The 115,343-nt window shown below is 53.5% G+C and carries 103 protein-coding genes, 6 tRNA genes and 1 pseudogene (1 of these 110 running past the window's edge); 58 read left to right on the top strand and 52 right to left on the bottom strand.

The genetic code is table 11. The features are described from left to right. The 7 genes from ACT3UM_RS11680 to ACT3UM_RS11650 form a co-directional block, all read right to left on the bottom strand. A protein-coding gene (locus ACT3UM_RS11680) for a LysR substrate-binding domain-containing protein (protein WP_035579232.1) crosses the window boundary here: on the bottom strand, window positions 1-104 show its 5' end (the start). The gene continues 814 nt to the left of window position 1, outside the view; 104 of the gene's 918 nt are visible here — the first part of the coding sequence; its start codon is at window positions 102-104; its stop codon lies beyond the left edge, outside the window. A gap of 62 nt (window positions 105-166) precedes the next feature. Beyond that, on the bottom strand, window positions 167-1,585 hold the full coding sequence (gene cls, locus ACT3UM_RS11675; protein WP_498898939.1) for a cardiolipin synthase: 1,419 nt from the start codon (window positions 1,583-1,585) through the stop codon (window positions 167-169). A 95-nt stretch (window positions 1,586-1,680) separates the two neighbouring features. Continuing rightward, entirely contained in the window at window positions 1,681-3,186 is a 1,506-nt protein-coding gene (locus tag ACT3UM_RS11670; RefSeq protein ID WP_498898937.1) for a fumarate hydratase, read from the bottom strand. A gap of 203 nt (window positions 3,187-3,389) precedes the next feature. After that, on the bottom strand, window positions 3,390-4,211 hold the full coding sequence (gene nei, locus ACT3UM_RS11665) for an endonuclease VIII (RefSeq protein ID WP_498898935.1): 822 nt from the start codon (window positions 4,209-4,211) through the stop codon (window positions 3,390-3,392). 4 nt (window positions 4,212-4,215) lie between these two features. Next, complete coding sequence (uvrB, locus tag ACT3UM_RS11660; RefSeq protein WP_498898933.1) at window positions 4,216-6,240, bottom strand: excinuclease ABC subunit UvrB; 2,025 nt, start codon at window positions 6,238-6,240, stop codon at window positions 4,216-4,218. 24 nt (window positions 6,241-6,264) lie between these two features. After that, the gene (locus tag ACT3UM_RS11655; protein ID WP_498898931.1) at window positions 6,265-6,672 is read right to left on the bottom strand and encodes an OsmC family protein; all 408 of its coding nucleotides are present in this window, start codon (window positions 6,670-6,672) and stop codon (window positions 6,265-6,267) included. Then, on the bottom strand, window positions 6,672-6,869 hold the full coding sequence (locus tag ACT3UM_RS11650; RefSeq protein ID WP_035579215.1) for a hypothetical protein: 198 nt from the start codon (window positions 6,867-6,869) through the stop codon (window positions 6,672-6,674). The genes ACT3UM_RS11655 and ACT3UM_RS11650 overlap by 1 nt, the downstream gene beginning before the upstream one ends. Window positions 6,870-7,046: 177 nt before the next feature. Here ACT3UM_RS11650 and ygfZ point away from each other — a divergent pair, with 177 nt between their 5' ends. Beyond that, window positions 7,047-8,009, top strand: coding sequence for a CAF17-like 4Fe-4S cluster assembly/insertion protein YgfZ (gene ygfZ, locus ACT3UM_RS11645; protein WP_498898929.1), 963 nt, complete (start codon window positions 7,047-7,049; stop codon window positions 8,007-8,009). A 10-nt stretch (window positions 8,010-8,019) separates the two neighbouring features. Here ygfZ and ACT3UM_RS11640 read toward each other — a convergent pair whose 3' ends face one another. From ACT3UM_RS11640 to ACT3UM_RS11625, 4 genes are all read right to left on the bottom strand, one after another. Next, window positions 8,020-8,781, bottom strand: a complete 762-nt coding sequence (locus ACT3UM_RS11640) for a TatD family hydrolase (protein ID WP_498898927.1) — start codon at window positions 8,779-8,781, stop codon at window positions 8,020-8,022. A gap of 18 nt (window positions 8,782-8,799) precedes the next feature. Further along, window positions 8,800-10,389 (bottom strand): peptide chain release factor 3, encoded by a 1,590-nt coding sequence (locus ACT3UM_RS11635; protein ID WP_498898925.1) that lies wholly within the window; start codon window positions 10,387-10,389, stop codon window positions 8,800-8,802. Between the two features lie 238 nt (window positions 10,390-10,627). Then, window positions 10,628-10,837, bottom strand: a complete 210-nt coding sequence (locus ACT3UM_RS11630; protein WP_495511753.1) for a putative motility protein — start codon at window positions 10,835-10,837, stop codon at window positions 10,628-10,630. 141 nt (window positions 10,838-10,978) lie between these two features. After that, on the bottom strand, window positions 10,979-12,235 hold the full coding sequence (locus ACT3UM_RS11625) for an NAD(P)/FAD-dependent oxidoreductase (protein ID WP_498898922.1): 1,257 nt from the start codon (window positions 12,233-12,235) through the stop codon (window positions 10,979-10,981). A gap of 312 nt (window positions 12,236-12,547) precedes the next feature. On the opposite strand from ACT3UM_RS11625, the gene amt reads away from it, so the two are divergent. Beyond that, window positions 12,548-15,928 (top strand): ammonium transporter, encoded by a 3,381-nt coding sequence (gene amt, locus ACT3UM_RS11620; protein WP_498898920.1) that lies wholly within the window; start codon window positions 12,548-12,550, stop codon window positions 15,926-15,928. A 119-nt stretch (window positions 15,929-16,047) separates the two neighbouring features. On the opposite strand, the gene ACT3UM_RS11615 is transcribed toward amt, so the two are convergent. The 4 genes from ACT3UM_RS11615 to ACT3UM_RS11600 all read right to left on the bottom strand — a co-directional run bounded on the left by ACT3UM_RS11615 (window position 16,048) and on the right by ACT3UM_RS11600 (window position 16,551). Next, window positions 16,048-16,122, bottom strand: a tRNA-His gene (locus tag ACT3UM_RS11615). Window positions 16,123-16,156: 34 nt separating this feature from the next. Beyond that, window positions 16,157-16,231: transfer RNA gene (locus tag ACT3UM_RS11610), tRNA-His, on the bottom strand. 77 nt (window positions 16,232-16,308) lie between these two features. Next, window positions 16,309-16,385 (bottom strand) — tRNA-Arg (locus ACT3UM_RS11605). Between the two features lie 89 nt (window positions 16,386-16,474). Next, window positions 16,475-16,551 (bottom strand) — tRNA-Pro (locus tag ACT3UM_RS11600). Between the two features lie 209 nt (window positions 16,552-16,760). On the opposite strand from ACT3UM_RS11600, the gene folD reads away from it, so the two are divergent. Beyond that, window positions 16,761-17,627, top strand: a complete 867-nt coding sequence (gene folD, locus ACT3UM_RS11595; protein ID WP_498898918.1) for a bifunctional methylenetetrahydrofolate dehydrogenase/methenyltetrahydrofolate cyclohydrolase FolD — start codon at window positions 16,761-16,763, stop codon at window positions 17,625-17,627. A gap of 44 nt (window positions 17,628-17,671) precedes the next feature. Further along, window positions 17,672-18,379, top strand: coding sequence for a 5'-methylthioadenosine/S-adenosylhomocysteine nucleosidase (mtnN, locus tag ACT3UM_RS11590; RefSeq protein ID WP_498898916.1), 708 nt, complete (start codon window positions 17,672-17,674; stop codon window positions 18,377-18,379). 61 nt (window positions 18,380-18,440) lie between these two features. On the opposite strand, the pseudogene pyrC reads toward mtnN, so the two are convergent. Then, window positions 18,441-19,577 (bottom strand): annotated as a pseudogene (pyrC, locus tag ACT3UM_RS11585) (dihydroorotase); the annotation flags it as partial. Between the two features lie 122 nt (window positions 19,578-19,699). Between pyrC and ACT3UM_RS11580 the strand changes: the two are divergent. From ACT3UM_RS11580 to ACT3UM_RS11570, 3 genes are read left to right on the top strand one after another with little or no spacing between them, the layout of a single operon-like run. Then, window positions 19,700-20,116, top strand: coding sequence for a hypothetical protein (locus tag ACT3UM_RS11580; RefSeq protein WP_498898914.1), 417 nt, complete (start codon window positions 19,700-19,702; stop codon window positions 20,114-20,116). A 7-nt stretch (window positions 20,117-20,123) separates the two neighbouring features. Continuing rightward, entirely contained in the window at window positions 20,124-21,395 is a 1,272-nt protein-coding gene (locus ACT3UM_RS11575; protein ID WP_498898912.1) for an ATP-binding protein, read from the top strand. A gap of 43 nt (window positions 21,396-21,438) precedes the next feature. Then, window positions 21,439-21,978, top strand: coding sequence for a response regulator transcription factor (locus tag ACT3UM_RS11570; protein ID WP_498898910.1), 540 nt, complete (start codon window positions 21,439-21,441; stop codon window positions 21,976-21,978). A 60-nt stretch (window positions 21,979-22,038) separates the two neighbouring features. On the opposite strand, the gene ACT3UM_RS11565 is transcribed toward ACT3UM_RS11570, so the two are convergent. Continuing rightward, complete coding sequence (locus tag ACT3UM_RS11565; protein ID WP_035579183.1) at window positions 22,039-22,812, bottom strand: 3-hydroxybutyrate dehydrogenase; 774 nt, start codon at window positions 22,810-22,812, stop codon at window positions 22,039-22,041. A gap of 72 nt (window positions 22,813-22,884) precedes the next feature. After that, window positions 22,885-23,310 carry a [NiFe]-hydrogenase assembly chaperone HybE gene (hybE, locus tag ACT3UM_RS11560; protein WP_035579181.1) on the bottom strand — a complete coding sequence of 142 codons (426 nt, stop codon included), beginning with the start codon at window positions 23,308-23,310 and terminating at the stop codon, window positions 22,885-22,887. Window positions 23,311-23,492: 182 nt separating this feature from the next. Between hybE and ACT3UM_RS11555 the strand changes: the two genes are divergently transcribed. Both ACT3UM_RS11555 and ACT3UM_RS11550 read left to right on the top strand, forming a co-directional pair. Beyond that, window positions 23,493-23,756 (top strand): GrxA family glutaredoxin, encoded by a 264-nt coding sequence (locus tag ACT3UM_RS11555; protein WP_498898908.1) that lies wholly within the window; start codon window positions 23,493-23,495, stop codon window positions 23,754-23,756. A 104-nt stretch (window positions 23,757-23,860) separates the two neighbouring features. After that, window positions 23,861-24,628 (top strand): VOC family protein, encoded by a 768-nt coding sequence (locus ACT3UM_RS11550; RefSeq protein WP_498898906.1) that lies wholly within the window; start codon window positions 23,861-23,863, stop codon window positions 24,626-24,628. A gap of 71 nt (window positions 24,629-24,699) precedes the next feature. Here ACT3UM_RS11550 and ACT3UM_RS11545 read toward each other — a convergent pair whose 3' ends face one another. Then, window positions 24,700-25,365: a CoA transferase subunit B gene (locus tag ACT3UM_RS11545; RefSeq protein WP_133732545.1), complete on the bottom strand. Its 666-nt coding sequence runs from the start codon at window positions 25,363-25,365 to the stop codon at window positions 24,700-24,702. A 63-nt stretch (window positions 25,366-25,428) separates the two neighbouring features. Next, on the bottom strand, window positions 25,429-26,127 hold the full coding sequence (locus tag ACT3UM_RS11540) for a CoA transferase subunit A (RefSeq protein WP_009286666.1): 699 nt from the start codon (window positions 26,125-26,127) through the stop codon (window positions 25,429-25,431). 165 nt (window positions 26,128-26,292) lie between these two features. On the opposite strand from ACT3UM_RS11540, the gene ACT3UM_RS11535 reads away from it, so the two are divergent. From ACT3UM_RS11535 to ACT3UM_RS11525, 3 genes are all read left to right on the top strand, one after another. Continuing rightward, entirely contained in the window at window positions 26,293-27,198 is a 906-nt protein-coding gene (locus ACT3UM_RS11535; protein ID WP_498898903.1) for a LysR family transcriptional regulator, read from the top strand. Window positions 27,199-27,293: 95 nt separating this feature from the next. Further along, window positions 27,294-28,175, top strand: a complete 882-nt coding sequence (gene yihG / locus ACT3UM_RS11530) for a 1-acylglycerol-3-phosphate O-acyltransferase, YihG family (protein WP_498898901.1) — start codon at window positions 27,294-27,296, stop codon at window positions 28,173-28,175. 116 nt (window positions 28,176-28,291) lie between these two features. After that, a complete protein-coding gene (locus tag ACT3UM_RS11525; RefSeq protein ID WP_498898899.1) occupies window positions 28,292-29,089 on the top strand; it encodes a LysM peptidoglycan-binding domain-containing protein in 798 nt (265 codons plus the stop codon). A gap of 80 nt (window positions 29,090-29,169) precedes the next feature. Here ACT3UM_RS11525 and gcvT read toward each other — a convergent pair whose 3' ends face one another. Then, window positions 29,170-30,282 carry a glycine cleavage system aminomethyltransferase GcvT gene (gene gcvT / locus ACT3UM_RS11520; RefSeq protein ID WP_498898897.1) on the bottom strand — a complete coding sequence of 371 codons (1,113 nt, stop codon included), beginning with the start codon at window positions 30,280-30,282 and terminating at the stop codon, window positions 29,170-29,172. A 139-nt stretch (window positions 30,283-30,421) separates the two neighbouring features. Then, window positions 30,422-31,831: an alanine/glycine:cation symporter family protein gene (locus ACT3UM_RS11515; protein ID WP_035579164.1), complete on the bottom strand. Its 1,410-nt coding sequence runs from the start codon at window positions 31,829-31,831 to the stop codon at window positions 30,422-30,424. A gap of 390 nt (window positions 31,832-32,221) precedes the next feature. On the opposite strand from ACT3UM_RS11515, the gene gcvH reads away from it, so the two are divergent. Beyond that, the gene (gene gcvH, locus ACT3UM_RS11510) at window positions 32,222-32,611 is read left to right on the top strand and encodes a glycine cleavage system protein GcvH (RefSeq protein WP_498898895.1); all 390 of its coding nucleotides are present in this window, start codon (window positions 32,222-32,224) and stop codon (window positions 32,609-32,611) included. A gap of 87 nt (window positions 32,612-32,698) precedes the next feature. Next, window positions 32,699-35,593, top strand: a complete 2,895-nt coding sequence (gcvP, locus tag ACT3UM_RS11505) for an aminomethyl-transferring glycine dehydrogenase (protein ID WP_498898893.1) — start codon at window positions 32,699-32,701, stop codon at window positions 35,591-35,593. A gap of 69 nt (window positions 35,594-35,662) precedes the next feature. Here the strand turns inward: gcvP and ACT3UM_RS11500 are convergent, their stop codons facing one another. After that, window positions 35,663-36,571: a LysR family transcriptional regulator gene (locus ACT3UM_RS11500; protein ID WP_498898891.1), complete on the bottom strand. Its 909-nt coding sequence runs from the start codon at window positions 36,569-36,571 to the stop codon at window positions 35,663-35,665. Window positions 36,572-36,746: 175 nt separating this feature from the next. On the opposite strand from ACT3UM_RS11500, the gene ppnN reads away from it, so the two are divergent. The 3 genes from ppnN (at window position 36,747) to ACT3UM_RS11485 (ending at window position 39,280) form a co-directional block, all read left to right on the top strand. Then, window positions 36,747-38,129: a nucleotide 5'-monophosphate nucleosidase PpnN gene (gene ppnN / locus ACT3UM_RS11495; protein ID WP_144812485.1), complete on the top strand. Its 1,383-nt coding sequence runs from the start codon at window positions 36,747-36,749 to the stop codon at window positions 38,127-38,129. A gap of 83 nt (window positions 38,130-38,212) precedes the next feature. Beyond that, window positions 38,213-38,947 (top strand): sulfite exporter TauE/SafE family protein, encoded by a 735-nt coding sequence (locus ACT3UM_RS11490; RefSeq protein ID WP_498898888.1) that lies wholly within the window; start codon window positions 38,213-38,215, stop codon window positions 38,945-38,947. Between the two features lie 132 nt (window positions 38,948-39,079). Beyond that, window positions 39,080-39,280, top strand: a complete 201-nt coding sequence (locus tag ACT3UM_RS11485) for a hypothetical protein (RefSeq protein WP_035579145.1) — start codon at window positions 39,080-39,082, stop codon at window positions 39,278-39,280. A 133-nt stretch (window positions 39,281-39,413) separates the two neighbouring features. On the opposite strand, the gene ACT3UM_RS11480 is transcribed toward ACT3UM_RS11485, so the two are convergent. After that, entirely contained in the window at window positions 39,414-40,250 is an 837-nt protein-coding gene (locus tag ACT3UM_RS11480) for a DUF6694 family lipoprotein (protein WP_498898886.1), read from the bottom strand. 278 nt (window positions 40,251-40,528) lie between these two features. Between ACT3UM_RS11480 and ACT3UM_RS11475 the strand changes: the two genes are divergently transcribed. Then, a complete protein-coding gene (locus ACT3UM_RS11475; RefSeq protein ID WP_498898884.1) occupies window positions 40,529-40,756 on the top strand; it encodes an HPP family protein in 228 nt (75 codons plus the stop codon). Between the two features lie 76 nt (window positions 40,757-40,832). Here the strand turns inward: ACT3UM_RS11475 and ACT3UM_RS11470 are convergent, their stop codons facing one another. The 5 genes from ACT3UM_RS11470 to ACT3UM_RS11450 all read right to left on the bottom strand — a co-directional run bounded on the left by ACT3UM_RS11470 (window position 40,833) and on the right by ACT3UM_RS11450 (window position 43,813). Beyond that, on the bottom strand, window positions 40,833-41,216 hold the full coding sequence (locus tag ACT3UM_RS11470; RefSeq protein WP_498898882.1) for a histone-like nucleoid-structuring protein, MvaT/MvaU family: 384 nt from the start codon (window positions 41,214-41,216) through the stop codon (window positions 40,833-40,835). Between the two features lie 389 nt (window positions 41,217-41,605). Next, window positions 41,606-41,682, bottom strand: a tRNA-Pro gene (locus ACT3UM_RS11465). 132 nt (window positions 41,683-41,814) lie between these two features. Then, the gene (locus tag ACT3UM_RS11460) at window positions 41,815-42,636 is read right to left on the bottom strand and encodes an inositol monophosphatase family protein (protein WP_498898880.1); all 822 of its coding nucleotides are present in this window, start codon (window positions 42,634-42,636) and stop codon (window positions 41,815-41,817) included. A gap of 94 nt (window positions 42,637-42,730) precedes the next feature. Then, window positions 42,731-43,183, bottom strand: coding sequence for an anti-virulence regulator CigR family protein (locus ACT3UM_RS11455; protein WP_498898878.1), 453 nt, complete (start codon window positions 43,181-43,183; stop codon window positions 42,731-42,733). Window positions 43,184-43,291: 108 nt separating this feature from the next. Next, window positions 43,292-43,813 (bottom strand): pilin, encoded by a 522-nt coding sequence (locus tag ACT3UM_RS11450; protein ID WP_498898876.1) that lies wholly within the window; start codon window positions 43,811-43,813, stop codon window positions 43,292-43,294. 242 nt (window positions 43,814-44,055) lie between these two features. On the opposite strand from ACT3UM_RS11450, the gene pilB reads away from it, so the two are divergent. From pilB to ACT3UM_RS11420, 6 genes are all read left to right on the top strand, one after another. Further along, window positions 44,056-45,813, top strand: coding sequence for a type IV-A pilus assembly ATPase PilB (gene pilB / locus ACT3UM_RS11445; RefSeq protein WP_498898874.1), 1,758 nt, complete (start codon window positions 44,056-44,058; stop codon window positions 45,811-45,813). A 3-nt stretch (window positions 45,814-45,816) separates the two neighbouring features. After that, on the top strand, window positions 45,817-47,049 hold the full coding sequence (locus ACT3UM_RS11440; RefSeq protein WP_498898872.1) for a type II secretion system F family protein: 1,233 nt from the start codon (window positions 45,817-45,819) through the stop codon (window positions 47,047-47,049). Window positions 47,050-47,097: 48 nt separating this feature from the next. Beyond that, window positions 47,098-47,943 (top strand): prepilin peptidase, encoded by an 846-nt coding sequence (locus tag ACT3UM_RS11435; protein ID WP_498898870.1) that lies wholly within the window; start codon window positions 47,098-47,100, stop codon window positions 47,941-47,943. 82 nt (window positions 47,944-48,025) lie between these two features. Then, entirely contained in the window at window positions 48,026-48,628 is a 603-nt protein-coding gene (coaE, locus tag ACT3UM_RS11430; RefSeq protein ID WP_498898869.1) for a dephospho-CoA kinase, read from the top strand. A 33-nt stretch (window positions 48,629-48,661) separates the two neighbouring features. Beyond that, the gene (gene yacG, locus ACT3UM_RS11425) at window positions 48,662-48,895 is read left to right on the top strand and encodes a DNA gyrase inhibitor YacG (RefSeq protein WP_498898867.1); all 234 of its coding nucleotides are present in this window, start codon (window positions 48,662-48,664) and stop codon (window positions 48,893-48,895) included. A gap of 11 nt (window positions 48,896-48,906) precedes the next feature. Further along, window positions 48,907-49,794: a DNA replication terminus site-binding protein gene (locus tag ACT3UM_RS11420; protein ID WP_498898865.1), complete on the top strand. Its 888-nt coding sequence runs from the start codon at window positions 48,907-48,909 to the stop codon at window positions 49,792-49,794. 42 nt (window positions 49,795-49,836) lie between these two features. Here the strand turns inward: ACT3UM_RS11420 and ACT3UM_RS11415 are convergent, their stop codons facing one another. Then, entirely contained in the window at window positions 49,837-50,277 is a 441-nt protein-coding gene (locus tag ACT3UM_RS11415) for a hypothetical protein (RefSeq protein WP_498898864.1), read from the bottom strand. Between the two features lie 280 nt (window positions 50,278-50,557). On the opposite strand from ACT3UM_RS11415, the gene ACT3UM_RS11410 reads away from it, so the two are divergent. Continuing rightward, window positions 50,558-51,391: a helix-turn-helix transcriptional regulator gene (locus ACT3UM_RS11410; RefSeq protein WP_498898862.1), complete on the top strand. Its 834-nt coding sequence runs from the start codon at window positions 50,558-50,560 to the stop codon at window positions 51,389-51,391. 89 nt (window positions 51,392-51,480) lie between these two features. Here the strand turns inward: ACT3UM_RS11410 and ACT3UM_RS11405 are convergent, their stop codons facing one another. The 8 genes from ACT3UM_RS11405 to ACT3UM_RS11370 form a co-directional block, all read right to left on the bottom strand. After that, window positions 51,481-51,855 carry a histone-like nucleoid-structuring protein, MvaT/MvaU family gene (locus ACT3UM_RS11405; RefSeq protein WP_498898860.1) on the bottom strand — a complete coding sequence of 125 codons (375 nt, stop codon included), beginning with the start codon at window positions 51,853-51,855 and terminating at the stop codon, window positions 51,481-51,483. Between the two features lie 347 nt (window positions 51,856-52,202). After that, entirely contained in the window at window positions 52,203-53,882 is a 1,680-nt protein-coding gene (rpsA, locus tag ACT3UM_RS11400; protein ID WP_498898858.1) for a 30S ribosomal protein S1, read from the bottom strand. Window positions 53,883-54,065: 183 nt separating this feature from the next. Next, window positions 54,066-54,764, bottom strand: coding sequence for a (d)CMP kinase (gene cmk / locus ACT3UM_RS11395; RefSeq protein WP_498898857.1), 699 nt, complete (start codon window positions 54,762-54,764; stop codon window positions 54,066-54,068). Further along, window positions 54,757-57,036 (bottom strand): bifunctional prephenate dehydrogenase/3-phosphoshikimate 1-carboxyvinyltransferase, encoded by a 2,280-nt coding sequence (locus tag ACT3UM_RS11390; protein ID WP_498899103.1) that lies wholly within the window; start codon window positions 57,034-57,036, stop codon window positions 54,757-54,759. The genes cmk and ACT3UM_RS11390 overlap by 8 nt, the downstream gene beginning before the upstream one ends. A 5-nt stretch (window positions 57,037-57,041) precedes the next feature. Then, window positions 57,042-58,133, bottom strand: coding sequence for a prephenate dehydratase (pheA, locus tag ACT3UM_RS11385; protein ID WP_035579064.1), 1,092 nt, complete (start codon window positions 58,131-58,133; stop codon window positions 57,042-57,044). A 5-nt stretch (window positions 58,134-58,138) separates the two neighbouring features. Continuing rightward, entirely contained in the window at window positions 58,139-59,242 is a 1,104-nt protein-coding gene (gene serC / locus ACT3UM_RS11380) for a 3-phosphoserine/phosphohydroxythreonine transaminase (RefSeq protein ID WP_498898855.1), read from the bottom strand. Continuing rightward, complete coding sequence (gene gyrA, locus ACT3UM_RS11375) at window positions 59,226-61,964, bottom strand: DNA gyrase subunit A (protein WP_498898853.1); 2,739 nt, start codon at window positions 61,962-61,964, stop codon at window positions 59,226-59,228. The genes serC and gyrA overlap by 17 nt, the downstream gene beginning before the upstream one ends. A 152-nt stretch (window positions 61,965-62,116) precedes the next feature. Continuing rightward, a complete protein-coding gene (locus tag ACT3UM_RS11370) occupies window positions 62,117-62,551 on the bottom strand; it encodes an acyl-CoA thioesterase (protein ID WP_498898852.1) in 435 nt (144 codons plus the stop codon). A gap of 143 nt (window positions 62,552-62,694) precedes the next feature. On the opposite strand from ACT3UM_RS11370, the gene ACT3UM_RS11365 reads away from it, so the two are divergent. The 11 genes from ACT3UM_RS11365 to nth all read left to right on the top strand — a co-directional run bounded on the left by ACT3UM_RS11365 (window position 62,695) and on the right by nth (window position 73,512). Continuing rightward, window positions 62,695-63,624 (top strand): recombination-associated protein RdgC, encoded by a 930-nt coding sequence (locus ACT3UM_RS11365; RefSeq protein ID WP_498898850.1) that lies wholly within the window; start codon window positions 62,695-62,697, stop codon window positions 63,622-63,624. An 81-nt stretch (window positions 63,625-63,705) separates the two neighbouring features. Beyond that, entirely contained in the window at window positions 63,706-64,887 is a 1,182-nt protein-coding gene (locus tag ACT3UM_RS11360; protein WP_498898848.1) for a 1-acyl-sn-glycerol-3-phosphate acyltransferase, read from the top strand. A 127-nt stretch (window positions 64,888-65,014) separates the two neighbouring features. Further along, window positions 65,015-65,296: a hypothetical protein gene (locus ACT3UM_RS11355; protein ID WP_035579049.1), complete on the top strand. Its 282-nt coding sequence runs from the start codon at window positions 65,015-65,017 to the stop codon at window positions 65,294-65,296. 102 nt (window positions 65,297-65,398) lie between these two features. Further along, window positions 65,399-67,435 carry a methionine--tRNA ligase gene (gene metG / locus ACT3UM_RS11350; RefSeq protein WP_498898846.1) on the top strand — a complete coding sequence of 679 codons (2,037 nt, stop codon included), beginning with the start codon at window positions 65,399-65,401 and terminating at the stop codon, window positions 67,433-67,435. Window positions 67,436-67,547: 112 nt separating this feature from the next. Then, complete coding sequence (gene rsxA, locus ACT3UM_RS11345) at window positions 67,548-68,129, top strand: electron transport complex subunit RsxA (RefSeq protein ID WP_498898844.1); 582 nt, start codon at window positions 67,548-67,550, stop codon at window positions 68,127-68,129. 12 nt (window positions 68,130-68,141) lie between these two features. Continuing rightward, complete coding sequence (gene rsxB, locus ACT3UM_RS11340; RefSeq protein WP_498898842.1) at window positions 68,142-68,738, top strand: electron transport complex subunit RsxB; 597 nt, start codon at window positions 68,142-68,144, stop codon at window positions 68,736-68,738. Beyond that, a complete protein-coding gene (gene rsxC, locus ACT3UM_RS11335) occupies window positions 68,738-70,393 on the top strand; it encodes an electron transport complex subunit RsxC (RefSeq protein ID WP_498898840.1) in 1,656 nt (551 codons plus the stop codon). The genes rsxB and rsxC overlap by 1 nt, the downstream gene beginning before the upstream one ends. Continuing rightward, the gene (locus ACT3UM_RS11330; RefSeq protein WP_498898838.1) at window positions 70,390-71,484 is read left to right on the top strand and encodes an RnfABCDGE type electron transport complex subunit D; all 1,095 of its coding nucleotides are present in this window, start codon (window positions 70,390-70,392) and stop codon (window positions 71,482-71,484) included. Before rsxC ends, ACT3UM_RS11330 begins: the two co-directional genes overlap by 4 nt. Continuing rightward, window positions 71,481-72,131 (top strand): electron transport complex subunit RsxG, encoded by a 651-nt coding sequence (gene rsxG, locus ACT3UM_RS11325; RefSeq protein WP_498898836.1) that lies wholly within the window; start codon window positions 71,481-71,483, stop codon window positions 72,129-72,131. Before ACT3UM_RS11330 ends, rsxG begins: the two co-directional genes overlap by 4 nt. Next, window positions 72,128-72,829: an electron transport complex subunit E gene (locus tag ACT3UM_RS11320; RefSeq protein ID WP_498898834.1), complete on the top strand. Its 702-nt coding sequence runs from the start codon at window positions 72,128-72,130 to the stop codon at window positions 72,827-72,829. The genes rsxG and ACT3UM_RS11320 overlap by 4 nt, the downstream gene beginning before the upstream one ends. A 44-nt stretch (window positions 72,830-72,873) precedes the next feature. Beyond that, window positions 72,874-73,512 carry an endonuclease III gene (nth, locus tag ACT3UM_RS11315; RefSeq protein ID WP_498898832.1) on the top strand — a complete coding sequence of 213 codons (639 nt, stop codon included), beginning with the start codon at window positions 72,874-72,876 and terminating at the stop codon, window positions 73,510-73,512. A gap of 21 nt (window positions 73,513-73,533) precedes the next feature. Here nth and ACT3UM_RS11310 read toward each other — a convergent pair whose 3' ends face one another. Then, complete coding sequence (locus ACT3UM_RS11310) at window positions 73,534-74,607, bottom strand: tRNA-queuosine alpha-mannosyltransferase domain-containing protein (RefSeq protein WP_498898830.1); 1,074 nt, start codon at window positions 74,605-74,607, stop codon at window positions 73,534-73,536. 212 nt (window positions 74,608-74,819) lie between these two features. Between ACT3UM_RS11310 and ACT3UM_RS11305 the strand changes: the two genes are divergently transcribed. The 4 genes from ACT3UM_RS11305 to ACT3UM_RS11290 are packed head-to-tail and all read left to right on the top strand — an operon-like array spanning window position 74,820 to window position 80,228. After that, window positions 74,820-75,194 carry a response regulator transcription factor gene (locus tag ACT3UM_RS11305; RefSeq protein WP_088701583.1) on the top strand — a complete coding sequence of 125 codons (375 nt, stop codon included), beginning with the start codon at window positions 74,820-74,822 and terminating at the stop codon, window positions 75,192-75,194. Next, window positions 75,191-77,251 (top strand): 3'-5' exonuclease, encoded by a 2,061-nt coding sequence (locus ACT3UM_RS11300; RefSeq protein WP_498898828.1) that lies wholly within the window; start codon window positions 75,191-75,193, stop codon window positions 77,249-77,251. Before ACT3UM_RS11305 ends, ACT3UM_RS11300 begins: the two co-directional genes overlap by 4 nt. Next, window positions 77,251-77,460: a hypothetical protein gene (locus tag ACT3UM_RS11295; protein WP_498898826.1), complete on the top strand. Its 210-nt coding sequence runs from the start codon at window positions 77,251-77,253 to the stop codon at window positions 77,458-77,460. The genes ACT3UM_RS11300 and ACT3UM_RS11295 overlap by 1 nt, the downstream gene beginning before the upstream one ends. Window positions 77,461-77,462: 2 nt before the next feature. Next, a complete protein-coding gene (locus ACT3UM_RS11290; protein WP_498898824.1) occupies window positions 77,463-80,228 on the top strand; it encodes an ATP-binding protein in 2,766 nt (921 codons plus the stop codon). On the opposite strand, the gene ACT3UM_RS11285 is transcribed toward ACT3UM_RS11290, so the two are convergent. The 3 genes from ACT3UM_RS11285 to ACT3UM_RS11275 all read right to left on the bottom strand — a co-directional run bounded on the left by ACT3UM_RS11285 (window position 80,225) and on the right by ACT3UM_RS11275 (window position 83,026). Continuing rightward, window positions 80,225-81,364 (bottom strand): DUF294 nucleotidyltransferase-like domain-containing protein, encoded by a 1,140-nt coding sequence (locus ACT3UM_RS11285; RefSeq protein WP_498898822.1) that lies wholly within the window; start codon window positions 81,362-81,364, stop codon window positions 80,225-80,227. The genes ACT3UM_RS11290 and ACT3UM_RS11285 overlap by 4 nt on opposite strands. 35 nt (window positions 81,365-81,399) lie before the next feature. Then, window positions 81,400-81,729 carry an HlyU family transcriptional regulator gene (locus ACT3UM_RS11280; protein ID WP_498898820.1) on the bottom strand — a complete coding sequence of 110 codons (330 nt, stop codon included), beginning with the start codon at window positions 81,727-81,729 and terminating at the stop codon, window positions 81,400-81,402. 76 nt (window positions 81,730-81,805) lie between these two features. Further along, window positions 81,806-83,026, bottom strand: coding sequence for an argininosuccinate synthase (locus ACT3UM_RS11275; RefSeq protein ID WP_498898818.1), 1,221 nt, complete (start codon window positions 83,024-83,026; stop codon window positions 81,806-81,808). Window positions 83,027-83,311: 285 nt separating this feature from the next. On the opposite strand from ACT3UM_RS11275, the gene rnt reads away from it, so the two are divergent. Then, window positions 83,312-83,980, top strand: a complete 669-nt coding sequence (rnt, locus tag ACT3UM_RS11270) for a ribonuclease T (RefSeq protein ID WP_064232995.1) — start codon at window positions 83,312-83,314, stop codon at window positions 83,978-83,980. Window positions 83,981-84,144: 164 nt separating this feature from the next. Beyond that, window positions 84,145-85,404, top strand: coding sequence for a 6-phosphofructokinase (locus tag ACT3UM_RS11265; protein WP_498898815.1), 1,260 nt, complete (start codon window positions 84,145-84,147; stop codon window positions 85,402-85,404). Between the two features lie 95 nt (window positions 85,405-85,499). On the opposite strand, the gene ACT3UM_RS11260 is transcribed toward ACT3UM_RS11265, so the two are convergent. Then, the gene (locus ACT3UM_RS11260) at window positions 85,500-87,215 is read right to left on the bottom strand and encodes a bifunctional protein-serine/threonine kinase/phosphatase (RefSeq protein ID WP_498898813.1); all 1,716 of its coding nucleotides are present in this window, start codon (window positions 87,213-87,215) and stop codon (window positions 85,500-85,502) included. Between the two features lie 282 nt (window positions 87,216-87,497). Between ACT3UM_RS11260 and ppa the strand changes: the two genes are divergently transcribed. The 8 genes from ppa (at window position 87,498) to purH (ending at window position 96,506) form a co-directional block, all read left to right on the top strand. Beyond that, window positions 87,498-88,028 carry an inorganic diphosphatase gene (ppa, locus tag ACT3UM_RS11255; RefSeq protein WP_498898811.1) on the top strand — a complete coding sequence of 177 codons (531 nt, stop codon included), beginning with the start codon at window positions 87,498-87,500 and terminating at the stop codon, window positions 88,026-88,028. Window positions 88,029-88,217: 189 nt separating this feature from the next. Then, window positions 88,218-90,089, top strand: a complete 1,872-nt coding sequence (gene dsbD, locus ACT3UM_RS11250) for a protein-disulfide reductase DsbD (protein ID WP_498898809.1) — start codon at window positions 88,218-88,220, stop codon at window positions 90,087-90,089. Between the two features lie 348 nt (window positions 90,090-90,437). Continuing rightward, complete coding sequence (gene accB, locus ACT3UM_RS11245) at window positions 90,438-90,911, top strand: acetyl-CoA carboxylase biotin carboxyl carrier protein (RefSeq protein ID WP_498898807.1); 474 nt, start codon at window positions 90,438-90,440, stop codon at window positions 90,909-90,911. Window positions 90,912-90,942: 31 nt separating this feature from the next. Beyond that, window positions 90,943-92,283, top strand: coding sequence for an acetyl-CoA carboxylase biotin carboxylase subunit (gene accC / locus ACT3UM_RS11240; RefSeq protein ID WP_176303547.1), 1,341 nt, complete (start codon window positions 90,943-90,945; stop codon window positions 92,281-92,283). Window positions 92,284-92,398: 115 nt separating this feature from the next. Beyond that, a complete protein-coding gene (gene prmA / locus ACT3UM_RS11235; RefSeq protein ID WP_498898805.1) occupies window positions 92,399-93,313 on the top strand; it encodes a 50S ribosomal protein L11 methyltransferase in 915 nt (304 codons plus the stop codon). Between the two features lie 125 nt (window positions 93,314-93,438). Continuing rightward, entirely contained in the window at window positions 93,439-94,476 is a 1,038-nt protein-coding gene (gene dusB, locus ACT3UM_RS11230; protein WP_498898803.1) for a tRNA dihydrouridine synthase DusB, read from the top strand. After that, the gene (gene fis / locus ACT3UM_RS11225) at window positions 94,473-94,838 is read left to right on the top strand and encodes a DNA-binding transcriptional regulator Fis (protein ID WP_498898802.1); all 366 of its coding nucleotides are present in this window, start codon (window positions 94,473-94,475) and stop codon (window positions 94,836-94,838) included. Before dusB ends, fis begins: the two co-directional genes overlap by 4 nt. 51 nt (window positions 94,839-94,889) lie before the next feature. Then, a complete protein-coding gene (gene purH / locus ACT3UM_RS11220; protein WP_498898800.1) occupies window positions 94,890-96,506 on the top strand; it encodes a bifunctional phosphoribosylaminoimidazolecarboxamide formyltransferase/IMP cyclohydrolase in 1,617 nt (538 codons plus the stop codon). A 110-nt stretch (window positions 96,507-96,616) separates the two neighbouring features. On the opposite strand, the gene ACT3UM_RS11215 is transcribed toward purH, so the two are convergent. Both ACT3UM_RS11215 and folE read right to left on the bottom strand, forming a co-directional pair. After that, window positions 96,617-98,074 (bottom strand): NAD-dependent succinate-semialdehyde dehydrogenase, encoded by a 1,458-nt coding sequence (locus ACT3UM_RS11215; protein WP_035579000.1) that lies wholly within the window; start codon window positions 98,072-98,074, stop codon window positions 96,617-96,619. Window positions 98,075-98,193: 119 nt separating this feature from the next. Continuing rightward, window positions 98,194-98,745: a GTP cyclohydrolase I FolE gene (folE, locus tag ACT3UM_RS11210; protein WP_035578999.1), complete on the bottom strand. Its 552-nt coding sequence runs from the start codon at window positions 98,743-98,745 to the stop codon at window positions 98,194-98,196. Between the two features lie 359 nt (window positions 98,746-99,104). On the opposite strand from folE, the gene ACT3UM_RS11205 reads away from it, so the two are divergent. Next, a complete protein-coding gene (locus ACT3UM_RS11205; protein ID WP_035578996.1) occupies window positions 99,105-99,671 on the top strand; it encodes a TraB/TrbI/VirB10 family type IV secretion system protein in 567 nt (188 codons plus the stop codon). A 36-nt stretch (window positions 99,672-99,707) separates the two neighbouring features. On the opposite strand, the gene ACT3UM_RS11200 is transcribed toward ACT3UM_RS11205, so the two are convergent. From ACT3UM_RS11200 to ACT3UM_RS11175, 6 genes are all read right to left on the bottom strand, one after another. Next, window positions 99,708-100,682 (bottom strand): serine/threonine protein kinase, encoded by a 975-nt coding sequence (locus ACT3UM_RS11200; protein ID WP_498898798.1) that lies wholly within the window; start codon window positions 100,680-100,682, stop codon window positions 99,708-99,710. 919 nt (window positions 100,683-101,601) lie between these two features. Next, the gene (locus ACT3UM_RS11195; RefSeq protein WP_498898796.1) at window positions 101,602-102,063 is read right to left on the bottom strand and encodes a ComF family protein; all 462 of its coding nucleotides are present in this window, start codon (window positions 102,061-102,063) and stop codon (window positions 101,602-101,604) included. Window positions 102,064-102,411: 348 nt separating this feature from the next. Then, window positions 102,412-103,758, bottom strand: a complete 1,347-nt coding sequence (locus ACT3UM_RS11190) for a phospholipase D-like domain-containing protein (protein WP_498898794.1) — start codon at window positions 103,756-103,758, stop codon at window positions 102,412-102,414. 142 nt (window positions 103,759-103,900) lie between these two features. Then, window positions 103,901-107,305: a GapS6b family protein gene (gene gapS6b / locus ACT3UM_RS11185; protein ID WP_498898792.1), complete on the bottom strand. Its 3,405-nt coding sequence runs from the start codon at window positions 107,303-107,305 to the stop codon at window positions 103,901-103,903. 15 nt (window positions 107,306-107,320) lie between these two features. Continuing rightward, window positions 107,321-107,659, bottom strand: coding sequence for a hypothetical protein (locus ACT3UM_RS11180; protein ID WP_498898790.1), 339 nt, complete (start codon window positions 107,657-107,659; stop codon window positions 107,321-107,323). A 154-nt stretch (window positions 107,660-107,813) separates the two neighbouring features. Then, entirely contained in the window at window positions 107,814-108,425 is a 612-nt protein-coding gene (locus tag ACT3UM_RS11175) for a ComFC family protein (RefSeq protein ID WP_498898788.1), read from the bottom strand. Between the two features lie 83 nt (window positions 108,426-108,508). Here ACT3UM_RS11175 and ACT3UM_RS11170 point away from each other — a divergent pair. From ACT3UM_RS11170 to ACT3UM_RS11160, 3 genes are all read left to right on the top strand, one after another. After that, window positions 108,509-108,593 (top strand) — tRNA-Leu (locus ACT3UM_RS11170). A 326-nt stretch (window positions 108,594-108,919) separates the two neighbouring features. Next, window positions 108,920-109,549 carry a hypothetical protein gene (locus ACT3UM_RS11165; protein ID WP_498898787.1) on the top strand — a complete coding sequence of 210 codons (630 nt, stop codon included), beginning with the start codon at window positions 108,920-108,922 and terminating at the stop codon, window positions 109,547-109,549. 51 nt (window positions 109,550-109,600) lie between these two features. Further along, window positions 109,601-110,587: a hypothetical protein gene (locus tag ACT3UM_RS11160; RefSeq protein WP_498898785.1), complete on the top strand. Its 987-nt coding sequence runs from the start codon at window positions 109,601-109,603 to the stop codon at window positions 110,585-110,587. 111 nt (window positions 110,588-110,698) lie between these two features. Here the strand turns inward: ACT3UM_RS11160 and ACT3UM_RS11155 are convergent, their stop codons facing one another. Continuing rightward, window positions 110,699-111,460 (bottom strand): SDR family oxidoreductase, encoded by a 762-nt coding sequence (locus ACT3UM_RS11155; protein ID WP_498898784.1) that lies wholly within the window; start codon window positions 111,458-111,460, stop codon window positions 110,699-110,701. A gap of 182 nt (window positions 111,461-111,642) precedes the next feature. On the opposite strand from ACT3UM_RS11155, the gene ACT3UM_RS11150 reads away from it, so the two are divergent. The 4 genes from ACT3UM_RS11150 to ACT3UM_RS11135 all read left to right on the top strand — a co-directional run bounded on the left by ACT3UM_RS11150 (window position 111,643) and on the right by ACT3UM_RS11135 (window position 115,327). After that, window positions 111,643-112,128 carry an FxsA family protein gene (locus tag ACT3UM_RS11150; protein ID WP_498898782.1) on the top strand — a complete coding sequence of 162 codons (486 nt, stop codon included), beginning with the start codon at window positions 111,643-111,645 and terminating at the stop codon, window positions 112,126-112,128. A gap of 234 nt (window positions 112,129-112,362) precedes the next feature. Continuing rightward, complete coding sequence (locus ACT3UM_RS11145) at window positions 112,363-112,656, top strand: co-chaperone GroES (RefSeq protein WP_027959273.1); 294 nt, start codon at window positions 112,363-112,365, stop codon at window positions 112,654-112,656. Between the two features lie 85 nt (window positions 112,657-112,741). After that, complete coding sequence (gene groL, locus ACT3UM_RS11140; RefSeq protein WP_498898779.1) at window positions 112,742-114,385, top strand: chaperonin GroEL; 1,644 nt, start codon at window positions 112,742-112,744, stop codon at window positions 114,383-114,385. A gap of 207 nt (window positions 114,386-114,592) precedes the next feature. Further along, window positions 114,593-115,327 carry an RNA methyltransferase gene (locus ACT3UM_RS11135; protein WP_144812313.1) on the top strand — a complete coding sequence of 245 codons (735 nt, stop codon included), beginning with the start codon at window positions 114,593-114,595 and terminating at the stop codon, window positions 115,325-115,327. Window positions 115,328-115,343: the final 16 nt, after the last annotated feature.

The following is a 115,343-nucleotide window of genomic DNA, read 5'->3' as shown; positions in this document are numbered from 1 at the left end:
CTAAATGCCGGTTGGGTAACGTGTCGCTGGCGTGCTGATGCGGAAAAGCTGCGCGTGTTGGCCAGCGCTACAAAATCTTCCAGCCATTTTGTTTCAAGATTCACCCCATGACTCCTTGTATCACCCTGCTTTCACGCATGTTGGATTTCCTTTTGGGCTAACTTAATTATTGAACCGGGGCCATTAAATAGGCCGCACGCGAGACGACTTTCATCCACACCGGACGCTGGTTAATTTCATCAATGGTCACACGCCTGCAGTGTGAAAAGTCTTTTTCCAGCATCTCTTCGACGCTGGTCGCAAAATCGCGGCTTGGTATAAACGCGGTAATCTCAAAATTTAACCGAAACGAGCGATTATCCAAATTGACAGTACCCACCGTCGCTGCCTCGCTATCGACCAGCATGACTTTTTGATGTAAGAACCCAGGAAGATAACGGTATATTTTAACGCCCGCCCTTAACATATCGGGTAGAAATGAGAATGCAGAGAGGAAAACCAACAAGTGGTCGGGGCGCTCCGGAATCATCACCCGAACGTCGACGCCGCGCATCGCCGCAAGGCGCAGCGCGTCCTGAACTCCCTGGTCGGGAACGAAATAGGGGCTGGTCACCCATAGCCGCTGCTTGGCACTATGAATAACCTGCTGCACTAGCAGGCTGGCGGTGTCCTGGCGGTCAGCGGGCCCAGAAGGCACAATAACCACGTGATGGTCGGTGGTGGGCGATGTATCCGGGGACCAGTTCAGGCTAATCACTTCATCGGTGGCCCAATGCCAATCTTCCCAAAAAGCCTCCTGCAAGCCCAATACACTGGGCCCTTCCAGCTTAAGATGAGTATCCCGCCAAGGCCCATGGCGTGGATTCTCACCGAGATACTCGACCCCAACATTAAAGCCTCCTACCCAGCCTTCCTTGCCATCTATCACGGTCACTTTACGATGATTGCGGAAGTTAAGCTGAAAACGATGCTTAAGGCCCCGCGATGAGCGAAAGGCACTCACGGCGACCCCATCAGTGATTAAATCATTGAGATAGCTATCGGCTAATTTACGGCTGCCCACCTCATCGTAAAGAAAATACACCCGTACGCCACGCTGGGCAGCACGCTGTAAATGATGCTTCAGGCGCTGTCCAAGGGCATCATTGCGGACAATAAAGAACTGCAGCAAAACATACTGCTCAGAGCGATCAATACCGTCAAACAAGCTTTCGAAGGTCGCGGTCCCATCGATGAGCAGTGTCGCTTGGTTGCCATGGGTGAGCGGCATCATGGCAAGCTGTTCCACCGCCTGAATATCCGCACTGCTGGAGGGGGCCACATAAGGCTGAACATTGGCCCGATAGCGCACCAGCACCCGGCGTAGCACGGTGTCCCGCTGGCCTCGGGCAGATACATAGCCATAAAAACGCGGTCGCCCGAAAAACCAGTAAGCAGGAAGCGCCACATAGGGGAACGTCAGTAGCGATATGATCCATGCCACGGCCCCCTGGGAGGTGCGGCTGGACATCAGTGCCATAATCGCGGAGACAATGCCTAGCACGTGTATCAGTAAGATGCCGGTCCCTAGCAACCAGGAGGTCATATCAACGTCCTCATAAAGCAAGGGCCTCGCCATCAGCGAGGCCCTTATGCCTTCAAAACTTATGCGTTTCAAGCCTAATCAAGCTTACCACTCCATCATGCCGACTGGGCAATAATCTCTTTCCACTTCGCCGGTCCGGTTTGATGTACCGATGTGCCCAGGCTATCAACGGCAACGGTTACCGGCATATCTTCGACCTCAAACTCGTAGATTGCTTCCATGCCAAGATCTTCAAAGCCTACAACCCGAGATTTCTTAATCGCTTGGGCAACCAGGTAAGCCGACCCACCTACTGCCATCAAGTAAACCGCTTCATTATCGCGGATGGCATCTATGGCGGTTTGACCACGCTCGGCCTTACCGACCATGCCCAGCAAACCGGTCTCTTCCAGCATGGTGCGGGTAAACTTATCCATACGCGTGGCGGTGGTGGGGCCTGCCGGGCCGACGACTTCATCGCCAATCGGGTCAACGGGGCCAACGTAGTAGATAAAGCGGCCACGCATATCGACAGGCAGTGGCTCGCCTTTGGCCAGCATATCGACCATGCGCTTATGGGCCGCATCGCGGCCGGTTAAGAGTTTGCCGTTTAGCAACAGCGTGTCACCAGGCTGCCAGGTTTTAACGTCAGCAGGTGTTACCGTATCAAGATTGACGCGTTTGACGTTCTCGCCCGCCTCGCGAGTGATTTCTGGCCAGTCTTCAAGCTTGGGCGGGTCAAGTACCGCGGGGCCAGATCCGTTCAGCGTAAAGTGGGCGTGACGGGTCGCGGCGCAGTTGGGGATAATCGCTACGGGCTTGTTGGCCGCATGGGTTGGATAGTCTTTGACTTTAATATCCAGCACGGTGGTTAAGCCGCCTAAGCCCTGCGCACCAATGCCGCTCTTGTTGACCTTATCAAACAGCTCTAAACGCAGCTCTTCAGCACGGTTGCTGGGCCCGCGAGCCTGCAAATCCTGAATATCGATAGGATCCAGCAGCGCCTCTTTGGCAATCAGCATGGCCTTTTCAGCGGTGCCGCCGATACCAATCCCCAGCATACCGGGCGGACACCAGCCTGCGCCCATCTTCGGCAGTTGTTCCATCACCCAATCAACCACGCTGTCGGAGGGGTTAAGCATGGCAAACTTGGATTTTGCCTCACTGCCACCGCCCTTCGCGGCCACGTGAATATCGACGCTGTCACCGGGCACAATCGAGTGGTGAATAATCGCCGGCGTGTTGTCTTTGGTGTTGGCCCGCTTGCCGTCGGGATCCGCCAGCACCGAAGCGCGCAGGATATTATCCGGCAGCAGGTAAGCGCGACGAACACCTTCATTGATCATGTCGTCCAGGCTCATATCCGCTTCCCAGGTAACGTTCATACCCACGTGAACGAACACGGTGACGATGCCGGTATCCTGGCAAATCGGGCGATGCCCGGTGGCACACATACGCGAGTTAATCAATATCTGAGCAATAGCGTCTTTGGCGGCGGGGTTCTCTTCGCGCTCGTAGGCGGCCGCCATGGCGTCGATAAAATCTTTGGGATGGTAATAAGAGATGTACTGCAGAGCATCGGCAACGCTTTGAATAACGTCGTCCTGGCGAATCACGGTCATGGACTAATTGCTCCTAGGTTATCGTCTAGTTAGCGGCTTTCGTCCGCGCCTGCGGAAGTGCCGTCTTAGCGTGAGCCCAGTATACCGTATTGGCCCTTACGCAGCAGCACTCTGCGGGGTAGAACTGATTACTTCATCAAAGCTTGATCCAGGTGCGTTTTTACCAGCAAGATAACGGTATAAAATATTAAAGCCAGCGCTGCTTATCCTGACTGGCAGTGAGGGCAGAGATAGAGCCGCCGCGAACCAACCATTTTGCGCTCAATCACCGATCCACAGCGGTGGCACTCAAGGCCTGCCCTATCGAAAACCGCGAAACGCCACTGTCTGCGCGTCTCGCCAGCGGCTTTGGCCTGGGCAATCCAGGCCTCACGATTGGTAACGCCTGCGGTTTGGTAGGCTTGGCGGGTAATGTCAATGATGCACTCAGCCAGGGTTTGCTGCTGTTCTGGGGTCAAATCCACCGGTCGAGCGCTTGGCGGCAGTTGAGAGAAAAACAGGATTTCAGAGCGCAAATAATTACCCAGCCCGGCGACCAACCCCTGGTCGAGCAGCAGTGCCCCCAGGCTGCGTTTATGAAATCGCTTCAAATTCAGGCGCTGCTGCACATCGGATGGAGCCACCTCTTGGCTCAACAAATCAGGGCCCAAGCGGGCTAAGAAAGGGTGCTCGGTGAGATTGTCTGCATGCCAGAGGGAAATATCCGATGCGCTATAGAGACTGGCGCTACGCCCTTCTGCTGTAAGTCGAACACGCAGGGTGCGCTTGGTGTTGGGCGGTTTATCCTCACTATGCAGCTTCCACACCCCATAAAGCTGATTGTGGGAGTAAAGCACGCGCTGGTCGGCAAAACGGATCAACATGGCTTTGCCCCAGGTATCTACCCGAGAAACCCGAATACCGATCAGTGACGCGGCCTGCTCGGCAAGCTCTGGAAAGGCGAACCAGGCATTGCCAATCACCCGCCCACCTATTTGCTGTTCAATACGATCCGCCGCGCGGCGAATTTCTGGGCCTTCCGGCATACCGTTAGCCCAGCGCCAGCTGTTTTTCTTTCATCTGGTGGAGTTGATCACGCAGCCGCGCGGCCTCTTCAAACTCGAGATTTTGTGCGGCTTCAAACATGGCATCCTCAAGCTTACTGATGGCCCCCAGCAGGTCTTGCTTGCTCATAGTAGTGACATCGTACTCTGCAGCGCTTTCCGCCACTTTACGTTCGTTGCCACGCCGACGGCTGTTCTTCTTGCCTGGCGCCTGGGCGGCTTCAAGTATATCGGCCACCGACCGCGTCACGGTGGTCGGTGTAATACCATGCTCAAGGTTGTGTTCGGTTTGCTTCGCCCGCCGCCGCTCGGTCTCATCGATCGCTTTGCGCATCGAATCAGTAATCCGGTCCCCATAAAGAATCGCCTTGCCGTGGGCGTTACGGGCCGCGCGACCAATGGTCTGGATCAACGAGCGCTCGGCGCGCAGAAAGCCCTCTTTATCCGCATCCAAAATCGCCACCAACGACACTTCGGGAATATCCAGGCCTTCACGTAGCAGGTTGATGCCCACTAACACATCAAACTTGCCCAGGCGTAAATCACGAATAATCTCAACCCGCTCAACGGTATCGATATCCGAGTGTAAGTAGCGTACCCGTATGCCGTGCTCGTCAAAATACTCGGTCAGGTCTTCCGCCATGCGCTTGGTGAGCGTGGTTACCAGCACCCGTTCGCCTACCGCAGTGCGCAGTCCAATTTCCGAAAGCAGATCGTCTACCTGGGTGCTGGCCGGACGCACTTCGATTTCAGGGTCCAGCAGCCCTGTGGGCCGCACCACCTGCTCTACCGTTTGGCTGGCGTGCTCGCCCTCGTAACGACCTGGGGTGGCGGAGACAAAGATCGTTTGCGGAGAGATTGACTCCCACTCTTCAAACTTCATGGGCCGGTTATCCAGCGCCGAGGGTAGCCGAAAGCCATACTCGACCAACGTCTCTTTGCGCGAGCGGTCGCCTTTATACATGCCGCCTACCTGGGGCACGCTGACGTGAGACTCGTCAATAAACAGCAGCGCGTCGTCGGGCAGGTAGTCGAAGAAGGTCGGCGGTGGCTCGCCCGGCGCACGGCCAGAGAGATAGCGGGAGTAGTTTTCGATACCGTTGCAGTAACCCAGCTCCAGCATCATTTCGATATCATAGAGGGTGCGCTGCTCTAAACGCTGCGCTTCTACCAGCCGCTCGTGCTTACGCATCCATTCAAGGCGCTCTTTGAGTTCCTGTTTAATGTCATCAATGGCGCCTAGAATTGTTTCCCGCGGGGTAACGTAGTGGGACTTGGGATAGATGGTCATCCGCGGGACTTCCCCGCGCACGGCACCGGTGAGCGGATCGAACAGGCGAATGGTGTCGATCTCGCTATCGAACAGCTCTACCCGAACCGCCTCTTCGTCGGAATCAGCGGGAAAAATATCGATCACATCCCCGCGAACCCGGTAAGTACCGCGGCGGAAATCCATATCATTGCGGGTATATTGTAGCTCCGCTAAGCGGCGCAAAAATGCGCGCTGATCAATCAATTCACCACGGGTGAAATGGAGGCGCATTTTAAGGTACTGGTCAGGGTCACCGAGGCCGTAAATCGCCGAGACTGACACCACAATCAGCGCGTCGCGACGTTCTAGCAGTGCCTTGGTGGCCGAAAGCCGCATCTGCTCGATATGGTCGTTTATCGAGGCATCTTTCTCGATAAAGGTATCCGAGGAAGGCACATAGGCTTCCGGCTGGTAGTAGTCGTAGTAGGAGACGAAATACTCTACGGCGTTATCCGGAAAAAACGCCTTGAATTCGCCATACAACTGAGCAGCCAGGGTCTTGTTCGGCGCCATCACAATGGTAGGACGCTGCTGCTGTTCCACCACGTTGGCCATGGTGAAGGTTTTGCCCGACCCGGTCACGCCAAGCAGCGTTTGGTGAGCAAGCCCAGATTCCAGGCCACTAATCAGCCCTTTAATAGCAGCAGGCTGGTCGCCAGCGGGCTGAAATTTTGACTGCAATCGAAAGGCTTTGCTCATCGGTGCTCCTATAAAAGATATAATTTAAACTAACCGGGTGGCGATCTCGACCGTAGACTGGGTCATCAGGCGTTGAATGGGGCAGCGGTGGCTAATATCTTCCAGCCGGGCGCGCTGCTCCGGGTCATCAATACCGTGCAGCGTTAACGCCACGTCAAGCTTGTAGATACCCTGTTTTTCCTGGCTATCATCCCGCTGCACGGTGACGGTAATACCCTCAAGCGGCCACTCTTTACGCTTGGCGTACATCTGCACGGTAATCGCTTTGCAGGTGCCCAAGGCAATATCGAAATAGTCGTGGGGATCCGGGGCGCTTCCCTCTCCGCCAACGATGGCTGGTACATCGCCATAAAGATCTTCTAAGCCATTGACTTCAACTCGCTGCCTAAAGACATGGTTGCGTTCACTGATCACGGTAATCGGAGGGTGCATTAGGATACCTTTACGCCTAGCTTGAGTTTTTCAATGGCATTAATCAGCGTTTCGCGCCTTGCTCGGCCGTCTACATCGGCGCCATGCCGACCCACTTCGGCACTATCAACGCCATCAAGCATCATCAGCGCCGTGGTGATTTTGTTGACCTGATCGACCGATTTAACACCTTGGAATGTTAACGACTGCTGCGCCATAGCGTTTCCCTGCCTGTTGACCTGTGCAAAACTGATACAAGAGAAAGAGTCTAGCACGCTAATGGTGCCTTGCAATCAGCGCTGACCGCCCACACCTAATAGTACTAACGTTACTTTTGACTCTTACGTACTGAATACATCACTACCGAACGCTTTCCCACTTTTTCAGGAGTTTTTATGGCGACCGTTACCGCTAGCACCCCCGCCCTTGGCAGCGTCCGCCTAAATCATTTAGCCGCGCTGGATGTGAAGGGGGCGGATGCCGAAAAGTTCCTTCAGGGCCAGACCAGCGCTCAGGTCAGCTTGGCCGATGGACGCTTCGCGCCGCTCACCTGTTTTTGTACGCCTAAGGGGCGGATGTTAGCCAACGCTCAACTGATGCGCTTGGGCGATGAGCATTTTCGTTTGCTACTGAGCGTTACCCTACTTGACAGTTTAGCCAGCCATCTTAAAAAATTCGCCGCCTTCTATAAGACTGAGCTGGTCTCGCTGCCCGGTCTTATCGTGATTGGTTCAAGCGATGATGCCCAGTCGATTGCAGACCAATTTGCTTTATCACTACCTGATCAAGTGGGCACCCACAGTAACAACGATCAAGCCTGCGCACTCCGCTACCCCGGTGAGACACCGCGCTGGCTGTTGTGTTTCGATCACGATACCCCGGCATCGGTTAAGGATGATGCGGTGAGCCGCAACGCTTGGCAGCTTGAGGATATTCGTAGCGGCCTGGCGTGGCTTACCGATGCCCAGCAGGATCATTTCCTGCCCCAGATGCTTAACTGGGAAGCGCTGGGGGGCATTAGCTTTAAAAAGGGCTGTTATACCGGTCAAGAAGTCGTTGCCCGGGCACACTTTCGTGGCCAAGTGAAAAAGCGTCTGATGCACATCAGTGTAGAAACCACATCGCTGCCTGAGGTGGGCGCCAGCATCGTTAATGGTGACGATAAATCAGTGGGTGAAGTGGTAGCCAGCGCGACGACCCCGCAAGGCGACATCGAGCTGCTAGCGGTCATGAGCACCAAAGTGGCCGAAGAAATGACGCCGCTGTTTTTAGCTGGGACGCCAGCCACCCTGCTTCTATTACCTTATGCGATTGAGCGCGTTGATCCCGAGCAGCTGGCGGTTAGCCTCAACGGCTAAGGCTTACGTTTTAGGATAAGCCAAACAACGTTGCAGCGGTTTCACTGCTCTGGGCCGCAACCTGTTCCACTGTTTGTCCACGCAGGGTGGCCACAATGTCACACACCTCGGCCACTCGGCGCGGTTCGTTCCGCATCCCCTGATAGCCGCTAAGCGGCATATCAGGGCTGTCGGTTTCCAGCACAAAGGCATCGTCAGGCAGCGCCGCTGCGGTTCGCCGTAGCCGCTTGGCGCGCTCATAGGTAACTGCTCCACCCAACCCTAGCTTGAATCCCAAGTCGAGAAACTTCGTCGCTTGCTCAATGGAGCCTGAGAAGGCATGAATCAGCCCTGCCTTGGGCAGCGCCAGCTGGCGAAGGCGCTTAGCGACCTTGTCGTTGGCGTGGACGCAGTGCACCACCACCGGCAGCTCATGCTGTTTGGCTAGCTTCAATTGGGCATCAAAGTAGTACCACTGGGCCTCAAGGGTATCGGTAAAGCGACCATCGATACCGCACTCGCCCACGGCCACCACCTTAGGGTACTCACTGAGCAGGTTGTCCAGCGCGGCAATATCCACCTTTTGATGCTGATCCACAAAGTAAGGGTGTAAGCCCAGGCATACCGAGGTGTCCGCTCGTGCGCCAAGCGCCAGCACCTGCTGCCAGCGGGAACGGGTGGTGCCCGGCACCACAAAGTGCGCCACGCCCACTGCCTTGGCGCTCTCACATACCTCAGTTCGATCCTTATCAAACTGGGCAAAGTCGAGATGGCAGTGGGCATCAACCAGCATGGGGCCTACCTATAAACGTTAGTGCTCGCGGGTTGGCTGGAAGCGAATGTCCGGCCAGCGCTCCTGGGTCATCTGTAAGTTAACCCGGGTAGGCGCGATATAGGTGAGGTAGCCACCGCCATCAATTGCCAGGTTAGTGCTGGCTTTACGCTTAAACTCTTCGAGTTTTTTAGCATCTTCGCAGTAGACCCAGCGGGCGGTCTGAACGTTGACGCCTTCATAGAGGCAGTCGACCTTGTACTCCTCCTTGAGGCGGTGGGCGACCACATCGAACTGCAGGGTACCCACGGCGCCGAGAATCAGGTCGTTGTTGTCCATGGGCATAAAGACCTGGGTAGCGCCCTCTTCAGAAAGCTGCTGCAAGCCCTTTTGTAGCGCCTTCATTTTCAGCGGGTCTTTCAGCCGCACGCGCTTAAAGAGTTCAGGCGCAAAGTGGGGGATGCCGGTAAAGCGCATATCCTCACCCACGGTAAAAGTATCGCCGATCTGGATCGTACCGTGATTGTGCAGGCCGATAATATCACCGGGCCAGGCCTCTTCTACCTGGGAACGGTCGGAGGCCATAAAGGTCAACGCATCGGCAATCTTAACGTCCTTGCCGATACGTACATGGCGCATCTTCATGTTCTTTTCGTACTTGCCTGAACAGACCCGCAAAAAAGCGATGCGGTCGCGGTGATTGGGATCCATGTTGGCCTGGATTTTAAACACGAAACCGGTGAAGCGCTCATCGTCAGACGTAACTACCCGCGTATCGGTTTCGTGGGCCTGGGGCGGTGGTGCGTACTCGACAAAACCGTCGAGCATTTCACGCACGCCAAAGTTGCCCATCGCGGTGCCGAAATAGACCGGTGAAAGCTCACCACGACGATAGGCATCTAGATCAAACTCATGGGAGGCACCGCGCACCAGCTCCACTTCCATGCGCAGCTCTTCGGCCTGCTCTTCCCCCAGCACAGCCTCTACTTCGGGGCTATCCAAGCCCTCAATGCGCTTATCCTCGGGAATGCGGCTACCCTGCCCTTGGGTATAAAGATGAACCACGTCGTTATAGAGGTGATAAACGCCCTTAAAGTGGCGCCCCATGCCAATCGGCCAGGTCATCGGCGCACACTGGATATTGAGTACCGTTTCAACCTCATCCATCACTTCAATAGGGTCACGGATATCGCGATCCATTTTGTTGATAAAAGTGAGGATCGGCGTGGTGCGCAGACGGCACACTTCCATCAACTTAATGGTGCGGTCCTCAACGCCTTTGGCGCCGTCGATGACCATCAAGGCAGAGTCAACCGCCGTGAGCGTGCGGTAGGTATCTTCAGAGAAGTCTTCGTGACCTGGGGTATCCAGCAGATTGACGATGCGACCGCCGTAGGGGAACTGCATCACCGAGGTCGTCACCGAGATCCCCCGTTCCTGCTCCATCTTCATCCAGTCTGACGTTGCGTGGCGATCGTTACGCTTGCTCTTCACCGAGCCGGCTAACTGGATAGCATTACCAAATAGCAGCATCTTTTCGGTAATGGTGGTCTTACCGGCGTCGGGGTGCGAAATAATCGCAAAGGTACGCCTAAGCCCTGCTTCATGGGCTAGCTGTGTCTCTTTCATTGTGCCTCTTCAACTATAGGGTCTCAGCGCAGCTCTCAATCAGCAGCTTTCGCTAATTAGCCACCGCGCAATGAGCAATGTTCATTGCGTCAATTATAACGCCTGGAGGCAGCGGTTGTCGCGGGTGGCAGCAAACGTGCCCCCTTGTAAAAGACCAAAAAAAACGCTGAGCAAGTCAGCGTTTTTTTCGTACTAACGGTCATGACCGTTGCCAGTCCACCATTATGGGTACTGGGCTCTAGGCGTAGGTATTAACCTGCGTACCTACGTTGCCCTCTTTGGCTAAATCCGGCTGAGCGCCAGTGTCCGCAGAGGCCATGATTTCGGTCACTTGCTGCGCCTGAGTATCTAGCGCTTCTTTAAACACCTGCATTTGTGCCTGCTCAGGAGTTTGCGCTTGGTTCATATAAAGCGACGCGCTAACTGAACTGCTGATGCCTACATCCATACTTCCACCTCATGGTGTGCAAAGGTACTTATAAACTAGCAAAGCATTAGATCACGCGCAAAAATATCGTTCCCTATTACTAGTACCAGTATCCATTACTATCGGCTTAACTCACCTGATCATTAATGAATATAGCGCTAGCTAGAACCTGTCAGCGCGAAAGGGTGCCATATCAATGTCGGTAGGCTGCCCTTCCATCATATCCGCCAGCAGATGACCTGTAGCAGGCCCTAAGGTAAATCCTTGGTGGCCATGGCCAAAGGCCAGCCATAGCCCTGGGTGCCGCGGCGCAGGCCCAATTACCGGCTTCATATCGGGCAAGCAGGGCCGCGCGCCCTTCCAAGGAGCGTCATCACGGCGCTCGCCTAGCGGGAAAACGCTGCGTGCGACTTTCTCTGCTGCGCCCAGCTGATTAACGTCAGCAGGTGCATCCAAGCGATCCAACTCGGCGCCAGTGGTTAAGCGAACCCCGGCATTCATCGGTGCCAGCAAATAGCCGACCTCTGCATCCATGACCCAAAAATTCAGCTTCGCCGGCGCTTGAGGAGCGTAGTGCATGTGATAGCCACGCTTAACAAAGGTAGGAAAGTGATAGCCCAGCTCTTTTAGCCAGCTTCCCGCCCATGGGCCTAGCGCCACCACGACCTCATCTACTTCTAATGTTTCAGGTTCTAACGTTTCAGAGGCGGTATTAACCTGCCAGCGCTCCCCCACCTGCTTAACTGACTTAATGTCCGCCTGCAAAATGCGTCCGCCGTCGTTGCTAAACGCCTCCGCGTAAGCCGCAACCAGCGCACCGGGATCAGCAACGGTCCAGGGATCCAGCCAGTGAATCGCACCGATAATGGTGTCGCTCAGGGAAGGCTCTTTATCCACAAGTGCCGCCCTATCCAGTTGCTCAAACTCCACACCGTAAAGACGCCGCGCTTCTTCAGCCTCTTTTATCCGCGCCGCCAGTTTTTCAGGAGTGCGGTAAAGCTCAAGCCACCCCTGTCTACGCACTAGGTGCTCGGCGCCTGCGGCATCAATCATCGGGCCGTGGGTTTTTAGCGAAAGCTGAATAAGAGAAGCATATTCCGGGACAATTTTCTGGTAAGTCTTCGGCGCCGAGTTCATCCAGTAGCGCAATAACGGGGAAGCCGCGTTAACCATACCCGCCGTGCGATAACGAATATCTACCCGGCGATTAGGCAAGACGCTAAGTAGCGTTTTGACGTCGCGGGGAAAAGGGTACGGCCTAACCGCTTCACGCTGAATGATACCCGCATTGCCAAACGAGGTTTCACGGCCAGGCTGAAGGCGATCCACCAGGGTGACCTCATGCCCCCGCTGGCGCAGATGCCAGGCGATGCTGACGCCGACCATGCCTGCTCCCAAAACTACCGTTTGACGCGCCATTTTGATGCACTCCCTTTCGCCGATTCAAAAGCATAATTGAAGATAGATAACTATTTGAAAAATATCACCAATTCATTCGCATTTATATAGTCGTAAACGCTATTTTTATATCAATAAACAGCAATTAAAACTGCTATAAGCGCTAAAAACGATGACTTCACTATTAGCGGCATAACAATTGCTTAGTTTCTATTAGGAAACCTTAATGGCATTCAGCTAGCGCCGCCGTAAGGGTTTCTTCTCCCACCGCGCAAAACCCATAAAGCACCAAAAAGAAGCGCACTTGCACCAAAAGTTGCTAAGGAAAACATCATGCCTGCCACGCTAGATTTGCATAGCTCGCTGCTCGATACACTTTGGGTGCTCTGGGCAGCTGCCCTGGTATTTGTCATGCAAGCCGGATTTCTCTGCCTGGAGGCGGGCACTACGCGCACCAAAAACGCCATCAACGTCGCTATGAAAAACGTAGCGGACTTTGCCATTGCCGTCAGTGTTTTTTGGTTAGTCGGCTTTGGCATCATGTTTGGCGACGCCCACCACGGGTTAATCGGTACGACGCTGTTTGGTTGGCAGTTAGAAGCTTCCAGTAGCTGGGTGATTACCGTTTTTATTTTCCAGGCAATGTTCTGTGCTACTGCCGCTACCATTGTGTCGGGCGCGGTGGCAGAACGCATGCCCTTTTTAGCCTACACATGGACGGCTCTCTGGATCGCCTTACTGATCTACCCGGTATTTGGCCACTGGGCATGGGGCGGGCTTTTGGGCGGCGCAAAGGGCTGGCTAGGGTCGCTTGGGTTTGTTGATTTCGCGGGCTCGACGGTGGTGCATAGCGTGGGCGGCTGGGTGGCGCTGGCAGCCGTACTCTGTATTGGCCCTCGAACTGGGCGCTTCACCCAGGGCAAACCACCCACCGCCTTTCCCTCTGGCAACCTCCCCCTCGCCATGCTCGGCGCGCTGTTTATGATTTTAGGCTGGTTTGGCTTTAACGGCGGTAGCACCCTGGCGGTTACCGCGCAAATACCCAGCATAATAGCCAATACTATTTTGGGTGCCGTCGGCGGTATTCTGTCAGGCATGCTGATGGGGCTGCGTACGCGGCGCTACGCAGACGTGATGTATGCCATTAATGGTGCCATTGCGGGCTTGGTTGCGGTCACCGCCAGCGCTCACGTGATTTCTTTATCGGCGGCATTTGGGCTGGGTGCAGTTGGTGGTGTTCTGATGGTGTTGACCAGCGAGTGGCTGCTAAAAAAGCATATTGATGATGCGGTCAGTGCCATACCCTCGCACCTAGTCGCAGGCATCTGGGGGACCCTAGCACTGCCCTGGGTAGCTGACTTAACGCTGCTGGATAGCGGCCTGTCTCGATCCGCTCAGTTTGGCGTCCAACTGCTGGGCGTTGTGGTGTGCGGCATCTGGAGCTTTGGCAGCGCCTGGCTGCTGTTTCGTATTACCCGGCGCTTCCTGCCCATTCGTGTCACACCGGAGGCAGAAAAGATGGGCCTCAACCTCGCCGAACATGGTGCCAACAATGAGCTCAACCAACTACTTGAGCATATGCGCCAGCATGAACAGCAGGGCGATATGCGCCAGCGCATTGACGCTGATCCGTTTACCGAAGTGGGCGAAATAGCCGCAAGCTATAATCGTGTCACCGCCGCCCTGGAGCGTGCCGTTGGGCATACCCGGGTAATGCTGCGCAACTTGCGTGATGGGGTGATTACCTGGCAGGCAGACGGCACCCTCACCAGTCTTAACCCCGGAGCAGAGCAACTCTTCGAAGTCGATGCCGAACAGCTTATTGGCCAACCTGTCTCACAGCTATTTCTGGCCCACTCTTTAACACCTGGGGCACGCCATGAAATTAAGCGACGCAGCGCAGATATGCAGGTGCGTTACCTGGAAATACAAGTCAGCGAAGGAGCCAGCGGTTCCGCGTCTGAGCGCTCGGGCATGGTGCGCGACATCACCGAACGCAAACAGCTCCAGGAGCAATTAAACCGAGAGCGCGATCTTGCGCGCACTACGTTAGCGTCTATTGGTGACGGGGTGATTACCTGCGACGCCAGCGGCAACGTGACGTTTATTAATGCCGAAGCGTCACGCTTAACCGGATGGTTACCCGACGAGGCCATGGACAAACCCATCTACAAGGTGTATCAATTAATTGAGGAGGCTAGCGGTGAGCCGCTAAACAACCCAGCCAGACAAGTGCTCACCCAGCTAACGCCAGTGCACTCCACCGAACACTGCCTGCTGATGAATCGTAATCACGCGCAAACCCCCATCCAACACAGCGCTTCTCCGATACGTTCGCGGAGCGGCATCACCCTAGGTGCAGTGGTTGTTTTTCAGGATGTTAGCCTCACTCGCCAGTTGACCGAACAGCTCAGCTATCAGGTCAGCCACGACAATCTAACCGACCTGCTTAATCGCCGTGCCTTCGAATCCGCACTCACCACACTACTCAACCGCGACGATGATCACCATGTGCTGTGTTATCTGGACCTTGATCAGTTCAAGATCGTCAATGACACCTGCGGCCACCTAGCAGGAGACGAACTGTTACGCCAAGTGGCGTTAAAACTCAAAGACCATGTGCGCAGCAGCGATATCGTCGCCCGCCTGGGCGGTGATGAATTCGCTTTGCTGCTACCTAATTGCGCCATAGAGCAAGCAATGACGATAGCAGAATCGCTTCGCTGCGATATCGAACAGTACCGCTTTGCCTGGCAAGGGCACACCTTTGGTATCGGAGTGAGCATTGGGTTGGTGGAACTCACCGCGGCCCAGCCCATGCAATTAAGCCAGGCACTCCACGCCTCTGACGCGGCGTGTTACGCCGCCAAAGAGGCCGGTCGTAACCGCATTCACTGCTATCAGCCTGACGATCATTCTGTGCTGGAGAAGCACGGTGAACTGCAATGGGTGCAGCGCTTGCAAAATGGCTTGGATAACGACACCTTCCGCCTTTTTACTCAACCGATTACAGCCGTTTGTGCTGACGCCCCCGGCTACCGTGAAATTCTGCTCCGCCTTGAAGAGCAGGGAGAGGTCATTGCGCCGGGGAGCTTTCTGCCCGCCGCGGAGCGCTATCACTATATGGTACGCATTGACCGCTGGGTTATCCGTAACACCCTGGCCTGGCTAGGGGATCAAAACCGCCACGCAGCACTGCCGTCACATAGCCTGTGGGGTATCAATCTTTCGGGCGATTCGCTTTCTGATGCTGATTTTTGCCAGGACCTTATTAGCCAAGTTGCCAAAGCAGAGCTACCCCACGGCACGCTGTGTTTTGAAATTACCGAAAGCACCGCTATTGCCCAACTCTCAAGGGTTAGCGAATTAATTGCCACCCTAAAAGAGTACGGCTGCCGCTTTGCACTGGATGACTTCGGCACCGGCCTCTCCTCTTTTAGCTACTTGAAGCAGTTGCCCGTCGATTATTTGAAAATTGATGGTAACTTTATCCGCAATGTGCATCAGGATCCGATTGACCAGGCGATGGTTGAGGCGATTCATGCCGTCGGCAAGGCGCTAGGGATTGAGACCATCGCTGAATTTGTGGAGACCCAGGCGACGCTAGATATGTTGCACCATATAGGAATCGGCTACGCTCAGGGGGATTTGCTCGGCAAGCCTGAACCACTCACTCATATGGCGGGCCACCGCATTAAAGTGATGCCGCGTTAGCAAGAACATGGAAAGCCTAAAAGCCAGAAACGCTAAAGTCCCATTTAAGGTCGTCATTTCTAAAAAAGAAACTGATTAGAAGGAAATAACAATAACAGAAGGGGAATATGCGGGGATAATGGGGTGGATGATGGGACTTGAACCCACGACCACCGGAGTCACAATCCGGGGCTCTACCACTGAGCTACACCCACCACAACCTAAAACTGGAAACGCAAATATTGTCACTGGGGTGGATGATGGGATTTGAACCCACGACCACCGGAGTCACAATCCGGGGCTCTACCCCTGAGCTACACCCACCAAAGACAATCTTACGTAAAAACAAACAGCATGCGCTTGAAGATATGACCCTGACAGGTTGTTACCACTGAATTAAGTGGCACGCCCAGCAGGAATCGAACCCGCAACCTACGGCTTAGAAGGCCGTTGCTCTATCCGGTTGAGCTATGGGCGCACAAAGAGCATTCGGAAGTAAGAATACTGATGAGCTAGACCACAACCGCAGCTTGGAAAAGCAAACTACTACCTTTCGTGCTAGATGAATGGTCGGGATGGAGGGATTCGAACCCCCGACATCCTGCTCCCAAAGCAGGCGCGCTACCAGACTGCGCTACATCCCGATTTTTATCACCTTAGACGCTACCGTGCTGCCCGTCTCAAGCGAGGCATATATTACTATTTTTAATTTTAAAGTCAACCATTAAAGTGATTGTTAATGAAGGCGCTTTGCCTGGATGCCCCAACATGCGAAAATTGCCGTCTTTAAGGCGCTGTTGCGTGAGCGCTTTAATGCCTAGGCTATTTTTAACATTCACAGGGACTCCATTACATGACCGCCCAACTAATCGATGGCAAAGCCATCGCTGCTACTGTCCGCCAACAGGTTGCCGAAAAGATCGCTGCACGCCGTCAAGCAGGCGGGCGGGCACCGGGGCTAGCCGTGGTTGTGGTTGGGGACGATCCCGCCTCTCATGTGTATGTCAGTAATAAGCACCGCGCCTGCGAACAGGCTGGCATTCTCTCATTTCAACACGCCCTGCCTGCCTCGACCTCACAGCATGAGCTGGAAGCCCTGGTTGACCAGCTCAACAGCGATCCTGCCGTTGATGGCATTTTGGTGCAACTACCGTTGCCCAAACACTTGGATGCAGAGCCTATTCTAGAGCGTATTCTCCCTGGCAAAGACGTCGATGGCTTTCACCCTTACAACATTGGCCGTCTAGCACAGCGTATGCCCGCCCTACGCCCTTGCACGCCGAAAGGCATCATGACCCTGCTGGCACAGAGCGATATTGCGCTACGCGGCCTGGACGCTACCGTCGTGGGCGCCTCTAACATTGTAGGCCGCCCCATGGCGCTGGAACTGATGCTGGCAGGCTGTACCACTACCGTCTGCCACCGCTTTACCCAAAATCTTGAAGCCCACGTAAGCCGCGCCGATATTTTGATTGTGGCTGTCGGTAAGCCCGGCATCGTCAAAAGTGAGTGGGTTAAGCCGGGTGCGATAGTGATCGATGTGGGTATCAATCGCCAAGAAGATGGCAAGCTAAAAGGCGACCTCGACTTTGCTGCTGCCGCCGAACGCGCCAGCTTTATCACCCCGGTACCGGGTGGTGTGGGGCCGATGACAGTAGCAACGCTGTTGGAAAATACCCTGGAAGCCGCTGAGCAGCACGATTTAGCCCAACAGGCATAGCCAATTCAGGCATTATGAAATCATTTATCTAGGAGCATGGCGCAGTGAAGCGTATTGGTATTATTGGCGCAATGGCGCAGGAAGTAAGCACCCTGGTGGGTCAGCTGGACGCCCCCCAACGCTATGAGCACGCTGGTTTTGTCTTCCATACCGGCACGCGTTATGGCCTTGAGGTCATTGTGCTGCAGTCAGGGATTGGCAAAGTCAATGCCGCGGTAGGCACGGCTATTCTATTAGAGCGCCACCAGCCCGACGCTATTATCAACACCGGGTCTGCTGGAGGCTTTGCCACTGATTTAGCCATTGGCGATGTGATTATTTCAGACGAAGTGCGTCACCACGACGTTGACGCCGTGGTGTTTGGGTATGAAATAGGCCAAGTGCCAGGGATGCCCGCCGCCTACTTAGCCGACGCAGCACTGCGAGAAGTTGCGCGTAATGCCATCGCCTCGTTAGGTGAAGTCCAAGTACGCGAAGGCTTGATCGCCACTGGCGACGCCTTTATGTCAGACCCTGCCCGAGTAGACGCGACCCGCGCCCAGTTCCCCAGCATGCTGGCGGTAGAGATGGAAGGCGCCGCCATTGCCCAAACGTGCCACCTGTACCAGTGCCCTTTCGTGGTAATCCGCTCGCTCTCGGATATCCCCGGCAGTGGCGACAACCACCTCTCCTTCGATGAGTTTCTGGAAGTGGCCGCCGATCACTCATCACGCATGGTTGATCAAATGCTTAAGCAGCTTGGCAACACCTAACAGGACTTGCTAAACGCTCGATGCCGTCGACCGTTAAACCGTCGACGGCACTCTTCCCTCGCTAAGACTTAATCATCCAGCCAAGCATCTCCCCCGCCAAAAGCGGAATAATTTTCTCCCCCTGGGCGTAAGGATAACTCTCAGGCAGCGTCCACTCGCGTCGCTCAAGCGTAATAGTGCCTGAGTTAGCTGATAGCCCATAAAAACGCGGCCCATTAAGGCTGGCGAAAGCTTCCAGCTTGTCCAAAGCATCCATTTCATCGAAAGCAGTGGCGTAAAGCTCAATGGCCGCGGGTGCGGTATAGGCACCGGCACAGCCGCAGCTTGACTCTTTAGCGCCCTGAGAATGGGGCGCACTATCGGTGCCCAAAAAGAACTTATGGCTACCGCTGGTGGCTGCTTTGAGCAGCGCCTGGCGATGCTGCTCACGCTTAAGGATGGGCAAGCAGTAGTAGTGAGGACGAATGCCACCCACCAGCATCTTATTGCGGTTAAACAGCAGGTGATGGGCGGTAATGGTAGCGGCCACATTATCCGGTGCTTGGGCAACAAACTCCGCTGCCTGTTGGGTAGTGATATGCTCGCACACCACTTTTAGCGTTGGATGACGCTCCATCAATGGCTTCATCACTGTTTCAATAAATACCGCTTCGCGATCAAAAATATCGATCTCGGCATGGGTGACCTCACCGTGCACCAAGAGCGGCATACCGACTTTAGCCATCATCTCGATAGTGGCATCACAATGAGCTAAATCGGTAACCCCAGAATCGGAGTTAGTCGTGGCGCCCGCAGGGTAGAGCTTCACCGCTTTAACAATGCCACTTTGCGCCGCACGCTCGATCTCTTCAGGCGGCGTTGTATCAGTGAGATAGAGCACCATTAAAGGCTCGAAGGTACTGCCCGCTGGCAAGGCAGCAAGAATACGCTGACGGTATTCAAGCGCCTGGGCCGTGGCAGTCACTGGCGGGGTGAGATTGGGCATAATGATCGCCCGCCCCATTTGCGCGGCGGTATGACCTACTACCGCTTTAAGCGCCTCATCGTCGCGCAAGTGAAGGTGCCAATCGTCTGGGCGGGTCAATGTCACAGTGTCCACGGCAAGTCCTGTAATGGTGATGAATCGAATAAAATACGGTGTACACAGTATACGCAATTGCGCACTCGGATAAATCCGCCACTCAAGCGCCCACACACTTGCCCAAGTGTCGTATCATGGCGCTGTTTTTGAGACATGGCTTTTTTAGCCCCAGGTCTAACGGTTAGCTTTTACAATCTTTTTATAACAGTTAGTTTTTGACGCTAAGGATTCGGTTATTTATGCAGAACGTGCGGCGCTACGCGGATATTATTGCCAGCCTGGAAGGGTTGATGTGGCTAAGCCTCGCTTGGTCTATTTCGCTCTCCGTTCATATCGGCAGCACAGAACCCACTCTTGCTAGCTTACTGGTGATTGGCGCTCTGGTGGTTTTCTGCTGGGCTCATCGGCCTCTGCGTTACCTGTTGCGCCGCTACCATATTCGTAAACGGCGCACCGATATGTGGATCCATACCCTGGCGCTGCCGCTGCTGCTGGCGATGTTCTTCCACATCATGCTTGAAGCGTTATTGGGTAGCGCCTGGCTGCCGCCTAAAATGTTGCTGTTCAATATATTGGCATCTGCAGGTTGGGCAACCTACGTCATGACCCTGTTTATTAAATTTGTCATTCATGGCTTTAAAGCCAAAACCAAGTAAGCCCAACATGCCAACTGCTCTCCCCCTTCCGCTGTCTACCCCCAACCGCAACCTGGTGCGGCTGACTATTGTGCGCGGCATCACCTGGACCGGTTTTTTACTGGCGATCGTAGTAGGCGTTGAGCTGCTGGCCTTCGATCTGCCGGTAACCGCCGTGGTAAGCGTGGTTATTTCCATGGGCGTGCTCAACATTGCCACCTGGTGGCGCCTGGGGCGGCCTCGTGCAGTGACGCATCTAGAGTACTTGCTGCATTTACTTGCCGATATTACCGGATTAACGCTACTGTTCTATTTCTCTGGGGGGTCTACCAACCCTTTTATTACCTACTATCTGGTACCGGTCACCATCGCCGCCGCCACCCTGCCCTGGCGCCATGCCTGGACCATCGCCGCCTGCTCCATGGCGGGTTACACCTTTTTAATGTTCTCCTACCACCCCATCCCCCAGTTGGGCCATATCAATAGTGATAGCCCCTTGAGCCTGCACATATTAGGCATGTGGCTTAACTTTGGCCTATCTGCGGGTCTGGTGACGTTTTTTATTTACAAAATGGCCCACGCACTGCGTAGCCGTGATCAGGCGCTCTCCCGCACTCGGGAAGCCGCCCTGCGTAATGAACAGGTATTGGCGGTCGCTACCCAAGCCGCGGGCACCGCCCACGAACTGGGCACTCCCTTGTCTACTATGGCCGTCCTTCTCAAAGAGATGCAGGCCGACGCCCCCGCCGGATCGGAGCTTAATCAAGACATAAACCTATTGCGCCAGCAGGTAGACGTCTGCAAATCACGCTTGCAAAATTTGGTCTCTAACGCTGATCGGCGGCGCATGGCGGAACCCGAAGTACTCAATGCGGAAGTGTGGTTAGCGGGCGTTGTGCAGCGCTGGCTAGTGCTTCGCCCGGATGTGAGTCATCAATTCGATGTGGCCGAGAAACGCGGAAGGCCTTGGCTGGCCGTCGATGCCACCCTCGACCAAGCGTTAACCAATCTACTCAATAACGCCGCTGACGCCAACCCTGAGCACATTGCCATACGCTTAGACTGGCAGAGTGAGAGCGTGGTGATTGATATACGTGACCATGGCCCAGGTGTCGCCATGTCGATCGCCGACCAGTTGGGTGAGACGTTTATTTCGACTAAAAGCAAGGGCATGGGCATCGGTTTGTTTTTAACCCATGCCACCATCAATCGCTTTGGTGGCGGCGTAAGCCTGTATAATCACCCGGAAGGGGGTACGCTTACGGAAGTTACGCTGCCTCGCTGCGCGGCGCCAAACTAAACGCGACCGCCCCAAGCACCGCCAGTAATGGATTGAGGACAACATGCAAACGCGAGAGCAACGCCTGCTGATCATTGATGACGACGAAATGTTTTGCCATGTGCTGAATCGTGCCCTAACCCGCCGCGGTTACGACGTTATCGTTGCCCACGACGCAGAGCAGGCCCTGACCCTGGCCGCGCAATATTCACCTGCCATGGCGACCCTTGATTTAAAGCTGGAAAACAGCTCAGGCTTAAAACTGCTTCCCGAGCTACTTGCCACCGTCCCCCAGTGCCGGATTGTAGTGCTAACCGGCTACTCGAGCATTGCCACAGCCGTTGAGGCAATGAAACTTGGCGCGGTTAATTATCTGTGTAAACCGGTGGATGCCGATGATGTTTTAATCGCTTTTGAGCACCAAACTGGCGACCCGGATATTGAGCTTGCTGACAATCCACCCTCGATTAACCGCATCACCTGGGAGCATATACAGAAAGTGCTGCAGGAGCACGATGGCAATATATCCGCCACCGCCCGGGCGCTGGGCATGCATCGCCGCACCCTGCAGCGCAAATTACAAAAACGCCCCGTACGTCGTTAAAGCCTGAAAAAAACCATCTCGTCAACCACGCAAGGTCATTGGCGAGGTCAGGCTGATGACTTAATGTGCCGTCCAGCCTAAATCGATATTAAAGCTCGATCCGGTCACGGCGCCGGCAGCGTCAGATGCCAGGTAAGCGACTAACTGCGCCACTTCTTCTGGCTCGATCAAGCGCTTGATCGCCGCCTGTTTGAGCATGACCTTTTCGATCACTTCCTGCTCATCCATACCGTGCAATTTAGCTTGGTCGGCGATTTGGTTGTCCACCAGCGGGGTTTTAACATAGGCAGGACATACGGCATTAGCAGTAATGCCTTGCTCACCGCCCTCCAGCGCCGCCGTTTTGGTCAAACCGATCATACCGTGCTTGGCACTGATATACGCCGCTTTACCCGGCGAAGCCACTTGGGCATGTATCGAGGCCACGTTAACAACTCGCCCCCAGCCTTTTTCACGCATATGCGGCCATGCCGCCTGGGTCAGCAAGAAAGGCGCCGTCAGCATCAGATCGATGATTTGACGCCACTTCTCTTCAGGGAAGGTCTCGATTGAAGCAACATGCTGAATCCCAGCATTATTGACCAAGATATCTACGCCGCCAAAACGCTTAACCGCATCGGCCACCGCCGCACGGCAGGCATCAGGGTCGGTTAGGTCAGCTTCAAAAAAAGCCGCTCCGGCTTTTTCTGCGATCGCCTTACCCGCCGGATTAAAGTCGACGGCGAGCACTTGATGGCCCAGTTCGCAAAAGTGCTTAACCACGGCGGCACCGATGCCACTGCTGGTACCGGTGACCAGCGCAACTCGCGGCGTTGTAACGGCTTGGGAAGTCATAGGCCATTCCTTTTTCACTACGTAGATGGAAGGTACTGTCTGTAGAAACCCTGTCAGTATAGCTGCCTACACTTAGGCGTTGAGCTCTTTGGCAGGTTGCATTAAACGCGCCATCATTTGCTGTGCCAGCCTTGCAGCCTCCTGCATGCTCTCAAGTTCGCCCAAATCATGCAAAATGGCGCGCTTATAGAGCTTATAACCGCCTGGCAAACGCTCTAGGGATACTTTATAGGCACCTGACGGTAGCGAGAGCGTTAGCGTATCCGCCAAAGGCTCAGTAAGCAGCGATTGATCAGGTAACAAGACTAACCACAGCTCACAAGGCGTAATCAACGCCCCCACCCTATGCTCAGCGCCATGATGCTGAAAGCATAGCGCATCAACCCCTAAACGCGGGTTCCAGCCACTCCTTTGTTTAATGGCGGGTAAGTGGACATCGCGGTACGCCTTCGCCAGTGCAGTAAGGAAAGTGTATTCGTCAGTGGTAAGCATTTGCATAGGCTTGTTCGTTTTTCCAGATGATAACGGGCATTAATGGTTCATGTAGCGAGCTGCTATTGGCGAAACGTGCTCTGCTCAGCCACAATGGGCGCAAATTTATCGCTTAGCCAACGGCTATTTTCCACTCAGTTACTGCCCACTTGGTAACTTAATCTGCTTATCGTAAAGGAGCGCCAGCTATGTTTGTGGTTATTTTTGGTCGAATGTCATGCCCCTTCTGTGTGCGTGCAAAACAGCTTGCCGAGCACTTGGAAAAAATCGGCAAAATTGAGGGTTATCGCTATGTGGATATGCCCTCAGAAGGCGTAACTAAGGAAGATATCGCCAAAACGGCAGGCAAGCCCATTCACACCGTGCCGCAGGTATTTGTCGATCAAGCCCATGTGGGCGGCTTTACTGAATTTGATCAGTTTGTGCGCGACCAGCAGTTGCTTGCCGTTTAACCGCTCGTTAATACCCGTTGAACCCTTGCTTATCTCGCTTGCCTATACTTAGCAGTTATTAAATGGCTCACGCTAGGTGTGCCACTTTGGGCAAGGAGTTCACCATGCAGCGTCAGGAGTTTGTTCAGCAGCTGTGGCTTGACTATGTACATACCCATCCCGATATCGGTGCCCTTCGGCTGTGGCCACTAGCAACCGCAGCCGAATATCTTACCTTAGTCACGCTTAATTACGGCCCCTTTGCCGCCACCGCACTCAGCGGCAACTTAGCCCATATGGGTTACCGCGCTATCGGCCACTACGCCATGGCTGACAGGGGCTTGCTGGTGCATTTACTCTCGCCGAGTGACGGCGGTAGCTGGCTGGTGCTGGCAGAACTGCAAATTGGCACATTATCCAAGGCGCCACGGGAAGCCATCGAAGGACTGGTACGGCAATCGCATCCCCAGGATTGCAAGGGGCATAACTTACTCTGCCGGGGGCGCCCCTGGCCTATGCCTACTTGGGCGCTTTATCACCAGCTGCAGCAAGCGCATCCTTTGGCTGCCTGGATAGCCGTCATGGGACCCCGCCTGCATCACGCTGGCTTTGATTGCGGTCAGCTTGGCGAGCCCTTGGCAGAGCTGGACCAACGCCTCAACGAGGTAGGCATGCCCAGCCTACCGGGGCAGCAGAACGGCGTTTTTACCGTATCGTCGCTGCTTGATCACCGCTTCTACCCCACTACGCCGCAAAAAATGGTGTTCGCCGATGGTGATGAACACCGTCTCTGCCTGGGCGGCCTGGCATTAGTCCAAAAACACGTTGAAGATAACCACGAGCGTATTGCCGATGTTTTGCTCCCCCACCACACGCGCTGCGAGATGGCATAAGACGCTAGCGACAAAAACGCTAGCGTCTCACAGAGTTGCCTATTCAAGCGCTACGCCAATAGAAGTGGGGCTTATTCGGCATCAAACGTCATTTCAGGCACATGGTCAGGCACAATTAACTTGCCCGCCGTTTTCTCGACGATCTCCTCAACGCTTACGCCCGGGGCGCGCTCCTTGAGAATAAAGGCACCGTCTTTGATTTCAAGATAGGCGAGATCCGTCAAGACGCGGTTAATGCAGCCTGCGCCGGTTAGCGGCAGTTCGCATTTTTCTAACAGTTTGGACTCGCCATGCTTGGAGGCGTGCGTCATGGTGCAAATAATGTTTTCAGCGCCGGCGACGAGATCCATGGCACCGCCCATGCCCTTGATCAGCTTGCCAGGAATCATCCAGGAAGCGATGTTGCCCTGCTGATCCACTTCAAAAGCCCCCAGTACGGTCAGATCCACGTGGCCGCCACGAATCATCGCAAACGATTCTGCCGATGAAAAAATCGCCGCGCCCGGGCGAACTGTCACCGTCTCTTTGCCTGCATTGATCATATCGGCATCAAGTTCGTCTTCGGTGGGATAGCGACCCATTCCCAGCAGCCCGTTTTCGGATTGCAGCATGACATCGATGCCATCCGGGATGTAGTTGGCAACCAGGGTGGGAATGCCAATGCCCAGGTTGACGTAAAAACCGTCTTGAAGTTCGCGGGCGACACGCTGAGCCATCTGTTCTCGTGTTAAAGCCATGGTGACTTCCTCTTGTTGAATCGTTAAATGAGAAGCAAGTGTTGCGTTTGAAGGCGCGGTGTATTAGCTGCGCACCGTGCGTTTCTCTATCCGCTTTTCAAACGTGCCTTGAATAATCCGATCCACATAAATGCCTGGGGTATGGATCTGGCTAGGCTCAAGCTCACCCGGCTCAACGATCTCTTCAACTTCCACCACGGTAATTTTCCCTGCCGTGGCGGCCATGGGGTTAAAATTTTGCGCCGTATGGCGATACATCACGTTGCCATAGCGATCCGCCTTCCAGCCTTTCACAATAGCAAAGTCGCCTACGATGGCTTCTTCTAAAATACAGTGTCGGCCATTAAATTCGCGAACCTCTTTCCCCTCACCAATCGGCGTGCCGTAACCGGTAGCAGTATAAAAGGCAGGAATACCAGCGCCGCCTGCGCGCATCTTTTCCGCCAATGTGCCTTGAGGCGTTAACACCACTTCAATCTCATCGTTGAGCATTTGCTTCTCAAACAAGGCATTTTCACCGACGTAAGAGGCCAGAATTTTACTAATTTGGCGGTCTTCAAGCAGTATTCCCAAGCCAAAACCATCGACACCGCAATTATTGGACACCACGGTAAGGTCAGTGACGCCGCGACGCTTGATCTCGGCAATCAGGTTTTCGGGAATACCGCAGAGCCCGAAGCCACCGGCGATGACGGTCATACCGCTCTCGATGCCTTCCATAGCCTCTTCGTAGGAAGCTACACGCTTATCGAATCCTGCCATTGTTGTGCCTCACATTGTTGTTGATGATCACTATTAGCGTAGATGAGTGCTGCCCAAAATACGCCAACTGACGCTAACGATAGTGCCAGTGTTGTGCGAGATGATATATTTGTTAAGTTTGTTTTTCTTATCAATTTATTTTTTAAACTTATAAAAGGTACTTTAATGACCGTCAAACAGCTACGCGCCTTTCTGGCGGTCGCCCAATCCCTCAGCTTTACACAAGCCTGCGAGCGACTGCACCTATCCCAGCCGGCGTTAAGTCTGGCGATTAAAGGTTTGGAAGAATCCCTGGGTGGCAAATTGCTGATTCGCAGCACCCGTAGCGTCAGACTAACCCCTGAAGGCGAGTCGCTACTACCGTTAGCCAAACATTTGCTGGCCCAGTGGGACAATACCGAGGAGCGTTTGCGCCAGCGCTTCACCCTCCAGCTGGGGCGTCTCAGCGTGGCGGCGATGCCCGCCTTTGCCGGTAACTTACTCCCTGCGGCGCTGGTTAAATTTCGCCAACAGTACCCCAAAATCAACATAACCGTGCACGATGTCATCAACGAGGAGGTTACCGCCATGGTGCGCTCCCGACAGGTAGAGATGGGGATCGCATTTTCGCCGGAGGGCACCGGCAGCCTGCTGTTTACACCGCTGTTTGAAGACCACTTTGTGGCGGTCGTACCGCCTGGCTCTCCATTAACCCACTCTTCCCAGCTCGCCTGGTCAGCACTACTCGACCACGATTTCATTACCCTTCAGCGCCCCTCCATGGTGCGACGCTTACTGGAACAGGAGCTAGGCAAGCAGCATATGGCGCTAACGGTGGCCTTTGAGAGCCACCAGCTCTCCACCGTGGGTAGAATGGTCGCCGATGGCCTGGGCGTCAGCGCGGTGCCTTCCATGTGCATTCGCCAAATGCATGAACTGGGCGCCCGCTGCATACCGCTAACGGCGCCCGCTATCTCCTGTCGAGTCGGCATCCTGACTCACCAGGAACTCTCTGTCGCCGCCCATGCACTGCGCACCGTACTGCTTGATACCGTTCAAGCGCCCTCACTCTCTCGACTAACACCAGACTAAGTTGATGAGATGCACAGGGTTTCTGCTGGGCAGCGTGGCTAGGATCATTTAGCATTCAGTATTACGCTATGGGTTTGACGGTAAGGAAACGCGGTATGCCTATTTTTAAGGGGCTGGTTAGCGCACTGCTGCTAACGCTCAACACGCTGTTCTGGGGCGTACCTCTCATTCTGCTGACACTACTTAAAGTCATCGCCCCAGGGCAACGGCTTAGACAATTAGTGCTGCGGGGGCTGAATGGTGTCGCGCTAAACTGGATAGGCGTCAATCTCTGGTGGATGCGCCACTGGCTCAAGCCTGTGCTACACGCCAGCGTGCCCGACCATTTGAGCCCACAGCAGTGGTGGTTGGTGATATCCAATCACCGCAGTTGGACGGATATCTTTATGCTGTTGATGGCGTTGCATCGGCGTATCCCCATGCCACGTTTTTTCTTAAAACGTCAATTAATCTGGATCCCCATCGTAGGATTGGCTTTTTGGGCGCTAGAATTTCCTTTTATGCGCCGCTTTAGCCGCGAACAAGTCGCTAAAAATCCTAAACTGGCCACCATTGATCGAGCGGCTACCGAACGGATGTGTCAGCAGGCGAGGCTCTCGCCCATTGCGATTTTTAATTTTGTCGAGGGCACCCGCTTTTCGGTTGCCAAGCGCGATGCCCAGCAAAGCCCCTACCGCCACTTACTTCGCCCCAAGGCGGGCGGCGTTGCCCAGGTACTTAGTCTGCTAGGCAACCAATTGGATGGTATCCTGGATGTGACGATCAGCTACGCCAACCCCTCGCCAACGTTTTGGGGCTTTTTATGCGGTAGAGAGGCGCCCATAACATTACAGGCACGGCAACTCAGCATTCCTGAGTGGATGTACGCATCAGAAAACCACGAAGAAAAGCAGCATAAGGAACGCTTCCACACATGGATCAATGCACTCTGGTTGGAAAAAGATGGCATGCTGGACAGCCGAACCGATCACGCCTAGCCGGCTGGCTCACTGCTTGGCTGTTAGCGGGACTTCTGGCCGGCTGTTCCAGCGCTCCTCCATCACCATCCCATCGAGCGGCCACTCCTAGCGCCAGCCAGATCAGTGGCAATTGGGTGCAAGTACAGCGTGGCGACACGCTGGGTAAGTTGGCAGCCCGGGCTAACGTGCCACTGGAACGCTTGGAGCGCTTTAACCCAGGTGCCGATACGCGGCGCCTGGAAATTGGGCAACGTCTATTAATTCCTACCCAGCAGGAGCGGGCACCTTCCGGAGGCCCCTACCGCTATCAAATCCGCCCTGGTGATACGTTCTCGAGCATCGCCCGACATTTTGGCACTACCAGTGGCCGCATTCAGAGTGCCAATCCTAGCGCCTCGCCCACTAGCTTGAGAATTGGCCAAATAGTCAGCCTCCCCCTTAGCGGTTCAGCGGCGCGAAGCTCATCTAGAAACTCAGCAAATAGTAGTAGCTCTTCAAGCGCTAACAAGCCTGCCGCTGCTCCTACCAGCAGCGCGCCCAGTCAGGCACTGCCCTCTTCAGCTCGGCGCTGGCCCTGGCCGCTGGAGGATTATCGCGTGGTTCGTCGTTTCGGGCCGGACAGTCGTGGCACTCTTCAGCCCATGCTGCTGGCTACTCAGGCCGGTGCCCAGGCTAAAGCCGTCGCCCCCGGCGAAGTGCGCTTTGCCGACGGTATGCGTCAGCTAGGTGAAGTGGTGATTGTGCACCATGCCGACAATCTGCAGACCGTGTACGCCCTTTGCGAGCGTATTTTGGTCGAGGTAGGCAAGCAGGTGAGCACAGGGGATCCGCTCTGCGAAGTAGGTCAAAGCAGTGCCACCCAGCGCTATGATCTGCTCTTCGATCTGCGCCAAGGTGGCAAGCCCATCGACCCCAAACAGGTACTGCGCTAAAACAGTTGTGTGGTCATACTGTTCTTAATAAAACAGCGGCCCCCTACATAAGCGGGGGCCGCGGGACAGTGGTTACACCTTTATCCCCTGTAGTAGCCCGGTTTTACAAACGGCATGGGGGTCACCACCATGGGTAACTGCTTACCACGAACTACCGCGAACACAGCACTTTGCGGCGTTTCCAGTTCACGACTGACATAGCCCATCGCCACCGGTTTGCCGACACTGGGGCCAAAGCTGCCGGAGGTCACAATCCCAATCTCATTGCCTGCTTCATCTACCAGCGGAGCACCCTCGCGGACCGGCGCTCGGCCTTCAGCTAATAGCCCAACACGCTTGCGGGTGTGATCTTTGGCATCGACCTGATGAAGAATCACGTCAGCGCCTGGAAAACCGCCTGGCCGATCACCGTCGCGGCGACGCGGCTTGCCTATCGCCCAGATCAACCCCGCTTCGACTGGCGTGGTTTGCTCATCCATGTCGTGGCCGTAGAGGCATAAGCCGGCCTCTAACCGCAGCGAGTCCCGTGCCCCCAGGCCAATTGCTTCGACTTCGGGCTCGGCCAGTAATCGCTCGACGAACGCTTCACAGGCATCAGATGCGACGGAAATCTCAAAACCATCTTCGCCGGTATAGCCGCTGCGGCTCACCCATACTTCCTGCCCAGCAATGGTGAAGCGGGCATGCTGCATAAACACCAGCTCGCAGGCTTCAGGGCACAGCCGTTGCATCACCTCACGCGCCTGAGGCCCCTGCAGCGCCAGCAAGCCGCGATCTAGCGACTCAATCGTGTGGGTTGATGCCAAATTAAGACGCAGGTGCGCCAAATCCTGATCTTTGCAGGCGGCGTTCACCACCAAATAGAAGTGATCGCCTGCGTTGACCACCATCAGGTCGTCAATAATGCCGCCCTCGCTATTGGTGAAAAGCCCGTAACGCTGGGCGCCCTTTTCAAGCCCCACTAAATCAGCGGGTATCAGGGTTTCTAGGGCTTCGGCCGTGTTGTCACCGGAAACGCTAATCTGCCCCATATGGGAGACATCAAACAGGCCGCACTTTTGACGGGTGTGCTCGTGCTCTTTTTTGACCCCCAGCGGATACTGCACCGGCATATCGTAGCCTGCAAAGGGGACCATTTTGGCGCCCAGTTTAAGGTGCAACGCGTGCAGCGGCGTTTGCTTTAATTCGGACATGGGGGGCTTTCCTCACTTAAAATTGCTGACTTAAAAACTGTTCGTTCAAAAAATAAGACGGGAAGCCACCTGATTAGTGCCTTCCCGACTCTACCGTTATTCACGTCCATCGACAGCGCCGATTAACGCGCTGCGGCTATTATTGATCGTGATCCAACTCTTCACCCGGCAATACGTCTTTGCCGTCGAAATAGTCCTTGGTTAGCTTAAAGACTACCGGCGAAAGCAGTGCCAAGGCAATCAGGTTAGGGATCGCCATCATGGCATTGAAGGTATCCGCCATGAGCCAGATAAAGCCCAGTTGCGCGATAGCGCCCAATGGGATAGCCAGTACGAACAGCACCCGATAGATCATAATTGAGCGGGTGCCAAACAGGAACTGGCAGCACTTCTCACCGTAAAATGACCAGCCCAGGATGGTGGTAAAGGCAAAAATGGCTAACGCCACCGCCACGATCTGATTACCAAAACCTGGCAGCGCTGCATCAAACGAGAGCGCGGTGAGCGACGCCCCGGCTTCGCCTTCGATCCATACCGTGGAGGTCAAAATCACCAGTGCAGTAATGGTGCACACAACGATGGTATCGATAAAGGTACCCAGCATCGCGATTAAGCCCTGACGCACCGGGTTTTTGGTTTTGGCCGCCGCGTGAGCGATAGGCGCGCTACCCAAACCCGCCTCATTAGAGAAGATACCGCGTGCTACACCAAAACGAATCGCCGCCATAACCGCTGCCCCGGCAAAACCACCGGCTGCCGCCATGGGGTTAAAGGCGTAGTAAAAGATTAAGCCAAAGGCCTCACCGATCTGCCCGGCATTGATGATCAAGACCAGCAGGCCAGCCACTACGTAGGCAATGCCCATAATAGGCACCAGCTTACCCGCCACTTTAGCGATGCGCTTGATGCCGCCCAGAATCACCGCGCCCGCCAACACCATAATGATCACGCCCGTTAGCCAGTGCGGCACACCGAAGGTGGCGTCCATGGCATCAGCAACGGAATTGGACTGGACGGTATTACCAATGCCGAACGCTGCCACGGCACCAAAGAAAGCGAATAATCCGCCCAACCATAGCCATTTTTTACCCAGGCCATTTTTGATGTAGAACATCGGACCGCCCACGTGGAAACCGGTGCTATCCGTTTCACGGTAACGTACCGCCAGCACCGCTTCGGCAAATTTTGTTGCCATCCCCACCAGCGCGGTAATCCACATCCAAAACACAGCGCCGGGGCCACCTAACGCAATGGCCGTGGCGACACCGGCAATATTACCGGTGCCGATGGTCGCCGAGAGTGCGGTCATCAAAGCGTCAAAGGGGGATATTTCCCCTTCGTCACCCTCTTTAGCCGGCGCCGCTTTACCCACACCCGGCTTAGCATCACGTCCCGCCCACATTAGCTTGAAACCCATGCCGAGCTTCCTAATCGGCATCAGTTTCAAGCCAAGCTGCAGGTAAATCCCCACACCGAGCAGCAGAACCAACATGACGGGCCCCCAGACCACGCCGTTGATCGCCCCTAAGAGGCTAGTTAATGCTTCCATGTCCATCTCCTCACTTTGTTGGTATGCAATATGGGTGTGTATTATTGGCTTGTTGCGATTACGGGCTAGCCCTAACGTCGCTATTGTTGGTTAGCGCACGATTTGAATGTTTTACACCATAAACTTAGCAAGCATCTAGGGTGATGTCGCTTGTGCATAGAGGATACCGCTTTTTTCATAACCCAATCTTCCGCACAAACCCTGCGAAAAGTACCTGAGCCGATAACGCTACACAGCAAGCTTTGAAGCAACGAAGAAATTTGTTTCCGATTGGAAACACGTTAACATGCTTGCTTATTCGCTCGATCTACCCCAGCCACTAGTCGCCAAGGCGAACGACAACCGCTAGTATGCTCGGGCCCAGAAAACTGTTTCATATAGGAAAACACCATGAGCAATCTTCCTACTAATCTTCGTTACGCGGAAAGCCACGAGTGGGTGCTGGATAATCAAGACGGCACCGTTACCGTGGGCATTACTGATCACGCCCAGCAGGCGCTCGGCGATGTCGTGTTTGTTGAACTGCCCGAAGTGGGAACCGCCCTAAGCAAAGGCCAAGAGTTTGGCGTTATCGAATCGGTCAAGGCCGCTTCAGATCTCTACTCGCCGGTGGTGGGCGAAGTCGTCGAAGTCAATGAAGCCCTTGAAGACGCCCCTGAAACAGTCAATGAAGCGCCTTACGAAGGTGGTTGGATCATGAAAGTGCGCTTAGAAGGCGACGCCCTTGATGGCCTGCTAGACGCAGACGCCTATCAAGCAACGCTAAGCGCCGACGAGTAAGTTTTGCATTCTTGAGCCTGCCCTTAACGGCAGGCTTTGCGCTGTTTGCTCCTGCACGGTTCTCTCTTAACGTCCGGAATCTTCTTCATGTCTTTTGAAACACGCCGTCTGGCCGAGCTGGCCGATCACGATGCTTTTATCAAACGTCATAATGGTCCAAGTCAAGGTGACGTGGCCACCATGTTAAAAGCGCTCAACATGCAGCACATGGAAGATCTGATAGAACAGACCGTGCCGAGCGATATCCGCCTTAACCGCGAGCTAGCGCTCGATGAGCCACGTAGCGAAGCCGAGGCACTTGAGTACTTGGCGCAGCTAGCGCGGCAAAATCGGGTAGCCAAAAGTTATATTGGTCAGGGCTACTATGGCACCCATATGCCCGCGGTGATTCAGCGTAACGTATTGGAAAACCCGGGCTGGTACACGGCCTATACCCCCTACCAGCCGGAGATTTCGCAAGGCCGCCTGGAAGGCTTGCTGAACTTCCAACAAGTGGTGATGGATCTAACCGGTATGGAGTTGGCGAATGCGTCGCTGCTTGACGAAGCCACCGCCGCCGCCGAAGCCATGGCGCTGTGTAAGCGCGGCAATAAGAAAAGCAAATCCAACGCCTTCTTCGTCGCCGACGACGTTTTCCCGCAAACCCTGGACGTGGTTAAAACCCGCGCCGAGTTTTTTGGTTTTGAGCTAATCACCGGCCCAGCTGAAGAGTTGGCTAAGCACGATGTGTTTGGGGCACTTGTCCAGTACCCCTCTGCCAGTGGTGAAGTGCGCGAGCTGGCACCGCTATTAAGCGCCGCGGCTGAACGCAATATCATGACCTGTGTGGCCAGCGATCTTTTAAGCCTGGTGCTGCTTAAAGAACCCGGCAAACTGGGCGCTGACATTGTCGTCGGCAACTCCCAACGCTTTGGTGTACCCATGGGCTTTGGCGGCCCCCATGCGGCGTTCTTTGCGACTTCCGACAAGCTCAAGCGTTCGATTCCTGGGCGTATCATCGGCGTATCAAAAGATAGCCGCGGCAATACCGCCCTGCGCATGGCAATGCAGACTCGCGAGCAGCATATCCGCCGCGAAAAAGCGACCTCCAACATCTGTACTGCCCAGGCGCTGCTGGCCAATATCGCAGGCTTCTACGCTACTTATCACGGCGCTGAAGGGCTGCGCAAAATTGCCGGTCGCGTTCACCGCCTAGCCACGCTGCTTGCCGAGGGCCTTAAGCAGGCAGGCGTAACGCTCGCCCATGACAGCTGGTTTGATACGCTGCGCTTGACAGGCGTTGACGCAGGCAAGATTCATGGCCGCGCCATGACCCACGATATTAACCTGCACTACTTCACCAATGGCGATGTGGGAATCAGCCTGGATGAAACCACCACCGCCCACGATGTGGTAGCGCTGTTTGACGTTCTACTGGGCGATGAGCACGGCCTTTCCGTCGCCGTGCTGGACGAGCAGGTAGTGGCTGACGGCGCTTCAGGCATTCCCGCTGCCTGCCAGCGCGAAAGCGACTTTTTGAGCCACCCTACCTTTAACCGTTACCGCAGCGAAACCGAAATGCTGCGCTACTTAAAGCGTCTGGAAAATAAGGATCTGTCGCTTGCCCATGCGATGATCCCGCTTGGCTCCTGCACCATGAAGCTTAACGCCACCAGCGAAATGATCCCGGTCTCCTGGCCTTCGTTTGCGCATCTGCACCCCTTCGCGCCCCGCGACCAGGTAGCTGGCTATCAGCAAATGATCGACGAGCTCTCGGCCTTCCTGGTCGAAGTCACCGGCTATGATCATCTCTCGATGCAGCCCAACTCCGGTGCTCAGGGTGAATACGCTGGCCTAGTAGCGATTCGCCGCTACCAGGCGGCCCAGGGTGAAGGCCATCGCGATGTCTGTTTGATTCCCAGTTCCGCCCACGGCACCAACCCAGCCTCGGCGGCGATGGTTCAGATGAAGGTGGTGGTGGTCGAGTGCGACCAAAACGGCAATATCGATATGGCAGATCTGCGCGCTAAAGCCGAGCAACATCGCGATCAGCTCTCAGCCATCATGCTGACCTACCCGTCCACACACGGCGTGTTTGAAACCAGCGTGCGCGAAGCATGCAAGGTCGTTCACGACAACGGTGGCCAGGTGTATATCGATGGCGCCAACATGAACGCTCAGGTCGGATTAACCCGCCCCGGCGATTTTGGCGGCGATGTGTCTCACCTTAACCTGCATAAAACGTTCTGTATTCCCCACGGTGGCGGTGGCCCGGGTATGGGGCCTATCGGCGTTAAAGCGCACCTCGCGCCTTATGTGTCTAATCATGTGGTGACACCGATCAACGGCGTTAACGCTGATAGCGGCGCAGTGTCCGCGGCAGCGTTTGGCAGTGCCTCAATCCTACCCATCTCCTGGGCCTACATTAAGATGATGGGTGCCCGCGGTCTGCGGGAAGCCACCGAGCTTGCCATCCTAAACGCCAACTACATTGCCAAGCGTTTAGAGGCTTCATTCCCAATTCTTTACCGCGGCCAGAACAGCACCGTCGCCCACGAATGCATTATCGATATTCGTCCGCTCAAAGCGGCCTCGGGGATTAGCGAAGAGGATATCGCCAAGCGCCTGATGGATTACGGTTTCCACGCGCCGACCATGTCGTTCCCGGTGCCGGGCACGCTAATGATCGAACCGACCGAATCGGAGTCGCTGTATGAAATTGATCGTTTCTGCGATGCGATGATTGCTATCCGGGCAGAGATCGCCCGAGTGGAGAGTGGTGAATGGCCGCTGGACAATAACCCGCTGGTCAATGCTCCGCATACCCAGGCGGATCTAATGGATAGCGACTGGCCGCGGCCTTATGACCGTCAGTTGGCCGCTTTCCCGACCGCGGCTGTCCAGGCCGCTAAGTACTGGCCCGCAGTGAACCGTGTCGATAACGTCTTTGGCGACCGGCAACTGATCTGCTCTTGCCCGAGCATTGATGAATATCGCGATTGATCAGCAGGCCGTAAAGCAGTAACGTCTGAAAAAATATAAACGCCCCTGGAACCTAACTATTCGACGGCGCTAGCTATTCGATGGTACGGGGGGCGTTTTTTCTTGCAGGCGCTGAGCGTGAAAACCGTCTAACAGCTTCTCGTAGCGCTTGGGCAGCACCGAGTCGCGGCGGCGCAACAAATAAAGCACTTCATTGACCGCGTTAGGAAGGTTCAGCGCTTTGACCTGACGCTGCCAGGGCGAGGTCTCCAATACCAGCCGCGAGACCACGGTAAACCCCAACCCCCTTGCCACCGCATCCAGCACCATACTGACTTCATTGGTAAAGCCTTGATGGCGGAAATGCGTCATTGAGCGAAACTCGTCGGGGTAATTCGCGCGCAGCAGCGCATTGGCGTGGTTAATCCCGTCGTAATAATTGAGAAAACCAATACCCATTAAATCGGACAGCGTGTTACCCGCAAAATCAGCTGGCACCACGAGGCAGAGCGGTTCTTGGTGCCAGATTGTGCAATCAAGCTCGGGGTGGCGCATTGCCTCGGTGACTATACCGATGTCATAGCGCCCTTCGAGCAGGTCATTGACGATTTCGTGATTAAACGCAAAGCTATAGTTAACCGTTAGATTAGGGTGCATTTGCTGCTGCCCCAATATATACGGATAAAACATCAGGCCAACGCTGCCCGGTGAAGCAATACGGCAGTCACCGCTATCCAAAGAGTCATCGTCTAGTCCGTGACGGAATTGCTCATGTTCAGCAAATAGCTTTAAGGCGTAATCGTAAGCACGCCGCCCCGATTCGGTTAACGTAAAGCTCCGCCCCTTACGCTCTAGCAACTCTTTATTTAAATACCCTTCCAACTTACGAACATGCTGGCTGACGCCCGGCTGGGTCATTTCTAACCGCTGAGCTGTGCGGGTAAAACTGCCTGTTTCAACAAGCGTAATAAAGGTACGAAAATAGTGGGCATTAAACATAGTGAAGCGCCATGGTCTTGGGTAACGGTCTTTAACGGTTAACTCTCTACTGCCGCCGCCCTTGAAAATATGCCTCATAATAGCACAGCCGAGGAGGCCAGCCGCTGCGCTGTACCCGCTGCGTGGTCATGGTAGTATGCAAGGAGACATCACACGATTAGGGACAGCCCCGCTAATGACCGAAAACGTTCAACCTCGCGCCACCCTCTCCAGCATCATTTCTCCCGAAGGAAGCCTCGAAGTACTCTCTCAGCATGAAGTTAATCGGCTGCACAAAACTTCTCAAAGCGGCCTACACGATCTGCTTCGGCGCTGCGCGTTGGCAGTACTCAATTGTGGCAACCCCAGCGACGACAGTCTGGCGATTTTAGAAGCCTATAAAGATTTTGATATTGAAGTGCTACAGCAAGACCGTGGTATTCGCTTAAAACTAACCAACGCGCCCGCCGAAGCCTTTGTTGATGGCCGTATGATTCGCGGTATTCGTGAGCATCTGTCCTCAATCATTCGCGATATTGTTTACGTCTACAATGAGATTCAACACCACAATCGTTTTGACCTTAGCACGGGCGAAGGTACCACCAATGCGGTTTTCCACATTCTGCGCAAAGCGGGCACGCTAAAACCTGGCCGCGATCCTAGCCTGGTGGTGTGTTGGGGCGGTCACTCTATTTCCCGGGAAGAGTACGAATATACCAAAGATGTGGGTTACCACTTAGGTCTGCGCGATTTGGACATTTGTACCGGCTGTGGCCCTGGCGCAATGAAAGGCCCTATGAAAGGCGCTAACGTTGCCCATGCTAAGCAGCGGCGCAAGGAAGGCCGTTATTTAGGCATTTCAGAGCCCGGCATTATCGCTGCCGAAGCGCCCAATCCCATCGTCAATGAACTGGTGGTAATGCCCGACATTGAAAAGCGGCTAGAAGCCTTTGTGCGCCTGGGTCATGGGATTATCGTGTTCCCCGGCGGGGTCGGCACTGCGGAAGAGATTCTCTATTTACTGGGCATTCTGCTGCACCCCAGCAACAAGGATATTCCCTTTCCGTTAATCTTCACCGGGCCCGCCAATTCTGCGGCCTACTTTCAGAAAATTGATGAGTTCCTGGTCTATACCCTGGGTGAAGACATTCGCCGCTACTACACCATTATTACTGGCGACCCGGTCGCGGTAGCGCGCGCCATGCGTCACGGTATCGATGAAATCGCTGAATTCCGGCGCACCCATCAGGATGCTTTCTACTACAACTGGCGATTGACCATTGCGCGCGACTTCCAGGCCACCTTTGAGCCGACGCACGAAGCTATGCGCGCCTTGGCCCTGCACCGCCAGCAGCCCACCCACGAGCTCGCCGCCAATCTGCGCCGCGCTTTCTCGGGAATTGTAGCGGGCAACGTCAAAGAGCCCGGTATTCGTGCCATCGAAGCTCATGGTCCCTTTGTACTGACCGCCGAACCCGAATTGATGCAACGCCTGGATGAGCTACTGACCTCTTTCGTGGCCCAAGGCCGGATGAAGCTTGATGGTCAGCACTATACGCCTTGCTACGTACTCAACTAACGGCGCTAAATCCTGAATAAACAATACGCACCGCTGCCATTAGAATGGCGGCTGTGCGCTAAAGGTGGGCCGAGTAGTCTTTTATGCTATCGATTGCGTTTATAGCCCTGCTAGTTGCAGGCATCGTCAAAGGGGCCATCGGCTCAGGCGTGCCAGTGATTGTCGTGCCCGTTCTCACCATGCTGTACGACGTTCAACTCGCAATCGCCCTACTAGTCGCGCCTAACCTATTTAGCAATGCCTTACAGGTATGGCAATATCGACGCCACTTATTGCCCCTGCGCATTTTAGCGGCTTTCTCTATTGCAGGCGGGCTAGGCATTGTTCTGGGCACCTGGGGATTAATCGTTTTATCTCCCGATATACTATCACTGGGTGTCGCAGGTGTGATCGTGCTTTACCTGATCATCAAAGTCATGAAACGTCGCATCGCCCTGCCTTTTAATATCGCTACGCGCCTAGTGATTCCCATTGGGCTACTCGCTGGCATACTTCAAGGTGCGGCAGGCATGTCAGCGCCCGCTTCGGTTACGTTTCTCAATGCGATGCAGTTAAAACGTAACGTATTTATTGGTTCAATCTCGGTTTTCTTCGTCGCCATTACCATCGTTCAAATACCGGCGCTTTTAAACGCAGGTATTTTAACCCTAGAACGCTTCCTTTTTAGTATCCTGGCCCTGGTAATCATACTTGCCGCCATGCCGCTCGGCGCTCGCCTGGGCAATCGGCTGCCCCACTACTGGTTCGATAATTTGGTTATGCTGCTGCTAGCGAGTATCGCCGGTAAGATTTTTATCGATGCGCTGATAGCCGCCTAAACCCACGGAAAGCCTTCTCTACCTTTTTCTCACGACAGCTAAACAGTGCAGGGAACCAAGTCAGGTAAAAGTGGCCAGAATAGCTACACTTATCAGGCAACACCTCACTATTGACCTTGAAAGGAACTCAATATGTCGATGATTAACCAGTTAAAAGATGTAAAAACCAAAGATTTCGCCAAGCACTGCTATGAAAGCAGCAGCGTCGACAAACTGCGCGAGGCGTCGGAAGGCAGCGCCGATCAGGCAGAAATGGAGCACTGGGGGCTAACCGAAGGGCAGTGGGAAGAGGCAGTTGTTGCCGCTCTCGCCGACCATGAAGCCAAAGAGTAGGTAACACCGCGGCTTTGTAACAAAGCTAATTAACAAAACTATTTAAAGACCACCTTAACAATATCTATGCATGCGCCCTATCGGACAACCGATGGGGCGCTGTGGGTTTGGCATCGTTTACTTCGCACGATGCTTACTCCACACCCGACAGCGCAACGCCGCCATACTCCTCCCGCAATCGTTCAAGCTTGGCCATTTCACGCTCTGTTAGCTCAGGGGAGTTCCATAGAAGCTGCTCATCACTCCCCTTCAGCCCTTCCAGGGTTACTGTCAGTTCTGCATCAGTGGGTATTTGGGCATTTCCCCAGGGGCCAAATCGGTTGGGTGCCAGGCTCCACTCCAGCGTTTCCCCCGGCTCAATGCCACTAGGAACAACGTAGTAGAAAGACTCATCAACCCAAGGCACCGAGCGGTCAGAGCTAGTCACAACGCCCCTCAACAGCAGCTCAGCAATAGCCTGATCCGTGCCATTGGTCACTTCAAGATCAATCACTGGCTCTGGGGCGCCATAGGGGCTTGCGCCGATGTAATAGCGAGCACTATCAATGGTGAACCGCGCTAGCTGCTGCTGATCACTGGCGGCTTGTGCTTGCTTCTCTTCCAGACGCCTTAAAGTACGAATCGCCTGCTCGCGCTCGCGCACACGGCGTTCGCGCAGGATCTGATCGGCACGCTGGATCACCTGATCCCCCGTTAACCCGTGCATTTGCGCATTGGCTGTTTCGGCAATCTCAGCAGCATTCATGCGGTGAGGGTTGAGAATATCGATACCACTAAACGACGTTGACGTGGCGATGATGATCAATCCTTGATCAAACTCATCGCGCTTGTAGGAAGGCAACGAGTTACGCACTTCTTCAACAGAGACAACCGACGCAGGCATGGAGCTAGTATCAATTTTGGGATCTGAGCAACCAGCTATCATGAGTACTGATAATGGTATTGCAGACAGCCTTATCAGGCGCCTCATACAAACACCTCGTAACAGGGCAAGTAAAAATTGCTGAAGAGCTTAACGGAAAGCGCTATTAACCACTACCCCTGGTAGTTTAGAGCATTAGCCGAATCGTATTACCCAGCTGCTGCATTCATAGACCTAACTATCTCAACATCCCATCTGTGGTGAACTGATGGCGCTCTGGGTTTTTCTTCATTGCCGCTTCAATGAGCGATTGGCTATCCACCGTGCGGTAATAACGGGATGGCTCCAGAGTGATCTCGAAGCATAGCGTGTTAGTGACATAACCGATGTCGCTACCATGGTATGGATGCACTGCTTTGAGGTCACCCTGGTATCGATTATTTAGATATGAGTACACCCTTCCTGGTGCCACCGCAGCATTAACTGCCGTAGCGGGTAGCGAAAATGTGCATCAATCAGGCTGGCCATGTCCTATTTTACCCATTGGTATTAGCTGCATCATTATGCTTTCTGTGGCTATTACGATTAACAACCTTGCCCGCCATCAACGCTGACCACGCTATTGGTAAAATAGATAGGCAAAGCATCAAAATGCCTCGAAATGGGGCATTTTGATGTTTAAAGTGTCAACTACACGCGTTCCTCTACAACCCAACTCACTACCTCTTCATTACCAAATTTAGCTTTCCATTCTTGAATTACCTTATGATTACCTCCACGGGTTTCAACCACTTCGCCAGAATGGGGATTCCGGTAGATCTTCAATGGACGTTTCTTACGACCATCCGTACTGCTAGTCTTCGTATTCTTACTGGAAGTTCTACGATAGGAAGCATCAAGCATGGCACATACATCTTGCGCCAATTTGCCATGTTCCGTCATGAGCGATTGTAATTTTTCTTTAAACTCAATCTCTTTTTTCAACTCACTGTTATTTTCAAGCGCTTTTAGCTCTTCTTGCAACTGCTTCAACATCTGTTCTTTTTCAATGTAAGCACTCAGCACTGATGCCATGGGTAGTATCCTTTATTTTGAATAATTAACGATTGCACTTCACGCACATATTACACCATATGTTCAATGCTTATACATCATAAAGCTTAGTTTGCATACCTCTGCCAGGCTCTGCTTAAACGCTCACTTAAATTCGTACTTAACTGCCTTTTACGCACTTTGTTTTCTACATATGGCAGTATCAGATCCTTGCCACCAGTGGCGCCGCCGAAACCATGCCATCGAGTTGCGCTACCTCTTCATATTTTTCAAACAGAATCTGCGACGGCATACAGTACTAAACTCGGCGCCTTCAGGCCTCTCCTGATCTACTCGTTTTTCCGAAATTTTACTAAGCCAAAAAAAACCGCCGATTGGTTTTAACCAAATCGGCGGTTTTTAATAATCTTTGGTCGGAGCGACAGGATTCGAACCTGCGACCTTTGCAACCCCATTGCAACGCGCTACCAAGCTGCGCCACGCTCCGCTGTCTTTATTGGCTCCTACATCTTTGCCTCAAGACGGTGCGTATAATAGCGGTTTCCTGCATAAATGAAAAGCCTTTATAGCGCTTTCTTTTCAAGTATTTGTCGCACACTGTCAAAACTCTGCTAAACCTTTATGTTTTGCGTTGATCCGCCTCAAGCAACAGATAGGCCATGGCATCATAGACACCGGGGGCCGCTACGATTAAATGATCTGGGTAAATATCTTCCGGCACCCCTGTTGGTACTGGATATAGGTGCCCTACTCTTGCACCGGCCTCGCGGGCAATCACCCAACCCGCGACGAAATCCCAGGGCGAAACACTCTCGTAATACGCATCCAGGCGGCCACAGGCCACATCGCATATATCGAGCGCCGCAGCGCCATTGCGACGAATATCTCGGCACTCAAATAGCACAGCTTCTAACCGCTTCAACAGGTGCTTACGCTCCTCTTTACGATAGGGAAACCCCGTCCCTACCAAAGTGTGCACCAGTGAATCTGCACTACTGGGCTGTATGGATTTACCGCTGCAATAAGCCCCGGTGCCTTCGGCAGCGCTAAAAGTCTCGCCTAAAAACGGTGCATGAACAACGCCCACCTTGGCAACGCCATCTTCCATCCAGCCAATGGAGACCGCTACGTGACGAAGTCCTTGGGCAAAATTAACCGTGCCATCAATAGGGTCCACCACCCAAAGCTGCGGCGCCGTTGCATGCACAGCGCTTTCTGGGGCAAGCTCTTCACTTAGCCGCGCTTCACCAGGAAAGTGTTCCTCCAGGCGCTGACTAATAAGCTTGTCGACGGCCACATCCACATCGGTGACCAGTTCATTATCCTTTTTTAAGCGCTGGGCAAAGTCCTGCTGTTCCCGCGCCCTGATAATCATCTGCCCTGCTTCCTCGGCAATAGCGATAGTAATTTCAAGACGTGCGGCTAGTGTGTGATCGCTCATTGAACCTCTCTTTAGAACGCGGTAATGCTATGAGCCTCTACCATAAGCCGCCGTGACGTAATTTTCGAGTCATACCGCCTTTGGATCGCCGTAGTTAACGCAATACATCTACCAACACATCCACCACGATGCGCGTGGCAGCTTCGATTAACACAACGTCAGCGCCCACACGTTCCCACTCATAGCCTGGGTAGTGCGGCAATTGAGACGCTAGCTGGCCGTCAAAACGCTTGGCGATACCCGGCGGTAACGGTTTGCCACGCTCAAGGTTGCGCTGAATACCCGGCGGCAACGCTTCGGCTCGCGGCGCGTCATGTTGGCGAAATATCTGGCGTAGCTCACGCTCGTTGATGCGAGGCAGATCGACCCGTTCATCGCGGGATTGGCTGGGTCGACTAGATTCATGCTGCTGACCTTGGTCACGCATATTGTGATTCTTATCACGGGCGCCGTGGGCAGAGGCATGGTCAGGCTGAGCAAAGGCGGCGCTATTGAGTAGCAGCAGCGCGCCAAGCGCACTCATGGCAATCTGTTTGGTGGGATTCACTGTAAGCTCCTCGCTGAGGTTAGAACTTAAAGTGTAAAGAACAAATGCGCAGGAAGTATGGAATTAGAAAAAGGCCCGAGAGGGCCCTTTAAAACTAATAGTAAAGGTTTACGGACGAGATGCTGAAGGAAGAAAGGTATCGCCGATAGAGGTGCTGCTACAGCGCCACCCAGTAATTTGCCCACCGCTGGTACTAGTACTAGCAGTTGCCACTGCATCATTGGTAGTCCCATTGCTGATAAGTGGCTGAATCACCATTGAAGAGCCACTATGAACGCCATTATCAAACGCCACCGTAAACCCACCGCTCGCTTGCCCGTTCAGTGTCACACTACTGACGTATTCACCACCAATTTGACCTGCAGTATTGGAAATGTACGAAGGGTTACCGTTTAGAGTTTGATAGCCTACAAAGTTTCCATTCTCAGAAAAATATAAACCAATATCAGTCCTCAACCCTGCTGTAGCTGTGAAAGCCTGTGCGGCTTGCGCGCGACCTACATAATTTTGATATTGAGGTATGGCAATAGAAGCCAATACACCAATAATCGCAACGACAATCATTAGCTCAATCAGCGTGAAACCGCCTTGCTTGGTGTTGCGAGTGATGGGTTGTGCAGCATTCTGCATGAAGGAATCTCCTGAAGGGGAAAGGGCAAGCCTTTAAAAGGAACGTGGATCCTTAAAAAGAATTAGAAATAATTGCGTTCACACTAGCTTACGATAACTATTTTTTCAATAACCTCTGTTAACCTTATCGGCCCACGGTTCTGCTACTTTAGCGGCTTGGCAGGATTAGTCATTTAATGCCCGTCAACGCTGGTTTATGGTACAAGTGACATGCCTACATTGATGTAAAACAGGTTTTTTGGATGAGCCAGCCTCCTTTCGAGTCGACGTTAAGTCACGCCGCTGCGCGTGGTGGCCTGCGCGGTATTGCCCAGCGCTTGGTTAAGCACGGTCTGCTAACCGATGGTCAGGCCACCACGGCGGAAACAACCGCGTCGGATTTAGAAATATCGCTACTTCAGCATGTTATCGAAAGCGGCCTGGTCGACCCTATCGAAGCCACATTAGCGGCTGGTTGGGAGTATGGGCTGCCGGTCATTGACTTGGAGACTGTGCGGCTTACCGCACTGCCCTCAGCTTCTGACTACCCCATTAAAGTGCTGCAAAGCCTTAACATTCTGCCATTAGCTCGCCACGGTCATCGCCTCACGGTCGCGGTGCCTTACCCCGCCACGTTGACGCAACTGGATGAATTGCAGTTTGCAACGGGCCTTAGCGTTGAGGGTATCCTTGCGCCCGTTGATCAAATTACCGTCGCCCTCAATAGCTACCTGGCGCAAAACGAGCGCGGCATGTTGGATGAGCTCGACGATATTGACGATGCGGTGAGCTCGCTGAGCATTGTTCAGAATAACGATGGTAACGAGGTACCGCTGGAAGAGTCTTCCCAAAATAGCGAAGACGCGCCCATCGTCAAATTTGTGAATAAAATTCTGTTGGATGCGATCCGCCGGGGGGCATCCGATATCCATTTCGAGCCCTACGAAACGCTCTACCGAGTGCGTTTTCGTATTGATGGGATGCTAATAGAAGTGGCACGCCCCCCCTTTGCCATGCGCAACCGTATCGCGGCGCGCCTGAAAATTATGGCGCGCCTCGATATTTCCGAGCGTCGCTTACCTCAGGATGGGGCAATAAAACTTAAGCTTTCCCGCACCCGCTCGCTGGATTTCCGGGTTAACTCATTGCCTACCGTCTACGGGGAAAAGCTGGTACTGCGGATTTTAGACCCCACCGCCGCACAGCTGGGTATTGAGCAGCTTGGCTTCACCGATGAGCAGCGTGGCCATTATGAACAGGCGTTAAAACAACCCCAAGGCATGATCCTGGTAACCGGCCCCACCGGCAGTGGTAAGACCGTATCGCTGTATACCGGCATTAATATACTTAATAAAGTTGAGCGCAATATTTGCACCGCCGAAGATCCGGTCGAGATCAAAGTCGCTGGTATTAACCAGGTAAACGTATTACCCAAAATCGGCCTCGATTTTGCCAGTGCGCTCAGGGCGTTTCTGCGCCAAGACCCAGATGTGGTCATGGTCGGGGAAATTCGCGACCTTGAGACCGCCGAAATTGCCGTTAAAGCCGCCCAGACAGGCCACTTAGTGCTCTCCACGGTACATACCAACTCCGCAGCTGAAACACTGACACGGCTGGCTAATATGGGCGTCTCATCGTTTAACATCGCCAGCGCCGTTAGCTTGATTATTGCCCAGCGTCTGGCGCGCAAACTATGCACCCATTGCAAAGAGCCCATTGAGATTCCCCACGAAGCGCTACGTAAAGAAGGCTTTAGCAGTGAGGAGCTCCACCAGGCAACTATTTACAAACCGGTCGGTTGCAAACGCTGCACCCACGGTTATAAAGGCCGTATTGGTATTTATGAGGTAGTCCCCATTACGGAAGCCATGCGCCAGTTGATTATGCGTGATGCCAATGCATTAGATATTGACCAGCAGGCGCGCAAGGAGGGCTATCCAAGTCTTCACCGCAGCGGGTTATTAAAAGTCATGCAGGGTATTACCAGCCTGGAAGAGGTTAACCGAGTGAGCAAGGAGTAAGGCATGGCTAAAACGGCACGTCGTCGCCAAACGCCCGCCATCAAGCTAGCGCGCTGGAAATGGAGTGGTAAAGGCCCGCAGAATAGACCGCTAAGCGGTGAAATGATTGGCCGCAGTAAAGCTGAAGTAGCCGCTGAACTAACCAAGCAGGATATTGTTATCCGACGGATTAGTAAAAAGGGCAACCTGGGTGGCAGCGGTCGCATTAACCCCAACGATGTCATGATCTTTGCGCGCCAAATGGCCACCATGATTCGTGCGGGCATTCCCTTACTGCAGGCGCTTCAGGTAGTGGCAGAAAGTCTCAAAAAGCCCGCCATGGTTGCCCTGGTTCAGCATATGATGAGCGATGTGTCGTCGGGTTCAAGCTTCTCTGACGCCTTGCGCCGCCACCCAAAGCAGTTTGATCGGCTGTTTGTTAACCTAGTCGACGCAGGCGAACAATCGGGTGCGCTGGATCAGATGCTTGATCGTATTGCGACCTATAAAGAGAAGGTCGAGTCGCTGAAAGCGCGGGTCAAGAAAGCGCTTTGGTACCCCACCGCCGTGATGACGATAGGTATTGCAGTGACCATGCTGCTGTTAATCAAAGTGGTACCTGAATTTGAAAGTATGTTCCAAAGTTTTGGCGCTGAACTGCCTGCTTTGACCCAGATGACGGTGAATTTATCCGAGCTTGCCCAGCGTTATTGGCTAGTAGCGCTCGGTGCAGTGGTTACCGCCGTTCTGCTAGTCAAGATAAGCATTCAGCGCTCGCCTATCATCGCCTACCGCATGCACGCACTGCTGCTTCGCTTACCGGTCATTGGCGATATTATGCATAAATCCGCCATCGCTCGTTTTTCGCGCACATTAGCGACCACCTTTGCCTCCGGCGTCCCGCTCGTTGAGGGCTTAGACACCGCCGCCGGCGCCACAGGTAACAAAGTCTATGAACGCGCAGTGGTACAGACTCGCCAGGATGTAGCCACTGGGCAACAGTTACACTTCGCGATGCGGATGACCAACCGCTTCCCCCCTTTGGCAATCCAAATGGTGAGCATCGGTGAAGAGGCGGGCTCGCTTGATGCCATGCTGAATCGCGTCGCGGATTACTACGAAGAAGAAGTCGATAATAAGGTCGATGCTCTTACGTCGCTGATGGAGCCGGTTATTATTGTCGTACTGGGCGTGCTGGTCGGCGGCGTGGTGGTCTCTATGTACTTACCCATCTTCGATTTAGGCTCTGCGCTCTAAGATGCACACGTTTAAACACTGCCCATTTAAAGAAACCCAAGGAGCGACATGCATCACCCTTCCATCATCCTGTGGTTAATCGTTTTATTGATTGGGCTATGCTTAGGCAGCTTTCTAAATGTGGTAATTACGCGGCTGCCGGTGATGCTAATGCGTGGCTGGCGTAGCGAAGCCCGCGAAGCACTTGAACTTAGCTCGGAACCCACACCCCGTTTTAATTTGGCCACGCCGGGCTCCATGTGCCCACGCTGTGAAGCCCCTATCGCATGGCACGACAACCTTCCACTGATTGGCTGGATAAAGCGGCGCGGACGCTGTGCTGCGTGCCAAACGCCGATTAGCGTTCAATATCCACTGGTCGAAATAGCCGGTGGCTTGTTGGCCATAGCGGTACTCGCACTCCATGGGCTTACGGTAGAGGCGCTGTTCATTTACACCGCTTGCCTAATGCTGTTAGTGCTTGCCGTAATCGACTTTCGCACCCAGTTACTGCCCGACGTGATCACCCTACCCTTGCTTTGGACAGGGTTACTGTTTCAGCTTCTTTTCCAGCCACTTATACTGCCAAGTGCCGTTATCGGCGCCATGGTGGGCTATCTTTCCCTGTGGAGTTTTTATTGGCTATTCAAGCTGATCACCGGCAAGGAAGGGATGGGCTACGGCGACTTTAAGCTGCTGGCGGCGCTGGGCGCCTGGCTGGGATGGAGTTTTTTACCGCTGATTTTGCTACTTTCCGCAGGCCTTGGGGCCATTGTTGGCCTGCTTGCCCAGGCTTGCTCACCACGCCTACGCGGCACACCGCTTCCTTTCGGTCCTTTTCTCGCCCTCGCGGGCTGGGTAGCGTTGTTAGTCGGTGATGAAATCATGGCGCTATATCTCAGCCTGCTTATGTAAAAATAAGCGATATGAAGCTCAACTATATAAACTCAGCTATATAAAATTTAGCTATGTAAAAGTTAGCTAAGCGAGGCAGCAGATGATTATCGGATTAACGGGTGGCATTGGGTCGGGTAAATCGACCGTTGCGCTCGCCTTCGAAACACTCGGCGCCGCCTGGGTTGATGCCGACGATGTCGCCAGGGAAATAGTCTTACCTGGGGAACCAGCACTATCAGCCATTAAAGAACACTTCGGTGATCAGGTTATGCATCAGGATGGCACGCTTAATCGTGCCGCCCTACGCGAGATTGTTTTTGACGATCCAGCACAGCGGCAGTGGCTAGAATCTGTCACACACCCCAAAATAAGGCATCGACTACTGCAGCATTTAGAGCGCCTTAAGATCCAGGGCGCACCCTATGTGCTGCTTGTGTCACCCTTACTGTTTGAGTCGGGACAAAATGCGCTAGTTAATCGTGCAGTGGTTGTCGACGTGCCCAAAGCGCTACAATTATCCCGAACCCAGCAACGTGATGGGGTGAGTGAAAGCCAAGTGCGTGCTATTCTCGCCGCCCAGCTTTCCCGCGAACAACGGTTAGCAAAGGCAGATGACGTGATAGATAACAGCGGTGACCACGCCAGCATGATGAAACAAGTGGCACAGCTTGATAAAACCTACCGTCGACAGCTCAACTACTGAGATATCGCGCTTGTTAACGCAATTGGAGTTTTTATGGCTCGCCCTGCAAACGATTCCCCGCTAGAAGTTAATTGCCCGCAGTGCGCTAAGCACGTGCCCTGGTTGCCAGAAAGCACTTATCGACCGTTCTGCAGCAAGCGCTGCCAACTTTTAGATTTGGGCGCCTGGGCCGATGAGTCGCACCGCATATCGGGCGAATCCGCAATGGATGAAGCCGATATAGAAACGCTGCTGGCGCAGGCCGACAAGGATGCACCGCTCACCTAAAGGCACTGTCTATGGCCGATATACACGCTAACCCATCATCGCCTTCGGCCTATCAACTGCTGCTTCAATTGGAGCAGCAGTTTGATCATCTACTTGAAACCATTGAAACCGCTGTCTTGCTATATGAACAGCAGCCATCGGCTACGTGGGTCTTTCATCAAACGACACCGTCTAGCGACTGGCTGCGTAAAGCCCTGCTCGATATGTGGCATGAGCAGGGTCAAGATGGACGTGAGACGCGCAATTATATTGCCGTAGTGGCCGCTAATGACGAACTACTAAAAGCAATAGGCGCCGTTAATCATGCCAAAGCCAGCTTTAGCGAGCTACTTCAGCATATTAAACAGGAATTTCCACAGGCACTTAGCGATGCAAAAAGTCGCTTGCCCCGACGCCATCCTCACGTTGATGAAGTGTTACGCCGCAATGGGCTTGCCCGCTTGCACCTTAAGCAGAGTTGGCGGCAGTTGCCTATCGCCCAGGCGCCTGTCTCACGGGTTCGTTTCGCTTGGTACAGCAGTGGTCGCTCTATTAAACGTCTATCTGTGCAAGAAGCTGAACACAAGCTTTTGCAACTCGATACCGATGCGCCGCATATTGGTATTCAGCTTCGCAAACTCGCCAGCATCCCAAGTGGCGAAGTACTCGCCCAGGTACAAACCCAGGCACCGCTGATGCGGGCCAACCTGTTTTTTACCGAACCGCTCGACGATGGGCATACACGACGGGCACTGAATGCCGCCATGCCTATTTTTGTGCCTGACAATAACCAGCGACTGCCCCACATTAACCTGCCTGCATTAGAGCCCCCCACCACCCGCACACGGGCACGTCGAAGCGACGAGAAACTAGAGCAAGATGTGTTTTTGCCCAGTTTGCGGATTTATCGCTACCGTTAGCCTAAAAGCACCTGCAAAGACTCTTGCTATGCTTTGCAGGTGCTAACTGCCAGGCACTACATCCTGCTGCCATATCCCATGGCAAAGCAGTGCTTCGATCAGCTCAGCCAGATCGCAATGATCCACACTATACTCATTCAACAAAGCCTCAAAGCGCTGCTTGAACATGCGCTCCTGATCTTGTTGCTGTTTTTTCTGCTGAATTTCTTCATCTTCTTCTTCCAATGCAGCGAGCGAACGTACCGGTGGACCTGTCGGTATATCGAAATCGCTCTCTGGATCATCTAATTGACGCAAAGCCTGCGCGAAGGCGTCGTCTAATTCACGAAACTTGCGCAGCTTTTCACGCTCATCCACCGGCTTTTGAACCTTTTGATATTTCATCGATGTTTCATTTACACCTTGCTTGAAATGGTCGATATGACTGCCAACATAGCTTTTTTTGGCGAAAACTGTGCACAAACGCGTAAAGATAGCGAGCAAACTTGCCTTTGTTACCCAATTGCCAGCATAAAGGCAGCATCAATAGGTATATAAGGGTAACAAGCACACTTATCAAACACGTCACAGTCAGCGACAACTCATTAAATTGATGCTTCTTCGCATCAACAATACCCACAAGTAGCCTGAATAGAGATTCAACGCTCATCTGTACGCTGAATTTTTTCTTTTTCAGCGAGGTTACTAACACTAACGCACTAGGAGAGTGCACTACAGGCGAGATAAGCACGACCTGTACGATTCACGCATGAGAGGCCAGATAATGTTCAACGCAATGACACGAGCTGAGATCTGGCTGCAAGACACACTTGATAAGCAACTCGGCATTGAAGACCTTGCTAATCACATAGGGTATTCGTCTTCCCAAGTTAGGCGTCAATTTCGCCAAAGCTTCCACATATCACCCAGCGCCTACCGTGAAATAAGGCGGCTGGAACGAGCGGCGGTGCTACTAGGGCTTACCCCTCTCAATATAGCGCAAATTGCGATACGTTGTGGGTACCACAACCACTCATCGTTTTCACGGGCCTTTCAACGTCGTTATCAGTTGAGTCCACGCAACTTTCGGCAAACGCTGAAAGCGGCTTTCCACAACCCGATGCCCGAGTATGGCTTTAACACACGTATCGAAAAAAGCAGTGGCCGCCGCCAAATGATCCTAATGCGCCTCTATAACGCGCCCGAGCGTATTAAGGGGCTGGGGGAAACCAGCTACCACAATAAGCAGCTATCGTGCTTACAGGCGCGTCTGCGGCTATCAACGACGATTATTGTACTACCTGACATACTCGCAGATAAGGTTAACGCGCTTAATAATGAATCGTCTCATGCTTACCGTACCGACTTTGGCCTTTACTTGGCCGAAACGGACAATGCCCAGGATATTGCGCTTCCAGTTCCCTATCGGCGGGTCGACATTCCCACCCATTACTACGCGAGCACTGACTTTGACAACTTAGCTGATCTTTATGGCGCTTTGACGCAGACCATTTGGTATCTGCTCCACAGGCAGGATGCTTGCCACGTTAGCGGCCATCCACCTCAGGTATTATGGAAAGCAAATCATTTAGAACTTCGTATCCCATTAATAGGCTAACAGCGATGATACAGGCACTGAGGCATAGCTGAGATATATGCTAATAAAAAACCGGCATTTCTGTACAGAAATGCCGGTTTTTAGCTAACTTAGTCTTCCATACGCTCCAACCAAGATTCTACGGTTTCATCGCCATACTGGTCTTTCCAGCTACGCAGACCTTTATGGTTGCCACCGCGAGTTTCGATCACTTCCCCTGTCTTGGGGTTTTTGTAAATTTTAAGACGACGCTTACGGCGGGCGTTGCCACTCGCAGTGGTTTTAGTACTGCGCTGGTCAGCAGCAGGGTCTAATAAGGCAATAACATCGGCCGGACGTTTGCCGAACTCAGTCATTAGCGCTTCAAGCTTGGCCTTGAATTCCAACTCGCTTTTCAGGCGCTGATCGCCTTCTAAGCGCTGCAGATCTTCTTGAAGCTGCTTTAGCTGCTGTTCTTTTTGGATATATTCGTTAAGTAATGACATCGGGGTTCCTTTAATATCGTATCCAACTGAACGAGGTTCAACTGAACGGGATCTAACTGGCTTAGGTGCAGATCGACAACCTTGGCACCCACTAGTTCAGAATGCAGGGACATTATTCCTGTAAAAAGAGTAACTGACAACAGTCTAGTTGATTTTCACTCAATTACTAATCGTTTTTTAAAACTCAATTGCCGTTTAAAGAGTTTAACCCAAATAGCATATGACGACTATGCGAACCAATCTGCTGAGCTATTACAAGCGCTCAAGTACTACAAAGCGGTCAACCCCACAAACAAAAGCGCCGCCCATAAGGGCGGCGCTTTTACAAACCAACAACTAATCAATAATTAGTCTTGGCCCATTTGCTGCTTGATCAAGTCACCGATAGTGGTCGGACCACCTGCTGTTTCCGGCTCTTGCTCACGCATCTTCTTCAGGTTCTGACGCGTATCATCCTGGTCTTTCGCTTTTACCGACAGGTTAATCTGACGGCTCTTACGATCGACGCTAACAATACGAGCTTCAACGCTATCGCCTTCATTCAGAACATTACGCGCGTCTTCTACGCGGTCAGCACTTATTTCAGACGCCTTCAGCAATGCAATAACGTCAGTCGCCAATTCAACTTGAGCTTCTTTAGCATCAACTTCAATGACACGACCGGTTACAATGCTGCCCTTATCGTTAACTGACAGGTACTCAGCAACGGGGTCGGAATCCATCTGCTTGATACCCAGCGAGATGCGCTCGCGCTCCGGATCAATAGACAGGATAACGGCTTCAGCTTCGTCGCCTTTCTTAAAGCTGCGTACAGCTTCTTCGCCAGTATCCGTCCAAGAAATATCAGACAAGTGAACCAGACCGTCAATACCACCTTCAAGGCCGATAAAGATACCGAAGTCAGTAATTGACTTGATGGTACCTGAAACGCGGTCGCCCTTGTTGTAGTCAGTGTTGAAGGTTTCCCACGGGTTAGCAGTGCACTGCTTGATACCCAGAGAAATACGACGACGCTCTTCGTCGATATCCAACACCATGACGTCAACATCATCGCCCACTTGAACGACTTTAGACGGATGGATGTTTTTGTTGGTCCAGTCCATTTCAGACACGTGAACCAGACCTTCAACACCCTCTTCCAGTTCGGCAAAGCAGCCGTAGTCAGTCAGGTTAGTGACGACCGCGTGCACTTTCATGCCTTCCGGATAACGCTCTTTAATGTTGACCCACGGATCTTCGCCCAACTGCTTAAGACCCAGTGAAACGCGATTGCGTTCACGGTCAAACTTCAGAACCTTGACGTTGATCTCGTCGCCAACGGCAACGATTTCGGACGGATGCTTGATACGCTTCCACGCCATGTCTGTAATGTGCAGCAGGCCGTCAACACCGCCCAGGTCTACGAAAGCGCCGTAGTCTGTCAGGTTCTTAACGATACCCTTAATCTGCTGGCCTTCTTGCAGAGTCGCCAGCAGCGCTTCGCGCTCGGCACTGTTCTCTGCTTCCAGAACCGCACGACGTGATACTACAACGTTGTTGCGTTTCGGATCGAGCTTGATGACTTTAAAGTCCAGCTCTTTGTTTTCCAGGTGCGCAGTGTCACGAACTGGACGAACATCAACCAGCGAGCCCGGCAGGAAGGCGCGGATAGAGTCAACTTCGACAGTGAAGCCGCCTTTAACCTTACCGTTAATAACGCCCTTAATGATTTCGTCTTTCTCGAAGGCTGCTTCCAGAATCTTCCAAGCTTCTGCACGCTTGGCTTTTTCACGAGACAGACGCGTCTCACCGAAACCATCTTCAACGGCTTCAAGTGCAACGTGCACGTCGTCACCGATAGCGATGTTCAGATTACCGTGCTCATCGCGGAATTGTGACGCAGGGATCTGACCTTCAGATTTCAGACCAGCGTTGACAGTAACCCAGTCACCGTCAATGTCGACAACCTGGGCCGCGACAATAGCGCCTGGCTCCATGTTGATGTCGTTAAGAGACTGTTCAAACAGCTCAGCAAAGCTTTCGCTCATGGTGTTCCTACGTAATTACGTTGTTGAGGCATAAATGCCTTCTCCGCACCACCAGCAAGTGCGGGCCTAATGTCACTCAGCCTTTGGAGGTGTTAACGCTGGTTAGACCTGACCGGGCTCACCGATGTGAGTTTAGTGCCCTGCCACGTCGTGACACCTATCCAAAAACGCCGCAAGGGAGAATCACACGCCGCTTACCAGCCCTCTTTGGGCGAGCAGTTCGGTCAGTCGATCAACCACTTCCGGTATGCTCAGGCGCGTGGTATCAAGCGTAATGGCATCGTCTGCCGGCTTGAGAGGAGCCACACTACGTTGCGTGTCGCGTGCATCGCGTGCCTGAATCTCCTTTAAAAGACTCGAAAGACTAGCATCCACCCCGGCTTCCTGCAACTGCAGATGACGGCGACGTGCCCTTTCATCGGCACTGGCAGTCAAAAAAATCTTTAGTGAGGCATCGGGGAAGACCACCGTTCCCATGTCACGGCCATCTGCCACCAAGCCTGGCGCTTGGCAAAAATCACGCTGGCGCTGTAAGAGCGCCTGACGAACCGCAGGCAGCGCTGCCACCTGGGAGGCACGCTCACCGGCCTGCTCCGTACGTATTTGCTGACCAACATCTTCACCTTCAAGAAAGGTACGCGGCTGCCCCTCCTCAACCGGAAAGGCCACATCCAGCTGCTCCGCCAAGCGTGCAAGCCCAACCTCATCGTCGACCGCCACGTTATGCTTCAACGCCGCTTGTGCCGTCAGCCGATAAAGCGCTCCGCTATCCAGTAGATGCCAACCCAGGCGTTCTGCTACCAAACCGCTGATGGTACCTTTACCTGCCCCGCCGGGGCCATCAATAGTGAGCACGGGAACAGCGGCAACGCGATCAATCATGAGCACCCTCCACGCTAACGCCCATACCAATGCGTGTCGCTAACTCGACGAAGTCAGGGAACGAGGTGGCCACATTGGCGCAATCTTCAATGATAATGTCGTCACTGGCACGCAGCGAAGCAATGGCAAACGCCATGGCAATGCGGTGATCCCCCAGGCTATCGACACGCCCACCGCCGTAACTGGCTACTTGCGCATTACCGTTACCGACAATATCGATACCATCTTCTACTGTGGTGTGCTGCACACCTAAAACAGCCAAGCCATCGGACATGGCTTGAAGGCGATCCGACTCTTTAACGCGCAGCTCTTCAGCACCTCGCAGCCGCGTTACGCCTTCGGCATTAGCGGCAGCGATAAACAGGGCAGGAAATTCATCGATGGCGAGTGGCACTTGATCGACAGGAATATCAATCCCTTTAAGCGGTACGTAGCGAATACGAATATCCGCTACCGGCTCCCCGCCAACTTCACGCTGGTTCTCTAGCGCCAAATCAGCCCCCATTAGGGTAAGAATATTAATCACGCCGATCCGGGTTGGGTTAATGCCCACGTGCTCAAGGGTGATATCTGAGCCTGGGGTGATCGCGGCAGCCACCAGGAAGAAGGTCGCCGAGGAAATATCCGATGGCACATCAATCGGCCCCGCCGTTAGCTTACCGCCACCCTTAAGCCAGCAGGTATCGCCCTCACGGGAAACCGCATAGCCAAAACCATTGAGCATACGCTCGGTATGATCACGGGTCGGCGCAGGTTCGCGCACCCGAGTTTCGCCTTCGGCGTACAGCCCGGCCAACAGCAGGCAGGACTTGACCTGGGCGCTGGCCATCGGCATATCGTAATCAATGCCTTTAAGCTTGGCGCTCCCGCGAATTTTCAGCGGTGGACGGCCGCCCTCAGCGGTATCAATGGTGGCCCCCATCAGCCGCAGCGGGTCAGCCACACGCCCCATAGGACGCTTAGTCAGCGATTCATCACCGGTTAGCTCGCTGTCAAACGCCTGGCCAGCCAGCAGTCCTGAAAACAACCGCATAGCGGTGCCCGAGTTACCCACATAGAGCGGGCCTGCGGGGGCTTTTAAGCCATGCATACCGACACCATGAATGGTGACCTTACCCTGATGCGGCCCTTCAATCGCCACGCCCATTTCACGAAATGCCTGCAGAGTCGCCAGACTATCTTCACCTTCCAGAAAGCCTTTTACTTCAGTGACGCCTTCCGCCAACGCGCCCAGCATAATAGAGCGGTGCGACATGGATTTGTCGCCCGGTACACGTAAACGCCCCTGGGCTTGACCGCCCGGCTGCACACGGTAGGTGACCTTACCTTGTGGTTGCATATGATATTCCGCCTGATAACTGGTTTTGTTCAATAAAGAGTCGAAATAGTGCCGGGCGTGGCTCGCCCGATCAAAGGTGGCAATCAGCGCATCGCTGTCACCGGCCTCTACCGCAAGACGCAAGCGAGAAAGCCCCGATTCAAAATCATCCAGCGAGGCCAGTACCGCCTCTTTGTTGGCAATAAAAATATCCCGCCACATCACCGGGTCACTGCCCGCGATACGGGTGAAATCGCGAAAGCCGCCTGCTGCGTAACGGAAAATATCTAACCGCTCGTCCTGCCGGGCCAGCGTGTCTACTAAAGAAAATGCCAGTAGATGAGGCAAATGGCTGGTGCGCGCCAGCACCTGGTCATGGCGCTCAACGTCCATTTCCAGCACCTCGGCACCGCAGGTTTCCCATAAGCACCGAACGCGCTGTAAAGCACTACGATCGACGTTCGGCTCAGGGGTCAGAATCACCTTGTGTTCCACATAGAGGCGCGGATTTGCCGCTGCTACACCGCTTTTCTCTGAACCGGCAATGGGGTGGCCCAACACCATGTTGGCGGGAACTTGACCAAACACCCGCTGAGCGCAGGCGCGGATGGTCGCCTTGGTACTGCCCACATCGGTAATTACAACATCAGCCGACGCGTTAGGTAGCGCTTCGGCCAAACTGGCCATCACGCTTTCCATGGCGAGCACCGGCACCGCCAGCACCACCATGGTGGCGTCATTGACTTGCTCGACTAGATAGGCACCGCCCGAATCGATCAGTCCCATCTCGATACCGCGTGCGATCTCCTGCTCATCAGGATCACAGGCAGCAATCTGCCCATTAAATCCTGAAGCGCGCAGTGCTGCCGCAAGGGAACCACCGATCAACCCCAGCCCAACAATCAATAGGCGCGATTCATGACAAGCTGATGCTTTTACGCTGTTATCGACCATTAACGTCACAGCACGCCTATGGGGTAGGAACCCAGCACGCGTAGATCCGCTGCCCGCAGTTGCACTTCTTCAAGTACTGCCGCGACCTTAGGCTCATCACGATGGCCTTTAAAATCAATAAAAAACACGTAGTTCCACACCCCGGTGCGGGAAGGACGTGTTTCAAGACGGGTTAAATCGATCTGGTGGCGATGGAACGGCTCCAGCAATGCGTGCAAGGTACCTGGCTGGTTACGCATAGCGACCACAATGGAGGTTTTATCCTCCCCCGCCATGGGCACATCCTGGTTACCAATAATCAAAAACCGCGTGGAGTTATCCGGGCTGTCCTCAATTTTTTCGGCGATATGCTCCAGACCATAGAGCTTAGCCGCCATATCGCCCGCGATGGCAGCACTATGCCACTCGGTTTTAACTAACTTGGCCGCTTCCGCATTAGAGGAAACCGGCACCCGCTCCGCATGGGGAAAGTGCGCATCCAGCCACTTGCGACACTGCGCAAAAGACTGTGGGTGCGAATAGATACGCGAGACCTTATCGCGGCGGGTGTTTTCACTGACCAGTAAGTGGTGGTGGATACGCAGTACCACCTCGCCACAAATTTTGATCGAAGAGTCCATGAAAGTATCCAGGGTGTGATTGACCACCCCTTCGGTGGAGTTCTCCACCGGCACCACACCGTAATGTACGGCGCCCGCCTCTACTTCGCGAAACACCTCGTCAATGGCTGCCATGGGCAGGCTAACCGCGCTTTCACCAAAATGCTTGAGCGCCGCCTGCTGAGTAAAAGTGCCCTCTGGGCCTAAATAGGCCACTTTAACTGGCTGCTCAAGCGCCAAACACGCCGACATGATTTCGCGGAACAGGCGCGCCATCTCTTCGGAATCAAGCGGGCCTTTATTCAACGCCATAATGCGCCGAAGCACCTGGGCTTCCCGCTCAGGGCGATAAAATACCGCATCTTTGTCTTCAGCCAGCTTCACATGCGCCACCTGCTGGGCACAGCTAGCTCGCTCGCTGATCAGATTCAGAATATCGCTATCGAGCTGATCGATACGCTGGCGCAGTTCGTCCAGGTTGATCGACGTATCGGACATGGTGGTTAGCCTCTTGTTTTCTCGAAATCAGCCATAAATGCAATTAAGGCATCTACCGCAGACTCAGGCACCGCGTTATATAGGCTGGCACGCATACCGCCCACGCTTCGGTGGCCTTTTAAGTTAAGCAGCCCCGCCGCATTGGCTTGTTGTAAGAACGCCTTATCCAGCGCCGCATCGGCTAAGACAAAAGGCACGTTCATCCGCGAGCGGTTATGTTTGGCAATCGGGTTGCTATACAACTCGCTGGCATCAATCGCTGCATAGAGCTTATCGGCTTTACGCTGGTTAATAGTATCCATTGCCGCCAGCCCACCGATATCGTCTTTCAGCCACTGGAAGACCAGGCCGGCCAAATACCAGGCGTAAGTAGGCGGCGTATTCACCATCGAGCCTGCGTCTGCCAGCATTTGATAATCAAACAGCGAAGGTATATTAGCCTGAGCTTTACCTAACAGGTCGTCACGCACGACCACCAGCGTTAACCCGGCGGGGCCAATGTTTTTCTGTGCCCCAGCGTAGATCACCCCAAATTCGCTAACGTCGATGGGCCCAGAAAGGATATTTGACGACATATCGCAGACCAGCGGCACATTAGCACCGTCGGACCGCTGCACATGGGGCGTATAGTCAAACTCCAGACCACCAATTGTTTCGTTAGAGGTGTAGTGCAAATAGGCAGCATCAGCACTTACCTGCAGCGCATCTCGCGCTGGCACCGCCGTATGGCCGTTGGACTCACTACTGGCTGCCACATGACAACCGAAACCCAGGTGCTTGGCCTCAGCAAGTGCCTTCTTGCCCCAGATGCCGGTCTGGATAAAGTTACCGCTACCGCCCTGACCCAATAGATTCATCGGTAGCATGGCAAACTGCATGCTGGCACCGCCCTGCAAGAACAGCACTTTATAATTATCCGGCACGCCTAAAAGCTGACGAAGATCAGCTTCAGCGCGCTCAGCAATGGCGATAAATTCATCGCTGCGGTGGCTCATTTCCATCACGGAAAGGCCGCGCCCCTGGTAGTCCAGCAGCTCTTCCCGGGCACGTTCCAGCACAGCGACTGGCAGGGCCGCTGGCCCTGCGCAGAAATTATAGTGACGTGTCATCGGTCCCCGTTTCCTCTCCGTCATCGGATGATTCGCTCGGCTGGGTATCAAGGCTACCTTCTTCAAGATCAGTGCCTTCAAGAGCAGTGAGTTCATCGCTCTCTTCGGGTTCGTCAACGCGAACCGTCTTGACCAGCTTCTCTTCTTTGCCGAGACGAATCAGCATCACACCCTGGGTATTACGCGAGGTGGTAGAGACCTCTTCCACGCGGGTGCGCACCAGCGTGCCACGGTCGGTGATCAGCATCATTTCATCGCTGTCATAGACCTGCATCGCCGCCACCAGCGAACCATTGCGCTCGCTGGTTTGCATGGCGATAACACCCTGGCCACCACGGCCACGCAGCGGGAACTCTTCCAAGCGAGTGCGTTTGCCGTAACCATTTTCACTGGCGGTCATAATGTAGATTTGACCATCGGTGGTTTCGGCCATAACGCCCTCTTGGGCGCCATCCTGCGTTTCCTCTTCGGCATCTGCTTCAGCGTCAATCTGCTGACTTTTGGGAATAATCAAGCTGATGACTTCCGCGTCGCCTGCCAAACGCATACCACGCACGCCGCGGGCAGTACGACCCATGGCGCGGGCTTTGCCCTCTTCAAAGCGGATCGCTTTGCCGTTAGACGACAGCAGCATAGCGTGATCGTTACCGGTGGTAATCGCCGCGCCGACTAAGCGGTCACCCTCTTCCAAGTCAATCGCAATCAAACCAACACTACGTGGGCGCGAGAACTGCTCAAGGCTAGTGCGCTTGACGGTGCCTTTGGCCGTGGCAAAGAAGATGTAGTTATCGGGGTTGTAGTCGCGCACCGGTAAGATGGCGTTAACCGCCTCTCCCTCTTCCAGCGGCAGCATATTCACTAGCGGCTTGCCGCGAGAGCCGCGGCTGGCGTTGGGCATTTCGTAGACTTTCAACCAGTACACTTTGCCGCGGTTGGAGAACAGCAACACGGTGTCATGCGTCGAGGCCACCAGCAGGTGCTCAATCACATCTTCGTCTTTCATTGCGGTGGCAGACTTACCGCGACCACCACGGCGCTGGGCTTGATAATCCGACAGCGGTTGGGTCTTGGCGTAGCCAGAGCGGGACACGGTGACCACCATATCTTCTTCGGCGATCAAATCTTCAATGGAGAGATCCAGGTGACTGGCCTGAATTTCCGTACGACGGTCATCGCCAAACTGATCACGCACCGCGTGCAGCTCTTCACGAATCACTTCCATCAAGCGATCGGCTGAAGCCAGAATTTCAGTGAGCTCGGCAATTTTCTCAAGAATATTTAAGTATTCATCGAGCAGCTTCTCGGTTTCAAGACCTGTCAAGCGGTGCAGGCGCAGCTCAAGAATCGCTTGCGCCTGGGCAGGCGAAAGCCGATAAGAAGTGGCCGCAGTATTTAAACCAAAGCCCTCTTCCAGCTCTTCTGGTTTACACGATGTGGCGCCAGCCCGCTCCAGCATGGCGGTTACCTGGCCGGGCTGCCATGTCTTGGCGAGCAGCTTTTCGCGCGCTTCTGCCGCATTCGGCGAGGCTTTGATCAGCTCAATCACTTGGTCGATATTGGAAATAGCAACGGCCAAGCCTTCCAACAGATGGCCACGCTCACGGGCTTTTTTCAGCTCATACAGCGTGCGCCGGGTCACCACTTCGCGGCGGTGGCGAATAAAGGCTTCCAGCATCTCTTTCAGGTTGAGCGTGCGCGGCTGGCCGTTTTCCAGCGCCACCATGTTAATCCCGAACACATTTTGCAGCTGCGTTTGAGCAAACAGGTTATTGACCACGACGTCGCCGGACTCGCCGCGCTTAACTTCAATCACCACGCGCAGACCATCTTTATCCGACTCATCGCGCAATTCGGCGATGCCTTCAATCTTCTTCTCTTTCACCAGCTCGGCAATCTTCTCAATCAACCGCGCTTTGTTCACCTGATACGGCAGCTCACTAATAATGATGTGATCGCGACCGGTTTTATCATGGTGCTCAATGGTATGGCAGGCACGTACATAAATACGCCCGCGACCGGTGCGATAGGCTGACAAAATGCCCGCGCGGCCATTGATAATCGCCCCGGTGGGGAAATCAGGGCCGGGGATGTACTCCATTAAGTCATCCACCGACAGCGTGTAGTCGTCGATCAACGCTAAGCAGCCATCAATCACTTCACGCATATTGTGCGGTGGAATATTGGTCGCCATACCGACCGCGATACCCGATGAGCCGTTGATCAGCAAATTGGGCGTTTTGGTAGGTAAAACAGCGGGGATACGTTCGGTCCCGTCGTAGTTATCCACCCAATCGACGGTGTCTTTCTCAAGGTCGGCGAGCAGTTCGTGGGCGAGGCGCGACATGCGTACCTCGGTGTAACGCATAGCAGCTGCGTTATCCCCATCAATCGAACCGAAATTACCCTGGCCGTCGACCAGCACATGGCGCATCGAAAAGTGCTGCGCCATACGTACGATGGTGTCGTATACCGCGCTATCACCGTGCGGATGGTATTTACCGATGACATCGCCGACGACACGCGCCGACTTCTTGTACGGTTTATTCCAATCATTACCCAGTTCATGCATGGCAAACAGCACACGCCGGTGAACCGGTTTAAGGCCATCCCGCACATCGGGAAGCGCGCGGCCGATAATGACGCTCATCGCATAGTCGAGATACGACTGTTTAAGCTCGTCTTCAATATTGACGGGCAAGATTTCTCTGGCGATGTCACCCATGAAAGTCAGATCCTTTGCACTGCATTGGCACTGCGAGAGTTGAAAGCGCTTAAAAACACCGCCCTAAAAACACAATAGGACGGCGCGCAAATACTCTGCCATCATACCACTGCAAAAGCATCAAGGGCAGCCAGGGAGCTCAGCAAAGCCGTTTAGGGGCTAAATGCCTCTTTTGGCAAGGTTAACGCGGCTAACGCCTCACGCAGCTCTCCCTCAATGGCAGCGGCCTTATTGGCACGTATATCAAGCAGCACGAAGGTTAAATCCGCACGGGCGATAACGGTGCCATCTTGACGCACGATACGGTGGTGACACACGCCACTGCGTTCACCTATATCAACGATCCCGGTCATAATCTCCAGGTCGTCGCCGTGCCCCGCTGCCGCCAAATAATCAATATTCAAGTTGACGACGACAAACGCCCGTCCGGCCTGATGGAGCTCTTTGATCATTGCAGGATGCTGATCAAAGAAATCCCAGCGCCCCTCCTCCATAAACTCAAGATAGCGGGCGTTATTGACATGGCCGTAGCCATCTAGGTGAAAACCGCGAACACGTAATTGAACTCGTGAAAGTGATGCAGTCATAACAGTTCCTTCTTTATGAATTAGTCAACGATCCAATCAAACATAAGTTTGAAACGCGTGCAACAGAGACGATTGGCGGCCGCCGCTGGTAGGAATGCCCCGCTTTCGCCATAATGTGCCACATTTTAAACAGGATTGGCTCCATGTGGTTTAAGCACTTGCATTTATACCGCCTACACGACGCGCCGGAATTATCCATTGATGCGCTGGCTAGCGCCTTAGACGAGCACTCCGCTAAACCACTGGGCAACGCCGATGCGCGTCGCCTTGGCTGGACAGCACCTGCCGGGCGTTTGGGCGCAGGCCAGCTGGTGCACGAAATCCAAGGGCACCGGCTGCTTTCAGCCCTGCGCCAAGAACGCTTACTACCTGCTTCTGTGGTCAAAGAAGAAGTTGATGAACAGGTCGCCGACATTGAGGCCAGCGAAGGTCGTAAAGTAACCCGCAAAGAAAAAACCGCGCTAAAAGAGCAGGTCACCGAGAATTTACTGCCCCGCGCCTTCGTGCGCAGCCAGAAAATTGATCTCTGGTGGGACACCCGCGGCGAGATGATTGGCATCAATGCCAGCTCGCGCACCCGCGCCGAAGACATCCTGGATTTGCTGCGCGAAACCCTGGGCAGCTTAAAAGTCACCCCGTTAAGCTCCCAAACGCTGCCTATCCGCGCCATGACCACCTGGCTAGGCGATACGACTAGCCGGCCTGCCGATCTGCAGCTGGGTGATCAGGTTGAGCTTAAAGCCAAAGGTGATGACGGCGTGCTGCGTGCTCGCCAGGTCGATCTAGACAGCGATGAAATTCAGCAGCTGCTGGAGAGTGGCCGCCAAGCCAGTAAACTCGCCATTAGCCTGGAAGGCCGGTTAAGCTTTGTATTACACGATGATTTGGCGCTGAAATCGTTACGCTTTGGCGATGCCTTGATTGAAGAAGCCGACCATGCTGACGATGGCGATGATGCGCTTGCTCGCCTGGAAACAGACTTTATTTTAATGGCGCAGGCGCTATCCACGGATATTCCCCGCTTGATAGAGTGGCTCGGCGGCGAGACGCAGCGGGAACCCGCGGCGCAGTAATTGGTTCTATATACCTTCGCCTCGATGCCATTAATCGATACCTATTTCTAATCACACATGGTTTATCATCCAACGGTTCGCATGACTGATCACAATAACGCTACCACCGCCGCTACCGAGACAGACCCGTGGGCCGATATTCGGCCCTTTATGGATCATGAAGTGGCCGACGTGCTTGCCAGGCTCTCACGGGACAACGAGCTGCTAGATGCGCTGACCCGCTTTCGGCTGCCGCGTATGGCACGCTGGGCGCCATCACTGGCGCGTGTTTTTGCCAGCCGCGCCGTGCGCCGTGAAGTAAAAGGCGTCTCGTCGGTTTACGAGTTTCAAATGCGCATTGCCCACTACATGGAGCGCATGATTCGTACCACCACAGACGCCTTTGAAGTGACTGGCTTAGACAAACTCGACCCCGACGGCGCCTATCTCTTTATTGGCAATCACCGCGATATCTCGCTGGATCCCGCGTTCGTCAACTATGCGCTGTATCAGGCAAGTCGCGGCACCGTGCGTATCGCTATTGGGGACAACTTGCTCAAAAAGCCTTACGTCACCGACCTGATGCGGCTTAACAAGAGCTTTATTGTGCCGCGCAGCGCTCGCGGTAAGCGCGCGATGCTGGCAGCGTACCAGCAACTTTCCGCTTATATTCGCCATACCATTACCGAAGACCAGCACTCTATCTGGATGGCCCAGCGCGAAGGACGTGCCAAAAACGGCATCGATCACACTGAGCCAGCGATCATTAAAATGTTGACGATGGCCAGACGTAACGCTGAGCGCGATATGATATTTGGCGAGGCCATTGCGGAACTGAAACTGGTACCGGTATCGATTAGCTACGAGTACGACCCCTGCGACGTGCAAAAAGCCCAGGAACTGCACGATATCGATACCCAAGGCAGCTACGCTAAAAGTGAGTTTGAAGATATTCGCTCGATTGTGGCGGGCATTACCGGCTCCAAAGGCCGCGTGCGGCTACATTTTGGCACGCCGGTAGGGTCTGACGTGGCAACCCCTGACGAAGTCGCGGCTGAGATTGATCGCCAAGTGATTGGTGGCTACCGCCTGTTCCCCAGTCACTATTTAGCTTTAGAGGCGTTGGGCGAAGCGCCTGAACTAGTGGCTCGTAAAGCGATCACTCGACAAGATCGAGAGCGTTTTAAGGCTCGGCTTGCCGAAGTACCTGAGCCTCTGCGTCCCTACTGGCTTGCCCAGTACGCGAATCCCGTTAAACACAAGGCCGGTCGATTGACGCTGTAAACCTGCGCTTTAATTTAGCTTTTTAAAGCCGTGCAACGCATGCCCGTTGGCGCAAAAAATGCTATGGTCAAGGCATTGATTGGTTTCGCTTGGCGCTGTCGTCAATTGCGACCCTGAGGAGATTCCCATGTCCGGTTCAGAAATTCAGAAAACACGTGTCATCAATGAGCTACGTGGTTTTATTCGCAAACTGCTGCAAGATCCAAAAATTCTCGAGCAGTCCCTGGCGGTTGCCAGGCAGCAGTTAACAGAAGGTAATAGCCCAGCAGCAATGGCCAGGATTGCCAACGAAATTTCCGATACCACCAGTGTGCACATCCCGGAAGACCCAGCCGAGCACTCTGAGGCAGATAAACTCTTTTTAGAACTACTGCGCGAAGTCGTTCAAGAGGAGCAAGCACTCTACTAGTCATTATCGCCAACCGCGTCAGCGGCGAAGTCTTTTGAAACTTCGCCGTGTGTTTGTTATTGCCGAACCGGCACCCCTATTCACTCGGAATTAATCTTCACCATGTCTACTACCGCCACGCGCAACATTTTGGTGACTAGCGCGCTCCCTTATGCCAACGGAGCTATTCACCTCGGTCACTTGCTTGAGTATATCCAGACTGATATCTGGGTGCGTTTCCAGAAAAGCCGTGGCCAACAGTGCTACTACGTGTGTGCCGATGACGCCCATGGCACCGCCATTATGCTGCGTGCCGAGCAGGAAGGGATTACCTCTGAAGCGCTCATTGAGCGGGTATCCAACGACCACCAAACAGATTTTTCCCGTTTTGGCGTCGGTTTCGACAACTATCACTCCACCCACTCCGCTGAAAACCGCCACTTCAGCGAAATGATTTATAAGCGCCTACGTGATAAAGGCCATATCGCCACCCGCGATATCGAGCAGATGTTCGACCCGCAAAAAGGTCTATTTCTGGCGGATCGCTTTATTAAAGGCACCTGCCCCAAGTGCGGCGCCGATGACCAGTATGGCGATAACTGTGAAAAGTGTGGTGCTACCTACACCCCCGCCGACTTGATCAACCCGGTTTCAGCAATTTCAGGCGCCACCCCCGAAGTACGCACCTCGACCCACTACTTCTTCAAGCTGCCCGATTTTGCCGACTTCTTACAGCGCTGGATTGACGACGGCCATGTGCAGCCGCAGATCCGCAATAAGTTGATGGAGTGGTTTGAGTCCGGCTTTAACGAGTGGGATATCTCCCGCGATGCGCCTTATTTCGGCTTCGAAATTCCCGACGCCCCCGGCAAGTACTTCTATGTCTGGCTGGATGCGCCGATTGGCTATTTGGCCAGTTTCAAGAATCTATGCGACCGGGAAGACCTCGACTTCGACAGCTACTGGAACAAAGACTCCGATGCCGAGGTATATCACTTTATCGGCAAGGACATCGTCTACTTCCACGCGCTGTTCTGGCCCGCCATGCTGCATGGCGCAGACCTGCGCACCCCCACCGCGGTCAACTGCCACGGCTTCCTGACGGTAGACGGCGCCAAGATGTCGAAATCCCGCGGCACCTTTATTAAAGCCGCCACCTACGCCGATCACCTGAATCCAGAATACTTGCGCTACTATTTTGCCGCCAAACTCACTTCCAAAGTCGATGACCTAGATCTGAATTTGGAAGATTTTGCCGCGCGGGTTAACTCTGACCTGGTCGGCAAAGTGGTCAATATTGCCAGCCGCTGCGCCGGGTTTGTTAAAAAGCTCGGTGGTGGAAATCTATCCAGCCACTGCGCTGAGCCACAGATGGTGGCACGTTTTATAGCCGCCGGTGACGATATCGCCGACGACTTTGAAGCCCGTGAATTTAGCCGCGCAATGCGCAAAATTATGGAGCTGGCGGACGAAGCCAACACCTACATTGCCGATAAAGAGCCCTGGGCACTGGCCAAGCAGGATGGCCGCGATGCTGAAGTCCTAGACATATGCTCGGTCGGCATTAACCTGTTCCGCCAGTTGATGGTCTATCTAGCGCCCGTGGTACCCGCCATGGCCGAACAAGCACGAGAGTTTCTTAACGTTGAGTCGCTGGATTGGCACACTCGTCACAGCGTGCTCACCGATCATTCGATCAACAAGTTCAAGCCGCTGATGACCCGGGTTGAACGCGACAAAATCGATGCCATGATTGAAGCGTCGAAGGAAGATCTCGTGGAAGAGCAAAAATTGAAAGAAGCGCCCAAAGGCCCGCTGGCGGAAGCCCCTATCGCTGAGGAAATCGACTTCGCCGCCTTTGCCAAAGTCGACCTGCGCATTGCGCGCATCGCCAAAGCCGAGTACGTCGAAGGCGCCGACAAACTGCTGCAATTGACCCTCGACCTGGGTGGTGAAACCCGCAACGTCTTCTCCGGCATTCGCTCCGCCTACGCCCCGGAAGCCCTGGAAGGCCGTTTAACGGTCATGGTCGCCAACCTGGCACCGCGCAAAATGCGCTTTGGCGTATCGGAAGGCATGGTGTTAGCCTCTGCCAATGAAGAAGGTATCTATTTGCTTTCCCCCGACACCGGTGCAGAGCCGGGCCAGCGGGTAACCTAATTAACGCTATCTGTTTCAAGGGCAGAGTCGTCAAGGCTCTGTCCTCATTACTGTCACTGTTCAGATTCAGGCGCCTAGCTAAAATCTCTATTTCTTCGCACAATACGCCGCCATGAGTGAGCTATTTGTCATTTTGATCAGCACAGCGCTGGTCAACAACTTCGTGCTGGTTCAGTTTCTGGGCCTGTGTCCGTTTATGGGCGTCTCCAATAAACTGGAGTCGGCCATGGGCATGTCCCTGGCCACCACCTTTGTGCTGACCCTGGCGTCGGCCGCTAGCTTCGTGGTTTATCATGGCCTGCTTGTACCGCTGGACGTTACCTATTTGCGCACCATCAGCTTTATTGTGGTAATCGCCGCCGTGGTGCAGTTTACTGAAATCATGGTGCGACAATTAAGTCCGCTGCTGCACCAGGTGCTGGGCATTTTCCTGCCGCTGATCACCACCAACTGCGCGGTATTGGGCGTAGCGCTGCTATCGTTAAACCGTGAGTTAAGCTTTTTTCACACTACCCTGTATGGATTGGGCGCAGCGCTAGGCTTCTCGCTTATTTTGGTGCTGTTTGCCGCCATGCGCGAACGTTTAGCGGGGGCGGATATTCCCAAACCCTTTCAAGGCGCGGCGATAGCGATGGTCACCGCCAGCCTTATGTCGTTAGCATTTTTAGGGTTTTCAGGGTTGGTACAGGGATGAAGGCAGCGCGCGATGAATAGCAGCATTGATCTCATTGGTATCCTTAGCGCTATCGCGGTATTAACCGGCTTGGGTATCGGGTTTGGTGCCCTGCTGGGCGTGGTTAGCGAGCACTTTAAGCGCGAAGATAACCCCCTGGTTGAGCAAATCGATGCGCTGCTGCCCCAAACCCAGTGCGGCCAGTGCGGCTACCCAGGCTGCCGCCCTTACGCTGAAGCGATTAACCAGGGCGATGCGCTGAATAAGTGCCCACCCGGTGGCGAAGCAACGATTCATGCCCTTGCCGATCTGCTTGGTCGCGAACCGGAGCCTCTGGATGGTGAAGCCCAGAGCGAAGCCAAAGTGGCGTTTATTCGCGAAGCGGAGTGCATTGGCTGCACCAAGTGCATCCAAGCCTGTCCGGTCGATGCGATTATCGGCGCGGCTAAATTAATGCATACCGTGATTGAAGACGAGTGCACCGGCTGTGATCTGTGTCTTGATCCATGCCCCGTGGACTGCATTGATATGCTGCCACGCTCCACTCCGATCACCCAGTGGCAACCGGTAGTAGCGCACTCATCAAACATGATTGCCAGTGACCGCCAACCCGCTTCGGGGGTGGCTTGATGGCGAGCGCCTTTGACTTCCCGGGAGGCATTTATCCCCCCGAACGCAAACAGCGTTCCAACCAATCCGCGCTAATTGAAGCGCCACTGCCCAGCCGGGTCACTCTCCCCTTGCAGCAGCACAGCGGCCAGCCCGCCACGCCCTGTGTGTCAGCGGGAGATACGGTAAAAGTCGGCAGCGTCATTGCCAAACGTGAAGGTATGATCTCAAGCGCCCTGCACGCCAGCATTAGCGGCACGGTAAGCGAGGTTAGCACTACCCAAATCACCATTGAGGGCGATGGCCAGGATGAGTGGCAGCGGCTGCCCAGCCTCGACTGGCGCATTGCGGATACCGCAGCGTTGCTGGAGCGTTTGAATGAGAGCGGGATTGTCGGCCTAGGCGGAGCTGGGTTTCCCACCCATATTAAAGCGCGGGTGGTCGAGCAGCATGCGATTCACAACTTGGTGATTAACGCCGCCGAGTGTGAGCCCTATATCACCGCTGACGACCTCACTCTCCGCCACTACGCTAATGAGGTGCTCGAAGGCGCGCAGATCATCGCCAAAATGTGCGGCGCACAGCAGATCGTTATTGGCATCGAGGATAACAAACCCGAGGCCATTGGCGCGCTGAAACAAGCCCTAACCAACAGTCAGCCAATCCCCGTCGAGTTGACCGTAATCGCCACCCGCTACCCTAGCGGCGGCGAGCGTCAGCTGATTAAAAAACTGCTAGACCTCAACGTACCCAGCGACGGGCTGCCTGCTGATGTTGGCGTACTGTGTCACAACCCAGGCACGCTACTGGCAATACTACATGCAGTGCGCGACGGTCAGCCGCTGGTTTCCAGGGTCGTTACGCTGACTGGAGAGGCCATCACCCAGCCCGGCAATCGCTGGGTGCGTCTGGGCACATCGGTTAGAGAGCTGCTGGAGCAGGCAGGGCTGAATACCCCAGCGTTACAACAAGTGATTCAAGGTGGCCCCATGATGGGCTCGCCACTGCTAACGCTCGATACGCCGGTCACTAAGCTTACCAACTGCCTGATCGCCGCCACCCTTGAGGAGCTACCGCCGCCTCCAGCAGAATCGCCCTGCATTCGCTGCGGTGAGTGTGAAAGCGTTTGCCCGGTAGCACTGTTGCCCCAACAGCTGCACTGGTACGCCCGCGCTCAGGATGATGCCAAGCTTGAGCGCTATCACCTATTTGATTGCATTGAGTGCGGTGCCTGCAGCTACGTCTGCCCCAGCCATATTCCGCTCGTGGTGGATTACCGGGAAGCTAAAAACCGGCTACGCCTGCAGCGAATTGAGACAGCAAAAGCGGAGCACGCCAAGCACCGCTTTGAGTTTCGCCAAGCGCGGCTCGCTCGGGAGGAGGCTGAGAAGCAGGCACGCAAGCAAGCCCGCCAGGCGCAACAACGGCGCCCAACGCACACTGCCGCAGCCAGCGGAGAAAAGGTCGACTTACGTGGCCTGCGCATCGCCCATGCCGCCGCCAAAGCATCGGTCAAGAAAGCCGAAAAAACCCTGGCGCGCGTCGCTCAGGAAGACCCTAAACAATCCCTCGATGACTTAGAAATGCAGCTTGCCACCGCCCAGGAGAACTTGAAAGCAGCCGAGTTGCAGCTTTCCCAGGCGCGCGATCAGCGGTCCAGCGAGGAGTCGCCATGAGCATGATGCACGCCTCAGACGTTAAAGATGCCATGACGGCAACGTCTGTGCCGCCAACGGCGAGCTTAATGCGCTGGGTGATTGCAGCAACCCTGCCAGGCATTGCCACCATGAGCTACTTCTTTGGCCTTGGTGTTATCAGTAATGTACTGCTAGCCGCCGCTTTTGGTATTGCGCTTGAAGCCACCGTGCTGTGGCTACGCAAACGCCCCATTCGTATAGCGCTGAATGACTCAAGTGCCCTGCTTACCGGCGTTTTACTAGGCGCGTCACTGCCACCCGCTAGCCCCTGGTGGCTGATTGGGGTGGGTATGATAGCGGCGATTGTGGTCGCCAAGCAGCTATACGGCGGCTTGGGGCATAACCCGTTTAACCCCGCCATGGTGGGCTATGCACTGCTGTTAGTGTCGTTTCCTACCTACATGACGCTGTGGGCCCCGCCCCAGGAATTGCTACCTAATAGTTTATGGGCACAAATCGCTGGGACGCTGCCGACCACCCAACTAGATAGCTTAAGCGGCGCAACACCGCTAGATGCTTTTAAGCACAAAGGGGACGCCGTGCTTGCCAGCGAGTTTTGGGCGGCTAACCCACTGCCGAATGGAACCCTAACTGCCTGGCGATGGGTAGCACTTGCCTGGCTAGCAGGTGGTGTAGTGTTGTTGGCGAAGCGGATTATTAGCTGGCACATCCCGGTGGCTATGCTGGGAAGCATGGGGGTACTGGCCATCCTTTTTTATCTTAGCGACCCCAGCCATTTCGCTTCACCGCTATTTCACCTGCTTACCGGGGCAACGCTATTCGGTGCGTTCTTTATTGCCACCGACCCGGTCTCCGCCGCCACCAGCCAGCGCGGCAAACTTATTTATGGCGCGGGGATCGGCGCGCTGGTTATCATTATCCGCACCTTTGGCGGCTACCCCGATGCAGTGGCGTTTGCGGTACTATTAATGAACCTTTGCGTGCCATTGTTAGATATATATAGCGTACCGCGCCCCACTGGTCAGCCAAAAGCCACTCCAGGCAAGCCAGGAAAACCAGGAGAGCCAGGAGAGCCAGGAGAGCCAGGAGAGCCAGGAGAGCAGCCATGACCCTCTTCCAGGCCATGCAGCGGGGTGCTTTTGCGCTGGGCACCTTTGCCCTGGTCACCGCAGGCAGCGTCGCGCTTACCCGGGCGCTAACCGCCGAACGTATAGAAACGCATCAATTGGCTTACCAGCACCGTCAGCTTCAAGCAGTACTGCCCCAAGCGCTGGCGAATACACCCGTTACCCAAGTGCTGGAAAGCACCTTTACAATTCCCAATCCAGAAGCACTAGGACTTCAGAGCGATAGCCAAGGCTGGTGGCTGAGCGATCAAAACAGTAACGAGAACGAGAGCAGCGCGGTGATTTTGCCGGTGATAACACGGCAGGGCTATAACGGTGAAATCCACTTGCTGATAGGCATTGATGAGCAGCAGCGAATTAGCGGCGTGCGCGTTACCCAACATCAGGAAACGCCTGGCTTAGGTGATGACATTGAGCGCAGCCGCAGCGACTGGATCACCGAGTTTAATGGATTAAGGTTAGATAGCTTGCCGTCAGAAGGCTGGGCGGTAGCTAAAGATGGCGGTCACTTTGATGCGTTTACCGGTGCGACGATTACCCCCAGGGCTGTGATCAACGCTGTCCATCAAGCGCTTCAGTACGCAACCGATACACCACTACCGATCACCTTTGAGGAGCCCACACCATGAGCCAGTGGCGCGAACTCGTCCGAAGTGGCCTTTGGTCGAATAACCCCGCACTGGTTCAATTGCTGGGGCTCTGCCCGCTGCTGGCCGTCAGCGGCAGCGTGGTCAATGCGCTAGGCTTAGCCATCGCCACGCTGCTTGTGATGGTCGGCGCCAGCACGGCGATTTCGCTGATACGCCACCAGGTACCTAACGCGGTCCGGTTGCCCGCTTTTGTGATGGTGATTGCCGCCTTTGTTACCTGCGCCGAGCTGGTGATGGCCGCCTATGCCTACCCGCTCTACCAGGTATTGGGGATTTTTATTCCGCTGATCGTTACCAACTGCGCCATCCTGGGTCGCGCCGACGCCTTTGCCTCCCGCCAACCGGTACTCCCCGCGGCTATCGATGGCTTGATGATGGGCCTCGGTTTTGGTGCCGTGCTGGTGCTGCTTGGCGCACTACGCGAGTTGCTCGGCCAAGGCACACTATTCAGCGGTATGGCGCTACTGTTTGGGCCTAGCGCGGCCAATTGGCAGCTGACCCTTGCCGACGACTACCAGTTTCTGTTTTTTGTGCTGCCGCCGGGGGCGTTCTTTGTGGCGGGTATGTTAATCGCCCTGAAAAATGTCATCGACCAACGTAACGCTGCCCGTGCCCGACCAGCGGCAGCCACACCGCGCGCCGATCGCCGCGTGCGGGTCACCGGCACGATTAAGTAAACGGCACACGTAAACAATCGCTTGTATCCATAAAGAGACCCGCCATGAATGCCCATAAGCGTCATGAAATTTTTACTCGCCTACAGGCAGAGAACCCGCACCCCACCACCGAGCTTAATTGGAACACCCCTTTTGAGCTGCTGGCTGCCGTACTGCTTTCTGCCCAAGCTACCGATGTGGGGGTAAATAAAGCCACGGCGCGGCTCTACCCGGTCGCTAACACCCCCCAAGCGATCATTGATTTAGGTATCGATGAGCTTAAAGCGCATATCAAAACCATCGGCTTGTATAACACCAAAGCCGAAAACCTGATGAAAACCTGTCATATCCTGGTCAACCAGCACGGCGGCGAAGTGCCCAATACCCGCGAAGCCTTGGAGGCCCTGCCTGGCGTTGGCCGTAAAACCGCCAATGTGATTCTCAATACCGCCTTTGGTCAGCCCACCATGGCGGTGGATACGCATATTTTCCGGGTCTCCAACCGCACCGGCATCGCTAAAGGCAAAAATGTCGTTGAGGTGGAGCAAAAACTACTGCGCCATGTGCCAAAAGGATTTCTTCACGATGCTCACCACTGGTTGATTCTTCATGGCCGCTACACCTGCATCGCGCGCAAACCTCGCTGCGGTAGCTGTATTATCGAGGATCTGTGCGAGTTTAAAGACAAAACTGAGATTGCTTAAGGCTAACGAAAGCCCAGCCCATCAGGCTGAATCCATCAGCAATTGTCGATAAGCCCTACGCCAGACGGGCCACTCCCATGCGGAGGTATCGAGAGTTTCTGGACGGCTAGCCGGATCGGTAAGCCAGGCAGTGAGCCGGTCGTAAAGCCCTTGCCGCGTGCCGTCGTAGCGATAGGCGGGCGGATAAAGAGCGGGAAAGCAGAGCCGATCAGGCACCAGTGGCAACGCCCCGCGCTGGGCCGCTTCCATTATCGCCAAGCCTTGAAACTCATGCCAAGTGGTCGAGACCACAATGCCCGCGCTATCCAATAGTTCGCGGTACGCCTCCTCCGGCTGCGGCCCCCAAGCCACAATATGCCTGGCTAAACGCTGCTCAGCCTCGGCAAAAATAGCGGGACCTTGGCGAAAACGCTGGCCAAGCACCGCCAGCTCAAATGAGATGCCTGCTTCGCTTAACGCAAACAACACGGCAAAGAAGTCGTCCGGGTTTTTGTCATACTCCCAGCGATGGTTCCAAACAATTCGCTGCGGCATTGTTTTTTTAAAAGCCGTTTGGTGGCCAGGTTCTGAACTATCACCAATGGGCACCGGCATTACCATGGCCCGCTCGCGTAGCGCTTCAAGTGGCTTAGCTGCTGGGAGGTTTTCGGGCATTTTTTTCAGAAAGGCTCGCGCACCATCAATAAAGGAGTCGCGGTTATAGGCGCTGTTAAACACCACGCTATCCGCTGCCAGCGCCGTGTAGAGGTTAACCATCTTGGCCTCTACTTGTGGCATCTGATCGCTCGATTCAGGATAGGCAAACTGATTTTCGTGAAAGTAGACGACCTTTTTTGCTCGGCCAAGATGCGGAAACAGCCCTACCAGGGTTGCCAGATCCACCATCGAGGTCGCTAACACCACATCAAAAGACTGGCTGAGAGTGTCATGCTCTTTTAACATCCAGCTCAGTGGGTTACCGCGAATACGCCAAGCAAAATGGCGTGGCGGCAGGCTCAACAGCGTCCACGAAAACTCATCGAGCTGAGCCATCAAACTGTGTGCCCAATAGCGATGGCTCACCGCTTCGTAGGCGGATAACAGGAGTACGCGCATTGACAGCCTTAGCAAGCAGATCAGTGGGAGGCCATCAAACCATGGCAAAGAGGCGAGCAGTGTAGCAAAACGCGTAGGAGAGCTCTTTTGTAATTGCGCTTTCGTCATTGCTCCATTCTCTTACCTGCATTCGGCCAAGGTCGTCTTGGCTGAGCTGCCAGATCTATCTAGACTCCAGGCAATGTTAAAACAAATACAAGCTGGAGAGCTCCATGGCTAAAGTGCTCGTTGTCGATGACGAACCCAACATTGTTTTATCGCTGGAATTCCTAATGGAACAAGCGGGGTTTGAGGTCGTCACCGCCGAAGATGGAGAACAGGCTCTGGCAAGTGTGAATGAGAGCCAGCCCGATCTACTGCTGCTTGATATTAGCTTGCCGGGAATAAGCGGTTTTGACGTGTTGGAGCGGCTGCGTAGCGAAGCAGCCACCGCCCAACTGCCCATTATCATGCTGACTGCTCACGGGCGTGATGTAGAGCGGGAAAAAGGCATGGCGCTGGGCGCCGATGATTACATCACCAAGCCCTTCTCTACCCAGTCACTGGTGGAAAAAGTCAAAGCACTACTCAGTGAGGAGCAGCCATGACGCGAGGCGGGCTGCCCAAACGTCAGCGCCTGATTGGTCTCTGGCTGCTACTCAGCGGCATCAGTTTGCTGGGCGGAGCCATTTTTGCCGCCTGGTTGGATGCCCAGCTCGCCCCCACCGGTGTAACCCGCATCGCCCTCTGGCTAGGCAGTTTTTCCGGTGGCGCAACGATTTTTTTAGTCGGTTTGCTGCTTGAGCGCATGCTGTTTACCCCACTGCGCCATTTACAGGTGCAACTGGCGCGCTTAGTCGCTACCCCCGATGCCCGGGACGAACACCCGCCCGAGGGATGGCTAAAAGGATTGGGGCCCGACCTGCGCCGGGTACGCGAAAGCTGGCGTGAAGATCGCAGCCGTCTCGCCACCGCCCACGCTGACGGTGCGCGCAGCGCGGCGCGTATTCGTCAGGAGCTGGAAACGCTGCTGCAAGTGCTCGAAACGCCACTGCTACTGTGTGACCACCACCGCCGTCTTATGCTGTTTAATCAGGCGGCAGAGGATTTTTTTGCGGGTAATACCGGCCTAGGGCTGGGCAAGCGCCTGGAGGCGCTGCTACCGGTGGCGAGCTTACAGCAGGTGCTCAGCCAACTGCCCCACGACGGCTCCCCGAGGGAATTGTTGGCGCCCTGCGATGACCGCTGGCTCAAGGTAATCTTACGTCGCGTACCGGGTAGCGATGGCGAAACACTGCTGACCTTTAGCGACGCCACCGCCTCCTGGTCGAGTGAAATGGGCGTTAGAGCAGAACTAGCCGCCATGCTGACACCCCTGCGTCAGCATACCGCCAGCCTGACCAGCGCCGCCGATGCACTGATACAGCTGCGCGATCAAAACGATGCCAGCACGTCTGCTTTGCGCCAACGTTTTGAGCGGGTTATTCACGAAGAGGGCGTCACGCTCGGCGACAGCGTGGCTAAAATCGGCCAACTGCTCGACGATATGCAGCACCAGGGCGAGCGCTTAACCCCCATGTGGTCAAACGACTTTTGGCAGGCATTGGATGAGCGCCTCGATCCAGAGCACCGCTTGATCACTCCGGTGGGTATGCCGGCCTGGTTCAAAGGCGACGCACCGGCGCTGATAGCGCTGTTCGACTCGCTGGTCAAACACCTCAATGCCCATCTTCCTGACAGTGGCTTTGAAGGTGAGATATGCCTGGGTAACAAACGCGTCTACCTCGACCTTATTTGGCGCGGCAAAGCGATCCCCGAGCATGAATTGGCTGAATGGCGCCAGCAGCCGCTCAACTCACTGCCGTTGACGCCCAGTGTCGCTGATGTAATGCGTCAACATGCCAGCGATATCTGGAGCCTTGCCGACGAGGATGGCGTTCATTCACGCCTACGACTTCCCCTGCCCGCCATGGAGCGGGTCGGCGCTCCACGGGAGACCGCACCGCCGCGTCCAGAATTCCATGACTTTGGCATTGCCGACCTGCCCCCGCCGGATGAAGCGCTGGCCAGCCGAACGCTGCGCAGCCTGGAAATCGTCGCCTTTGATACCGAAACCACCGGGCTTGAACTGCGCCGGGGCGATACCGTGATTAGCCTTGGCGCCTGCCGCGTGGTCAACGCGCGTTTATTGGCCAGCGAGGTTTTCGATCAAAAAGTGGATCCCCTGCGTGCGATCCCACCTGCAAGCACGGCAATTCACGGCATTACCGATGCCGATGTGGTCGGTGCGCCGCCGCTGGATATTGTGCTTACCCGCTTTCGTAACTATGTCGGCGAAGCGGTACTACTGGCCCATAACGCTGCCTTTGATCTGCTCGCCATCAGCCACAAAGGGGTCGCCTTTGATATCCCCATCATCGATACCCTGCTGATTTCACGGGCACTGGACGAAGCACTCGATGGGCATGACCTGGATAGCCTTGCTCAACGCTATGATCTGGCTTTTCCGCCAGGCACCCGCCACACTGCATTAGGCGATGCCCGCGTCACCGCCGAGCTATGGCTAGCCCTGCTGCCACGCCTGGAAGCCCGTGGGGTCGATACACTTGAGCAACTGCTGGCGCTGCAAGCCAACGCCTTCGACCGACAGGATGCCAGTGCCTGATGAAACCGTTCGCAATGAAATCACGCCAAACAGAGCGCCTGGTCGCCCTGGTGGCGGTTGCCCTGCTACTCTTCTGCCCGCCGCTGATTATTGTGGTCGATCGCCTCCCCACCGTTAGCGTGGGCTGGCTCTCTCTCTATCTATTTATCGCCTGGGCCGTGGTGATCGGCTTAACCGCCTGGCTGATGGAACAGCGTGCAGGCCGCTAACCATGCGTAGTGAGGCGATTATCCTCGGTGCCGCTTTTGGTTACCTGGCGCTGCTGTTTGTGGTCGCCGCCTGGGGGGATCGGCGAGCCGAACAGGGTCGCTCCATCATTGGTTCGCCAACGGTATATGCCCTCTCGATTGCTGTTTACTGCACGGCCTGGACCTTCTACGGCAGCGTAGGGCGCGCCGCCGAATACGGCCCCAGCTTTTTACTCATCTACCTGGGGCCGACGCTTGCGATGCTGCTGGCTCCTTTTGTCATCCGCAAGATGGTGCGCATCGCCGCGCGGCAGCGAATCACTTCCATTGCCGACTTTATCAGCGCCCGCTACGGCAAGAGCACCAGTTTAGGCGCCCTGGTGGCACTGATGGCGCTGATTAGCATCACCCCCTACATTGCCCTGCAGTTAAAAGCCATTACCGTTAGCCATGCGGTACTGATCAATTACCCTCGCGCAGCCGACACCACCTTGGTGGATGAACACTTCTGGATGGATAAATCACTCTGGGTCGCGCTGGTATTGGCGGTGTTTATTATTCTGTTCGGCACCCGCCATCTGGATGCCAGCGAGCGCCATGAAGGCATGGTGGCGGCGATCGCGCTGGAATCCATCGTCAAACTGGTGGCCTTTATGGCCGTTGGCGTGTTCGTGGTGTTTGTGATGTTTGAAGGCCCCGCCGCGCTATTTGCCCAGGTAGCAGCCACGCCCGCCCTTGTCGATAGCATGCGTTTGGACAGCGTTCCTGGTGGCGCCACCGGCTGGGTAGGTATGCTGGTGCTGGCCTTTCTGGCTTTTCTAACGCTGCCCCGGCAATTCCAGGTATTGGTGGTCGAAAATGTCGACGAACAGCACTTGGCTCGGGCGAGCTGGCTATTTCCCCTCTACATGCTGCTGATTAACCTATTCGTTATTCCCATTGCTTTGGCGGGCCTGCTGCTAGGCGTAAGCGCGGGTGACCCGGACAGCTTCGTGCTAACGTTACCACTCTCCGCCGGTTTGGAAGGCCTGCCGCTACTGGTCTTTATTGGTGGCCTGTCTGCGGCGACAGGTATGGTGATTGTGGAGACCATCGCCCTCTCCACCATGGTCAGTAACCAACTGGTGATGCCACTGCTGCTGCGCTCACGACGGCTGCACCTAAGCACCAAAGGGGAGCTTGCCGGTTGGCTATTGGGTATTCGCCGCATCGCTATTGTGCTGATCCTGCTGCTAGGCTATCTCTACCATGCGCTGATTGGCGACTCCTATAGTTTAGTGACGATTGGGCTGGTCTCCTTTGCCGGGGCAGCTCAGTTTGCCCCATCGCTGCTGATTGGCCTCTATTGGCGCGGTGCAACACGACAAGGCGCCACCGTTGGTTTAATCGCCGGGTTCTTGATCTGGTGCTATACCCTGCTGCTACCTGGGTTTGCCCAGTCCGGCTGGCTAGATGCCTCGCTGCTCACCGAGGGGCCATGGGGTATCGGATGGCTGATGCCCTATGGTTTGTTCGGCCTGGAGAACTGGGATATTTATACCCATTCGCTGTTATGGAGCATGCTGGCCAACGTGGGGCTATTGGTGGGTGTCTCGCTGTTTACCCGCCCTACACCCCTTGAGCAGACCCAGGCGGCGCTGTTCACGGAGGCGATGCACCCCAACCTGCAAACCACCTCGCTATCTACCTCACTATGGCGCGGGCAAACCACTCAGGGGGCACTCAAAGAGCTGCTTGTTCGCTATTTGGGTGCCCAGACTACCCGCCGCGTGTTTAGCCATAGCGGTAGCAAAACTAGCTATGCAGCGGATGAGCCCGCCACCGCCGAGCTGATTACTCGCGCCGAACAGGCACTGGCAGGCGCGCTGGGCAGCTCCTCAGCACGCGTTCTGATCAATTCAGTGGTACGCGGTGAAGCACTGGATATTGAGTCGATTCTGAGCATACTGGATACGACCTCACAAACCCTGGAGTACAACCGCCGTTTGGAGCAGAAGTCCCAGGAACTGGTGCAAATCGGCGAAGAGTTGCGTAGCGCCAATGAGCGGCTACGTGAGCTGGATCGCTTGAAAGATGAATTTGTGGCTATGGTCAGCCACGAACTACGCACCCCGCTCACCTCCATACGTGCCTTTGCCGAAATTTTGCGCGATAGCGGGCAACTTCCTGATGAGAAGCGCCAGCATTTTCTGGGTGTCATCGTTCACGAGAGCCAGCGGCTGTCGCGTTTAATTGAGGAGATCCTGGACCTTGCCCGCCTGGAGAGCGGCCGTTTAACGCTTAATCCCGTGCCCCTCGACCTTGCCGCCCTGACCCGGCACAGCATTGATGCCATTGCCCATCTGCATGAAGAACGCGGCATTGCACTAGACGTTAGCTTAGCAGCTGACCCTGCGATGGTAGTCGGCGATCATGACCGCTTGGAGCAGGTGATTATTAATCTGCTTGATAACGCGGGCAAGTTTGCTGACCGAGAGCAGCCAAAAGTACGCCTCACGCTTTATCGCCATCGCCGTCATTTCCGGCTCAGCGTGGAGGATAACGGCGCGGGGATTAGCGAAGACGAGCGTGAGCGGGTATTTGAAAAATTTCATCAAATTCAGCAGGACGACGATATTCCTAGGGGTCGGCCAAGAGGCAGCGGCTTAGGGTTGCCGATTAGTCGGGGCATTATTGCCCACCTGGGGGGGCGGCTATGGGTCGAGGATGCCAAAACCTTAGGCGGCGCCTGCTTAACACTGGAGCTACCCGCGGCGCCGGATGACACTTCTCTTTCTGCCGTGGACTAGGCGTTTTTCGCTCCCTGAACAAAGGCTCTGATCTGCTGCAGATCAAACTTCAATAGCAGGCGCTCATCTTCGCGCAGGCGCCGCAGGTCAACCCAGCCATCGGCGGTTTGACCACGGGCTTTGTTATACCGCTGCTGATCCAATAGACGCTGCTGCAGACGCTCAAAAGCGGCCACCAGCAGCTCTGATTCAGCAGAGGTTAGTACATCTGCCCTATGACTGAGCGCGATCAATCGTTCGCGTGTCGCTATGTTGGCTAGCCCGTGGCGCAGACAGAGCAAGCGCGCAGCGCTGATCAATGGCAGCAAGCCTTGATGTTTAAGGTTAATGGCATGCTCGTGGGGAGCATCCAGGCCCGGGCTTGAGGCGAGGCGGCCAAAACGATCCAGTGCCACCGGCAGTTCTTCCAGTAGCGCCGCCATTTCGTTCATAAACAGTGACGCTTTGGGAAGTATTGAAGCAATGCTATTACCCAATTGCTCGGCAAGCACTGGGTTACCCGCTACCGGGGCAAAATCGAGCAAAATATTGGTCTGCTGTACGCGCTTTACCTGTCGGTCGGCGCTCCATATCTCAAGCTGCGCCTGCCATTCGCTAAGCCGTTTGCGCCACATCGGCCAACGCGCCATGACATGACCATGGCAGAGTGGAATGCCTGCTTCATCCAGGCGTTGAGTAAACCGTTCGCCTAGCGCTTGAAAGTAGCCGTCAATCTCCACATGGCGGTAATCCGGATAGTCATCAATAATCAGCGCATTATCCTGGTCGGGACCTAACAGGCTTTCGAAACGCGCCGCAGAGCCTAACAGCAGAACACAGTAGCCGACTGGCGGTGGGCCCCACCCTTGCGCCTGCATTTCGTCCAGGGATAGCGCAACAGCTTGGCGATACAGTGACGCATTGTGGTCACTTATAATCTGGCTAATACGCCAGGCGGGCAGGTCGTAATGCACCAATGTTTCCACCAGCGGCAGTTGCCAAGCGTAGGCGTCCGCTAATGAGGTGTTCGGCGAGGAGAGCTTTGCGAAGCGTTTAGAGAACAGATGGTCTAACGGCGCATTGAGCGCCGAGGTATTAAGCGTTCCATTCTCATGGAATAGAGAGCGCCAGGGCGAGGCTTGGTGTACTACACGCATACGCCCTCCTTTACTCAATGTGTTTGGCGGCATGACTACTCGCTATCGCCTGCCCGGCGAGGGTCGGGCTCAAACATCGCTTCGCCGACTTCATCGATATAGCGCTGCGCTTTGGTAACCATCATGGTATCGCAGGCATCTCGCCCTGGCAGCATATCGGAACGTTCAAAGCGGTGTTCCAGGGTTTCACCACTAGCGACGGCCTTGCGAATCCAGCCACTGACGCGGTACTGACCGCTCTGATTGTCTGGCTGAGAGACAATCTCGTAACCTTTGTATTCCACCGGCTCAGCAGCTTTGGTGGTAGCACCTGACTCAGCCTGACGATCACTACCGAAGAGACCGGAAAATAATTTCTTAAGCATAATGGCTCCTTTGCTTGCAGGGCGGAAAAGGAGATGGCCGCCCTGCAAGATATAAGCTGCTTTTATCAGCGCTTACTTAGCTCTGCTTGCGCCCCTTACCTGCAGCAATACGCAACCGCAGCGCGTTCAGCTTGATAAAGCCTTCTGCATCTTTCTGGTCGTAAGCGCCCGCATCATCTTCGAAGGTAGCGATTGATTCATCAAATAGCGACTCATCAGACTTACGCCCCACCACGATAGCGTTGCCTTTATAGAGCTTCATACGCACGACGCCCGATACATTCTTTTGGGTCTCGTCAATGGCTGCCTGCAGCATGCGACGCTCGGGGCTCCACCAATAACCGTTGTAGATCACTTCCGCGTATTTAGGCATCAGTTGATCTTTCAGGTGGGCTTCTTCGCGGTCTAGGGTTAGCGACTCAATGGCACGGTGGGCACGCAACATAATGGTGCCCCCTGGCGTTTCGTAACAACCGCGGGATTTCATGCCCACGTAGCGGTTTTCAACAATATCCAGCCGACCGATACCGTTGTCGCCACCTAGTTTGTTGAGTTTTTCAAGCACTTCATGCGCTTTCAAGGGCTCGCCGTCGATGGCCACGATATCGCCCTTTTCATACGTCAGCTCAACGTAAGTCGGGGTATCAGGTGCGGCTTCAGGAGAAACGCTCCAGCGCCACATATCGTCTTCCGCTTCGGCCCACGGATCTTCCAAGATGCCGCCCTCGTAGGAGATATGCAGCAGGTTGGCATCCATTGAGTAGGGCGACTTTTTCTTTTTATTGGCAAAATCGACGGGGATTTTGTGCTCTTCGCAGTAAGCCATCAGCTTTTCGCGGGAGGTTAGATCCCATTCACGCCAAGGGGCGATCACTTTGACGCCAGGCTTAAGCGCATAGCCACCGAGCTCAAAGCGTACCTGGTCGTTGCCTTTACCCGTCGCACCATGGGAAATAGCGTCGGCACCGGTTTCATTGGCAATTTCGATCAAGCGCTTGGCAATTAGCGGCCGAGCGATAGAGGTGCCCAGCAGGTATTCGCCTTCATAGATAGTGTTGGCGCGGAACATCGGATAGACGTAGTCACGCACGAACTCTTCGCGCAGATCTTCAATATAAATCTCTTTTACGCCAAGCGCTTGCGCTTTCGTTCGCGCCGGTTCGACTTCTTCGCCCTGACCGATGTCGGCAGTAAAAGTCACTACCTCGCAGTTGTAGGTCTCTTGCAACCACTTAACGATTACGGATGTGTCCAGGCCGCCTGAATACGCCAGCACAACCTTTTTGACATCGGACATTCTTTGCTCCTCGTTGACGATAAGAAATTCATGAGTAAAAAACCACATCTGTCATTAGCGCTCGACGAATGCGATCGCTCTCGGGGCTAGACCTTTGAGATAGACCTTTGAGATAGCCCTTTGAAACAGACCTTGAGTATAGCGTTCTCAATGCCCAGCGAATACCGTCAACGACGCCTGGGGGCTAAAGCTGCTAGAATCACACCACTCAAAGCGGTGGTCTGCCGCTGATGTTGACTGATTACTCGCTTTAACTATTACTCGCTTGAAGATAAGGAGAGCTGCATGAGCGAGGCAATTGCCCGCGAATTAATGGCCCAACGTTTTCGCAGTTACCTGCCCGTGGTCGTTGATTTAGAAACCGGGGGATTTAATGCCCAAGGCGACGCCGTACTTGAGATAGCCGCCGTCACGCTGACCATGGATCCGGAGGGCAACCTGCTTCCTGATGCCACCTATGCTTACCACATTCAGCCCTTTGAAGGGGCGAACGTGGAGCAGTCCGCGCTCGATTTTACCGGTATTAACCTAGACGATCCGCTACGCCGCCAGGTAGCGCTGAGCGAGTCTGAAGCGCTGGGGGAAATTTTCCGCCCAATCCGAAAATCAATCAAGGCCCACGACTGCACACGGGCCATTTTAGTCGGCCATAATGCGGCATTCGATCAGGGTTTCTTGAACGCAGCGGTCAATCGCTGCGGCATTAAGCGCAATCCTTTTCACCCGTTCTCAAGCTTTGACACCGCCACCCTTGCAGGCCTGATCTATGGACAAACGGTGCTTGCCCGTGCCTGCCGTGCCGCGGGCATTGAGTTTGACAACAAGGCTGCCCACTCCGCTCGCTACGATACCGAGCGCACTGCAGAGTTATTTTGCGCCATGGTCAATCGCTATAAAGACCTGGGTGGCTGGCAGCTCGCCCAGCGTGAACAGGAGATGGACGGCGGGGACTAACAGACCGCTGCGGCTAATGCAGTCAACAGGGCTTTACGCTAAACTTTGCAACATTGCAGTAGCGCCATTTTGTAATCCCACAGCCGTTTGTAAGCAGCGCATACCTAGCAGTGGGAATATTGTTGCCGATTTACCCAACCGTTTTCAGGAGATGAGACGTTTCCATGGCCCAGCATAATGCCTTTTACGCCCAATCCGGTGGTGTCACCGCCGTAATCAACGCCAGCGCCTGCGGCGTTATCGAAGCCTGCCGTCAAGCACCCGATCAGATTGGCAAGGTTTACGCCGGTCATAACGGTATTATCGGTGCCTTAACGGAAGACCTGATCGACGTTACCCAGGAGAGCGATGAAGCGATTGCCGCTCTTCGTCATACGCCGGGCGGCGCTTTCGGCTCCTGCCGCTATAAGCTGAAAGATATTGATACCCATCGCACCCAGTACGAGCGCTTGATCGAGGTCTTCAAGGCCCACGATATTCGCTACTTCTTTTACAACGGTGGCGGTGACAGCGCCGACACCTGCTTAAAGGTCTCGCAGCTTTCCGAGAAGCTGGGCTATCCGCTAACCGCTATCCACGTGCCTAAAACCGTGGATAACGACCTGCCGATTACCGATAACAGCCCAGGCTTTGGCAGCGTGGCAAAGTATATTGCCACCTCGACCCTGGAAGCCTCGCTGGATATCGCCTCCATGTGTGCAACGTCCACCAAGGTATTTGTACTTGAAGTCATGGGCCGCCACGCGGGCTGGATCGCCGCCGCCGGTGGTTTAGCAGGCGAAGCCGAAGGCGAGCCGCCACATATGATTATCTTCCCGGAAATTCCGTTTAACCGTAAAGCGGCCATGGCGCGGGTTGAAGAGAGCGTTAAGCAGTACGGCTACTGCGTTATTGTGGTTTCTGAAGGCGCTCGCTATGAAGATGGCACCTTCCTGGCCGATGCGGGTAATACCGATGCCTTCGGCCACCGTCAGCTTGGCGGCGTAGCCCCGACGCTTGCCGGTATGATCAAGCAGGATTTGGGCTACAAGTATCACTGGGCGGTGGCTGATTACCTCCAGCGTGCGGCGCGTCACTTGGCGTCTAAAACCGACGTTGAACAAGCCTATGCGGTGGGCCGCGAAGCGGTCACCTTGGCGCTGGCGGGTAAAAACGCCATGATGCCCGCTATTCGCCGTATCTCCCAGGCGCCCTACCAGTGGGATGTGATCTCCGCCCCGCTCTCCCAGGTGGCTAACCAAGAGAAGTTCATGCCCCGGGACTTTATCAGCGAAAACGGCTTTGCCATTACCCAGACCTGCCGTGACTATCTCTCACCGCTGATTCAGGGCGAGGACTTTCCGCCGTTTGAAAACGGCCTGCCTAAAGTGGCTAAGCTGAAACTGGCCAAAGCAGAGCGCAAGCTGCCTATTTTTACGCTGTAAGCAGCTAACGTAGAGCGATTAAGATAGCAGCAATAAAAACGGGGCGATGAAGTGATTCATCGCCCCGTTTTATGTCCAGTTCGCTGCTCTTGGGCTTAGCGCAACAACCAGGAAAGCACTAGCAGCAGTAACAGAATGCCCGCCACGCCCTGCCAAAAACGCCGCGGCTCCTGGCGGTTCTCTTCCCGATGGGGTAACCGCCCAAGCGGCACCCTCAACGCATGCAAAAACTCGGACATGCGCCTAAACCGCAGCGCCCTTTGAGGGTCCAAGGCACGGCGAAGCGCATCGTCTAGTTCTGGCGTGATTTCTGGGTTAGTGGTACGCGCGCTGCGATAGGTCAAATCCTCGAGGTCGGTATGGCTGCGCAAGCGGTTGGGCGTTAGCGTATAGGGCAAAGCGCCGGTCAATAGCCAGTAAGTAGTGGAAGCTAGCGAGTACTGATCACTGCGGCGGCCGATGCTGTCGCCCAGGGCGTACTCAGGTGCGGTGTGTTCGTTAAAGCCAATCTGCCTGAGCAACTCACCTGAGTGGCGGTGCCCTTCCCCATCGCGCATATGGCAGGCACTAAAATCGGTGAGCACGAGTTTGCCGTGGGGATCGATCAAAATATTATCGGGATTGATCTGCTGATGAATGATTTCCCGATGATGCAGCGCCTGCACCGCTTTACCCAGCTGATTGGCAATATCCAGGCGCTGGGTCAGGCTGGCTTGAGGATGGCGCTCCGCCCATTGCCGCAGCGTCTCGCCTTCTATATGTTGCATCAAATAATACAGGTAGCGGCGCGGCCGAGATGGCTCCATCACCTTCACTACAAAGGGCGAATTGACGCGCTCCACTACCCACTGTTGGAGCAGAAAGTGCTCAAGATAAGCATTGCGCAGCGAAAGCTCAGGGCTAGGCGCTTTCATGACCATTTCCCGTTCGCTATGCACATCACGGACCCGATAAACCCGCGACTGGGCCGTTCGCGATAGCACGGCGAGAATCTCCAGGCCGTCTAAACGCTCACCCGGTGCCAGCTCAGGGGGAATCGGCAGGTCGCCGTATAGCTGCCCTGGGTGTTCGGTGACCTCATCGGGTAGTTCGTCTATACGTACCAGCTGGAAACAGAACTGATCCCCACCATAGCCGCGCTCCTGGGCGCGCTGTTTGGCCTCATCGGCTAAGCGCTCGCAAGCTGCATCCAGATCACTAGCGTCCTGACGAATCAGGCGCACATAGTCGGAAGGCAGCAGCGTGCCGCGCACGCCCTGGGTGGTAAACAGGAACAGATCGCCCTGTTTAAGCGCAACGTGGGTGTAATCAATATCGACACTGCCGTCCATACCCAGCGCCCGTGAAGGGTAGCGATAGCCGCCCAAGTCGGTCACATGGTCGCGGCTTAATTGCTCAAACTCCGCGCCGCGTAAACGAAACACCAGCGTATCGCCCATATGAAACAGGTGGGCTTCGCGACCACGAAATACCATCGCCGACATAGAGGAGACAAAACTGCCTTCTTTAACATGCTGGCTTTGGCTGTAACACCAGCTGTTGAGCGCGCGCAGTACGCGGGTGGCCGACGTTTTAACATCCCAGTGGTCGGGGGTAGAAAAATAGTCGGCCAGGAAGCCGCGTACACTGATATCCCCCGCCTGCTTGGCCATGGTATTGCGTGAAATGGAGTCGCTAATCACCGCGCAGCCGCCTTTGGCGCGAAGCAGCGGCGCTTCAGGAAAGCGAACCGACATTGAACTGCGGTGCAGGCGCCTATCGGGCGCGACAAACGCTTGACCATAACTGATGAGCAATTGGGCGTGCGACAAGTCATCCTCCTAGGCTGCCGACTCGATCGAGGGACATCACTGTCAACCAATACTGTCAATAAACGCTGCCTATGATACACGCAGCAGAGCAGAAACGATGCCCACCAAACGTCTCTATCGTATTCGCCTGTTTTTAAGGAGGCATGGGTATCGCTTACGGCCAACCTATGTCGCATTGGTAATCGGGCAGCCATGTTCGTATAATTCTTCGCCATAAACGACTTTGAAACGATTGCCTAATCACCGCACGACTTTAGCCACAGCACTACCAAGGAATCAACGATGAACTTCGATAATATCCCCGCTGGAAAGGATCTCCCCAACGACGTTTACGTGGTGATCGAAATTCCAGCTAACCACGACCCCATTAAATACGAAATCGATAAGGACATGGGCGCTCTCCTCGTTGACCGCTTTATGGCCACCCCGATGTTCTACCCCGCCAACTATGGCTTTATCCCGCACACTCTGGCCGATGATGGCGATGCTCTGGACGCCTTGGTGGTAACTCCGCACCCGGTTCAACCTGGCAGCATTATTCGCGCACGCCCGGTCGGCATTCTCAACATGACCGACGAGGCCGGTGAAGACGCCAAGTTGATCTGCGTACCCCATGCCAAGCTCAGCTCGCTCTACGACGATGTCCATGAAGCTACCGACCTGCCCGAGTTACTGCGCCAACAGATTGCGCACTTCTTCGAGAACTACAAAGATCTCGAAAAAGGCAAATGGGTAAAAGTAGAGTCTTGGGAAGGCGCTGACGCTGCTCGCAAGGCAATTGAAAAGTCCGTGGCTGCCTATCAAAAAGCATAGCCATCGCGCTGCGATGTATCTCTCCGTCGCCAATGAGACAAGAGGCCGCCTTAGGGCGGTCTTTTTATGAGCACAGGATTAAGGCACTGTTAGGAACCGCGTCACGTCACCGCAGCGTATACGCCAGGGGCTCAAGGTTGCGGTATGCTATTCGCCTTTCATTGCGCTGCCATTGATTAAGGACGCACCGTGTTATCTGTTAAACGCCTGAGCCTATTGTCGTTATTGGTTTTTTTTCTCGGCTTGTTGCCGCTAAGTGCACACGCTCAATGGTTTTCATCGTCAAGTAACCAAGACGATTTTTTGCCGGTGATGGAAGCCTTTCAACCGACTGCTTGGCATGATGGCGATACGCTCTATATCGGCATGGATATCGCCGACGAGTACTATCTCTATCGTCACCAGTTTGCAGTAGTCAGCCAAACAGAGGGTGTCAGCCTCGGCGAACCCATCATCCCCCAAGGCATCTTTACCAACGATGAATTTATGGGCGATGTGTATGTATTTCGCGATTCGCTAGTGTTTAAAGTCCCTCTGGATGCCCCCTACTCAGGCCCCTTAAAGGTAGAGCTAACGTTTCAAGGCTGTGCAGATGCGGGCTTATGCTATCCACCTGAACGCATGCAACTGCAGGCCAGCGAAACAGAACCACCCAGCCAGTTTTCCGGCTGGGAAGACCCTACCGCATCCAATCAAGTGGCTGATTCCTCGGCACCTAACACCACAAACCCGGGCGACTTCGCCGCCCCCCAAAGCGAAGACAGCCGCTTCAGTGCTTTGATCAGCGATGCCAGCTTGCCGCTAGCGCTGGGGCTGTTTTTTATTGCTGGCCTGGGGCTTACCTTTACCCCCTGCGTGCTGCCGATGATTCCGATTTTGTCATCGATCGTGGTGGGTCAAAACCCTACCCGCCCTCGCGCCTTTGCCCTCTCGTTTAGCTATGTACTCGGCATGGCGCTGACCTACGCCCTGGCTGGGGTGTTAATGGGGCTGTTTGGCGCCGGGCTTAATCTTCAAGCGCGGCTACAGTCAGCCCCGGTATTAATCACCTTTGCCGTGCTGTTCACGCTCTTTGCCCTGGCCATGTTCGGGGCCTTTAACCTTAACCTGTCGCCCCGCTTAGCCAACCGTATTGACGCTTGGCAGACCCGGGCACAGCGCAGTGGCCCGGCGGGCTTGGCCTTGGCTGGCGCCCTCTCGGTGCTGGTGGTGTCACCCTGTGTAACAGCACCCTTAGCGGGCGCGCTGGTGTTTATCTCGTCGACCGGTGATGCGGCGATGGGCGGCGCGGTGCTGTTTGCGTTGGGCATGGGTATGGGCGTACCGCTACTGTTAGTCGGCACCTTTGGCACCACGCTGCTGCCCCGCTCGGGCGCCTGGATGAATGGGGTAAAAATTGCCTTTGGACTTTTGTTGTTGGGCGTCGCGATTTGGATGATCGAGCGTTTAGTGGCCGCGCCCATTGCGCTTTTGCTATGGGCAGCGCTGGCGATTGGCACAGCGCTCGCCTTGGGGGCGTTAAATTTCAATCAACCACAGGGGTGGCCGCGGGCACGCCAAACGCTGGGGCTAATGCTGTTGGTCTGGGGGATAGTGCTGGTAATTGGTGCCGCTCAAGGTGGCAGTAACCCCCTGCGCCCTCTCGCGGCAACGTCCAGCCTTTCCGGCGAGCAGCAAGCAGCAACACTCGACTTTACTGAGGTAAGCAGCTTAACTGAGCTTGAAGCGGCAATTGCCCAAGCTGAAGGCGCTAATCAGCCTGTGTTTGTTCACTTTACCGCCGACTGGTGCATTTCCTGCAAGTTGCTGGAGCGGGATGTTTATCCCGACCCACAGGTTGCCGCAGCGCTAAGCAATTACACCTTGATCGCCGCCGATGTCACCCACACTAACGTCCAGAGTCGTGAGTTGCTTGACCAATTCAATCTTTTCGGCCCTCCCAGCCTGCTGTTTTTTAGCCAGGGTGAAGAGATCCGCCCTGCACGCATCCAAGGTGAAGTGACTGCCGACCAACTGCACGAGCATCTCGAAACAGTCAGCCAATGGCTAGTGAACCGTTGATTTCAATCCCTGTCATAGCAGCACGTTGAAGCTCTAAAACGGCTTTTTGCAGCGAACATCGTCAAACAGTCGTTTAATTCTTAGCGACAAGCAGATATAGACGTTGACTTAGGCTGTTGCTGGACATCCTGGCACTTTTTCGGCAAACTCCGCTGCCATATTAGCTAAAAACTTGCTTTTTAACGGTGAGAACGGGGTAACGTTCGCTAAAATGCAGCGTTCTCTTCATTTTTACATTTGGTTTACTGCGCTTACATAAGTGCCGCACAGCACCCTCGCCTGCTGGCTGGGGTTAGCTCTGTGACTATTTTTCATAATCTTCTGTTATGACATTGATGGGGCTATGCCATGGATATCCGCAAAGTTAAGAAACTGATTGAGCTGCTCGAAGAATCCAATATTAGCGAGATTGAAATTCAGGAAGGCGAAGAGTCAGTACGTATCAGCCGCCACCCTAATGGCGCCTCGTGGCAGCCACAGCAGATGCCGCAATATGCGCAGCAGCCTGGCTATGCGCCAGCGCCTGCAGCGGGCGCTCCGGCGGCAGCACCGGCTGCTGAAGCTGAGCCTCAGGGCGTTAGCTACCGTGGTGAAGCAGTCAATTCGCCCATGGTTGGCACCTTCTACCGCAGCCCGGCGCCTGGCGCCAAATCCTTTGTGGAAGTTGGCGATAGCGTCAAGCAGGGCGATACCATATGCATCATTGAAGCCATGAAAATGATGAACCAGATTGAAGCTGACCACGACGGTGTGGTTGAAGCCATCCTAGTGGAAGATGGCGAACCAGTGGAATTCGATCAACCCATGATCGTTATCGCTTAATCTTTCATTTTCAACACGGGTGGACTCTCCCATGCTGGACAAGGTACTTATCGCCAACCGCGGCGAGATTGCCCTTCGTATCCTACGGGCCTGTAAAGAACTGGGCATCAAAACCGTAGCGGTACACTCCAAAGCTGATCGTGAACTCATGCACGTTCGCCTGGCGGATGAAGCCGTGTGTATTGGCCCGGCTTCGTCAGCGCAATCTTATTTAAATATTCCGGCCCTGATCAGCGCCGCTGAAGTTACTGACTCAACCGCTATTCATCCTGGCTACGGTTTTTTGTCTGAAAATGCCAATTTTGCCGAACAGGTTGAACGCTCGGGCTTCACCTTCATTGGCCCGCGCGCAGAAACGATTCGCCTGATGGGCGACAAAGTCAGCGCCATCCAGTCAATGAAGGAAGCCGGCGTTCCCACGGTGCCCGGCTCAGACGGCCCCTTGGGTGACGATGACGCGACTAATCTCGCCACGGCACGCCGCATTGGTTATCCGGTAATCATTAAAGCCGCCTCTGGCGGCGGTGGTCGCGGCATGCGCGTGGTACACACCGAAGGCCACCTGCTTTCGGCTATTACGGTGACGCGCACTGAAGCCCACGCCGCCTTTGGTGATGGCACAGTTTACATGGAAAAATTCCTTGAAAAACCGCGCCATGTCGAAGTTCAGGTACTTGCCGATGGTCAGGGCAACGCGATTCATCTTTATGACCGCGACTGCTCGCTGCAACGCCGTCACCAAAAAGTACTTGAAGAAGCCCCCGCGCCAGGCCTTGACCCGGAAGCCCGCGCTCAGGTGCTTGAAGCATGCCGCCAAGCATGCATTAAGATTAATTATCGTGGGGCCGGCACCTTTGAGTTCTTGTACGAAGACGGCGAGTATTTTTTCATTGAGATGAACACCCGCGTTCAGGTAGAACACCCGGTTACCGAAATGGTCACAGGCGTGGATATCGTCAAAGAGCAACTGCGCATTGCCTCAGGCCTGCCGCTTTCGATTCGTCAGGAAGATGTGCAGCTCAATGGCCACGCCTTTGAGTGCCGGATCAATGCCGAAGACTCGCGTACCTTTATGCCTTCACCCGGCAAGGTAACGCTGTTCCACGCACCGGGTGGCTTGGGGGTTCGTATGGACTCTCACCTCTACACAGGCTACACCGTGCCGCCGCACTATGACTCCCTGATTGGCAAACTGATCACCTGGGGCGCCGATCGTGAAATAGCCCTGACGCGGATGCGCAATGCCCTCGACGAGCTGCTGGTGGAAGGTATTAAAACTAATATCGATCTGCAAAAGGATTTGGTTCGCGACAGCTATTTCCGTCAAGGCGGCGTCAACATTCACTACCTGGAAAAGAAACTCAGCAGTTAACGTCTTCCAGCGCTATGCTTGATGCCCAGCGGGGTGGCCATGTCCACCCCGTTTTTGTCTTTACTGTATTTGCCTTTACTGTTTTTGCCTTTCATTCGCCCCGCGGAGACTCTCCATGCCCTGGCTTCAACTCAAAGCCCACGTCGCTCCCGAACAGGCAGAGTTCCTCGAAGAACTGCTGCTTGACGAAGGTGCGACGGCCATTGGCCTTCAGGACGCCCACGACGATCCGGTATTTGAGCCCGAGCGGGGCACAACACCGCTGTGGGAGGATACCATCCTCACTGGCCTCTACGATGACCTGGAGGGCGTCGAGAGCATGCTGGAGCGCATTGAGGCCGCCTGGTCAGAGCAGATGCCCGGTGAGCCCTGCCCCACCATCGAGTATGAGCTGCTCGCTGATCGGGATTGGGAGAGGGAGTGGATGGATGACTTCACCCCCTTGCGCATGGGCCAGCGGCTATGGATCGTGCCCAGCTGGCACGAACCACCCGAGGCCGACGCCGTTAACCTGATTCTCGACCCTGGCCTTGCCTTTGGCACCGGTACCCATCCCACCACAGCGCTTTGCCTGGAGTGGCTGGATGAACTGGCGGTGGCTGGCCATTTAGCCCAGCAACCTGTCCTGGATGTAGGCTGCGGCTCCGGCATTCTCGCTATTGCAGCACTTAAACTGGGCGCTAGTCACGCAGACGCCACCGATATAGACCCCCAGGCGCTGCAGGCCAGCCGAGACAATGCTGAGCGGAACGCTATCGCCGAGTCGGCTTTAACCCTCTACTACCCTGAGCAGTTAAGCGATAGTGGCGACTACCCTATTGTGACCGCCAATATCTTAGCGGGCCCGCTGATTGAACTCGCGCCCATGATTGCCGGGCACGTGGCGCCAGGCGGACGCATTGCGCTGTCGGGGATTTTGGCCAACCAGGCCGATGATGTTTACGACGCCTATGCAGCGCAAGGTATCGCTATGGATGAGCCGGTGGTGCGAGAAGGCTGGGTAAGAGTTAGCGGCATGCGTCCGCGTTAAAGCGGTAATTGGCCTTCACCCCATCACCGAGTGGGCGTATCATATGCCCCCTTGAAACGCCTACTCGCGCCAGACCGTACTCGTACACCAGTACTCACAGCTCATAACCAACTAAGCCTGACGCCATGACCTCAATCGATACATTACCCACCATTGGGGCCTTTGCATTACCTAATCGGGTAATGCTTGCGCCAATGGCCGGCGTCACCGACCGGCCTTTTCGCCAGCTATGTCGGCGGCTTGGGGCTGGCTGGGTAGTAGGCGAAATGGTCACTTCAGACCCTAGCTTATGGCATACTCGTAAATCTCAGCTGCGCATGGACCACCAAGGTGAGCCCGACCCGAGGGTGGTGCAAATCGCCGGTGGCGACGCGGACATGCTCGCCCAAGCGGCGCGCTTGAATGCCGAGCTGGGTGCACAGATTATTGATATCAACATGGGCTGCCCGGCCAAAAAAGTATGCAACAAAGCAGCCGGATCAGCGTTACTTCGCGATGAAGCCCTGGTGGCCGAGATTCTTGAAGCGGTGGTGGCAGCGGTTGATATACCCGTGACGCTAAAAATACGCACGGGCTGGTGCGCCGAATCAAACAATGCCCTGCGTATTGCCCGGCTCGCCGAGTCAGCCGGTATTCAATCGCTCGCTGTACATGGCCGACATCGCCAACAACGCTATACTGGACAGGCAGAGTACGACACGATTGCTGAGATCAAGGCTCACTTATCGATACCAGTGATTGCGAATGGCGACATAACAAGTCCCGAAAAAGCCGCCGAGGTTCTCGCTTATACCGGCGCTGATGCCGTAATGGTCGGCCGTGGTGCCCAGGGCAACCCGTGGATCTTTCAACAGATCAGCCACTACCTCCAATATGGAGAGCGGATGGCGCTACCCAGCCTTACGGAGCGCCATGAGGTGCTTCACGGCCACGTCGAAGCGTTGCATGAGTTTTATGGCACCACCATGGGCGTGCGTATTGCCCGCAAACATGTCGGCTGGTACCTCAGCGATGACCAACGCTTTACGCCGCCACAACAGCGCGCACTTAAGCAGCAGTTCAATGCGTTAGCGTCACCTGAAACGCAATTTGATTGGATCAACGACGCGATGGCCCCCGGCGCCGCCACGCGTTTGCTAGCCAAAGGAAGCTATGCTGCATGACCGAACGCGATCTTCTATCTAGTGACAGCTACTCCAGCGACGCCTATTCCAGCGATGCTTTTTACGAAAGCAACGCGCATTTAGCAGGCACGCTCGCGGATCCTGCGGCTAACGCACCGCCACAGCCACTCCGTGAGGCTGTGGAGACGGCCATGCGCCGCTACTTTGAGCATTTGGACGGCAGCCAGGCTAGTGACCTTTATGCCATGGTGATGGCTGAAGTAGAGGCGCCTTTGCTTGCCTGCGTCCTGGAGCACACCGATGGCAACCAGACCCGGGCCGCAGACGTACTGGGGCTGAACCGAGGCACGCTGCGCAAAAAACTCAAGCTATACGGACTTATCGAAGGTGACGCCCCATAAACCCAGGGGCGTTGTTGTTTTTAATTCTCGACTCTGCACACGAGCACTCTAATGGTTGATACCCCTGTTATGGCTGATAATCCTCCCCTGACTGACCGCAACGCTACCCCCGTCCGCCGCGCCCTGCTGAGCGTTTCGGATAAAACCGGCATTGTGGAATTCGCCCGCGGCCTCACTGAGCAGGGTATTGAACTGCTCTCCACCGGTGGTACTTTCCGCTTGCTGCAAGAAAATGCCATCCCAGTGAAAGAAGTCTCTGAGCACACTGGCTTCCCCGAAATTATGGATGGCCGGGTTAAAACGCTGCACCCGAAAATTCATGGCGGCATTTTGGCCCGCCGCGGCCAGGATGATGCGGTAATGGCCGAGAACGACATCACCCCGATCGATATGGTGGTGGTCAATCTTTACCCATTTGCGGCCACCGTCGCCAAGCCCGACTGCACGCTAGAAGATGCCATCGAGAATATCGATATCGGCGGCCCCACTATGGTTCGCGCCTGCGCCAAAAACCATGCCTACACCACCATTGTGGTCAATAGTAGCGACTACCCGCGAGTGCTTGGCGAGCTGGCCGCTCAAGATGGTCAGGTCAGTCGCGCCACGCGTTTTGATTTAGCAGTAAAAGCCTTTGAGCACACCGCTGGCTACGATGGCGCCATTGCTGGCTACCTAGGCCGCAAAGTATCGACTGCCGATGAAGCTTTCCCACGCACCTTTAACCTGCAGCTAGCTAAAAAACAGGATATGCGTTACGGCGAAAACCCCCATCAGCAAGCAGCCTTCTACGTAGACCCTCAGGCGAGTGAACCCAGCGTTGCGACTGCAAAAATGCTCCAGGGCAAACCGCTGTCGTATAACAATGTCGCCGATACCGACGCCGCCTTTGAGTGCGTCAAGGCCTTTAACGAGACGGCCTGCGTTATCGTTAAGCACGCCAACCCCTGCGGCGTCGCTATTGGCGCCACCGCGCTTGCGGCCTATGACAAAGCGTTTGCCACAGACCCTACCAGCGCGTTTGGCGGCATTATCGCCTTCAATACGCCGCTGGATGCGGAAACCGCCCAGGCGATTATCGACCGCCAGTTTGTCGAGGTGATTATAGCCCCCGGCGTCAGCGACGAAGCCGCCGCCATTGTGGCGAACAAGCAAAACGTACGCTTGTTGGACGTCAGCGCTCACTGGCCCGGTGAACAACAGCCAGCGCTGGACTTTAAGCGCGTCAACGGCGGCTTGCTGGTACAACAGCGCGACGACGGCATGGTATCCCGCGACGAACTGACCGTGGTTAGCCAGCGCGCGCCCAGCGAGCAGGAGCTGCGTGATCTGGCCTTTGCCTGGCGGGTAGCCAAATTTGTTAAATCTAACGCCATTGTGTACGCCAAAGAGGGCCAAACCGTGGGCGTGGGCGCCGGGCAAATGAGCCGCGTTTACTCGGCCAAGATCGCCGGTATTAAAGCCGCTGATGAAGGGCTTTCGGTGCCCGGCTCGGTAATGGCCTCTGACGCCTTCTTCCCCTTCCGTGATGGCATCGACGCCGCGGCGGCGGCAGGCATTACCGCCGTTATTCAGCCCGGCGGCTCCATGCGCGACCAGGAAGTCATCGATGCAGCCAACGAAGCCGGCATTGCCATGGTATTTACCGGTATGCGCCACTTCCGCCACTAAAGGCTTTTTTTAACACCTGCAAAAACGCCAAAGCCCCACCGGCACTGTGCCGGCGGGGCTTTTTCACGCTCTTTTTTCACGCTTCTTTGCAATAAGCGATGCTATAACGCTTAGCCAAGGTCAATACACAGATACTTGGTTTCCAAGTACTCTTCCAAGCCCTGATGACCACCCTCGCGGCCTAGACCCGAGGCTTTTACCCCGCCGAAAGGCGCGGCAGCGTTGGAAATGGCACCAGTATTAATGCCCACCATACCGTACTCCAGCGCCTCGGCTACGCGCCATACGCGGGCAAGATCACGGGAGTAAAAATAGGACGCCAAGCCATACTGGGTGTCATTGGCCATCTCAATCGCGGTCTCTTCATCGTCAAACGGGAAGACAGCGGCCAGTGGCCCGAAGGTCTCTTCGTGGGCCACTTTCATTTTGTCTGTGGCAAAACTGATCAGCGTCGGGGTAAAGAAATTGCCGCCCAGCGGATGCGGGTGGCCGCCCAGCAGCAGCTCAGCACCATTATCGATGGCGTCCTGCACATGCTCGCTGACTTTTTTTACCGCGTTATCATCAATTAACGGGCCGATATTAATGTTGGGTTTGGTGCCATCCCCCACATGCAACTCGCTATTCATGGCGACCGCTAATTTTTCACAAAAGGCATTAATCACGCTGGACTGGACGAGGAAGCGATTAGTGCAGACACAGGTTTGCCCGGCGTTGCGGAACTTGGCGGCCATAGCACCCTCCACGGCAGCGTCTAAATCGGCATCCTCAAACACGATAAAGGGCGCATTACCGCCCAGCTCTAACGATATTTTCTGGATATGTTCCGCTGCCTGGGCCATCAGCTTGCGACCCACTTCGGTCGAACCGGTGAAGGTGATTTTGCGCACTTTGGGCGACTGCGTCATCGCCTGGGCGATATCGCTAGCGCTACCCGGCACTACGTTAAAAACCCCACGCGGGATGCCTGCACGCTCTGCCAACAGTGCCAGGGCCGTAGCAGAAAACGGCGTCTGGCTAGCCGGCTTAACGACTATTGTGCAGCCAGCCGCCAATGCCGCCCCGGCTTTGCGGGTAATCATCGCAGCAGGAAAATTCCACGGCGTTATCGCGCCGACAACCCCCACCGGCTGTTTGGTAACGACGATACGTTGATTAGCTTTTGCTGCGGGAATCGTTTCGCCGTAAACGCGCCGCGCTTCTTCGGCAAACCAGCGTAAAAAGCTGGCCGCGTAAGCGATTTCACCGGCGGCTTCCTTAAGTGGCTTGCCCTGCTCATAGGTCATCAGCATGGCCAGATCCTGCTGGTGCTCCAGCATCAAATCGTGCCACTTCAACAGCAAATCAGCGCGTTCTTGGGCAGTCATCGCTCGCCAAGCCGGTAGTGCAGCATCCGCCGCATCAATGGCCCGCTCGGTCTCGGCTTTACCCAGGCGAGGAATGTCGCCAATCGATTCACCGGTGGCCGGGTTTAATACGGTAATCTGCTCACCGCTATCAGCCGCGACCCAACTGCCGTCAATATAGGCAAAGGGGCAATATAGCTGTGTTTCTTTAAGCGCTTCCATGACAGGCTCCTGACCAAAATGATGGCCTTCTAGGCTCATTAACGTCTTCATGCTAAGACGAAACACCCCTTCAAACCAAATTTCCAGCGTGTTCTAGTGGCCACAGACTACCGGCAAATTTAGCTAATAAGCATTAAAAACTCTTGCCGAGTCGCTTGATTGCTGCGAAACCCGCCTAGCATTACCGATGATGTCATGCTGGAGTTTTGCTTCTCTACGCCACGCATCATCATGCAAAGGTGTCGCGCCTCAATGACGACGGCAACGCCTTTGGCCTGGGTAACGTCCTGCACGGCCTCGGCGATCTCGCGGGTGAGGTTCTCCTGAATCTGCATACGGCGGGCAAACATATCGACAATCCGCGCAAATTTAGACAGTCCTAACACTTTACCGTTGGGCAAATAGGCAATATGGCATTTGCCGATAAACGGCAGCAGATGATGCTCACACATTGAGTAGAGCTCAATGTCTTTTACCAGCACCATTTCATCCGTTTGCGACTCAAACACCGCACCATTAATAATGTCGTCCAATGACTGAGTGTAGCCCGCATTGAGAAACTGCATGGCCTTGGCCGCACGCTTCGGCGTATCTCGTAGCCCTTCGCGTTCAGGGTCTTCGCCAAGTGCTGAGATTATCTGGCGGTAGTGCTCAGCGATATCATCGGACATATTTAGCCTCATCAAAAACTAGATCAAAAACCATCTTAAAAACTATCTCAAAAGCTATGCGCAATCGCGTCCAGGCGGTTGCCAAGGTCTATCCCCTTGCGCTTGAAAAGTAAGACCATTGTAGAAGCGACGTTAAACAACGCTTCCTCTGCAAACATTGTACAAAAGATATACCTTCACTAGAGTCCGCACAACGAGTATTAAGCAAAGCATGTATTTTACCGCATCTCGGCTGCCTGTGGCCCGTTTACCTGCGGCAGAGCGCCGCGTCGTTAACTTTGCAGCCTAGGGGCCTGTGATATAATTAAGCGTTTTTATTTTACTGCCTTTATTGCAGGCGCCCACATTGAGAGCTCGCCATGTCATTTAAGCCAACGCCTTTTTGGTTAACCGCCCTCGTGGCCCCCTTTTTTGCTACGCCGCTAGTGGCCATAGCTTCTGAAGCCACGCTTTCTCTGCCCAATGAAGCAACCGTCGGCGTCGAAGTTGTTGAAGAGCTTGCGTTTGAGTCAAACCAAGCGCGCCTGAACGATATTTTGCTGCACCCTACTCAAGCCGCCAGCGCCTCGCACTCTTTACCCGAATACTGTGTCATTGTAGGCAGTGCGCAACGGGTCGATGAGCGTATTCGCGTGACCACCCAAGAAGCAACGTGCATTGAAACACACGACGCTGACAGCAATATCTTCACCGGTGAATTTAGTGCCAGCGCCTATGGCGAAGATGGTCAATACGGCATTGCCTGCGAGGATGCCGCGTGCACCCTCTCCCCAGGCCAGCCCTTCCTTCTCACGCTGAACCAACCCGTTGAGATTGAAGAGCTGGACAACCCTTCTGAAGCGCTTAATCAGCAGCGCCAGCAGGCCAATGGCGAAGGGGTCGCAAATCCCATACCGCGTGAAGATGCTGACCCGGAAGTTGAGTAGGTAATTTATTGGATGCTGTTGGTATATCAAGGGCAGCTATGCCAACCAGCGCGGATTGCCTAACTGAAGGCACTGCTGCTCTAATTGGCGGATATGCTGATCCCAATAGCCGCTGTCCGCCAGCCACGGAAACGCTCGTGGAAAAGCAGGATCGTCCCAGCGTGATACCAGCCACGCTGAGTGCCTGATCAGCCGATAACTTCTAAGCGGCTCAATAAGCGACATCTGCTCGGTAGGAAATGGGCGCGTCTCTTCATACCCTTCGGTAATTTCACTCAAGTAGGATCGCCACCCCTGAGGGTCATCGGTGGGCAGTAGCATCCAGATATCCTGCATGGCAGGGGCCATGGTGCAGTCGTCAAAATCGACCAGCGTAAAGTGCTCGTCACGCCCCAGCACATTGCCCAAATGGCAGTCGCCATGGCATCGAATCATACTGCTAGCAGGCACGTCATGTTTAATAAGCTGCTGATACACCTTCTCTATCACACCATCATAGGCCCGGCGCTGATGACGATTCATCCAATCACTGCCCAGCACGCGCTGCTGAGCATCAAGAATACCGCTAGCCATCTCTAATCGCGGGCGGTGCTGAAAGGTTTTTTTAGCCGCCACTTCGTGTAACCGCCCCAGCAACTCCCCCATGGCAAACAGGTGCGAAGGGTTATCCAACTCCGGCGCCTGGCCGGGGCAGTGGGGAAACAGCGTAAACCGAAAGGCTTTAAAATAGTGTAACGACGTACCCGCCTTATCACGCCAAGGGGCAACGACGGGCACCTGTTGCTCAGCCAGCTCCTGTAAAAAGTCGTGCTCTTCCTGGATCGCCTCATCGGACCAGCGGTCAGGCCGGTAAAACTTGACGATCCAATTTTTGCCGTCGCCATCGCGAAACAACAGCACACGGTTTTCATAACTGTTCAGCGCAAAAGGCTCGCCGGCAGGCCAAATATCCAGCGACTCCACTGCAGACATCACCAAATCAGGCGAAAGAGAGCTAAACGGGTGTGACATCGGCCACTCCTGGGTTGGCAAATAGGCTGTTGAATCGGCAAAAAGGCTATTCTATCAAGCCTTGCCTAACGGTGTCCGCGCGGCCGCCCAAATATCAACGCGCTTTGCGCCCGCGTCGAGTGCGGCCCGCGCCAATGTATGGCCAGTGGCACCGGTGGTGACCACACTAACAAATACGCATGTGATGCACTTTTATACCATTGATTTTAAATAAAAATAAAAAATAACCCACCTTAAAAACACCAAAGGCACCACACAAAAAAAAGAGCAGTGATAACCACGGGCACAACAAAATTCTATGTTATTGATTCAAAGATATTTATTAAAATTGATCAGAAAAATATATTCATATAAGAAAAGTAAATAACAAATGATCAAGTTAGCATTAGCTATTATGGGAATAGTGTTCCTTTCTGGATGCACAGTGGCTGGTAAACCAAGAAGTGAAAATTTTGCTTTTGATGGCACAACTCATCTCTAAGCAAATGATTTTAATTGATTTATTGAGAATAAAAAAATTTAAACTGCAGAAATTGAAGTTCTCAACATCATTTATAGCTAGTGGGTAGGATTTTGGTTAGCTCAAGTAAAAAATTTTGGCATGCTAGTGAATTTTCTCAGTGTATCCGATAAAACGAAGCCCTTTATTGCTCTACCAGTATGAGTAGCAGGCCCTCCCCACACTTTGTGTTTTCTTAGCTTCAGACTAGCTTCGTCAATAGCTTTCATCTGACTTTGCCTTGGCTTATGTAGTTTTTCCGGCTCGGTTATAACACCTTTCGACAATGGGAAAATTTCATCATACGAGGCTAAGTTCTTAAAAAATTCAATCTAAGCAAGCGAATCCTCAATGAGTTGATTTTATCGCTTAGGTAGCGAACATTACATCTGGGATAATCACCACATTCGCGGTGATGCTTCAACTCGTGCCAAGCGGTGTCCGTGCAACGGCCCAAATATCGACGCGCTGCGCACCTGCTTTGAGCGCAGCAGTAGCCAGCGCATTTCCGGTAGAACCGGTAGTAACAACATCATCGATGATTAATAAATGCGCCGGAGGCGGTGATTCAAATACAAAGGCGTTCGTCAGGTTGGCAGCCCGTTGACGTCGGTTCAACGTGCGCTGGGAGGGGGCATCCTTTACTCGCTTGGCAGTCACCATTGGTACTCCAAGCTGTCCGCTGAGCTGTTCCGTCAGCCAGTGAGAGTGGTTGAACCCTCGTGTGCGGGCATGTGTAGCGGTCATAGGTACCGGCAATAGTGCGTCACTCTGGGTCACCGGCGGAGTTAACAGCATCAGTTCAGCTAATAGTGTGCCCGCCCTCGGAGAGGCATAGAATTTAAAATCATGCACTAGCTGTTTAATAGGCCCTTGATACAACAGACACGCCTGAGTGGTAGAAAATGCCGGTGGCTCAATTAGGCAGTGCCCACACAAGCTCGTACCATGGGCGACAGGTTCAGCGCATTGACGGCAGGCATACAGGTTCCACGGCAGCTCGCACAAACAGGTTGCGCACCACCCTTGCCCCGCTGATGCCGGTGACAAGCAAAATGAACAATAGCCAGGCAAGCCACCCTTGAGCCATCGATTAATGAAAGAGACCCATCGATGCATTTTTCCGTACCCTCTTAGCAACCCACTCCTCTATTAAAAATCTTCAGGGTGTTATAGGGTTTCTTGGGCAATATGTTCATCAGTAATTTCCTTAAAAACAATATTATGCTTCTAGTGGATTTTAACATCATACCCAAGAGCCCTAAGCCCCTTACTCGTTCTACCATTTCTAGGCGGACATAGCTCAGGTCTTGCCCATCCTGTCATTTCAGATATCTGGTTGATGCCAAAATGCGGGAACTTCCGCCTCTCGTTATAAGCAGCTTCAAATAGCCTATCTACAATATCTTCTGGCTTGCCTGAGTCCATGACATAAACCAGCAATTCCTTGATGGTTTGCCCCGACTGATTCTTCTTCGCCCACAACCATTCTGCAAAGACTTCGACTCGCTCATCTAAGGAAGTATGAGCATCATCAATGCCTAAAACGGCTAACCTCATACGTTTAACGTGATCAGCGGTCGAGTGATTCGCCTTACAGACCTCGGCAAACCCTTCAACATTCAATTGACCGATTTCCTCTTTTGCGAGCAATTTATATATGATGGGAGCACGACGGTGGCAGTTATCATCTTCATATGATGGTGGCTCTGGAAGCATTGACCACCACTGAATGCCAGCTTGCAAGGCTTTCGCGGGATCGGCTTTATTGTAGCTATAGAAGTCTTCGTAGGGGTGTTTTGCCCCATCTCTCACTTCGTTGTGGTAGTAGGCATGTAAAAACTGGTCAGCTTGCCATTCAGCAGGCACATCTTCATTGAGCCATGCAGGGCGGTATTGTGGTGCCTGTTTGGCGATATTTCGGAGATACGATAGGCCATCGCCCCACTCCCTGATGAAACGGGTTCTGTGGGCATCATAGGCTTTCTCAGGGGTAATATGTGTAGCAGGCCCTTCCCACACTTTATGTTTTCTTTCCTTCAGGCTAGCCTCGTCTAAATCCTTCAGCTTATTTTTTCTTAGCTTATATAGCTTTTTTTGCTCAATAATGATCTCTTCCGATAATGGAAAAACTTCTTCATAGGAAGCTAAATTTTCAAAAAAAGATTCTAACTGAGCAAGAGAATCATCCACTGACAGATCGTCTTCGCTAAGGAATACACCGAATTCAATATTTGTAACCCAAGCTCTGTCGGTCAGATTGGCAGATCCTATGTATGCCCCGTACCCCTTCCACCAAATAACCTTGGAATGGAGAATATCGGGGACTAAATTACAAAAAATATTGTTCCCAATATTTGCCAGCAATATTCGTAAAAGATTAGGTGAAACGGGAACGGTATGGTCATACCGCATCCAGATATCTAGCCGAAGCTCGTTATCAAGACAGTTTTGGAGAAGAGTAGATGCATCGCTACCGTAGGCTATAGCAGCTTTAACAGACTCTACATTGCTATCTTTTGGTGGTAATACGTCACGTAGGTAATTACCATTTAGTTTGTTACCAAAAAAAATCATTGAATTCCTTCTTCTATTTTTTATCGATGAAAATGGGTCTAATTATAAGCTATACCCAAAATAGATATTTAAGATAACGATTTCGCTAGAGCAAGCATTATTTCTTAATATTATCGATATGTGTCTCCAGAGTCGATATAAATTATTCGACAGCATCATAAGAAACATTATTTTCCTGATGCAAATATTTAAGCACCATACTACCATCTAGAAAATGGCCAGAAATAAAATTATTATATATAGGATCTAATATTTTTAGATCAACACCCGCCTCACGTGCTTTTATTAAAGAATAGCGAATAGATTGAGCTAATTTGAACTCAGCGGTATACCTATTTTTCCGTGATATTTGAAGTCTGAATACTGTATTCAGTAAAGAAATTGCTGACTGAACTACAGAAGGCAGGCTGTTTCTCTCTAGTTTAAATGCAACATATAACGGCATTCCATCCAGACAGTAATTTAGACCTTCATCTTCAAGAATAGCAGCCTGGTGTATCATAAGTATTTTTTTCAAAATGGTAAGACTTAAAGCATTAAATTCAAACAGCAGGCTGAGCAAATCCTCATTGTGTACAGGGAAAGGCAAACCACTAAATGCATGTAAATTTAACCCATTTATTTTTTTGCTTAATGTAGTATTCTTGGACAATTTTGAAGCAAAAATATGCATTGGATAAACATCAATGTCATACCTCGAAACAAGACTTCCTATGGCATTATCTATTGTCAGCCATGGGAGACTGACTGAATGTGCAGCAATGATTGTATGTATTACTGAATCATCTATCCCGCCCTTTAAGAAATTAAGATCACGAGGGAAGTCTTCTTCCAGCATATCATTGTTTTCAATTTCTTTTACAGACTTCAAAATTTTATCAAGCCCTTCTAAAAACACACCAAATTCTCTTTCAATATCTTTAGCCAACGTTCTTAAAAATCTACCATCACTATTCACCGCAATTGTCATATAATCTGCTGACGTGATAGTTTCACGATAATTTTTTATAATAAGACTGGTTTCTTCTGTGACATAAAAATCTGTTTCACAAAAGCTTTCCGCAATGCCAGTGAGAGCTACGTAAATGATTGTATAAGCATCAGTAATAAATTTTATCGGCGGTGCAGCTAGCTTTTCTACAGGCAAAATCATTTTTACTATTGAGGCATCAATAAATAATTCAAATGCAGCTTTTGCAGGCTCTTTAGAGTTAATTGATTTCCCTTTCATTAAAAGCGGTATATTTGGATCTCCAAATACATCTGGCTTTTTCTCTGGTGAAAACTTTTTAAGCACACTTCCCATATATTCTAATAGATCTTTTCCATTCTCTGGGACTTTTAACATGTAAAAAGAGTCACCGCCGTCATTTATTTCATGCCTTATTGTGCAAGAAATTTGAAAAGCAGCTACATAGGGGGGCATTTTTTTATGTAATGTTAAACCATTTACTAAACCATCATCCGTTTCTCCTTCATTAAGGCTGAGCAAGGCTTTACCTAAATTGGTATCAGCATGAACTACGTATTGATTTGAAGAATACTTGTAATTATCAATTACAATAACTCTTCTGCGGTTATCCATTTGTGAAAACTCAAAACCAGATATTGAGCTTCCTACATCTTTATAACTTGGCTCTAATTCTTTAGAACTTACTCTTGAGATAGTATGACCAAAGTGAAGATCGGTAATTATTTTTGATGCTTTGACCGGATCGCGAAGAAACAAATTCACTGCTATTTTTTCAACCTTGCTAAACCTTACAAAATGATACATCAGTGCTAGCAGTTGAATGGAATCTTCATCATCAATATCAATTACAGAAATATCAATATTATCTAAAAAGGCTTCAATATTGTCTGATTTATCGAAAGTTAATAAAATTCTGGCTTTCTGAAGTAGAAAGCTTGTTGAATTTGGTTCAAGACCAAGAGCTCGATTAATGGATTTTAAAGAATCAGGGGCCTGCTTCTTATTTGCCTGAAAATGTGCCTTAACAGACCAATAAAAACTTGATTCTTGAGCATCTGCATGAAGTTTATTTAAAACAATTTGAAAGCTTTTAAATTGATTTCCATTATACAAAGCAATCAAATATTCTTTCATTATTGGTGATAACCAAGGATCATTTAAGGGCAATATCGGTTCTAATATACTGCATGAATCAATGTAGAGATCATGCCTATGCAGGTTCCTAACCAATTTTTCTAACAGCCAGGGATTGATTACTCTAAAATCTCCATCATTATTGTAAAAATCTTGAATTAAACTAGGTATTTTTCTTTTGTATCCAAAATGCAAAGTGCTTGATGCTGAATACAACAATAATTTAACAAAAGACTTAGTAGCATCATCACCTCCTAATATAAAAATCTCATCTTCTTTTGCTATCAATTTATCAATTACACTTTTATCAAGGTATTCAATTACCAATAATATATCAGTTATTTCTAGCTCTTGAGATGAAAGTACCTTGCCCCTAAGCTCATCTCGCCTCGCTCCACTTTCTCTAAGAAGAAAGCCTTGTCTTATATCATCACTCAAATAACTATAATCTTCTTTCTCAGTTGCATATAAAAAAGCAGCAAACTCAGGGAAGTCATTCGCCCATTTCTCAATATATTTCCAACAAGCATTGTTTAACCCTTGACTTGCTGAAGAAGAATAAGTCAAAATAGGAACAGCAAGGCTGTATAATCTCTTATCTTTCCCTTCGGCGTTATCTATTAAAGTAGCAACTTCCTCGCTAATTTTAACTATTTTATCTTTTAGACTTTTTTCAATAAACCAAAATCCTCTTCCGTCTAAATCATTACCAATTTCAACACTTATTGATTGTAAATATACAACTTCTGTTTCGTAACCACCAAAATCTCTCTTAGCTTTTTCCGCAAGCTTAAGTGCCCCCCTGCTATTCTCATTTCTTAGAAAACCTTTTATTACTGCTAGTATTTCTATATCGCTATTAAATGAGCTATTAGCTTCAACCTCTAATTCTTCATCAACTGCCAAAAACTCAAAATATTGGCATTTAGATAAAAAACCTGGATTGCTTTCATTTTTATAAACTTCTATAGCACCTTCTTTATTTTTTTGTAGCAGCCTTAATCTAATCATGGCTGCTAAGAACATATCTTTATCTTTAGAAGAGTCTGATTCTGCAAAAGCTCTAGAAATTCTAGGATGAACAATCTCTGCTTCTGAAGAATCTGTTAAGTCAGAAATTAGCTTTAAAGCTTCTAAATAGGGCTGTGATTCTTTGCCAATTCTACCGATACTCTCAATAGCCTTTATACTATTTCTTGCATTAGGAAAATCCCCTTTCCCGACATCATTAAAAATATCTATAGATAAACTCTTAAGCTCATCGGGCATTAAATCTTTTAACTCATATTTATTACCAGCAACATTATCACCATTGCCATTATGTAGTTGGTTGTGTGATGTGTTTTCAAGTGCATAACTATTGCCAGAAACATTATCTCCTGTAATGTTTTTTCTCTCCCCAAATAGCGAGTGAGTCATTTTTATAATATTTTTAAACACAACCATTTCCTTTTGTTAACAAATTTTATCGCCACCAACATTATCACCTGAACCGTAATGATACTGATTAGTCGTATTACCTACGCTTTCGGTTTTAATACTATTCAGTGCTTTTACTAACTCAGGAGACTCCTCCATTCTTTTAATAATCCCCTTTTCACTTAAATCTTCCAAATCTACACTTTGGTCTAGCTTGACTAGCTCATCAGCGATGTGATCAAGCTTGCTCTGTTCTTCATTGACTGCTTTGGCAAGCTCGCTCACGAAGTAAGCTCTTGTAAGGGATAGTCCTTTTTTTGTGCTTTCGTAAACAATATTGGCAACGACCCCAGCCACAACACTTTCTATCACCATGATTTGCTCCCATTTGTATGCTCAAATGTCATGAATTCATCTTAGGCTTCTTTTATTACCACTGCAATCCGTTCTGCCTTCAACGATAAACCATAAGCAATTGAAAATAATACTAAAATATAGAGAGATTGGTTTCAGTACAGAGTGTTGTGCCTTAGGTATCGGACGTTACATCATCAATTATTAGCAAATGCGCCGGGGGCGGTGATTCAAATACAAAAGCGCCCGATAAGTTGGCAGCCCGCTGGCGGCGATTCAAGGTGCGCTGAGAGGGTGAGTTTTTTATCCGTTTGGCAGATAGCATTTGAATTCCAAGCTGGCGGCTAAGCTGTTCGGCCAACCAGTACGATTGGTTAAACCCTCGCGTACGTGCATGTATAGGGGTCATAGGCACCGATAGCAGTGCGTCCCCCAGGGCCATCGGCGGGGTTAACAGCATCAATTCAGCTAATAACATGCCCGCTCGCGGAGAAGCCTGAAATTTAAAATCATGCACCAGCTGCTTAATCGCCCCTTGATACAGCAGCCCTGCCCGGGTAGTTGAAAATAACGGTGGATTTATTAAGCAGTGCCCACACAAGCTTGCTCCATGCGTGACAGGGTCGCCGCACTGACGGCAGGCATGTCGGTTCCACGGCAGCTCATCTAAACAGGTTGCGCACCACCCTTGCCCCGCTAAAGCCGGGGCCAGGCAAAATGCGCAGTAGCCAGGCATGGCCTGCTTGATCCAATGTCCTCCCCGCTGTAGCCACTGCTTTAATGCCATGCCCTCTCCTTACGGCTAGCTGCATAAATATCAAATCATTGATTGACTTACACCAAAAAATTGATACTATACGTCTCGTCTTAGCGGATGTGGTGGAATTGGTAGACACGCTAGATTTAGGTTCTAGTGCCGTAAGGTGTGGGAGTTCGAGTCTCCCCATCCGCACCAATTACTTGTTGGTTTTCAAGATATTAGAGTTACCCTACCCTCTTAAATTAGTGATTATATAGCCTGTATCAGGCATTATATTGCTAGATTTTTATCAGCATCATTCCCCTCAAATTTAAAAAACATAAATGGCTTATTGCCATGCTTTTTTGTGCTTGTCACATCTGCTAAATTTATTTCTATTCCCGCTGACTTGCCCCTGCTTTTCCGCTAGTCTCTATGCTAAATAATGCTTCGAAAAACGCGCCGAGGCTTCCCTATATGGCTATTGCCTTAATGACCCTCTAAAAACATTATCGCTAATAACATGAGAAGGATCTCACATAATGGAATGGCTCAACGATAACGCTCAAGCAATTTCAGCTGTATCAAGCATTTGCACGCTTTTTGTATGGGTATTTTACGCCCAGTTGCTCTATAACGGCTATGTACGGCAGCGCCGTCCTCGCGTGATTATTAACCGCGGCAGGGGAATTGGCATGGACGCTATCTGCTTAATCAGCAATATGAGCAGTGAAGCGATCTATGTACAGCACTTGGTAGCGGTCCTGCACATTCAACAACGCAGCTACTCTCTGGATGTAGTCGAGTACCAGCAGCATGGTGGCAAACAACAAGAAGCCGACTATCGCACCCATCAAGGCCCGCTGGCTTCCGGGGATTATCTGAATATTCAATCTTTTGGCGATATTGTGGATCAGGTTAAAGGTTATTGGGAAATCGATGATAATCTACTGCAAGAGCAGAATATCCAGCTTGAAATTCGCGTTATCGCTATTTATGGCTCCGAGGATATGCCCACCGGCGCATCGCGAACCTTTAACCTTGACTTGAACGCATCACCCAATCACCAGCTTATCCCGGCGAGCGTCGATACGGATCGACTCAATAACCGAGGCCAACGTAAGCGTGTTCTAGAGTGGGCGAAAGAGATCGAGACCCACAAAGCACGTTGAAACCACACTATGACTCAACGGCGACGCGCCCCACTACTGAGAATATCGACGATGCATAAACTTGTGACCCTCTGCTGGCTGGGCATACTCACTTCGCTATCGGCGAATGTGCATGCCGAAGAGGAAGATAGCGACCTACCCGAGTGGGCAGAAGAGCGCATTGAGCCGTTTCGTGAAAGCGTGGGCAACTGGGTAGATAACACGTCGCGCCGCATTGATGGATTCTTTGGCACTGACGACCATATGCAGGTCAACAACGAGTCTTATCTGCGCTTCGGCCAAGAGATTGATTGGATGGAGGGGGATGGCACCCGCGGCGACACCACCCTTCGTTACCGTATTGATCTACCTACCTCAGAGGATCGCCTGCGACTGGTCATCGAGAGCGATCCTGAAGAGTCACAAGGCACCCTGGAAGAGCAAGGTTCTGGACGCCTTGCCAATGACCAGCGTGACCGTCGTAGCTCTACGCTTGGCTTGGATTGGCTGGAAAGCCGCGATAAACGTGAAAACTGGAGTAATCGAGTAGGTGCCGGTGTTCGCCTGCGCCTCCCTCTTGACCCCTATGTACGTTTTACTAGCGAGCGCCTCTGGCAACTGGGTGAAGGGCCATGGCAGCTTGAGTCGAATAACCGTGTTTCATGGTTCAACAATGAAGGCTACTCAGCACGCACACGCTGGGATATCGGTCGACCGCTGAGCGAACGCCGCCACTTACGCTTTATCTCGACAGTTCAGTGGCGCGAGGAGGAAGACAAGCTGGAGTACAGTGAAGTTGCCGAAATCAATCACCGCATCAACAGCCGAAGCGCACTGCGCTACTCGGCGATCGCCATCGGCGAAAGTGCGTCCAACCCGCGTATGACCAATTACTTCCTTCAGACGCGTTACCGGCGCGATCTTCATAAAGGTATCTTATTTGCCGATGTGATTCCGGAGCTACACTTCCAGCGCGATGTCAGCTATGACCCACGCTGGGCGATGACCCTGCGCCTTGAAATGTACTTTCAGCGCAAAATTAACCGCGATTACTTTTAAGCGTTATGTACAGATGAGTGCATTCACGAACTCCTCTAGACACGCAACGCGGGCGGCTTTTTAGAGCCGCCCATCGATGCAACATACCGTTGTGTTACTACGACAATAAAGCTACAGGCGTAAACCGCCGTCACACTCAATGATACGTCCAGTAAAGTAGTCGTTCTCAATAATAAAGGCGGCGCTTTGGGCAATATTATCGGGCTCGCCCAAACGCTTTAACGGCACGCTTGACGAAATACGCTCCAACATATCAGGGCGCATCGCAGCGGTCATTTCGGTCGCTACAAACCCAGGCGCCACGGTGCCGGTACGAATACCATAGCGAGCCAACTCCTGACTCCAAGTTACTGTCAGCGCATGCACGCCCGCTTTAGCGGCAGCGTAGTTGCTTTGCCCCATATTGCCCGCCCGGGAAATACTCGAGATATTGACGATCACGCCTTCATGTCCGGCTTCAATCATCTGAGTGGCGGCTTCGCGACCACATAGGAAAACGCCGGTTAAATTGACATTAATAACGTTTTGCCAAGCTTCTAAGGACATGCGTTTTTCCACTTGTCCCTCTTTTGCCTTTACCAACAGCGCATCTTGGGTAATACCCGCATTATTGATACAGCCGCTTATCGGCCCCATGCGTTGCGCGATATCGGCAAACGCCTGAGTCACGGAAGCCTCTTCGGCGACATTCACCACAAACGCCTGGGCATCGACACCTTCAGCGGAGAGCTGCGATACCGCCTGATCAAGCGCTTCAGCGCTCATATCCAATAGCGCCATGCGTGCGCCCTGCTTGCCCAACCGGAGCGCCATGGCATACCCCAACCCACGCGCCCCACCCGTGACCGCAATTACTTTATCGTTAAGTACCATTCGTGACTCCTTACAGCGGATTAAACCAGCATCATTGTGCACTGCAGCATAGAAGAATTATTGACATAAATCGAGCTCCATCAGCGCTGAAATACGCCATGCCAGCTGCTTGCTATTTATATTTATGTCACCATATTACGCAATTACGACGGTTTTCGAGTCGCTTTTGCTAGGAGTTAGCCATGCCAATCCTTATTTTTATATCACTCTTTACGCTACTTGATTTTGTGGTTCTGTTTTCGATTGGCAGCCAGATTGGCCTGCTCACGACGCTACTCTTGGTGCTCGGCACCGGCTTTGTCGGGCTACACCTGATTCGCAAAGAGGGTGTCTCCACGTTTGCCCGGGCACGCCAGCGCATGCAGGCCGGTGAAATCCCTTCCAGTGAGCTATTAACCGGCGCTGCGCTTATCTTTGGCGGCGCCTTATTAATGGCCCCAGGCTTTTTGTCTGATGCGCTAGGCTTGGCGTGTTTAATTCCCAGCGCACGCCAACTGATGTTCAAGGCCCTAACCTGGCTGGGGCTTAAAAAAATTGCCGGGCAGCAGCAAGGCCCGAGTGATCCATCAGGCCGGACTAATGAAAATCAAAACGGCCAATCGTCACAACAGGACGGCCCGATTGAGGGGGATTTTATCAGTCGAGACGAGCCCCGACGCCGTCGTTAAGGTTTCCCACGGTAGAAAATCAACGAAAAAGCAATTTTTTATTACCCGCCCCCTTGAAAGGTCATCCGCAGCCCCCATTTTTCATCCAGCACACAAATTCGGCGGCGATCTGAACGGTAGCTGCCATTAACAATGAAGACTGTGAGGTCTTCACTTCTCGCGGGTTAATCCCTCGAGAACACTTTTTAGCTAACCGCCCTTATCAGGGCTTCAACCATACTCAGGAGAACGTGAATGAATATCCGTCCTTTGCACGATCGTGTCATCGTCCGTCGCGTTGAAGAAGAGCAAAAAACCGCAGGCGGCATCGTGCTTCCGGGCAATGCAGCAGAAAAACCGACACGCGGTGAAATACTCGCCGTCGGTAATGGTCGCATTCTGGAAAATGGCGATGTCCGTCCGCTAGACGTTAAGGTTGGCGATAACGTGATCTTTAAAGATGGCTATGGCGTCGAGAAGCAAAAAATCGACGGCGAAGAAGTCTTGATCATGAGCGAAGCCGATATTCTTGCCGTTGTTGAAGGCTAAGCATCGTTGCAGCTGGTACTTATTTAACCAGTGCTTCGACTATTTACTTTCACGTTTTTGCATTCAATATTAGGAAGTAGCAGATATGTCAGCTAAACAAGTTAAGTTCTCCGATGATGCTCGTAAACGCATGGCCCGTGGCGTCGACGTTCTCGCCAACGCGGTAAAAGTTACCCTCGGCCCGAAAGGCCGTAACGTGGTACTGGAAAAATCCTTCGGCTCCCCCACCGTTACTAAAGACGGTGTTTCTGTCGCCAAAGAGATCGAACTGAAAGACAAGTTCGAAAACATGGGCGCCCAGATGGTGAAAGAAGTCGCTTCACAGACTTCTGATGCTGCAGGTGACGGTACGACTACCGCTACTGTTCTGGCCCAGGCCATTATCGCTGAAGGCCTGAAAGGCGTAACAGCGGGTATGAACCCGATGGATCTTAAGCGCGGCATCGACCAAGCGGTCAACGCTGCTGTTAAAGAGATCAAAGCCATGTCGGTACCGTGCACCGACACCAAGTCGATTGCTCAGGTAGGTACTATCTCTGCTAACGGCGACAAGCGCATCGGTGAAATCATCGCCGAAGCGATGGAAAAAGTCGGCAAAGAAGGCGTCATCACCGTTGATGAAGGCCGTGGCTTTGAAGACGAGCTGGAAGTCGTTGAAGGTATGCAGTTTGATCGCGGCTACCTCTCGCCTTACTTCGTCACCAACCAGGACACCATGACGGTTGAACTGGAAGATCCTTACATCCTGTTAGTGGATAAGAAGATCTCCAACATCCGTGAGCTGCTGCCGGTTCTCGAAGCCGTTGCTAAACAAGGCAAGCCGCTGGCCATCATCGCTGAAGATATCGAAGGCGAAGCCCTGGCAACGCTGGTTGTTAACAACATGCGCGGTATCGTTAAAGTAGCCGCTGCTAAAGCACCGGGCTTCGGCGACCGTCGTAAATCCATGCTGCAGGATATCGCTATCCTGACCAACGGCACGGTCATCTCTGAAGAAGTCGGTCTAACGCTTGAGCAGGCTAACCTGGATCACCTGGGTACCGCTAAGCGTATGACCATGTCGAAAGAGAACACCACCATCATCGATGGCGCTGGTGCAGAAAGCGATATCGAAGCACGCGTTAACCAGATCCGCGCGCAAATCGAAGACACCTCTTCGGATTACGACAAAGAGAAGCTGCAAGAGCGCGTTGCCAAACTGGCAGGCGGTGTTGCCGTTATCCGCGTCGGTGCTGCCACCGAAGTGGAAATGAAAGAGAAGAAAGCCCGCGTTGAAGACGCCCTGCACTCTACTCGTGCAGCCGTTGAAGAAGGCGTCGTACCTGGTGGCGGTACCGCACTGGTTCGCGTTATGGCAAAAGTACAAGGCCTGACGGGCGATAACGAAGACCAGAACCACGGTATCAACATGGCGCTACGCGCTATGCAGTCTCCGCTTCGTCAAATCGTTGCTAACGCCGGTGAAGAGCCCGCTGTGGTCATCAACCGCGTGAAAGATGAAACCGGCAACTTCGGTTATAACGCTCAAACCGGTGAATATGGCGACCTGTTCGAAATGGGCGTTCTAGATCCGGCGAAAGTTACCCGTACTGCGCTGCAGTCCGCTGGTTCGGTTGCCGGTCTAATGATCACCACCGAGTGCATGATCGCTGAAGATCCGGAAGAGAAAGACTCAGCCCCCGATATGGGTGGCATGGGCGGAATGGGTGGCATGGGCGGCATGATGTAATGCACCCCTGAGCCCTCTGCTCAAGACTGCTAGCTGCTTGTTACTAGCTGACAAAGCAGTCACCAACAACCCCGCCTCGTGCGGGGTTGTTGCGTTTTGAAAGGTCACCATACTCATAGTAACCCAATGTCTCCTTGCACCATTGCTTAGAGCGAACGTGGTACTATCAGCGCGGATTTTTATAAGGCTATAGGGCGAAATCAGCGCATGTTGCAGCATATCCGTATCGTACTCGTTCAGACCTTCCACCCCGGCAACATCGGCGCAGCGGCACGGGCCATGAAAACCATGGGCTTAACCGAGCTGGTATTGGTTAATCCCCGCCTGTTTCCCGATGAAGAAGCGACCCGCCTAGCGGCAGGCGCCACTGATGTACTGGAGAGCGCCCGCGTGGTGAACTCGCTGGAGGAAGCCGTTAACGATTGCGTTCAGGTAGTCGGTGCCAGCGCGCGATTACGTAGCCTACCCTTGCCCCATTTTGACGAACCCGATGATATGGCGGCAGACGTCATTCAGAATGCGCAAACGGCGCCGGTAGCGCTAGTGTTTGGGCGTGAACGCTCGGGGCTGACTAACGATGAGATTCGCTGTTGCACGCACCAAGTCAGCATTCCCGCCAATCCTGATTACGGTATTCTGAATTTATCCCAGGCGGTACAGATACTGGCTTACGAAGTGCACCGCGCCTGGCGTAAAGGTGAGGAGAGCGGCTTTGCTTACCAGCGCCCACTGGAGGCAACGCCGCCCAGCCGCGAACAGTTCTTACACTTTCAAGCGCACTTGGGGCGTTTAATGCAGGAGAGTGGCTTTTTAACCCAGCCCCACGCCCGCACCGAAGAACAGTTGCAGGCACTCTTCGCTCGTGCTCAACCCAGCCGCAAAGAGCTTTCGCTCCTTCGGGGGCTATTAAGCGCGTTTGAAAGCCATCTGCCTAAACAGTGAAGTATTGAATAGCGAT

Source organism: Halomonas sp. AOP13-D3-9 (genome assembly GCF_052379125.1).
Taxonomy (GTDB): domain Bacteria; phylum Pseudomonadota; class Gammaproteobacteria; order Pseudomonadales; family Halomonadaceae; genus Vreelandella.
Note: the sequence above shows the minus strand (reverse complement) of the source record. Positions and strands in the feature narration are given on the sequence as shown.

Excerpts from the sequence above, each read along its gene's own strand:
- cls (WP_498898939.1), bottom strand. The coding sequence starts at position 1,585 with ATGACCTCCTGGTTGCTAGGGACCGGCATCTTACTGATACACGTGCTA.
- ACT3UM_RS11670 (WP_498898937.1), bottom strand. The coding sequence starts at position 3,186 with ATGACCGTGATTCGCCAGGACGACGTTATTCAAAGCGTTGCCGATGCT.
- nei (WP_498898935.1), bottom strand. The coding sequence starts at position 4,211 with ATGCCGGAAGGCCCAGAAATTCGCCGCGCGGCGGATCGTATTGAACAG.
- uvrB (WP_498898933.1), bottom strand. The coding sequence starts at position 6,240 with ATGAGCAAAGCCTTTCGATTGCAGTCAAAATTTCAGCCCGCTGGCGAC.
- ACT3UM_RS11655 (WP_498898931.1), bottom strand. The coding sequence starts at position 6,672 with ATGCACCCTCCGATTACCGTGATCAGTGAACGCAACCATGTCTTTAGG.
- ACT3UM_RS11650 (WP_035579215.1), bottom strand. The coding sequence starts at position 6,869 with ATGGCGCAGCAGTCGTTAACATTCCAAGGTGTTAAATCGGTCGATCAG.
- ygfZ (WP_498898929.1), top strand. The coding sequence starts at position 7,047 with ATGGCGACCGTTACCGCTAGCACCCCCGCCCTTGGCAGCGTCCGCCTA.
- ACT3UM_RS11640 (WP_498898927.1), bottom strand. The coding sequence starts at position 8,781 with ATGCTGGTTGATGCCCACTGCCATCTCGACTTTGCCCAGTTTGATAAG.
- ACT3UM_RS11635 (WP_498898925.1), bottom strand. The coding sequence starts at position 10,389 with ATGAAAGAGACACAGCTAGCCCATGAAGCAGGGCTTAGGCGTACCTTT.
- ACT3UM_RS11630 (WP_495511753.1), bottom strand. The coding sequence starts at position 10,837 with ATGGATGTAGGCATCAGCAGTTCAGTTAGCGCGTCGCTTTATATGAAC.
- ACT3UM_RS11625 (WP_498898922.1), bottom strand. The coding sequence starts at position 12,235 with ATGGCGCGTCAAACGGTAGTTTTGGGAGCAGGCATGGTCGGCGTCAGC.
- amt (WP_498898920.1), top strand. The coding sequence starts at position 12,548 with ATGCCTGCCACGCTAGATTTGCATAGCTCGCTGCTCGATACACTTTGG.
- folD (WP_498898918.1), top strand. The coding sequence starts at position 16,761 with ATGACCGCCCAACTAATCGATGGCAAAGCCATCGCTGCTACTGTCCGC.
- ACT3UM_RS11580 (WP_498898914.1), top strand. The coding sequence starts at position 19,700 with ATGCAGAACGTGCGGCGCTACGCGGATATTATTGCCAGCCTGGAAGGG.
- ACT3UM_RS11575 (WP_498898912.1), top strand. The coding sequence starts at position 20,124 with ATGCCAACTGCTCTCCCCCTTCCGCTGTCTACCCCCAACCGCAACCTG.
- ACT3UM_RS11570 (WP_498898910.1), top strand. The coding sequence starts at position 21,439 with ATGCAAACGCGAGAGCAACGCCTGCTGATCATTGATGACGACGAAATG.
- ACT3UM_RS11565 (WP_035579183.1), bottom strand. The coding sequence starts at position 22,812 with ATGACTTCCCAAGCCGTTACAACGCCGCGAGTTGCGCTGGTCACCGGT.
- hybE (WP_035579181.1), bottom strand. The coding sequence starts at position 23,310 with ATGCAAATGCTTACCACTGACGAATACACTTTCCTTACTGCACTGGCG.
- ACT3UM_RS11555 (WP_498898908.1), top strand. The coding sequence starts at position 23,493 with ATGTTTGTGGTTATTTTTGGTCGAATGTCATGCCCCTTCTGTGTGCGT.
- ACT3UM_RS11550 (WP_498898906.1), top strand. The coding sequence starts at position 23,861 with ATGCAGCGTCAGGAGTTTGTTCAGCAGCTGTGGCTTGACTATGTACAT.
- ACT3UM_RS11545 (WP_133732545.1), bottom strand. The coding sequence starts at position 25,365 with ATGGCTTTAACACGAGAACAGATGGCTCAGCGTGTCGCCCGCGAACTT.
- ACT3UM_RS11540 (WP_009286666.1), bottom strand. The coding sequence starts at position 26,127 with ATGGCAGGATTCGATAAGCGTGTAGCTTCCTACGAAGAGGCTATGGAA.
- ACT3UM_RS11535 (WP_498898903.1), top strand. The coding sequence starts at position 26,293 with ATGACCGTCAAACAGCTACGCGCCTTTCTGGCGGTCGCCCAATCCCTC.
- yihG (WP_498898901.1), top strand. The coding sequence starts at position 27,294 with ATGCCTATTTTTAAGGGGCTGGTTAGCGCACTGCTGCTAACGCTCAAC.
- gcvT (WP_498898897.1), bottom strand. The coding sequence starts at position 30,282 with ATGTCCGAATTAAAGCAAACGCCGCTGCACGCGTTGCACCTTAAACTG.
- ACT3UM_RS11515 (WP_035579164.1), bottom strand. The coding sequence starts at position 31,831 with ATGGAAGCATTAACTAGCCTCTTAGGGGCGATCAACGGCGTGGTCTGG.
- gcvH (WP_498898895.1), top strand. The coding sequence starts at position 32,222 with ATGAGCAATCTTCCTACTAATCTTCGTTACGCGGAAAGCCACGAGTGG.
- gcvP (WP_498898893.1), top strand. The coding sequence starts at position 32,699 with ATGTCTTTTGAAACACGCCGTCTGGCCGAGCTGGCCGATCACGATGCT.
- ACT3UM_RS11500 (WP_498898891.1), bottom strand. The coding sequence starts at position 36,571 with ATGTTTAATGCCCACTATTTTCGTACCTTTATTACGCTTGTTGAAACA.
- ppnN (WP_144812485.1), top strand. The coding sequence starts at position 36,747 with ATGACCGAAAACGTTCAACCTCGCGCCACCCTCTCCAGCATCATTTCT.
- ACT3UM_RS11490 (WP_498898888.1), top strand. The coding sequence starts at position 38,213 with ATGCTATCGATTGCGTTTATAGCCCTGCTAGTTGCAGGCATCGTCAAA.
- ACT3UM_RS11485 (WP_035579145.1), top strand. The coding sequence starts at position 39,080 with ATGTCGATGATTAACCAGTTAAAAGATGTAAAAACCAAAGATTTCGCC.
- ACT3UM_RS11480 (WP_498898886.1), bottom strand. The coding sequence starts at position 40,250 with ATGAGGCGCCTGATAAGGCTGTCTGCAATACCATTATCAGTACTCATG.
- ACT3UM_RS11475 (WP_498898884.1), top strand. The coding sequence starts at position 40,529 with ATGTCGCTACCATGGTATGGATGCACTGCTTTGAGGTCACCCTGGTAT.
- ACT3UM_RS11470 (WP_498898882.1), bottom strand. The coding sequence starts at position 41,216 with ATGGCATCAGTGCTGAGTGCTTACATTGAAAAAGAACAGATGTTGAAG.
- ACT3UM_RS11460 (WP_498898880.1), bottom strand. The coding sequence starts at position 42,636 with ATGAGCGATCACACACTAGCCGCACGTCTTGAAATTACTATCGCTATT.
- ACT3UM_RS11450 (WP_498898876.1), bottom strand. The coding sequence starts at position 43,813 with ATGCAGAATGCTGCACAACCCATCACTCGCAACACCAAGCAAGGCGGT.
- pilB (WP_498898874.1), top strand. The coding sequence starts at position 44,056 with ATGAGCCAGCCTCCTTTCGAGTCGACGTTAAGTCACGCCGCTGCGCGT.
- ACT3UM_RS11440 (WP_498898872.1), top strand. The coding sequence starts at position 45,817 with ATGGCTAAAACGGCACGTCGTCGCCAAACGCCCGCCATCAAGCTAGCG.
- ACT3UM_RS11435 (WP_498898870.1), top strand. The coding sequence starts at position 47,098 with ATGCATCACCCTTCCATCATCCTGTGGTTAATCGTTTTATTGATTGGG.
- coaE (WP_498898869.1), top strand. The coding sequence starts at position 48,026 with ATGATTATCGGATTAACGGGTGGCATTGGGTCGGGTAAATCGACCGTT.
- yacG (WP_498898867.1), top strand. The coding sequence starts at position 48,662 with ATGGCTCGCCCTGCAAACGATTCCCCGCTAGAAGTTAATTGCCCGCAG.
- ACT3UM_RS11420 (WP_498898865.1), top strand. The coding sequence starts at position 48,907 with ATGGCCGATATACACGCTAACCCATCATCGCCTTCGGCCTATCAACTG.
- ACT3UM_RS11410 (WP_498898862.1), top strand. The coding sequence starts at position 50,558 with ATGTTCAACGCAATGACACGAGCTGAGATCTGGCTGCAAGACACACTT.
- ACT3UM_RS11405 (WP_498898860.1), bottom strand. The coding sequence starts at position 51,855 with ATGTCATTACTTAACGAATATATCCAAAAAGAACAGCAGCTAAAGCAG.
- rpsA (WP_498898858.1), bottom strand. The coding sequence starts at position 53,882 with ATGAGCGAAAGCTTTGCTGAGCTGTTTGAACAGTCTCTTAACGACATC.
- cmk (WP_498898857.1), bottom strand. The coding sequence starts at position 54,764 with ATGATTGATCGCGTTGCCGCTGTTCCCGTGCTCACTATTGATGGCCCC.
- ACT3UM_RS11390 (WP_498899103.1), bottom strand. The coding sequence starts at position 57,036 with ATGGTCGATAACAGCGTAAAAGCATCAGCTTGTCATGAATCGCGCCTA.
- pheA (WP_035579064.1), bottom strand. The coding sequence starts at position 58,133 with ATGTCCGATACGTCGATCAACCTGGACGAACTGCGCCAGCGTATCGAT.
- serC (WP_498898855.1), bottom strand. The coding sequence starts at position 59,242 with ATGACACGTCACTATAATTTCTGCGCAGGGCCAGCGGCCCTGCCAGTC.
- gyrA (WP_498898853.1), bottom strand. The coding sequence starts at position 61,964 with ATGGGTGACATCGCCAGAGAAATCTTGCCCGTCAATATTGAAGACGAG.
- ACT3UM_RS11370 (WP_498898852.1), bottom strand. The coding sequence starts at position 62,551 with ATGACTGCATCACTTTCACGAGTTCAATTACGTGTTCGCGGTTTTCAC.
- ACT3UM_RS11365 (WP_498898850.1), top strand. The coding sequence starts at position 62,695 with ATGTGGTTTAAGCACTTGCATTTATACCGCCTACACGACGCGCCGGAA.
- ACT3UM_RS11360 (WP_498898848.1), top strand. The coding sequence starts at position 63,706 with ATGACTGATCACAATAACGCTACCACCGCCGCTACCGAGACAGACCCG.
- ACT3UM_RS11355 (WP_035579049.1), top strand. The coding sequence starts at position 65,015 with ATGTCCGGTTCAGAAATTCAGAAAACACGTGTCATCAATGAGCTACGT.
- metG (WP_498898846.1), top strand. The coding sequence starts at position 65,399 with ATGTCTACTACCGCCACGCGCAACATTTTGGTGACTAGCGCGCTCCCT.
- rsxA (WP_498898844.1), top strand. The coding sequence starts at position 67,548 with ATGAGTGAGCTATTTGTCATTTTGATCAGCACAGCGCTGGTCAACAAC.
- rsxB (WP_498898842.1), top strand. The coding sequence starts at position 68,142 with ATGAATAGCAGCATTGATCTCATTGGTATCCTTAGCGCTATCGCGGTA.
- rsxC (WP_498898840.1), top strand. The coding sequence starts at position 68,738 with ATGGCGAGCGCCTTTGACTTCCCGGGAGGCATTTATCCCCCCGAACGC.
- ACT3UM_RS11330 (WP_498898838.1), top strand. The coding sequence starts at position 70,390 with ATGAGCATGATGCACGCCTCAGACGTTAAAGATGCCATGACGGCAACG.
- rsxG (WP_498898836.1), top strand. The coding sequence starts at position 71,481 with ATGACCCTCTTCCAGGCCATGCAGCGGGGTGCTTTTGCGCTGGGCACC.
- ACT3UM_RS11320 (WP_498898834.1), top strand. The coding sequence starts at position 72,128 with ATGAGCCAGTGGCGCGAACTCGTCCGAAGTGGCCTTTGGTCGAATAAC.
- nth (WP_498898832.1), top strand. The coding sequence starts at position 72,874 with ATGAATGCCCATAAGCGTCATGAAATTTTTACTCGCCTACAGGCAGAG.
- ACT3UM_RS11310 (WP_498898830.1), bottom strand. The coding sequence starts at position 74,607 with ATGCGCGTACTCCTGTTATCCGCCTACGAAGCGGTGAGCCATCGCTAT.
- ACT3UM_RS11305 (WP_088701583.1), top strand. The coding sequence starts at position 74,820 with ATGGCTAAAGTGCTCGTTGTCGATGACGAACCCAACATTGTTTTATCG.
- ACT3UM_RS11300 (WP_498898828.1), top strand. The coding sequence starts at position 75,191 with ATGACGCGAGGCGGGCTGCCCAAACGTCAGCGCCTGATTGGTCTCTGG.
- ACT3UM_RS11295 (WP_498898826.1), top strand. The coding sequence starts at position 77,251 with ATGAAACCGTTCGCAATGAAATCACGCCAAACAGAGCGCCTGGTCGCC.
- ACT3UM_RS11290 (WP_498898824.1), top strand. The coding sequence starts at position 77,463 with ATGCGTAGTGAGGCGATTATCCTCGGTGCCGCTTTTGGTTACCTGGCG.
- ACT3UM_RS11285 (WP_498898822.1), bottom strand. The coding sequence starts at position 81,364 with ATGCGTGTAGTACACCAAGCCTCGCCCTGGCGCTCTCTATTCCATGAG.
- ACT3UM_RS11280 (WP_498898820.1), bottom strand. The coding sequence starts at position 81,729 with ATGCTTAAGAAATTATTTTCCGGTCTCTTCGGTAGTGATCGTCAGGCT.
- ACT3UM_RS11275 (WP_498898818.1), bottom strand. The coding sequence starts at position 83,026 with ATGTCCGATGTCAAAAAGGTTGTGCTGGCGTATTCAGGCGGCCTGGAC.
- rnt (WP_064232995.1), top strand. The coding sequence starts at position 83,312 with ATGAGCGAGGCAATTGCCCGCGAATTAATGGCCCAACGTTTTCGCAGT.
- ACT3UM_RS11265 (WP_498898815.1), top strand. The coding sequence starts at position 84,145 with ATGGCCCAGCATAATGCCTTTTACGCCCAATCCGGTGGTGTCACCGCC.
- ppa (WP_498898811.1), top strand. The coding sequence starts at position 87,498 with ATGAACTTCGATAATATCCCCGCTGGAAAGGATCTCCCCAACGACGTT.
- accB (WP_498898807.1), top strand. The coding sequence starts at position 90,438 with ATGGATATCCGCAAAGTTAAGAAACTGATTGAGCTGCTCGAAGAATCC.
- accC (WP_176303547.1), top strand. The coding sequence starts at position 90,943 with ATGCTGGACAAGGTACTTATCGCCAACCGCGGCGAGATTGCCCTTCGT.
- prmA (WP_498898805.1), top strand. The coding sequence starts at position 92,399 with ATGCCCTGGCTTCAACTCAAAGCCCACGTCGCTCCCGAACAGGCAGAG.
- dusB (WP_498898803.1), top strand. The coding sequence starts at position 93,439 with ATGACCTCAATCGATACATTACCCACCATTGGGGCCTTTGCATTACCT.
- fis (WP_498898802.1), top strand. The coding sequence starts at position 94,473 with ATGACCGAACGCGATCTTCTATCTAGTGACAGCTACTCCAGCGACGCC.
- purH (WP_498898800.1), top strand. The coding sequence starts at position 94,890 with ATGGTTGATACCCCTGTTATGGCTGATAATCCTCCCCTGACTGACCGC.
- ACT3UM_RS11215 (WP_035579000.1), bottom strand. The coding sequence starts at position 98,074 with ATGGAAGCGCTTAAAGAAACACAGCTATATTGCCCCTTTGCCTATATT.
- folE (WP_035578999.1), bottom strand. The coding sequence starts at position 98,745 with ATGTCCGATGATATCGCTGAGCACTACCGCCAGATAATCTCAGCACTT.
- ACT3UM_RS11205 (WP_035578996.1), top strand. The coding sequence starts at position 99,105 with ATGTCATTTAAGCCAACGCCTTTTTGGTTAACCGCCCTCGTGGCCCCC.
- ACT3UM_RS11200 (WP_498898798.1), bottom strand. The coding sequence starts at position 100,682 with ATGTCACACCCGTTTAGCTCTCTTTCGCCTGATTTGGTGATGTCTGCA.
- ACT3UM_RS11190 (WP_498898794.1), bottom strand. The coding sequence starts at position 103,758 with ATGATTTTTTTTGGTAACAAACTAAATGGTAATTACCTACGTGACGTA.
- ACT3UM_RS11180 (WP_498898790.1), bottom strand. The coding sequence starts at position 107,659 with ATGGTGATAGAAAGTGTTGTGGCTGGGGTCGTTGCCAATATTGTTTAC.
- ACT3UM_RS11175 (WP_498898788.1), bottom strand. The coding sequence starts at position 108,425 with ATGGCATTAAAGCAGTGGCTACAGCGGGGAGGACATTGGATCAAGCAG.
- ACT3UM_RS11165 (WP_498898787.1), top strand. The coding sequence starts at position 108,920 with ATGGAATGGCTCAACGATAACGCTCAAGCAATTTCAGCTGTATCAAGC.
- ACT3UM_RS11160 (WP_498898785.1), top strand. The coding sequence starts at position 109,601 with ATGCATAAACTTGTGACCCTCTGCTGGCTGGGCATACTCACTTCGCTA.
- ACT3UM_RS11155 (WP_498898784.1), bottom strand. The coding sequence starts at position 111,460 with ATGGTACTTAACGATAAAGTAATTGCGGTCACGGGTGGGGCGCGTGGG.
- ACT3UM_RS11150 (WP_498898782.1), top strand. The coding sequence starts at position 111,643 with ATGCCAATCCTTATTTTTATATCACTCTTTACGCTACTTGATTTTGTG.
- ACT3UM_RS11145 (WP_027959273.1), top strand. The coding sequence starts at position 112,363 with ATGAATATCCGTCCTTTGCACGATCGTGTCATCGTCCGTCGCGTTGAA.
- groL (WP_498898779.1), top strand. The coding sequence starts at position 112,742 with ATGTCAGCTAAACAAGTTAAGTTCTCCGATGATGCTCGTAAACGCATG.
- ACT3UM_RS11135 (WP_144812313.1), top strand. The coding sequence starts at position 114,593 with ATGTTGCAGCATATCCGTATCGTACTCGTTCAGACCTTCCACCCCGGC.